Source organism: Brevibacterium sp. UBA7493, from assembly GCF_002479565.1.
Lineage (GTDB): Bacteria > Actinomycetota > Actinomycetes > Actinomycetales > Brevibacteriaceae > Brevibacterium > Brevibacterium luteolum.
Genome location: NZ_DLOD01000010.1, coordinates 114,159 through 228,303, shown reverse-complemented (window position 1 = coordinate 228,303; position 114,145 = coordinate 114,159). Strand labels below are relative to the sequence as shown.

Annotated in this window: 106 protein-coding genes and 1 riboswitch (1 of these 107 running past the window's edge); of the genes, 65 read left to right on the top strand and 41 right to left on the bottom strand. The window is 66.4% G+C overall.

Annotated elements, in window-relative coordinates:
• Positions 1–1,712 carry the 3' portion of a hypothetical protein gene (locus B4E96_RS07115; protein WP_286956963.1) on the top strand. Its footprint begins 202 nt before the window's first position, so 1,712 of the gene's 1,914 nt are visible here — the last part of the coding sequence; its start codon lies beyond the left edge, outside the window; it ends in the stop codon at positions 1,710–1,712.
• Positions 1,713–1,915: 203 nt separating this feature from the next.
• Positions 1,916–2,854, top strand: coding sequence for an Abi family protein (locus tag B4E96_RS07110; RefSeq protein WP_286956962.1), 939 nt, complete (start codon positions 1,916–1,918; stop codon positions 2,852–2,854).
• 172 nt (positions 2,855–3,026) lie between these two features.
• On the opposite strand, the gene B4E96_RS07105 is transcribed toward B4E96_RS07110, so the two are convergent.
• Both B4E96_RS07105 and B4E96_RS07100 read right to left on the bottom strand, forming a co-directional pair.
• Positions 3,027–4,484, bottom strand: coding sequence for an NAD-dependent succinate-semialdehyde dehydrogenase (locus B4E96_RS07105; RefSeq protein ID WP_286956960.1), 1,458 nt, complete (start codon positions 4,482–4,484; stop codon positions 3,027–3,029).
• 150 nt (positions 4,485–4,634) lie between these two features.
• Positions 4,635–4,949, bottom strand: a complete 315-nt coding sequence (locus B4E96_RS07100; protein ID WP_286956959.1) for a GNAT family N-acetyltransferase — start codon at positions 4,947–4,949, stop codon at positions 4,635–4,637.
• A 170-nt stretch (positions 4,950–5,119) separates the two neighbouring features.
• On the opposite strand from B4E96_RS07100, the gene B4E96_RS07095 reads away from it, so the two are divergent.
• Together B4E96_RS07095 and B4E96_RS07090 are read left to right on the top strand one after the other, a co-directional pair.
• Complete coding sequence (locus tag B4E96_RS07095) at positions 5,120–6,067, top strand: ornithine cyclodeaminase family protein (RefSeq protein ID WP_286956958.1); 948 nt, start codon at positions 5,120–5,122, stop codon at positions 6,065–6,067.
• Positions 6,064–6,612, top strand: a complete 549-nt coding sequence (locus tag B4E96_RS07090) for a GNAT family N-acetyltransferase (protein ID WP_286956956.1) — start codon at positions 6,064–6,066, stop codon at positions 6,610–6,612. Before B4E96_RS07095 ends, B4E96_RS07090 begins: the two co-directional genes overlap by 4 nt.
• 13 nt (positions 6,613–6,625) lie before the next feature.
• Here B4E96_RS07090 and B4E96_RS07085 read toward each other — a convergent pair whose 3' ends face one another.
• Positions 6,626–7,054: a hypothetical protein gene (locus B4E96_RS07085; protein ID WP_286956954.1), complete on the bottom strand. Its 429-nt coding sequence runs from the start codon at positions 7,052–7,054 to the stop codon at positions 6,626–6,628.
• Positions 7,055–7,144: 90 nt separating this feature from the next.
• On the opposite strand from B4E96_RS07085, the gene B4E96_RS07080 reads away from it, so the two are divergent.
• Complete coding sequence (locus B4E96_RS07080) at positions 7,145–7,723, top strand: type IV toxin-antitoxin system AbiEi family antitoxin domain-containing protein (protein ID WP_286956953.1); 579 nt, start codon at positions 7,145–7,147, stop codon at positions 7,721–7,723.
• On the top strand, positions 7,720–8,727 hold the full coding sequence (locus B4E96_RS07075; RefSeq protein ID WP_286956952.1) for a nucleotidyl transferase AbiEii/AbiGii toxin family protein: 1,008 nt from the start codon (positions 7,720–7,722) through the stop codon (positions 8,725–8,727). Before B4E96_RS07080 ends, B4E96_RS07075 begins: the two co-directional genes overlap by 4 nt.
• Before the next feature lie 138 nt (positions 8,728–8,865).
• On the opposite strand, the gene B4E96_RS07070 is transcribed toward B4E96_RS07075, so the two are convergent.
• On the bottom strand, positions 8,866–9,903 hold the full coding sequence (locus B4E96_RS07070; protein WP_259855566.1) for a DMT family transporter: 1,038 nt from the start codon (positions 9,901–9,903) through the stop codon (positions 8,866–8,868).
• Positions 9,904–9,983: 80 nt separating this feature from the next.
• Here B4E96_RS07070 and B4E96_RS07065 point away from each other — a divergent pair, with 80 nt between their 5' ends.
• Entirely contained in the window at positions 9,984–10,424 is a 441-nt protein-coding gene (locus B4E96_RS07065; RefSeq protein WP_259855568.1) for an Lrp/AsnC family transcriptional regulator, read from the top strand.
• A gap of 150 nt (positions 10,425–10,574) precedes the next feature.
• Positions 10,575–11,942 (top strand): MFS transporter, encoded by a 1,368-nt coding sequence (locus B4E96_RS07060; RefSeq protein ID WP_286956950.1) that lies wholly within the window; start codon positions 10,575–10,577, stop codon positions 11,940–11,942.
• Positions 11,943–11,997: 55 nt separating this feature from the next.
• Here the strand turns inward: B4E96_RS07060 and B4E96_RS07055 are convergent, their stop codons facing one another.
• Positions 11,998–13,119, bottom strand: a complete 1,122-nt coding sequence (locus B4E96_RS07055; protein ID WP_286956949.1) for a YeiH family protein — start codon at positions 13,117–13,119, stop codon at positions 11,998–12,000.
• Between the two features lie 103 nt (positions 13,120–13,222).
• On the opposite strand from B4E96_RS07055, the gene B4E96_RS07050 reads away from it, so the two are divergent.
• Positions 13,223–14,152 (top strand): LysR substrate-binding domain-containing protein, encoded by a 930-nt coding sequence (locus tag B4E96_RS07050; protein ID WP_286956948.1) that lies wholly within the window; start codon positions 13,223–13,225, stop codon positions 14,150–14,152.
• 65 nt (positions 14,153–14,217) lie between these two features.
• Here the strand turns inward: B4E96_RS07050 and B4E96_RS07045 are convergent, their stop codons facing one another.
• From B4E96_RS07045 to B4E96_RS07010, 8 genes are all read right to left on the bottom strand, one after another.
• Positions 14,218–14,481, bottom strand: coding sequence for a hypothetical protein (locus B4E96_RS07045; protein WP_191726933.1), 264 nt, complete (start codon positions 14,479–14,481; stop codon positions 14,218–14,220).
• The gene (locus B4E96_RS07040; protein WP_286956947.1) at positions 14,478–15,140 is read right to left on the bottom strand and encodes a RelA/SpoT domain-containing protein; all 663 of its coding nucleotides are present in this window, start codon (positions 15,138–15,140) and stop codon (positions 14,478–14,480) included. The genes B4E96_RS07045 and B4E96_RS07040 overlap by 4 nt, the downstream gene beginning before the upstream one ends.
• 162 nt (positions 15,141–15,302) lie before the next feature.
• On the bottom strand, positions 15,303–16,601 hold the full coding sequence (locus B4E96_RS07035) for a TRAP transporter substrate-binding protein (protein WP_286956946.1): 1,299 nt from the start codon (positions 16,599–16,601) through the stop codon (positions 15,303–15,305).
• A 106-nt stretch (positions 16,602–16,707) separates the two neighbouring features.
• Complete coding sequence (gene dctP / locus B4E96_RS07030) at positions 16,708–17,988, bottom strand: TRAP transporter substrate-binding protein DctP (protein ID WP_286956945.1); 1,281 nt, start codon at positions 17,986–17,988, stop codon at positions 16,708–16,710.
• Positions 17,989–18,116: 128 nt separating this feature from the next.
• Entirely contained in the window at positions 18,117–19,631 is a 1,515-nt protein-coding gene (locus B4E96_RS07025) for a TRAP transporter large permease (protein WP_286956944.1), read from the bottom strand.
• Between the two features lie 8 nt (positions 19,632–19,639).
• Positions 19,640–20,176, bottom strand: a complete 537-nt coding sequence (locus B4E96_RS07020; protein WP_259796995.1) for a TRAP transporter small permease — start codon at positions 20,174–20,176, stop codon at positions 19,640–19,642.
• A 266-nt stretch (positions 20,177–20,442) separates the two neighbouring features.
• Positions 20,443–21,585: a thiolase family protein gene (locus B4E96_RS07015; RefSeq protein ID WP_259877281.1), complete on the bottom strand. Its 1,143-nt coding sequence runs from the start codon at positions 21,583–21,585 to the stop codon at positions 20,443–20,445.
• 93 nt (positions 21,586–21,678) lie between these two features.
• The gene (locus tag B4E96_RS07010; protein WP_286956942.1) at positions 21,679–22,320 is read right to left on the bottom strand and encodes a PaaI family thioesterase; all 642 of its coding nucleotides are present in this window, start codon (positions 22,318–22,320) and stop codon (positions 21,679–21,681) included.
• A gap of 166 nt (positions 22,321–22,486) precedes the next feature.
• Here B4E96_RS07010 and B4E96_RS07005 point away from each other — a divergent pair, with 166 nt between their 5' ends.
• The 3 genes from B4E96_RS07005 to B4E96_RS06995 are packed head-to-tail and all read left to right on the top strand — an operon-like array spanning position 22,487 to position 25,899.
• Positions 22,487–23,464 carry an NADPH:quinone oxidoreductase family protein gene (locus B4E96_RS07005; RefSeq protein ID WP_286956941.1) on the top strand — a complete coding sequence of 326 codons (978 nt, stop codon included), beginning with the start codon at positions 22,487–22,489 and terminating at the stop codon, positions 23,462–23,464.
• Complete coding sequence (locus tag B4E96_RS07000) at positions 23,457–24,221, top strand: enoyl-CoA hydratase (protein WP_286956940.1); 765 nt, start codon at positions 23,457–23,459, stop codon at positions 24,219–24,221. Before B4E96_RS07005 ends, B4E96_RS07000 begins: the two co-directional genes overlap by 8 nt.
• Before the next feature lie 52 nt (positions 24,222–24,273).
• Positions 24,274–25,899: a long-chain-fatty-acid--CoA ligase gene (locus B4E96_RS06995; protein WP_286956939.1), complete on the top strand. Its 1,626-nt coding sequence runs from the start codon at positions 24,274–24,276 to the stop codon at positions 25,897–25,899.
• Positions 25,900–26,098: 199 nt separating this feature from the next.
• Here the strand turns inward: B4E96_RS06995 and B4E96_RS06990 are convergent, their stop codons facing one another.
• Positions 26,099–26,941, bottom strand: coding sequence for a hypothetical protein (locus B4E96_RS06990; RefSeq protein WP_286956937.1), 843 nt, complete (start codon positions 26,939–26,941; stop codon positions 26,099–26,101).
• 101 nt (positions 26,942–27,042) lie between these two features.
• On the opposite strand from B4E96_RS06990, the gene B4E96_RS06985 reads away from it, so the two are divergent.
• Positions 27,043–27,981: a 3-hydroxyacyl-CoA dehydrogenase family protein gene (locus B4E96_RS06985; protein ID WP_286956936.1), complete on the top strand. Its 939-nt coding sequence runs from the start codon at positions 27,043–27,045 to the stop codon at positions 27,979–27,981.
• A 63-nt stretch (positions 27,982–28,044) separates the two neighbouring features.
• On the opposite strand, the gene B4E96_RS06980 is transcribed toward B4E96_RS06985, so the two are convergent.
• A complete protein-coding gene (locus tag B4E96_RS06980; RefSeq protein ID WP_286956935.1) occupies positions 28,045–28,410 on the bottom strand; it encodes a nuclear transport factor 2 family protein in 366 nt (121 codons plus the stop codon).
• A 171-nt stretch (positions 28,411–28,581) separates the two neighbouring features.
• Here B4E96_RS06980 and B4E96_RS06975 point away from each other — a divergent pair, with 171 nt between their 5' ends.
• A complete protein-coding gene (locus B4E96_RS06975; protein WP_286956934.1) occupies positions 28,582–29,958 on the top strand; it encodes an NAD-dependent succinate-semialdehyde dehydrogenase in 1,377 nt (458 codons plus the stop codon).
• Between the two features lie 210 nt (positions 29,959–30,168).
• Here B4E96_RS06975 and B4E96_RS06970 read toward each other — a convergent pair whose 3' ends face one another.
• Positions 30,169–31,302: a hypothetical protein gene (locus B4E96_RS06970; RefSeq protein ID WP_286956933.1), complete on the bottom strand. Its 1,134-nt coding sequence runs from the start codon at positions 31,300–31,302 to the stop codon at positions 30,169–30,171.
• A 379-nt stretch (positions 31,303–31,681) separates the two neighbouring features.
• Here B4E96_RS06970 and B4E96_RS06965 point away from each other — a divergent pair, with 379 nt between their 5' ends.
• Positions 31,682–33,007 carry a short-chain fatty acid transporter gene (locus tag B4E96_RS06965; protein ID WP_259877283.1) on the top strand — a complete coding sequence of 442 codons (1,326 nt, stop codon included), beginning with the start codon at positions 31,682–31,684 and terminating at the stop codon, positions 33,005–33,007.
• Between the two features lie 44 nt (positions 33,008–33,051).
• A complete protein-coding gene (locus B4E96_RS06960; protein ID WP_286956932.1) occupies positions 33,052–33,516 on the top strand; it encodes an NUDIX hydrolase in 465 nt (154 codons plus the stop codon).
• A gap of 71 nt (positions 33,517–33,587) precedes the next feature.
• Here B4E96_RS06960 and B4E96_RS06955 read toward each other — a convergent pair whose 3' ends face one another.
• The 3 genes from B4E96_RS06955 to B4E96_RS06945 all read right to left on the bottom strand — a co-directional run bounded on the left by B4E96_RS06955 (position 33,588) and on the right by B4E96_RS06945 (position 35,876).
• On the bottom strand, positions 33,588–34,376 hold the full coding sequence (locus tag B4E96_RS06955) for a hypothetical protein (RefSeq protein ID WP_286956931.1): 789 nt from the start codon (positions 34,374–34,376) through the stop codon (positions 33,588–33,590).
• Positions 34,377–34,409: 33 nt separating this feature from the next.
• Positions 34,410–34,541, bottom strand: a complete 132-nt coding sequence (locus tag B4E96_RS06950) for a hypothetical protein (protein ID WP_286956930.1) — start codon at positions 34,539–34,541, stop codon at positions 34,410–34,412.
• A 330-nt stretch (positions 34,542–34,871) separates the two neighbouring features.
• Entirely contained in the window at positions 34,872–35,876 is a 1,005-nt protein-coding gene (locus tag B4E96_RS06945) for an aldo/keto reductase family protein (protein WP_286956929.1), read from the bottom strand.
• A gap of 138 nt (positions 35,877–36,014) precedes the next feature.
• Here B4E96_RS06945 and B4E96_RS06940 point away from each other — a divergent pair, with 138 nt between their 5' ends.
• The 6 genes from B4E96_RS06940 (at position 36,015) to B4E96_RS06915 (ending at position 42,464) form a co-directional block, all read left to right on the top strand.
• On the top strand, positions 36,015–36,998 hold the full coding sequence (locus tag B4E96_RS06940; protein ID WP_286956928.1) for a hypothetical protein: 984 nt from the start codon (positions 36,015–36,017) through the stop codon (positions 36,996–36,998).
• 64 nt (positions 36,999–37,062) lie between these two features.
• A complete protein-coding gene (locus B4E96_RS06935) occupies positions 37,063–38,328 on the top strand; it encodes a CDP-glycerol glycerophosphotransferase family protein (protein WP_286956927.1) in 1,266 nt (421 codons plus the stop codon).
• A gap of 181 nt (positions 38,329–38,509) precedes the next feature.
• A complete protein-coding gene (tagD, locus tag B4E96_RS06930; protein ID WP_217006513.1) occupies positions 38,510–38,896 on the top strand; it encodes a glycerol-3-phosphate cytidylyltransferase in 387 nt (128 codons plus the stop codon).
• Between the two features lie 104 nt (positions 38,897–39,000).
• Entirely contained in the window at positions 39,001–39,834 is an 834-nt protein-coding gene (locus tag B4E96_RS06925; protein ID WP_286956926.1) for a CDP-alcohol phosphatidyltransferase family protein, read from the top strand.
• Complete coding sequence (locus B4E96_RS06920) at positions 39,831–40,904, top strand: glycosyltransferase family 2 protein (RefSeq protein ID WP_286956925.1); 1,074 nt, start codon at positions 39,831–39,833, stop codon at positions 40,902–40,904. The genes B4E96_RS06925 and B4E96_RS06920 overlap by 4 nt, the downstream gene beginning before the upstream one ends.
• 108 nt (positions 40,905–41,012) lie before the next feature.
• Positions 41,013–42,464 (top strand): glycosyltransferase family 2 protein, encoded by a 1,452-nt coding sequence (locus tag B4E96_RS06915; RefSeq protein WP_286957020.1) that lies wholly within the window; start codon positions 41,013–41,015, stop codon positions 42,462–42,464.
• A gap of 6 nt (positions 42,465–42,470) precedes the next feature.
• Here the strand turns inward: B4E96_RS06915 and B4E96_RS06910 are convergent, their stop codons facing one another.
• Together B4E96_RS06910 and B4E96_RS06905 are read right to left on the bottom strand one after the other, a co-directional pair.
• Positions 42,471–43,763, bottom strand: coding sequence for a glycosyltransferase (locus B4E96_RS06910; RefSeq protein WP_286956923.1), 1,293 nt, complete (start codon positions 43,761–43,763; stop codon positions 42,471–42,473).
• 620 nt (positions 43,764–44,383) lie between these two features.
• On the bottom strand, positions 44,384–45,451 hold the full coding sequence (locus tag B4E96_RS06905; protein WP_286956922.1) for a CDP-glycerol glycerophosphotransferase family protein: 1,068 nt from the start codon (positions 45,449–45,451) through the stop codon (positions 44,384–44,386).
• Between the two features lie 528 nt (positions 45,452–45,979).
• Here B4E96_RS06905 and B4E96_RS06900 point away from each other — a divergent pair.
• The 4 genes from B4E96_RS06900 to B4E96_RS06885 all read left to right on the top strand — a co-directional run bounded on the left by B4E96_RS06900 (position 45,980) and on the right by B4E96_RS06885 (position 52,807).
• Positions 45,980–47,509 (top strand): hypothetical protein, encoded by a 1,530-nt coding sequence (locus B4E96_RS06900; protein ID WP_286956921.1) that lies wholly within the window; start codon positions 45,980–45,982, stop codon positions 47,507–47,509.
• A gap of 54 nt (positions 47,510–47,563) precedes the next feature.
• The gene (locus B4E96_RS06895; RefSeq protein WP_286956920.1) at positions 47,564–49,270 is read left to right on the top strand and encodes a formate--tetrahydrofolate ligase; all 1,707 of its coding nucleotides are present in this window, start codon (positions 47,564–47,566) and stop codon (positions 49,268–49,270) included.
• Between the two features lie 184 nt (positions 49,271–49,454).
• Positions 49,455–51,053 (top strand): glycosyltransferase family 2 protein, encoded by a 1,599-nt coding sequence (locus tag B4E96_RS06890; RefSeq protein ID WP_286956919.1) that lies wholly within the window; start codon positions 49,455–49,457, stop codon positions 51,051–51,053.
• Positions 51,050–52,807: a glycosyltransferase gene (locus B4E96_RS06885; RefSeq protein WP_286956918.1), complete on the top strand. Its 1,758-nt coding sequence runs from the start codon at positions 51,050–51,052 to the stop codon at positions 52,805–52,807. The genes B4E96_RS06890 and B4E96_RS06885 overlap by 4 nt, the downstream gene beginning before the upstream one ends.
• 6 nt (positions 52,808–52,813) lie before the next feature.
• Here the strand turns inward: B4E96_RS06885 and B4E96_RS06880 are convergent, their stop codons facing one another.
• From B4E96_RS06880 to B4E96_RS06870, 3 genes are read right to left on the bottom strand one after another with little or no spacing between them, the layout of a single operon-like run.
• On the bottom strand, positions 52,814–53,656 hold the full coding sequence (locus B4E96_RS06880; protein WP_286956917.1) for a MetQ/NlpA family ABC transporter substrate-binding protein: 843 nt from the start codon (positions 53,654–53,656) through the stop codon (positions 52,814–52,816).
• A gap of 52 nt (positions 53,657–53,708) precedes the next feature.
• A complete protein-coding gene (locus tag B4E96_RS06875) occupies positions 53,709–54,383 on the bottom strand; it encodes a methionine ABC transporter permease (RefSeq protein ID WP_286956916.1) in 675 nt (224 codons plus the stop codon).
• Positions 54,380–55,339 (bottom strand): methionine ABC transporter ATP-binding protein, encoded by a 960-nt coding sequence (locus tag B4E96_RS06870; RefSeq protein WP_286956914.1) that lies wholly within the window; start codon positions 55,337–55,339, stop codon positions 54,380–54,382. The genes B4E96_RS06875 and B4E96_RS06870 overlap by 4 nt, the downstream gene beginning before the upstream one ends.
• Positions 55,340–55,532: 193 nt before the next feature.
• Between B4E96_RS06870 and B4E96_RS06865 the strand changes: the two genes are divergently transcribed.
• Positions 55,533–56,051 carry a GtrA family protein gene (locus tag B4E96_RS06865; protein WP_286956913.1) on the top strand — a complete coding sequence of 173 codons (519 nt, stop codon included), beginning with the start codon at positions 55,533–55,535 and terminating at the stop codon, positions 56,049–56,051.
• Here the strand turns inward: B4E96_RS06865 and B4E96_RS06860 are convergent.
• On the bottom strand, positions 56,048–57,043 hold the full coding sequence (locus tag B4E96_RS06860; RefSeq protein WP_259856671.1) for a glycosyltransferase: 996 nt from the start codon (positions 57,041–57,043) through the stop codon (positions 56,048–56,050). The genes B4E96_RS06865 and B4E96_RS06860 overlap by 4 nt on opposite strands.
• A 173-nt stretch (positions 57,044–57,216) precedes the next feature.
• On the opposite strand from B4E96_RS06860, the gene B4E96_RS06855 reads away from it, so the two are divergent.
• Positions 57,217–58,767 (top strand): hypothetical protein, encoded by a 1,551-nt coding sequence (locus B4E96_RS06855; RefSeq protein ID WP_286956912.1) that lies wholly within the window; start codon positions 57,217–57,219, stop codon positions 58,765–58,767.
• Here B4E96_RS06855 and B4E96_RS06850 read toward each other — a convergent pair.
• The 6 genes from B4E96_RS06850 to B4E96_RS06825 all read right to left on the bottom strand — a co-directional run bounded on the left by B4E96_RS06850 (position 58,748) and on the right by B4E96_RS06825 (position 67,412).
• Positions 58,748–60,955, bottom strand: a complete 2,208-nt coding sequence (locus tag B4E96_RS06850; protein ID WP_286956911.1) for a DUF6716 putative glycosyltransferase — start codon at positions 60,953–60,955, stop codon at positions 58,748–58,750. The genes B4E96_RS06855 and B4E96_RS06850 overlap by 20 nt on opposite strands.
• A gap of 74 nt (positions 60,956–61,029) precedes the next feature.
• Positions 61,030–62,406: a polysialyltransferase family glycosyltransferase gene (locus B4E96_RS06845; RefSeq protein WP_286956910.1), complete on the bottom strand. Its 1,377-nt coding sequence runs from the start codon at positions 62,404–62,406 to the stop codon at positions 61,030–61,032.
• On the bottom strand, positions 62,403–63,386 hold the full coding sequence (locus B4E96_RS06840; protein ID WP_286956908.1) for a glycosyltransferase family 2 protein: 984 nt from the start codon (positions 63,384–63,386) through the stop codon (positions 62,403–62,405). The genes B4E96_RS06845 and B4E96_RS06840 overlap by 4 nt, the downstream gene beginning before the upstream one ends.
• 89 nt (positions 63,387–63,475) lie before the next feature.
• Entirely contained in the window at positions 63,476–64,393 is a 918-nt protein-coding gene (locus B4E96_RS06835) for an N-acetylneuraminate synthase family protein (RefSeq protein ID WP_286956907.1), read from the bottom strand.
• A gap of 57 nt (positions 64,394–64,450) precedes the next feature.
• Complete coding sequence (locus tag B4E96_RS06830; RefSeq protein WP_286956906.1) at positions 64,451–65,620, bottom strand: acylneuraminate cytidylyltransferase; 1,170 nt, start codon at positions 65,618–65,620, stop codon at positions 64,451–64,453.
• 154 nt (positions 65,621–65,774) lie between these two features.
• Complete coding sequence (locus tag B4E96_RS06825) at positions 65,775–67,412, bottom strand: dolichyl-phosphate-mannose--protein mannosyltransferase (protein ID WP_286956904.1); 1,638 nt, start codon at positions 67,410–67,412, stop codon at positions 65,775–65,777.
• A gap of 245 nt (positions 67,413–67,657) precedes the next feature.
• On the opposite strand from B4E96_RS06825, the gene B4E96_RS06820 reads away from it, so the two are divergent.
• The 6 genes from B4E96_RS06820 (at position 67,658) to B4E96_RS06795 (ending at position 72,728) form a co-directional block, all read left to right on the top strand.
• Positions 67,658–67,897, top strand: a complete 240-nt coding sequence (locus B4E96_RS06820; RefSeq protein WP_286956903.1) for a hypothetical protein — start codon at positions 67,658–67,660, stop codon at positions 67,895–67,897.
• A 146-nt stretch (positions 67,898–68,043) separates the two neighbouring features.
• Positions 68,044–68,391: a DUF4190 domain-containing protein gene (locus tag B4E96_RS06815; protein ID WP_286956901.1), complete on the top strand. Its 348-nt coding sequence runs from the start codon at positions 68,044–68,046 to the stop codon at positions 68,389–68,391.
• 273 nt (positions 68,392–68,664) lie between these two features.
• The gene (locus tag B4E96_RS06810) at positions 68,665–69,228 is read left to right on the top strand and encodes a DUF4190 domain-containing protein (protein ID WP_286956900.1); all 564 of its coding nucleotides are present in this window, start codon (positions 68,665–68,667) and stop codon (positions 69,226–69,228) included.
• A gap of 3 nt (positions 69,229–69,231) precedes the next feature.
• Positions 69,232–70,122 (top strand): 16S rRNA (cytidine(1402)-2'-O)-methyltransferase, encoded by an 891-nt coding sequence (gene rsmI, locus B4E96_RS06805; RefSeq protein WP_286956899.1) that lies wholly within the window; start codon positions 69,232–69,234, stop codon positions 70,120–70,122.
• An 11-nt stretch (positions 70,123–70,133) separates the two neighbouring features.
• Positions 70,134–71,798: a methionine--tRNA ligase gene (metG, locus tag B4E96_RS06800; RefSeq protein ID WP_286956898.1), complete on the top strand. Its 1,665-nt coding sequence runs from the start codon at positions 70,134–70,136 to the stop codon at positions 71,796–71,798.
• Between the two features lie 6 nt (positions 71,799–71,804).
• A complete protein-coding gene (locus tag B4E96_RS06795; RefSeq protein ID WP_259797734.1) occupies positions 71,805–72,728 on the top strand; it encodes a TatD family hydrolase in 924 nt (307 codons plus the stop codon).
• A gap of 23 nt (positions 72,729–72,751) precedes the next feature.
• On the opposite strand, the gene B4E96_RS06790 is transcribed toward B4E96_RS06795, so the two are convergent.
• Complete coding sequence (locus B4E96_RS06790; protein ID WP_259797736.1) at positions 72,752–73,429, bottom strand: hypothetical protein; 678 nt, start codon at positions 73,427–73,429, stop codon at positions 72,752–72,754.
• 315 nt (positions 73,430–73,744) lie between these two features.
• Between B4E96_RS06790 and B4E96_RS06785 the strand changes: the two genes are divergently transcribed.
• From B4E96_RS06785 to B4E96_RS06760, 6 genes are all read left to right on the top strand, one after another.
• Positions 73,745–74,965 carry a resuscitation-promoting factor gene (locus B4E96_RS06785; RefSeq protein WP_259797738.1) on the top strand — a complete coding sequence of 407 codons (1,221 nt, stop codon included), beginning with the start codon at positions 73,745–73,747 and terminating at the stop codon, positions 74,963–74,965.
• 101 nt (positions 74,966–75,066) lie between these two features.
• A complete protein-coding gene (locus B4E96_RS06780) occupies positions 75,067–75,936 on the top strand; it encodes a formate/nitrite transporter family protein (RefSeq protein ID WP_286956896.1) in 870 nt (289 codons plus the stop codon).
• 222 nt (positions 75,937–76,158) lie between these two features.
• Positions 76,159–76,452, top strand: coding sequence for a co-chaperone GroES (gene groES / locus B4E96_RS06775; RefSeq protein ID WP_102161854.1), 294 nt, complete (start codon positions 76,159–76,161; stop codon positions 76,450–76,452).
• A gap of 49 nt (positions 76,453–76,501) precedes the next feature.
• A complete protein-coding gene (gene groL, locus B4E96_RS06770) occupies positions 76,502–78,094 on the top strand; it encodes a chaperonin GroEL (protein ID WP_259797743.1) in 1,593 nt (530 codons plus the stop codon).
• A gap of 117 nt (positions 78,095–78,211) precedes the next feature.
• A complete protein-coding gene (locus tag B4E96_RS06765) occupies positions 78,212–79,225 on the top strand; it encodes a pseudouridine synthase (RefSeq protein ID WP_286956895.1) in 1,014 nt (337 codons plus the stop codon).
• Between the two features lie 203 nt (positions 79,226–79,428).
• Positions 79,429–80,223: a hypothetical protein gene (locus B4E96_RS06760; RefSeq protein ID WP_286956893.1), complete on the top strand. Its 795-nt coding sequence runs from the start codon at positions 79,429–79,431 to the stop codon at positions 80,221–80,223.
• Between the two features lie 81 nt (positions 80,224–80,304).
• Here the strand turns inward: B4E96_RS06760 and B4E96_RS06755 are convergent, their stop codons facing one another.
• Positions 80,305–80,910, bottom strand: coding sequence for a GNAT family N-acetyltransferase (locus B4E96_RS06755; RefSeq protein ID WP_286956892.1), 606 nt, complete (start codon positions 80,908–80,910; stop codon positions 80,305–80,307).
• A 152-nt stretch (positions 80,911–81,062) separates the two neighbouring features.
• On the opposite strand from B4E96_RS06755, the gene guaB reads away from it, so the two are divergent.
• Entirely contained in the window at positions 81,063–82,586 is a 1,524-nt protein-coding gene (gene guaB, locus B4E96_RS06750; protein ID WP_286956891.1) for an IMP dehydrogenase, read from the top strand.
• 2 nt (positions 82,587–82,588) lie between these two features.
• Complete coding sequence (locus B4E96_RS06745) at positions 82,589–83,332, top strand: metal-dependent transcriptional regulator (RefSeq protein WP_349680643.1); 744 nt, start codon at positions 82,589–82,591, stop codon at positions 83,330–83,332.
• Here the strand turns inward: B4E96_RS06745 and B4E96_RS06740 are convergent.
• The 4 genes from B4E96_RS06740 to B4E96_RS06725 all read right to left on the bottom strand — a co-directional run bounded on the left by B4E96_RS06740 (position 83,321) and on the right by B4E96_RS06725 (position 87,065).
• The gene (locus tag B4E96_RS06740; protein WP_286956890.1) at positions 83,321–84,184 is read right to left on the bottom strand and encodes a metal ABC transporter permease; all 864 of its coding nucleotides are present in this window, start codon (positions 84,182–84,184) and stop codon (positions 83,321–83,323) included. The two genes, B4E96_RS06745 and B4E96_RS06740, sit on opposite strands and share 12 nt — an antisense overlap.
• Positions 84,181–85,077, bottom strand: a complete 897-nt coding sequence (locus tag B4E96_RS06735) for a metal ABC transporter ATP-binding protein (protein WP_286956889.1) — start codon at positions 85,075–85,077, stop codon at positions 84,181–84,183. The genes B4E96_RS06740 and B4E96_RS06735 overlap by 4 nt, the downstream gene beginning before the upstream one ends.
• 55 nt (positions 85,078–85,132) lie before the next feature.
• Positions 85,133–86,110, bottom strand: coding sequence for a metal ABC transporter substrate-binding protein (locus B4E96_RS06730; RefSeq protein ID WP_414632679.1), 978 nt, complete (start codon positions 86,108–86,110; stop codon positions 85,133–85,135).
• A gap of 100 nt (positions 86,111–86,210) precedes the next feature.
• Complete coding sequence (locus tag B4E96_RS06725) at positions 86,211–87,065, bottom strand: acyl-CoA thioesterase (protein WP_286956887.1); 855 nt, start codon at positions 87,063–87,065, stop codon at positions 86,211–86,213.
• A 154-nt stretch (positions 87,066–87,219) separates the two neighbouring features.
• Positions 87,220–87,316, top strand: a riboswitch (TPP riboswitch).
• Here B4E96_RS06725 and thiM point away from each other — a divergent pair.
• The 5 genes from thiM to B4E96_RS06700 all read left to right on the top strand — a co-directional run bounded on the left by thiM (position 87,304) and on the right by B4E96_RS06700 (position 91,790).
• Positions 87,304–88,167 carry a hydroxyethylthiazole kinase gene (gene thiM / locus B4E96_RS06720; protein ID WP_286956886.1) on the top strand — a complete coding sequence of 288 codons (864 nt, stop codon included), beginning with the start codon at positions 87,304–87,306 and terminating at the stop codon, positions 88,165–88,167. (Overlaps the previous riboswitch by 13 nt.)
• Positions 88,164–88,925 carry a thiamine phosphate synthase gene (thiE, locus tag B4E96_RS06715; protein ID WP_286956885.1) on the top strand — a complete coding sequence of 254 codons (762 nt, stop codon included), beginning with the start codon at positions 88,164–88,166 and terminating at the stop codon, positions 88,923–88,925. The genes thiM and thiE overlap by 4 nt, the downstream gene beginning before the upstream one ends.
• Positions 88,926–88,928: 3 nt before the next feature.
• Positions 88,929–89,858 (top strand): bifunctional hydroxymethylpyrimidine kinase/phosphomethylpyrimidine kinase, encoded by a 930-nt coding sequence (gene thiD, locus B4E96_RS06710; RefSeq protein WP_286956884.1) that lies wholly within the window; start codon positions 88,929–88,931, stop codon positions 89,856–89,858.
• 59 nt (positions 89,859–89,917) lie between these two features.
• Complete coding sequence (locus B4E96_RS06705) at positions 89,918–90,673, top strand: TenA family protein (protein WP_286956883.1); 756 nt, start codon at positions 89,918–89,920, stop codon at positions 90,671–90,673.
• A 13-nt stretch (positions 90,674–90,686) separates the two neighbouring features.
• Positions 90,687–91,790, top strand: coding sequence for an epimerase (locus B4E96_RS06700; protein WP_286956882.1), 1,104 nt, complete (start codon positions 90,687–90,689; stop codon positions 91,788–91,790).
• Between the two features lie 55 nt (positions 91,791–91,845).
• Here the strand turns inward: B4E96_RS06700 and B4E96_RS06695 are convergent, their stop codons facing one another.
• A complete protein-coding gene (locus tag B4E96_RS06695) occupies positions 91,846–92,559 on the bottom strand; it encodes a LysE family translocator (protein ID WP_286956881.1) in 714 nt (237 codons plus the stop codon).
• Between the two features lie 166 nt (positions 92,560–92,725).
• Here B4E96_RS06695 and B4E96_RS06690 point away from each other — a divergent pair, with 166 nt between their 5' ends.
• The 13 genes from B4E96_RS06690 to B4E96_RS06630 all read left to right on the top strand — a co-directional run bounded on the left by B4E96_RS06690 (position 92,726) and on the right by B4E96_RS06630 (position 102,477).
• A complete protein-coding gene (locus B4E96_RS06690; protein ID WP_286956880.1) occupies positions 92,726–93,637 on the top strand; it encodes a LysR family transcriptional regulator in 912 nt (303 codons plus the stop codon).
• 74 nt (positions 93,638–93,711) lie between these two features.
• The gene (locus B4E96_RS06685; RefSeq protein WP_259797792.1) at positions 93,712–94,185 is read left to right on the top strand and encodes a hypothetical protein; all 474 of its coding nucleotides are present in this window, start codon (positions 93,712–93,714) and stop codon (positions 94,183–94,185) included.
• A gap of 92 nt (positions 94,186–94,277) precedes the next feature.
• Complete coding sequence (locus B4E96_RS06680; protein WP_286956879.1) at positions 94,278–94,793, top strand: hypothetical protein; 516 nt, start codon at positions 94,278–94,280, stop codon at positions 94,791–94,793.
• Complete coding sequence (locus B4E96_RS06675) at positions 94,790–95,272, top strand: hypothetical protein (protein WP_286956878.1); 483 nt, start codon at positions 94,790–94,792, stop codon at positions 95,270–95,272. Before B4E96_RS06680 ends, B4E96_RS06675 begins: the two co-directional genes overlap by 4 nt.
• Positions 95,269–95,745 carry a hypothetical protein gene (locus B4E96_RS06670; protein ID WP_286956877.1) on the top strand — a complete coding sequence of 159 codons (477 nt, stop codon included), beginning with the start codon at positions 95,269–95,271 and terminating at the stop codon, positions 95,743–95,745. The genes B4E96_RS06675 and B4E96_RS06670 overlap by 4 nt, the downstream gene beginning before the upstream one ends.
• Positions 95,726–95,950: a DUF664 domain-containing protein gene (locus tag B4E96_RS06665; RefSeq protein ID WP_414632683.1), complete on the top strand. Its 225-nt coding sequence runs from the start codon at positions 95,726–95,728 to the stop codon at positions 95,948–95,950. The genes B4E96_RS06670 and B4E96_RS06665 overlap by 20 nt, the downstream gene beginning before the upstream one ends.
• 83 nt (positions 95,951–96,033) lie before the next feature.
• Positions 96,034–97,170, top strand: a complete 1,137-nt coding sequence (locus tag B4E96_RS06660) for a GuaB3 family IMP dehydrogenase-related protein (protein WP_286956876.1) — start codon at positions 96,034–96,036, stop codon at positions 97,168–97,170.
• A gap of 32 nt (positions 97,171–97,202) precedes the next feature.
• Positions 97,203–98,099, top strand: a complete 897-nt coding sequence (locus B4E96_RS06655) for an SURF1 family protein (protein ID WP_286956875.1) — start codon at positions 97,203–97,205, stop codon at positions 98,097–98,099.
• A complete protein-coding gene (locus tag B4E96_RS06650) occupies positions 98,089–98,559 on the top strand; it encodes a DUF3817 domain-containing protein (RefSeq protein ID WP_286956874.1) in 471 nt (156 codons plus the stop codon). The genes B4E96_RS06655 and B4E96_RS06650 overlap by 11 nt, the downstream gene beginning before the upstream one ends.
• 34 nt (positions 98,560–98,593) lie before the next feature.
• On the top strand, positions 98,594–100,192 hold the full coding sequence (gene guaA, locus B4E96_RS06645; RefSeq protein ID WP_286956873.1) for a glutamine-hydrolyzing GMP synthase: 1,599 nt from the start codon (positions 98,594–98,596) through the stop codon (positions 100,190–100,192).
• A 215-nt stretch (positions 100,193–100,407) separates the two neighbouring features.
• Positions 100,408–101,031: a biotin transporter BioY gene (locus B4E96_RS06640; protein ID WP_286956872.1), complete on the top strand. Its 624-nt coding sequence runs from the start codon at positions 100,408–100,410 to the stop codon at positions 101,029–101,031.
• A gap of 4 nt (positions 101,032–101,035) precedes the next feature.
• Positions 101,036–101,866 (top strand): energy-coupling factor ABC transporter ATP-binding protein, encoded by an 831-nt coding sequence (locus B4E96_RS06635; RefSeq protein WP_286956871.1) that lies wholly within the window; start codon positions 101,036–101,038, stop codon positions 101,864–101,866.
• Positions 101,863–102,477: an energy-coupling factor transporter transmembrane component T family protein gene (locus tag B4E96_RS06630; RefSeq protein ID WP_286956870.1), complete on the top strand. Its 615-nt coding sequence runs from the start codon at positions 101,863–101,865 to the stop codon at positions 102,475–102,477. The genes B4E96_RS06635 and B4E96_RS06630 overlap by 4 nt, the downstream gene beginning before the upstream one ends.
• 25 nt (positions 102,478–102,502) lie before the next feature.
• Here the strand turns inward: B4E96_RS06630 and B4E96_RS06625 are convergent, their stop codons facing one another.
• A complete protein-coding gene (locus tag B4E96_RS06625) occupies positions 102,503–103,678 on the bottom strand; it encodes a glycosyltransferase family 4 protein (RefSeq protein ID WP_286956868.1) in 1,176 nt (391 codons plus the stop codon).
• Positions 103,679–103,872: 194 nt separating this feature from the next.
• Here B4E96_RS06625 and B4E96_RS06620 point away from each other — a divergent pair, with 194 nt between their 5' ends.
• From B4E96_RS06620 to B4E96_RS06610, 3 genes are all read left to right on the top strand, one after another.
• Positions 103,873–104,517, top strand: a complete 645-nt coding sequence (locus tag B4E96_RS06620; RefSeq protein ID WP_286956867.1) for a hypothetical protein — start codon at positions 103,873–103,875, stop codon at positions 104,515–104,517.
• The gene (gene truA, locus B4E96_RS06615) at positions 104,514–105,401 is read left to right on the top strand and encodes a tRNA pseudouridine(38-40) synthase TruA (protein ID WP_286956866.1); all 888 of its coding nucleotides are present in this window, start codon (positions 104,514–104,516) and stop codon (positions 105,399–105,401) included. Before B4E96_RS06620 ends, truA begins: the two co-directional genes overlap by 4 nt.
• 225 nt (positions 105,402–105,626) lie before the next feature.
• The gene (locus B4E96_RS06610; RefSeq protein ID WP_286956865.1) at positions 105,627–107,930 is read left to right on the top strand and encodes a 5'-nucleotidase C-terminal domain-containing protein; all 2,304 of its coding nucleotides are present in this window, start codon (positions 105,627–105,629) and stop codon (positions 107,928–107,930) included.
• A gap of 290 nt (positions 107,931–108,220) precedes the next feature.
• On the opposite strand, the gene B4E96_RS06605 is transcribed toward B4E96_RS06610, so the two are convergent.
• Together B4E96_RS06605 and B4E96_RS06600 are read right to left on the bottom strand one after the other, a co-directional pair.
• Positions 108,221–110,446, bottom strand: a complete 2,226-nt coding sequence (locus B4E96_RS06605; protein ID WP_286956864.1) for a hypothetical protein — start codon at positions 110,444–110,446, stop codon at positions 108,221–108,223.
• Positions 110,443–112,824 (bottom strand): hypothetical protein, encoded by a 2,382-nt coding sequence (locus tag B4E96_RS06600; RefSeq protein WP_286956863.1) that lies wholly within the window; start codon positions 112,822–112,824, stop codon positions 110,443–110,445. The genes B4E96_RS06605 and B4E96_RS06600 overlap by 4 nt, the downstream gene beginning before the upstream one ends.
• 332 nt (positions 112,825–113,156) lie before the next feature.
• Here B4E96_RS06600 and rplM point away from each other — a divergent pair, with 332 nt between their 5' ends.
• Together rplM and rpsI are read left to right on the top strand one after the other, a co-directional pair.
• Complete coding sequence (gene rplM, locus B4E96_RS06595; RefSeq protein ID WP_102161819.1) at positions 113,157–113,600, top strand: 50S ribosomal protein L13; 444 nt, start codon at positions 113,157–113,159, stop codon at positions 113,598–113,600.
• A 33-nt stretch (positions 113,601–113,633) separates the two neighbouring features.
• Positions 113,634–114,143: a 30S ribosomal protein S9 gene (rpsI, locus tag B4E96_RS06590; protein WP_170274616.1), complete on the top strand. Its 510-nt coding sequence runs from the start codon at positions 113,634–113,636 to the stop codon at positions 114,141–114,143.
• Positions 114,144–114,145 lie beyond the last annotated feature (2 nt).

The window sequence follows — 114,145 nt, the reverse complement described above, 5'->3', positions numbered from 1 at the left end:
CCGCCTCCCGCTACGCCCCGCCACCCGGTGTCGAGGTCGTGACCGAACCTGCGCAGTTGAGCCTGCGCCGCCCCGCCCCGGCGCTGTCCGTCATCGACGGCGGAGCCGAAGACACCGCCGTCGAAGCCGAAACCGCAGAAGCTGAGGCCGCAGAGGCTGAGACTGCGGAGGCCGAGTACATCGAGCTTCCGCTGGCTGCCGGCCAGTCCCTTGCACTGACACAGCTGCACACCTCCGCGCAGACGACGACGCTGCGCGACCGCCGCCCCGACAACCACCTGGATGCCATGATGACGAACACACCCGACGCCGGATCTTCCCCGACGCACCGTGGCCGCCCGGCTGCCATGCCAGCTCACCTGCGTCGTCACCACGACACCGCCCGCACGCAGGCCGCCACCGGTGCACGCCGACCCGCCGGCCCCGGTGCTGGAGCCGCCCGCCCCGGTGTGGGAGCCGCCCGCCCCGGTGCGGGGACCGGCAGCCACCGCCCCCGAGGCGGTGCACCGCAGGCAGGCAGCGCCCACTCGGCCCGCCGGCCGGCTCCGGAGATCGACGGGCAGACCGCAGAGAAGATCGCCGGCATCCGCTCGATCATCCCGATGGTCTCCGTGGTGTTCCTCGGCATGCTCGCCGCCACCCTCGTCACCGCCGTGCTCGCCGCCTTCAGCGTCGTGCCGTGGGCGGTGCCCCTGCTGACGGCACTCATCACAGCCGGCTCCGTCGTGCTCGTCGGCTCACTCAACAAGCGTGTGCGCACCCTGCGCCGTGAGGCAGCCGCACCGGCCGCACACACGGCACGCAGCTACGAACCTGCACGCGGCACGGAACGCCGGGCCGCGCAACCGGCCCAGCAGCGCCGCACCGCTGAGGTCGTCTCCGCGCGCCGCGCCCACGCCGCCGAGGTCCTCGACAGCTCCGAGCCCAGCCAGCCCCCCTCGGTGCCGGCCAGCTCACAGGCCCGCCGCTTCCCGCGCCACATCCTCGACATCGACGAGACCCCGGCTGCCGAGAAGACGACCGCAGACGACACCGCCGCCGAGCCAGCGACCGCTGCAGCCCCGACGCCAGCACCAGCTCCAGCACCGGCCGAGGCCGCCGAAACCGGGGCGCCGGCTGACACATCGGTCGAGGACCAGGCTGCCGAGGCCGTGCAGGACGATGAGGACTCGAACACCGAGCACGACACGACCGTCATCGTCTCCCGCACCACTGAGGCCGCCCTGTCGCTGAGCTTCGGGCCGAAGCCGGCGAAGGACAAGGACAGCGCCGCGGCCGGCGAGACCGCCGAAACCGAGGCCGCCGAGTCTGAGGCCGAGGTTGAGGCCGAGGCCGCTTCCGAGGACGAGCCCGCAGCGACCGTGGGCACCGATCCCTTCGCCCAGCGTCTGCAGGCCACCGGCTGGAAGCCCAGCCCGCTGCCGAAGCCGACCTACGTCGATGCCCCGGTCGTCGAACGCGATCAGCCTGAGCCGGTCGTTGCCGATGCCACCTCGTTCACCCTCGAGCCGCAGTCGAAGGAATCCCTGGCAGAGATGTTCGCTGCCGAGCTCGGCTACCGGCCCGAGCTCCAGGACGCTGCCCGCGACGAGGACGCCGAGTCCGGCCCGCTGTCCCACGGCCGCACCGCGATCCGCTTCAAGGCCACCGGCACCGACTCCGGTGCTGGGGTTGCGAGCATCGACGACGTGCTCGCCCGCCGCCGCGCCTGAACCACGCTCGGTCTGAAATCTTCGGTCTGGAATCGGTGCGCCGCGACCTGCGTGCGTCATTGCGCGTGGTTCACTGGCCGCTGTGAGGTTACTTTGACACGTGGCTCGTGCGCGACTATCGTAAAGACTAATAGTCCCCCCGCTGCCTCTCACCGTATCGGTGATGCACCCTGCGGGGGTCCTCTTTTGTCAGGACTTATTACGTGATCGTTCCTCCTTTCCTCACGCTCGAACAACAGGTGGATTATCTATATGAGCGTGAGTACTTCAGTCGCGGCACGATCTCCGAAGACCACAAGCAACGTTTGGCGCATCTCAACTTTCACTACTTTCTCGGTTATGCGCGCAACTATCGAGCGCTGGTCGGACGCGGAACTATTGAAAGGTCTCTGAAAGCACCTGACGATGTCCTACGAGTCGTCGATTACGACATGCGCGTCTCGACCGCCCTGCACAGCGCTCTTCGTGCGGTTGAATGGCGATTGAGGGCGTCGGCGGTTCGGCATTACTGCCAGAAGTTTGACCCAGCCGCCTCATTCCTCTCACCCAGGCAGTTCCGGGAGACTGAGCCGGGCAGTGCGAACCTCATCGTGCAGAACGTTCTCATGCATATCTTTCGCCATGACGAGCCCTACGTGAAGGACCGTCTACGAGAGATCGCAGAGGTGAGGGGCGTAGCGGTGCCCAAGTCATATGAAAAGGCAAGTCATGAGCTGTGTGTTGAGCTTGCGAGTGTCTTACCTCTATGGGCCGTCATCGACAGCTTCAGCCTGGGTCTTCTGGGCCATTTCATCATGTGTTGTGACACCGATAGAGAAGAGTCGGTGTGGCGAGAAGTAGCGAATGACCTCGGCATTAGTGCCAGGGTCTTCGAAACCCAGATCAAGTCCTTGGCCTACCTTCGTAACCTAGTGGCACATCACGCGCGGCTTTGGCGCAGGCCGACGGTCGACAGTCCTAGAGCGCCTAAGATCTTCAAGGCTCGATTGCGTGATACCGACAACAAGTCGATGTACTGGGCCTTTCTGAACTTGGCTACTTTCCTGCCTTCCGATATACGAATGAAGTTTGCGGATGAACTCGATGCTCTTGTGAAAGAAGACGACTTGTACCATTACGGCGTCACCCGTGTGGGGGCTTGATGCTTTCAGGGGTGCGGCATCGCGGTTGATTGCTTGCCTGCGGAATGTGCCTGCATCGTGACACCGCGTAGGCATGACCGTCCGACACAGCTCAAATAACAAGAAGAGGGCCCCGAACCGACCGGTTCGGGGCCCTCAGCAATGTGCCGGCTGGCATCAGCCAGCTCGCCTATCAGCTGCGCGGGGTCGTGACGTACTTGACCTCGAGGAACTCGTCGATGCCGACCTGTCCGCCCTCACGGCCGAGACCGGAGTGCTTGACACCGCCGAACGGCGCACCCGGGTTCGACACAAGACCGGTGTTGAGGCCGATCATGCCGCACTCGAGCTGCTCGGAGAGCTTCATACCGCGGGCGAGGTTCTCGGTGAAGAGGTAGCCGGAGAGGCCGAAGTCGGTCTCGTTGGCCATCTCGATGGCCTCTTCGTCGGTCTCGAAGGTGAAGATCGGGGCGACGGGCCCGAAGATCTCCTCCTTGCGGATGTCGGAGTCCTCCGAGACGTTCGTCAGCACAGTCGGTTCGTAGAAGTAGCCGGGACCGTCGACCTTGCTGCCGCCAGTGAGGACCTTCGCACCCTTCTCGACGGCGTCGTCGACGAGGCTGGCGACCTTGTCGCGGGCCTTCTCCTCGACGAGCGGGCCGATCTTGTTGTTCTCATCCAGGCCGTTGCCGATCGTCATCTTGCCCATCTCATCGGCCAGTCGCTGAGCGAACTCATCAGCCAGCGAGGTGTGGACGAAGAAGCGGTTGGCAGCGGTGCAGGCCTCGCCGATGTTGCGCATCTTGGCCAGCAGCGCGCCTTCGACGGCCTTGTCGAGATCCGCGTCCTCGCACACGACGAACGGGGCGTTGCCGCCGAGCTCCATCGAAGACTTCATGACGTTCTGCGCGGCCTGCTCCAGCAGTCCGACACCGACCTCGGTCGAACCGGTGAAGGTGACCTTGCGGGCGATGTTCGACTCCATCCACGGGGTCACGACCCGGCGGGCGGAGTTCGAGGTGACGACGTTGAGCACACCAGCGGGCAGGCCGGCGTCCTTGAGCGCCTCAACAAGCATGAGCGAGGTGAGCGGGGTGAGCTTCGCGGGCTTGAACACCATCGTGCAGCCGGCCGCGATCGCCGGGCCGATCTTGCGGGTGCCCATCGCCAGCGGGAAGTTCCACGGGGTCACGAGCACCGACGGGCCGACCGGCTCGCGGGAGACCATGATGCGGTTCTTGCCATCGGTGGACTGCATGAAGTTACCGGAGACGCGCACGGCCTCCTCGGCGAACCAGCGGAAGAACTCAGCACCGTAGGCGACCTCGCCGCGGGCCTCGGCAATGCCCTTGCCCATCTCGGCGGTCATCACCGTGGCGATGTCCTCCTGACGCTCGATGAGCAGCTCATAGGCCCTGCGCAGGATCTCGCCGCGCTCACGCGGGGGCACGGCAGCCCATTCGGCCTGCTTCTCACCGGCGACCCGGATCGCCTCCTCGGCATCGGCTGCCGAACCGTCGGCGACAGTCGCGATGACCTCACCGGTGGCCGGGTTCTCCACGTCGATGGTCTTGCCGCCTTCGGCCTCGCGCCATTCGCCGTTGATGAAGAGACCGGTGTTGACCTTGTCCAGAATGGGCTGGATGTCCATGTTCGCCTCCTTGAGAAACGAGAGTTCGTATGAAACTGCGGGGTTCCGCTGCCAGTCTAGACCGCGGCCGCACATTGTGAAGCCGGGCTGAGCGCACATGAGACACCGCAGCGCTGACCGGCGATAGAGCCGGTCAGCTGGGGCGGGGAATCAGGCGAGGTGGTCCTGCCACTGCGGGTGCTTGCCGACGTAGCGTTCGACATACGAGCACGTCGGGCGGATCCGGAAGCCGGCAGCGACGGAGTCGGTGAGTGCATAGTCGACGATCGCGCCGGCCAGCCCGCGTCCGCCCCATGCAGGGGAGACGACGGTGTGGTCGAAGTCGCGGATGCCCCCGGCACCGGCCTCACCGGACTGGTGGTAGTCGGCGAACCCGATCTGCTCGCCGTCATGGCTGATGGTGTACCGGCTGGCCTCTGCATCGTGGGCCAGGGTGAAGGTCTCGGAGTCGACGGTGATGTCCATGTGCGTCCTTTCATCGGCCTGCCGGCAGCCGGCTGGGAGTCCCGACCGCCTCGGAAACGGCAGTGTCCTCACCGCACGACCCTACTCCCGTCATGCGAGCGGCCCGAACGCGGGACGATCTGCCCGCTAGGCTGGTGGGTGAACGCCGCAGGCCCAACCCGGGAGGACCCATGAAGATCATCGACGGTGACACGATTCTCGCCCACATGGATTACGGACAGGCGATTGAGGCGCTGCGCAATGCGCTCACCGGTGACTTCGACCCTGCGAACGACGCGGCCCGGGTGTCGGCTGAGCTCAGCCGCGGCGAATTCCTCTTCATGCCCGCCGAACTCGGCCGCTACTGCGGGTTCAAGGCCCTGACCGTCACTCCGGACAACCCCGATGACGGGCATCCGCGCATCCAAGGCAGCTACCTGCTGCTCGACTCCTACAACCACACCACGCTCGCCTACCTCGACGGGATCGCCATCACGAACATCCGCACCCCAGCCGTCTCGCTGGCCGGCGTCAAGGATGTCATCGAGGAGCGGTTCCCCGACGGTGTGCGCCTGGCGCTCTACGGAGTCGGCCCGCAGGCCCTGCCGCACGTCGACGCCACCGCGGCGGTCACACAGATCCACGACGTCAAGGTCGGCGTCAAGAGCCTGGAGCGTGCCGATGAGGTGCTCGCCGGCTTGGCTGACCGCGGGCTGAGCGGCTCACCGATCCTCTCCGGCAGCGAAGGCGCCGAGCAGGCACTGGCCGACTGCGACCTCATCATCACCGCGACCTCGGCCTCCGAGCCGCTGTTCAATGCCGCGAGCATCCGCAAGGACGCGATCGTCGTGGCGATCGGCTCCCACTCCCCGGACTGCCGTGAGCTGCCGGCTGAGCTGCTCGGCCGCGGCACCGTCATCGTCGAAGCGAAGCACACCGCCGAGGCCGAATGCGGCGATCTCGTGCTGGCGATCGCGGAGAACGAGCTGACGATCGATGACGTCGTGACCTTCCGCGACGTCGTGTGCAAGGGCACCGAGATCCTCGACCCGGACAAGCCGGTCGTGTTCAAGACCTCCGGCATGTCGTGGGAGGACCTCGCGATCGCCTCGGCCGTGTACGAGGCGCTCGAACGGTGACGACACCGGCAGGAGAGGCCTTCGCCCCCGTGCAGGTGGGCGAGGCCGACATCCCCGACTGGGTGGCGCTCATCGAGTCCGCCTACCGCGGGAACGCCTCGCGGGCGGGCTGGACGACCGAGGCCGATCTGCTCGACGGGCAGCGCCTCGATTCGCAGCTGGCCGCCGAGACGCTGGCCGAACCCGGCACTGTCGTGTTCCTCGTGCGCTCACCTGATGGGACGCCGCTGGCGACCGTGCAGCTCGTCGAGCGCGATGACGCGTGTGCCTACCTCGGCATGTTCGCCGTCGCCCCGGCCGCGCAGGGCACCGGCACCGGTTCGAAGCTCATGGCCTGGGCCGAGGCGTGGGTCAAGGAGAACTGGGACGCCGCCCGGATCCGGATGAGCGTCATCCGGCAGCGCACCGAACTCATCGCCTACTACGAGCGCCGCGGCTATGCGCCGACCGGCGAAGTCGAGCCGTTCCCCTATGGGGACGAGCGCTTCGGCATCCCCAAGCGCGACGACCTGGAATTCTCGATCCTGGAGAAGCGGCTCGGCTGAGGGCTGAGGGGCCTCAACCGATCGCGACGCGTTCGCGGTTCCGGCCCATTGGCCGGCTGCGGGCGGCGAGCGTGTGGATGATGATGCCGGCGATGAGTGCGGCCAGGGCCAGCCATGCGGCAGCCGGCATCGGCTCGCCGAGCACGATCGTGCCCATGAGGGTTGCGACGATGAGCTGGACGAGCATGACGATCGCCGCCACCGGCGCGGCGATGCGTGTGACCGTGGTGAAGAACAGCGGATAGGCGACGAGGAACGTCAGCGTCGTCGTCCCGAATACCGAGGTGCCGCCGGTCGACAGACGCTTCGACGAAATCGTCATGAGTGCGTGTGCGGCAGCGGCAGTGACGGCCAGGCACACGCCGATGACCCACACCTCGGAGGCGGTCGCTCCGTTCGTCAGCCCGACGACACAGGCCATGGTGACCAGCGGCGGGATCATCGTCAGCCAGCCGGCGTCGTGATGCGCACATGCTTTGTCCGCCTAACCCTGTACAGGTACACTTGATGTGTCAAGGGTTAGGAGGCTCGGATGCGAATACGCGAACTTGGGCCAGCCTTCACGCTCGGGGACGCTCGCGCGGCGGGTCTCACCAAGGATCAGGTGTACTCCTTGCTCGATCGCGACGAGATCGAACGGGTGGGGCGGGGAGTCTATGTGTGTCCCGACGTCCTTCAGCCTGCGCTCACCGTGCTTGCTGCGGCAACCGCGCTTCGTCACGACGCGACACTATGTCTGACGAGCGCTCTTGTGCACCACGAGCTCAGCGACGCGATCCCGTTCGGTTCCGACATAGCGCTGCCGCGCGGAACTCACCAGCCCGCCGGCCTCTCGAATGTGAGCTGGCATAGCTTCGACCCGGCTACTTTCGCGATCGGACGTGAATATGCAGACGCGGGAGGAGGAGCCAGGGTTGCGATCTACTCCGCAGAGCGGACCATCGTTGACGCTTTTCGGCTCATGCACCAAGAAGGCAGCGACGTTGCGTATGAGTCGCTTCGACGCTGGCTGCGACAGCGAGGCAACACGCCAGCAGGTCTGCTGAAGGTTGCGGGCTCGTTCCCGAAGGCGCTCCCTCGGATCCGTCACGCTTTGGAGGTGCTCCTGTGACTCCGCCAACGCCCTCCAGAGATACCCCAGCGGGGCGCGCGTACAACGACCTCCGTAATCTCGCCAGGCGGCAGAACCGTGACCCAGCGGAGTACATCACCCTGTACGCGCTGGAAGGCTTCTTAGCCCGACTTGCCTCGTCCGAATCTGCCACAGACTTCGTCCTTAAAGGTGGCGTGCTCATGGCGGCCTTTGCTGATCGGCGACCAACCAGGGATATCGACTTCGCGGCGCGAGGGTTCACCAACGATATCCCCGAGGTTGAAAGACGCGTCATAAGCATCCTTGCCGTTCGCCGCGATGACGGGCTCGAGTTCGATCTCGATTCCGTCAACGGAGAGCGGATCCGTGATGAAGCCGACTACAACGGTGTGCGAGTCACAGTGACCGCACAGTTGGCGACCGCGCAGGTTGCGCTGCATATCGACGTGAACTTCGGGGACCCTATCTGGCCTGCACCCGCAGAGGCGGTCCTGCCGCTCCTATTGGGCGGCACGCTGCGCCTCCTGGGATACCCGGACCACATGGTTCTCGCAGAGAAGATCGTCACCGCCCTCGAAAGAGGAGAGCAGAACACCCGTTGGCGAGACTTCACGGATATCGCCGCCATTGCCCGCTCCCGAGTCGTCTCAGGTGCGGATCTACAGGAAGCAATCGGTGTTGTCGCCCGCTACCGGCAGGTTGAGCTGGAACCGCTTGGTCCGCTGCTGTCTCAGATGCCAGCATTCGCACAGCGCAAGTGGCAAGTCTGGCGAAAGAAGCAGAGGATCGAGCAGTCGACCCCAGTGAGATTCGCAGACCTGCTCGCAACATGTTTGGACTTCGTCGAGCCGGTCCTCGCAGGCAATACAGACCGATTGCATTGGAACTTTTCTTCTCAAGCCTGGGAAGAACCAACGTCGGTAAGTATTGAGCGTGCACTGAATAGTTCGTCGAGCCTCATTGAAGGGGAGAAGACCAGTGAACGAACAGGTACGGACTCGGCTGAGAATGGCTATAGATGACAGCGTGTGCGGCGCGAGGGCCAGCGGATCATGCGGCGCTTGATTCGAGCGGCTGCCCGTTCCGATCTGCCTCCCGGCTTTGACCGTGACCGGTGCGCTGAACTGCGTGTCGCCTCTATCGCCAGCCCGTAGTCGACTTCAGCTCATCGCGACGCGTTCGCGGTTCCGGCGCATCGGCAGGCTGCGGGCGGCGAGCGTGTGGATGATGATGCCGGCGATGAGTGCGGCCAGGGCCAGCCATGCGGCAGCCGGCATCGGCTCGCCGAGCACGATCGTGCCCATGAGGGTCGCGACGATGAGCTGGACGAGCATGACGATCGCCGCCACCGGCGCGGCGATGCGCTTGACTCCGGCGAAGAACAGCGGATAGGCAACCACCGAGGCGAAAACGGCCAGCACGGCCAGGCAGCCGATGACCGCCCACGGCCGGTCCGTGTGGCCGAGGAATCCGTTGGCTGCTGCGAACGGGGTGAGGGCGACCGAGGCGATGAGGAAGGTCAGCGTCGTCGTGCCGAACACCGAGGTGCCGCCGGTCGACAGGCGCTTCGACGAAATCGTCATGAGTGCGTGTGCTGCGGCGGCGGTGACGGCCAGGCACACGCCGATGACCGACACCTCGGCGGCGGTCGCTCCGTTCGTCAGCCCGACGACGCAGGCCATGGCGACCAGCGGCGGGATCATCGTCAGCCAGCCGGCGAGGTTGAGACGGGTGCGCAGCAGCGGCATCGACAGCACCGCCATCGCCACCGGGCTCACGGCCAGCGGCACGATCGTGCCGAGGCCGGCGCCGAGGGAGGCGACCGAGGCGTACATGAGCGACTGGGCGGCCGCGAGCGCCGAGCCGATGATGATGAGGGCGAAGCCGTGCCGGTGCATGATCGCCAGCAGGCTCGGCTCACCGCCGTGACGCTCAGGTGAGAAGACGCGGCGGGCCTCATAGGCAAGGGCGAGGATGATGCCGGCGGCGAGGAACCGCCAGAACGTCACGGTGGCAGCCGACATCGTCGAGATCGCGAAGATGAAGCCGGCGACACCGGCGCCGACTCCCCAGGTGGCAGCACCAGCAGCGACCGAGGCGACACCGGCCCAGTCGGTGCGCTCACCGACCGCCGTGGCAGGTGAGACCGGCAGGCGGGAAGCAGGCGTGAGCGTGTGCTGTGCAGGGGAGTGGACCATGAGGCTCATGGTAGGAGAAATCGGTTGGCACGCGATTGCCGCTATTGCCCTTCAGCCGAGAATCTTGGCATGATTCACTCATGGATACCATCGATCGCGCTATCATCGACCACCTGGCTCTGGACGGGCGGCTGAATAACACCGAACTGGCCGACCGGGTCGGCCTCACCCCGTCGCCGTGCCTGCGCCGGGTCCGTCGGCTCGAAGCCGAGGGCATCATCACCGGCTATCACGCCCGCATCGACCCGGCGGCGATCGACCGGGCGTGTGAGGTCATCGTCCACGTCGACATGGGCACAAAGACCAAGCAGATCGCCGAGACCTTCGAAGGTGAGCTCATCGACTGCGATGAGGTCATCGAGCTGCGCCGCATGTTCGGCAACCCCGACTACCTCGTGCGCATCGCCGTGAAGGACTTGGAGGCCGCCGAGCACTTCATCTCCCAGGTGCTCACCGCCATCGAGGGTGTCGAGCGGGTCAGCTCCCACATCACGATGAAGGTCCTCAAAGCCCCGCTGTGAATCCCGCCTACCGCGATGTGACCCAACGCACCGGGCGTGCGTCCCATGTGCGACGATTGAGGGCAGAAGGCGGATCCGCTCAGCGCTGAGCCGGTCCGCTGACATTCCGGCGGCATCAGCTGCTGCCCCATCATCTGAAAGGTCGTGTCGATGCCGGTCTCGCCGCGGATCCGCAGCCAGCTCAAGCTCATGGGCGCCCAGCTCTTCGCCGGCGCCGGCATCGCCTCAGGCTACGCCGTCGGCGGGCTGCTGGCCGAGCAGATCACCGGGCACACCGAGATGGCCGGGTTCGCGCAGATGGCCGTCATCCTCGGTGCCGGGCTCATCTCCTACCCGCTGGCCACCCTCGCAGGCGCCCGCGGGCGCCGCTTCGCCCTCTCCTTGGGCTTCGGCATCGGCGCCGCCGGCACAGTCGTCGTGCTCTTCGGCGTCATCATCGCCTGGCTGCCGCTGTTCCTCCTCGGCATGCTCATGTGCGGCTCGGCCACCGCCGCCGGCCTGCAGGCCCGCTACGCCGCCGTCGATCTCGCCGACCCCGCCCGTGCGGCCCGGGCGATGTCGCTGGTCGTGTGGGCCACGACCGTCGGCTCGGTGCTCGGACCCAACTTCACCGCTCCTGGTGCCGAGCTCGGCGAACAGCTCGGCCTCAACCCGCTGGCCGGCCCATATGTCATCTCGATGGTCTGCTTCGCCCTCGCGGTCGTGTGCACCGCCCTGCTGCCCGGCCGCCTGGCCCAGCAGCTGCCGGAACCGGCCGCCTCTGCAACGGTGCCGGAACAGAAAGTGGAGACCACCGCCTCGGGACCGGAGGCCACCGCGCCCGAGGCGGGTGAGACCGCCCAGCACCCGCACCCGCCCGGCGGGTCGCGTCTGGGACTCATCGCCGCACTGCGGTTCGTCGCCGCCCGGCCGATCCCGCTGTTCGCCATCATCACGATCGTCGCCGGGCAGATGATGATGACCAACGTCATGGTCATGACGCCGCTGCACATGGACCACCACGGCTTCCACCTGGGCGAAGTCGGGCTCGTCATCAGCATCCACATCGCCGGCATGTACGGGCTGTCTCCGCTGTTCGGGTGGATGGCCGACCGGTACGGCCCGTTCACCGTCATCATCACCGGCATCATCAGCTTCGTCATCACCATCATCCTCGGCGTGCTCGATGCGCTGCGCGAGGTCTCCTCGATGCCGCTGCTGACGACCGCGCTGTTCCTGCTCGGGGTGTCCTGGTCGATGACGCTCATCGGTGGCTCGGCGCTCCTGAGTGCCAGTGTGCCGGCGCGGGCGAAGCTGACCCTGCAGGGCGCTTCGGATTCGGCGATGAACCTCGGCGGTGCGCTCATGGCGGCCACCGCCGGCACCGTTCTCGGGCTCGGCGGGTTCCTGTGGATCAATCTCTCAGCCTCGTTCGTGCTGCTGGCCACCGTGCTCGTCGGCCTGCGCGCAGCCCTCTACGCTCGCAGGGCGTCCCGGGCGGTGCGCGGACCCCGCCAGCCGGCCGCCACCCACCGCTGAGCGCACAGCAGCAAGGCCCCGGTCACGCGACCGGGGCCTCACTGTGTGAGCAGACTCAGACGGCCAGCCAGATGCCGAGGCCTGCGACGCCGGCGACGATGAGCGTCGACAGGGTGGCCAGCAGCACCGGCATGAACCCGAGCTTGATGAGCGACTTGATGTGCACACCCGAACCGAGGGCGAACATCGCCGCGGTCAGCGCGATCGTCTGGCCGATGCCGGCAGCAGTGACGGCCCAATCGGGCAGCCAGCCGAGCGTGCGGACGATCGCCATGGCGAGGAATCCGATGATGAACAGCGGCACGAGCGGCGGACGGGAAGCCTTGACCTCCGAGTCCGGGCCCGGGGTCAGCGCCGAAGCCGAGGAGCGGCGCACCGAGATCGCCAGGATCGCGACGATCGGGGCGAGCATGAGCACGCGGGCGAGCTTGACGACGACAGCGACCTTGAGCGCCTCGGGACCGATGATCCCGCCGATCGCCACCACCTGGGCGACCTCATGGGTCGAGGCACCGGCCCACATGCCGGCGGTCTCCTCACCCAGGCCCAGCAGGCCGGCGATGAGCGGGACGGCGGCGATCATGAGGGTGCCGAAGAGCACGACGAGGGCGATCGCTGCGGCGACGTCCTCCTTGCGGGCGCGCACCGTCGACTCGACGCCGGCGATCGCGGCGGCACCGCAGATCGAGAAGCCGCAGCCGATGAGCAGCGACAGATCCCGGCCCATGCCGAGTAAGCGGCCGAGCCCGATCGTGCCGAGCATGCCGATGGCGACGACGGCGATGACGACGAGGATCAGCTTCCAGCCCAGCGACATGATGTCACCGAGCACCAGCTGCGCGCCGAGCAGGATGATGCCCAGACGCAGGATCTTCTTCGCGGAGAACTGCATGCCCGCAGCCCACGACCCCGGCAGCTCGCCCATCACGTTGCGCAGCACGATGCCGAGGATGATCGCGATGAGCAGCGCGGAGGCCAGCGGCACGAAGTGCGCAATCCCCATCGCCACCGGCGTGGCCGCAGCACACACGGCAAGCCCGGGGAGGAACTTCCCGAGGCGGTGGTCGGTGAGCCTGCGGCCCGGCCCGTGCGGGGCGGCCGGGCCGGTCTGGGATTGGCGTGCCGGGTCGGTGGTCGCACCTGCCCGGGTCGCCGCCGAGTCGTTGTTCTCTGCCATGCCCTCCACTCTGGGGAGGCAGGAGTGCTGACAGTAGACCCCAGTTCCGTCTCACTCTCATATGAACTTGATATGACCGAGCGTCGGGTGCACACTTAGGGCCATGACCTTGCCCGATGAAGTGCACCCGCCTGCCGGCCGCCTGCCGGACCCGCAGGTGCTGGCCCTGCTCGTCGAACTCGACCGGCACACCACCTCGATCGGGCAGGCCGCCCGGGCCCTCGACCTCGCCCAGCCCAACGCCTCGCGGATGCTGCGCGCCTTCGAACGCGAATCCGGCATCCCGCTGCTCAACCGCAGCCCGCGCGGCACCAAGCTCACTCCGCAGGGGCAGGCGCTCGCCGCCTGGGCCGCAGAGATCATGTCCGGCTACGACCACCTGCTCTCCGGGATGGCCGCGCTGCGCCGCGAAGTCGGCGCGCGCGTGCGGGTGAGTGCATCGATGACGATCGCCGAACATCTGCTGCCGCGCTGGCTCGAGCGCTTCCGCGCCGCCCACCCCAACGCCGATGTCGGCATGAGCATCGGCAACACGACAGCCGTGTGCGCCACGGTCCGCGAGGGCAGCTGCGACATCGGGCTGATCGAATCGGCTGAGGTGCCCGAGGACCTCACCGCGCGTCTCATCGGCACTGACGCGCTGGTCATCGTCGCAACCCCGGCTATCGCGGCGCAGTGGGCCGGTCCCGAGGTCGTGTCCGCCACCGCGCTGGCGGCGCGTCCGCTCGTGGTCCGGGAGGAGGGCTCAGGCACCCGCGGCGTCATCGACGCGGCACTGGCGGCGGCCGGGGGAGTGCAGGTGGCTGCGGCGTTTCCGTCGAATGCCGCTGTCAAGGTCGCCGCACTCGCCGGGCTGGCCCCGGCGGCGATCTCACGGCTGGCCGTCGAGTCGGAGCTGCGCACCGGCAGCCTCGTCGAGATTCCGGTGGCCGACGACGTCCGGCTCGACCGGCAGCTGCACGCGCTGTGGGCGAAGGGTCACAGGCTGCGCGGGGCGGCTGCGGACTTCCTCGCGCTCATCCACGAGGAGTAGCAGCGTGCCTCGGCTCGAAATACTAGGCCACCCCGGCTCAACGTGGCTGCGGGGCGGCCTGCGCATCAGCTGGAGAGCAACCTATCCAGGATTCGGTTTCTAGATCCTCGATTGAATCCTTCAAAGTACGTGCTGTGTGTGACCTTGACCGTTTCGATCGAGTCAGACCCGACAAGGACGATATCGACTGAGCTCGAATCACGGTACTTGGCTTCGCGAACGGCATATTCTTCGACAGCGCGCTCGGCGTCATCGCCGAAGTCGAGTTGCTCAATGAGCTCGTCTTTGGCATGGTCAAAGACGAGCAAGAAATGCTTGATCCCGCTCATTCAGTCTCCTCTGTCGGTCCTAGAGCCGCATCTACCTGGATCCACAGGGTCTCGAACTCGGCGTTCAAATGCGCTGGCGGAGTCGTTCCGCCATCCTCATGAGCGTACAGCTCAGACAGAGTGCGGGCAAACCTCTGAATGACGTGGTCTCCTGAATCCTGTTTGAAGTTCTCCCCGACTTGTCCTGAGAACCCCTCTACCATCTGGGCCCACACGTGCATCCGTCTAGATCTCAGCTGTACCTCCAGGTGAAGGCCTGATTCTGAGACCACGACATGGATCGCACGATAACCGGATTCTCTGGGGTGAGAAACATAGTCTCGTCGGTCCACGATCCGATCGGACCAGCGGTCGCAGAGTGCGGTGTCGAACCGGATCAGCTCTGCTAACGAATCGACGACAACCCGTAGACCGCCAATATCCTGCATTCTTGAGAAATCTAGCCCGGGCTCTCGGATGCACAGCTTCTCCACGATTGTTGCTTCTCTCTTGAGCCGTTGAGTCACGCTGGCTTCGATGCTGAGCTGAGACGCGAGGCTTCTCAGCTCGGTGTTCAGATCGACCATCGGCCGGTTGAAGCGGGATCGATGAGCTTGCATCGTCCTGATCGCTCCCTGGAATTCTGCCAAGGTCGCTTCACCGCGCATGTACTTGCGCATGATCGAGCCAGCTTTGCGAAGAGCAGACCTCGAAGGAGGTGGAGAAGTTCCTGTGTTCATGCCTGTCAGCCTAAGACGAGGCACGGACGTTGGGCGTGTCCGTCGCCTAGCTCAGACTGCTGATCGTCCGATTCTCGCTCTCGCTCACGTGGACGAAATGCCTCACCCCGGCCGGTGTTCGGTGAAGACCTCCTCGAACACGGCGGTGCCGAACTTCCGGTAGTCGGTGCCGTCGTCGTACCACTCATCGAGGTCTTCAACTCCGCCGCCGTCGGTGAAGCCGAGCTCTTCGATGCGCGTGCCCCACTTCTCACCGGCGGCTGCCATGTCATCGGCGAGGCTGTCGTGCCCGGCCTGTTCACCGGCTTCACGGCTCATCTCCTGCGTCTGGTCCCCGAGTGCCTTCTGCACCTCGGACGGGAACTCGGTGATGGTCCCGCCGGCATCCTTGACCGCCCCGACTGCCACGGCATTGCCGCCTACGGAGACCTGCATCTGCCCGTCGAAGGCGGCGATCATCGCATCGTAGATGACCTGCTGATAGGCAAGTGGCAGCTCACGGTAGGTCTTGCCTGCCATATACGCCCCAGGTGAGCGGGAGAAGCTGTGCTCGGTCGGGTAGGCGATGTGCTTGGCGACGTCGAACATCCCGGATTCGGCGGCCGGGATGAGCTGGCCGAGGTCGCAGTCGATGGTGTTGCGCTGCAGCGCCTCATAGGTCTCCGGGAAAGGCAGCGACACCGGAGTCGCACCGAGGTTCTGGATCTGCTCGGACTGGGCCGAGGATCCGATCCGGATCTGCCGGCCGTCGAAGTCCTCAGCAGTCTCCAGCGGGTCGGTGCAGATCGTGTAGTACCCGCCGGAGGCGATGAGCGGGATGAGCGGGCTCAGCCCCTGCGCCTCGAACTCCTCGACCAGCGCATCGGAGCCCCACGCCACCTCGGCACCGGCGGCATTGGCGACGAGCTCACCGGCATACGGCGAGGTCGGCAGCAGCGCAAGCGAGGTGCTCATCGCGTCGAAGGCGGGGAACTCGGCCGGGTCGTAGGCCGGCAGCGTGAAGGCCAGGTCGACGCGCCCGTCGGCGAGCGCATCGTGGACTTCGGTGTAGCCGGCGATCGCCTGCCCCCACACGATGTCGACGCTGATCTTGCCGCCGGAGCGCTTCTCGATCTCCTCGGCCAGCACCGTGCCGCCGGGTGCCATGACGGACTTCTCGCTGGCAGCCGTCGGCTGGTAGGTGATCGTCACCGGGTCCAGGTCAGCCAGTGCCGCATCGACGTCGGCCTGTTCGGCACCGTAGTCGAAGCCGCCGCCGGCGCCCGCACTGTTCGTCGGCTGGCCGCCGGCCGACCCTGCACATCCGGCCAGCATGACCGCCGCCGAGGCGGCCGCGGTGGCGAGCAGGCGGCGAGTGAGCGCCGGGCGGGGTGATGATCCGGAGGCAGGCAGTCGTGTCATGCCATTCATCCTATGGACAGCGCACGCGCAGCGGCCTATGAGAGTCCTCACATACCGCTGCGCGTGTGTGTCGCTCAGCTGTTCAGCCGCCCAGGCGGCTGGCCGGTCAGCTCGGGCGGTGCTCCATCGCCTTGCCGTTCTCGTAGTTGTGCTTGGCGAAGTCGGTGTAGTCGGTGTCCTTGTCGTACCACTCGTCGAAGTCGCCGGTCTCACCGTCGTCGACGTAGCCGAGGTCCTCGATCGCGCGCTGCTGGCGCTTAGTCGCCTCGGCGATCGCGTCGACGTTCTCCTGGCTCAGCTTGCCGTCGCTGACGGCCTGCTTGATGAGCTCCTGGGAGTACTCGCCGACGTTGTCCTGCACATCATCGTCGAACGGCTCGACCTCACCACCGGCCGACTTCGCCTGGCTGATGGCATCGGCGTTGCCGTCGATGACGGCCTTCATGCCACCGGAGGCGGCCAGGGCATTCGAGTCGAAGATGATCTGCTGGTAGGCCAGCGGAAGCTCCGTGAACGTCTGGCCGGCCAGGTAGGCGCCGGCTGTGCGCGAGAAGGAGTGGTCGGTGGTGTAGCCGAGGTTCGGTGCGACATCGAAGATGCCGGACTCTGCCGAGGGCACGAGCTGGCCGAGCGTGCAGTCGACGGTGCCGCGCTGCAGCGCCTCATACGTCTCCGGGTACGGCAGCGAGACCGGGGAGCCGCCGAGCTTCGTCACCTGCGCAGCCTGTGCCTGCGAGGCGATGCGGATCTGGCGTCCCTTCCAGTCATCGGCAGAGGAGGTCGGCTCAGCGCACACGTTGTAGTACCCGCCCGAGGCAGCGAACGGCGTGAGCGGGACGAGGCCCTTGGACTCGTATTCCTCGATCGCCTCCGGGATCTGCCAGGCGATGTCGCTGCCGACGGCGTTGGTCACGAGCTCGCCGGCGAACGGCGAGGCCGGCTGGTCGGCCATCGCGGTGCCGATCGCGTCGATGACCGGGAACTCATCGGGGAAGTAGCCCGGCAGCGTGTAGGCTACGTCGACGCGGCCATCGGCCAGGGCGTCATGCACCTCAGCGTAGGAGGCGATCGCCTGACCCCACACGATGTCGACGGTGATCTTGCCACCGGAGCGCTCCTCGACGATCTCCTTGAATACGGTGCCTGTCGGGGCCATGACCGACTGCGCGCTGGCCGAGGAGGGCTGGTACTTGATGGTGACCGGGTCGAGATCCTTGATGAGCTCATCGACCTCGGACTGGTCAGCGCCGTACTCGAAGCCGTCACCGCCGCCTTCGCCTCCGCCGCCCCCGCCGGCGCAGGCGCCCAGCGTCAGTGTGAGTGCGGCGCTGGCAGCCAGGGCACCGGTGGCGTGCGCCCGCCGCGTCTTCATCAGGTGGGTTGTCACGAGAGTCTCCTTCTCTTGCTGCGCCGGGTCAAGCCCCGGCAGGCTGTGCCGGCAGCGCCGCCGGCGGTGTGGGTCGGGGTCTGGCGCCGGGTGGCAGCAGACCGAACGGTTGAGTCGGGAAGTCGTCGTCAGCCGCCGGCTGGGTTCATCTGGGCCGGCAGCCAGGTCGCCATCTCCGGGAACAGGATCATGAGGGCGAGGAACAGCACGGCGATCGGCAGGAACCACAGCAGTGCAGTGAACACGTCCGTGAGGGTGATCGTGTGCCCGAGGTTGACCTCCGGCGCCTTCGTGATGTTGTGCACGATGTAGGAGAGGATGCCCACCGGCGGGGTGATCATGCCGAGCTCGCCCAGCAGGACGACGAACACGCCGAACCACAGCGCCGAGACGTCCATCGCGTCGAGGGTCGGCAGCAGGATCGGGATCGTCAGCAGCATCATCGACAGGGTGTCGAAGAACATGCCCATGATGAGGTAGACGACCACGAGCACGAGCAGGAAGCTGATGCGCGAGAGCCCGAGGTCGGTGATGATTCCGGTGATCATCGGCGCCAGGCCGGTGATGGCCAGCAGCTTCGTCAGCATCTCCGCGCCGATCATGATGAAGAAGATCGCAGCGGTCGCACTCACCGTCGAGATCGCAGCCTGCGACACGCGGGTGAGCGGCTTGTCCCGGCGGGTGTAGAGCAGGCACAGCAGCAGGGCTGCGAACGCGGCGGCCGCACCGGCCTCGGTCGGGGTGAAGGCACCGGAGAACATGCCGCCGAAGAGCACGATGAGGATGAGCGGGAAGCCCCAGATGTCACCAAGGGAACGGAACCGGTCCCGCCAGGTCGAGGCCGCCGCCTCGGCGCCGGTGCCTGTGCCCTTGCCCACCAGAGCCGGGGCGAAGAGCCCGAGGAGGAAGATGAAGACGGCGAAGGTGACCGCCAGCAGGATGCCCGGCAGGGTGCCGGCGATGAGCTGCGGGCCGACCGGCACCGAGGCGATGCCGGCGTACACGACGAGCAGGATCGACGGCGGGATGAGGTTGCCGGGCAGGCCGGCGACGATGACGGTGCCCACGGCTACCCGCCGGTCATAACCGGCACGCAGCATCTCCGGGATGCCGGCCCGGCCAAGCGCATATGTCATGCCGATCGTCGAGCCGGACACCGAGGACAGGCCCGCACCGGCGGCGGTCGTGCCGATGCCGATGCCGCCGGGCAGCCACGAGAACCAGTGATCGGCAGCCCGGTAGATCTTCGACGTCAGCCCCGACTGAGTCAGCAGCATGCCCATGAAGATGAACATCGGCAGCACCGAGTACGACCACTGCGAGACCGAATGGAACGGCGAGGTCGAGAGGATGTTGACGGTGGCTGGGATGCCGGAGAGGGCATAGACGCCGATGAGGCTGGGCACTGCGAGTGCGATCGCGGCAGGCACGGCGAGGAAGAGCAGGATGAGCATCATCGCGATGCACCACATGCCGGCGATCTGCGGGGTGGGGCTGGTGAACAGCCCGGCGAGGCAGCCGGCGAAGAGCGCCAGGCCGATACCGAGTGTCAGCCAGCTGCCGCGGCCGGCGCGGGCTGCGTGGGCGGCACGCGCCTCGGCCTTCTTGTCGGCGGGCAGCAGCTGAGTGGGGGAGATGGTCATGGCCTGCCTCAGATGATGGTCTCTTCGATATCCCGTTCGGCCGTCTCACCGGTGAGCGGATTGACCTCGGGATTGCGGGTGCGGGCGGTGATGATGATGTCGACGACGAACAGTGCGGCGAGCATGGCGAACACGACCGGGACGAGGAAGTACACCGGCCAGGCGATGATGTCGGTGACCCCGGCAGTCGCGCCCATGTCCATGCGCTTGAGCGCCTCCTTGAGCCCGAACCACGCGAACCCGACGCTCACGAGCGCGCCGAGGGCATAGCCGAAGATCTTCATGATCGCCTGCGGCAGCGGGGCGAGCCGGTCTGAGAGGAGGGAGACGGTGATGTGCTCCTTCTGCAGCTGTGCGGCCGGAATGCCGAGGAGGGCGACGAAGGGCAGGTACCAGAAGGCGACGATCTCGTTGGTGCCGAAGATCGGGGCATTGAAGAGGAACCGCGACAGTGCGTGGACGACGATGTGGGCCATCATGAGTACGACGGCGATCGCGGTGAAGATCGACAGGGATCTGTCGAGCAGCGCGTTGAGCCTGGACACCGGTGTCACCTCGGTTCGTATCACGGTTCGTCGCCCGCTGGTGCGGGCGCCACGGCGTCAGCTGAAGTTGACGTTGGTATCAAGTTAATGATTGTTCAGCCAGTTTTCAAGAACTTTCTATGACCTGTGACACAGCCGAGACAGGTGGCCGCCGCAGGCCCGACGAGACGGCGACGGCCGGGGCAGTCCTGCTGCCCCGGCCGTGCCGGTGACGGTGCCGCGCCCGAGGCGGTGGCTGGGTTTCCAGCTGTGCCTCGGGAACGGTGTCAGAGGAGTTCGAGGATGGTGGCGTTGGCCTGGCCGCCGCCTTCGCACATCGTCTGCAGGCCGTACCTGATGCCCTTGTCGGCCATGTGGTGGACCATCGTCGTCATGAGGCGGGCGCCCGAGCCGCCGAGCGGGTGACCCAACGCGATCGCTCCGCCGTTGGGGTTCATGAGCTTTGTGTCTGCCTCGAGGTCCTTGGCCCAGGCCAGTGGCACCGAGGCGAAGGCCTCGTTGACTTCGAAGACGCCGATGTCTGACATCGACAGCCCCGAGCGTCTGAGGGCCTTCTGGGTCGCTGGAATCGGGCCGGTGAGCATGATGACCGGATCAGTTCCGGCCAGCACCGCAGTGTGCACACGGGCGATCGGCGTGAGTCCGAGCTCGCGGGCCTTTTCCGAGGTCATCATGAGCAGGGCTGCTGAGCCGTCGGAGATCTGGGAGGCGTTGCCGGCGGTGATGACGCCGTCTTCGCGGAAGACGGTCTTGAGCTTCGCCAGGCCCTCGACGGTGCCGCCGCGACGGATGCCCTCATCGGCGGTGATGGTGCCGTGCTCGGTCTCGACCGGCACGATCTGCGATTCGAAGGCACCGGCATCGGTGGCCGCGGCTGCCCGTTCGTGGGATTCGATCGCGAACTCATCGAGCTGCGTGCGGTCGAAACCCCACTGCTCGGCGATCATCTCCGCGCCGATTCCCTGGTTGGGGAACACGCCGTCGTAGCGGGCGAGGAAGCGCTCGCCGTAGGGGCTCTTGCCCATGAGCGAGGAGCCCATCGGGTTGCGCGACATCGATTCGACACCGCCGGCGATGACGGCATCGTAATGACCGGCGATGAGTCCGGCGGCGGCGAAGTGCACAGACTGCTGGGACGAGCCGCACTGGCGGTCGACTGTGACACCGGGCACCGACTCCGGCAAGCCTGCAGACAGGGCTGCGGTGCGGGCGATGTCACCGGTCTGCTCGCCGGCCTGGGTGACATTGCCCCAGATGACATCGTCGAGGACGACCGGGTCGATGCCGGTGGTCGTCACGAGGTCCTCGATGACGAGGGCCGAAAGGTCAGCAGGATGGATGCCGGAGAGCACGCCTTCGCGCTTACCGGTCGGGGTGCGCCGGGCGGCGACGATGACTGCGTCGTTCATGTGGACTCCTTTGGAGCGGTGCAGTGGGTGTGACCGAGCTCAACTGTAGCCAGCTGTCCGCCGGCCCCTGCGACCGGGGTCACACTGTTGTGGTCAGGCGAATGATTCCGGGGCGAAACCCGCCGCGGCGAAGGCCTTCTCGTACACCTCGGCCGGCAGATCGATCCACAGCCCGGTCGAGCGCGCGCACACCTTCCCATCGTGCCGGATCTCGCCGACCATGTGCTTCTTGCGGCCCTCAACCCGGTCGACCCAGGCGACGACGGTGACCTCTGCCCCGAGCGGGGTGCCGTCGAAGTAGTCGATCGACAGCATCCGGGTCAGCGCCGGCGGCGGGGCATCGGTGTTGGCAGCAGCTCCCATGACGTGATCGAGCAGCATCGCCACGACCCCGCCGTGCGCTCGCTGCGGTGGGCCTTCATAGGGTGCGCTCAGCGTTACGGTGCCCTCAGCGCGGCCGTCTGAGTAGCTGAGCTCCATCGGCGGGGCGATCGGGTTGCGCAGCGAGGTCACCGGGCTACGGTCGTTGGGCAGGTAGGACTCTCGGGCGCCGTGCGCCGGTGCCGCCTGCGACGGATCGGCGGCCAGTGCCTGAAGCTGCCCGGCCAGCTCCCCGACCCGTGCGGCCACAGACGCCTCCTCACCGGTGGCCACGAGCACGTCGATGAGCTCGCGGGTCAGCTCAGCTGTGTGTGCGATATAGGGGGTGACCTGGGACTGGTTGTGACGGTTCATCTCACTCCTCGCAGGCTTTGCGTCCCACCTCTTCTTGTGTGAGACAGATCAAGCCAGTAGTCTGCTGAACAATCGTTCGATACCGGATTCAATCTAGCTGCCGGCATCGACCGTGGCAAGGGCGCACTCGCCCTGCTGGCACAGTCTCACGGCGAAAAGGGAGAGTATGAAGGCCATCCACGTCACCCGCCTCGACGGCCCGGGCGCAGTCGAGCTGCAGGACGCACCCGCACCGTCCCCGGCCGAAGGCGAAGTCCTCATTGAGGTCGCCTGCGCCGGGGTCACCTTCCCCGAGCTGCTCCAGACTTACGGGCAGTACCAGACCAAGCACGAACCGCCCTTCATCCTCGGTTCCGAACTCGCCGGCACCGTCGTCGAATCCCGTTCCTCCCGTTTCGCCCCCGGTGACCGGGTCGCTGCGATCATCCCGAGCGGGGCGTTCGCCCAGTTCGCCACCGCACCCGAGGCTATGGTTCTGCCTCTGCCTGAGGAGCTCTCCTTGGAGGCTGCGGCCGGGATGCCGATGAACGTCCTGACCGCCGACTTCGCCCTGCGCACCCGCGGGAACCTGCAGCCGGGTCAGCGCGTCCTCATCCACGGTGCGGCCGGCGGCCTCGGCTCGGCCTGCGTGCAGATCGCCCTGGCAATGGGGGCTGAGGTCATCGCGGTGGTCTCCAGTGATGAGAAGGCCGCGATGGTCACCGAACTCGGCGCCCAGCACGTCGTGCGCGCCGACGGCTTCAAAGACGCCGTCAAGGACATCGCCCCACGCGGCGTCGACGTGGTCGTCGACCCCGTCGGCGGGGACCGCTTCACCGACTCCCTGCGGTGTCTGGCCCGTTTCGGCACACTGCTCGTGCTCGGGTTCACCGCAGGCTCGATCCCGGAGGTCAAAGTCAACCGGCTGCTGCTCAACAACATCTCCGTCGCTGGCGTCGGCTGGGGCGCCGCCCTGCCGTCCGACCCGCTCATGGCCCAGAAGCAGTGGGCCCACCTGCGCGAATACCTCGCAGGCGGTCAGCTCGACCCCCACATCCACGCCCGCTTCAGCCTCGACCAGGCCGCAGCGGCGATCACCGAGCTGGAGAACCGCTCGGTGATCGGCAAAGTCATTCTCGACATCCAGGAGGACCCCCATGGCTGAGGAGCTCGACGTCACCCTCGACGCCGGCGTCATGACGATCCGGTTCAACCGCCCGCAGGCGCTCAACGCACTCACCCGCGACACCGTCATCGCCCTCAACACAGCACTCGACCGCGCCGCTGAAGAGGCCCGCGCCGTCATCCTCACCGGTGACGCACGCGCCTTCTGCTCCGGAGCTGACGTCTCGGCGATGACCGACGGCGAGCTCAAGGGCGTCGGCCTCGATGTCATCAACGAGGCGATCGGCAAGATCCGCGACCTGCGCGTGCCCACCGTCGCCGCCGTCTCCGGTCCGGCCGCCGGTGTCGGCTGCTCGTTTGCGCTCATTTGCGACTACGTCATCATGAGCGAGAAGTCCTACCTCATGCTCGCCTTCACCCGCATCGGGCTCATGCCCGACGGCGGCTCGACCGCACTCGTCGCCGCCTCCGCCGGCCGCCACCGCGCCCTGCGCATGGCCCTGACCGGGGAGAAGATCGGTGCTGCGCAGGCCTTCGACTGGGGCCTGGCGACCGAGGTCACCGCACCCGAGGCGTACCTCACCCGGGCACGCGAAGTCGCCTCGCAGCTGGCCGCCGGCCCGACCCTGGCACTCGGCGAGACCGAGTGGGCGGTCAACCAGGCGACCCTGCACCAGCTCGATGCCGCCCTCGCCCGCGAGGCCACCGGCCAGGACATGCTCAAGGACTCCGCGGATGCCGCCGAGGGTGTGCAGGCGTTCCTCGCCAAGCGCACCCCGGAATTCCGCGGCGTCTGAAGCTCTCAGCCGCTGCGCCCGCACCGATCGCATGACATGAAAGGCACACCGCATGCTCACCGGCAACCGCTCGACCATGGGCGATGACTACCAGCTCAACCTCACCACTTTCCTCCGGCATGCCAACCGGACGTTCTCCGATGCACCAGTGACCTACCGCGATCTGGCCGGGCAGTGGCACCAGTCGGATTATGGCGAAGAGTACGCCCGCATCAGCCAGCTCGCCCACGCCCTTGATGAGCTCGGGATCGGTCCCGGCAGCACCGTCGGCGTTATGGACTGGAACTCCCGCCGCCACTTCGAACTGTACTTCGGCGTGCCGTGCGTGGCGGCGACGATGCTGCAGCTGAATCTGCGCCTGGCGGTCCCCGACCTCGCCTATGTCGTCAACCATTCGCAGACCGACTGGGTTTTCGTCGACGAATCGCTGCTGCCGTTGGCCGAGGCGTTCGCCCCGTCGACCTACGTCAAGGGCTGGGTGGTGCTCACAGACAAGCCGCTTGATCAGATCGAGACGAGCCTGGAGAACGTGTACTCCTATGAGGAGCTCATCGCCGGCAGGCCGAGTGACTACGACTGGCAGGTCATCGACGAGAACACCGCCGCCTATGCCGGCTACACCACCGGCACGACCGGCAAGCCCAAGGGCGTGTTCTACTCCCACCGGGCGATGTACCTGCACACGATGGCCTCACTGGCCGGCCTCCAGGTCGACTACACCGACGTCGTCATGCCGATCACGCCGATGTTCCACGTCATCTCCTGGGGCTTCCCGCAGACGGCGCTGGCCGCCGGTGCCGGTGTCGTGCTGCCGGGCCGCTTCGCCGCCACGGACATCACCCCGGTGGCCGAGGGGTTCACCCGCTTCGGTGTGACCGTCGCCAATGCCGCACCGGCCCTGCTGACTCCGCTGTTCGAGCACTTCAAGGCCCTCGACACTCCGCCGGATCTCTCCCGCACCCGGGTGGTCTCCGGTGCCAGTGAACCGCCGCTTGCGCTGCTCAAGGGGCTGACCGAGCTCACCGGCGTCAAGGTCATCCACGCCTACGGTGCGACCGAGACGACGCCGCTGGTGACCGTCAACTGGCATCTCAAGCCCGGCCTGGAGCTCAGCGAGGACGAGGTGTGGGATCTGCAGCGCTACCAAGGTCTGCCGGTCACCGGCATCGACGTCAAGATCGTCGACCCGGCCGGAGCTGAGGTGCCGGCCGGTGAACAGGGCGAGGTGCTCTTCCGCGGACCGTGGATCACGAGCAGCTACCACAACCTCGACGACAGCGCTGAGAGGTTCATGGACGGCTGGTGGCGCTCCGGCGACGCCGGGCTGCTGACCGAGCAGGGGTACCTCAAGCTCACCGACCGCCTCAAAGACGTCATCAAGTCCGGTGGTGAGTGGATCTCCTCGATTGACATGGAGAATGCGCTGCTCGATCACCCGCAGGTCGCCGAGGCCGCGGTCATCGCGGTGCCCGACCCCAAGTGGGATGAGCGCCCAGTCGCCTATGTCGTCGCCCGCGAAGACGGTGTGACGAAGGACAGCATCCTCGCCGTCCTCGCCGACCGGTTCGCCAAGTGGCAGCTGCCCGATGACGTCGTCTTCTGCGAGGAGCTGCCGCGCACCTCAGTGGGCAAGCTGGACAAGAAGCTGCTGCGCAGTCAGCACCAGCAGCAGGACTGACCCCAGACACAGAGGAGCCATCCTTCCGATACCCAATCAGGAATCGGGAGGATGGCTCCTCTCACTCTTCTCGGCCCAAAGACTGGTCGAATATTGCCCCTGATCCGTACCCGGGACCGTCACTTTGTGACCGGCCTTCTGCCGGGAAGCTCAGGCACGCAGATCCCGGGCCCGCAGACCTGCCCGACTCAGCCGACCGTCACGGGTGGATGAGCAGGTACACCCCGTCGCGGCGGCAGGTGACGATCTCCCAGCCGTCGGACATCAGGCCGGTGAAGGTGTCGCGCAGCGCCATCCGCCAGCGGGTCGCCAGCTCCGGGTCGACGCCGCGCAGCGACTCGATGTCGCTGGGGATCCGCACGCCGACGACCTCGCATTCTCGCGGCACGTCGCTCAGCCGCGGCTCACCGTCGACGGTGTCGAGGGCGAAGACCGGCTCAGCGCTCTCCAGCGCCTCCGGCAGCGGCGGGCGCTTTGGCAGGTCGAGCCGCCAGGACACGAGCATCCGGTCTGAGGCCTGGCCCTCGTTGACGCCGTCGCGCATCTGGCCGTAGAAGTCCTCGTAGTAGTCCAGCGCATTGACGCCGAGCCGGCTGAAGTTGAAGTAGGCGTTGCGGGCGATGAGCGGATCGAACGTCCACGTCATCTGTTTGATCCCGTGGTTGAGGCACCACAGCCGCTGGTGCAGCTTCATCGCCGCACCGGTGCCGCGGCCCACCTGTTCGTGGCGCACACCGGCGATGTGCGAGTGCATCATCTTGCCCAGCGGCTGACCGAAGAACCCGATCGTCACGCCGATGAGCGAGTCGTCCTCAACACCGAAGGCACCGGCGACGTAGTTGCCGGCATGGGCGAGTGCGACGATGAGCCCGGGCTCGAGCTGGGTGGTGCCGGCCCGGCCGACGTTCCACACCTCATCGAGCAGTAGCGAGGCCTCGGCTGCCTCAGCGGCGGTGTGCAGGCAGCGCATGACGACACCGGCTGACTCCTGTGCCTGGGCGAGCTGTTCCTCAGCTCCGGCGATGATGTTCTCGTTGCTCATAGATTTATTATTCCACGCCAGCGCACTACCGCCAGGGTGCTGGCCGTCCCGCGAGCCGGGCGGGGTCGAAATGTGGCAGGCGGCGGTGTACGTTTGCCCATATGCTCACCGAGACCCCGCTGACTGCCGCCATCATCGGCGCCGGCACGATCGGCCTGTCCTGGGCTAGGCTGTTCGCCTCCCACGGGCACCGCGTGCGCCTGTTCGATCCCCGCCCGGATCTCGACACGGTCGCCGGGAGGCTGGCCGCCGAGACCGAGGCGCCGATCGAGGTCTGCCAGTGCCTGACCGAGGCGGTGGGCGGCGCTGACCTGGTGCAGGAGTCCGGGCCGGAGAACCTCGAGGCCAAGACCCAGATGTTCGCTGACCTCGTCGACGCCGCCCCGGCTGACTGCGTGCTCGCCTCCTCGTCCTCGGCCCTGCTGCCGACGAAGATCGCTGCGCGTCTGTCCGATGAGGCAGCCGCCCGCATCCTTGTCAGCCACCCGTACAACCCGCCGCACGTCATGCCCCTGGTCGAGGTCGTTCCCGGTGAGCGCACCGCGCCCGAGGTGGTGACTGCCCTCCGCGACTTCCTCGTCACCTTGGGCCGCGTGCCGGTCGTGCTCGAGAAGGAAGCCCCCGGCTTCGTCGGCAACCGCCTGCAGAACGCCCTGCTGCGCGAAGCCACCCACATCGTCGAAGCCGGCATCGCCAGCGCCGCAGACGTCGACACCGTGCTGAAGAACTCACTCGGCATGCGCTGGGCTGCCGTCGGGCTGTTCGGCGGCCTGCACCTGGGTGGGGGACAAGCCGGGTTCCGCGGGCTCATGGAGCACATCGGCCCATCGTTCGCGCAGATCGACGTGACCGAACCGGACATGTCAGCCGACGGCATGGAACCGGTCTTCGAACAGGTCGAGCAGGCCTACCCATCAGCCGAGGCGCTCACCGCCGAACGTGACCGCATGCAGGAGGGCATCCTGCGCCTGCGCGCCGAGGTCGAGTCCGGTGACGCCCCCGAACCCGCCGACGACTGGGACGACGAGCCCGCGGAGTGAGGCCGAGCCTGCAGAGTGAGCACGGTGGGCTGGCTCAGATCCGCACGGCCTGCGCGGCCTGACTCAGACTGCCGCGCGGTAGAAGTACGTCGTCCGGTTCGTGATGAGCCCGGCGTCGTCGAAGGTGAGGAAGTCGGCGAACCGCTCGCTGGCCTCCGAACCGTCCTTGAGCGTGCCGGCGAACGATCCCTGCACGGCAGCCTGCTGGCCGGACACCAGCACCTCGGTGACGGTGTGCTTGCCTGAGACGATGATCCGCTCGCCGTGGTAGAAGTCCGTGATCGCCTGCCCAACCATCGTCGGGTAGCCCGGCCGGTCATAGCTGGCGTCGGCGGCGAACAGCGCCGATGTCGCATCGGCATCACTGGAGTCGACAGTGGCGTAGTAGCGGGCGGCGAGCTGTTCGATGCTGTGCTTCTCAGCGGTCACGATCGGTCCTCTCAACAGGTGGCGGGACGGGGTCTCAGCGCCAGTCTACGCCGGTTGAACAGCAGGCCCAGCGGCGACTAGCGTGGGCATCAACCGCCGGCGCACAGGCCGGCCTGCACCGTCGCAGCCTTAGGTAAGCGGTCTGCGACGGTCGAGTGAAAGGAATCACAGATGTCGCAGTATGCAGTCGTCAATCCCGCCACCGGTGAGGTCATCGAGGAGTTCCCGACCGCCACTGATGAGCAGATCACCGATGCGCTCGCCCGCTCGCACAACGCCTACGCCACCTGGTCCACCACCCCAGTGGAGGAGCGCACGGCAATCCTGTCGAAGGTCGCCCAGATCTACTCGGACCGCGCTGAGGAGCTTGCCGAGATCATCAAGCTCGAGATGGGCAAAGCCGTCCCGGAGGGCAAGGGCGAAGTCGCACTGTCGAGCATGATCTACCAGTACTTCGCCGACAACGCCGCCGAGTTCATCTCCGAGGAGAAGCTCAAGGGACCCAAGGACGGCGAGGCCTATCTGCTGCGCAAGCCGGTCGGCTCGCTGCTGGGCATCATGCCGTGGAACTTCCCGTACTACCAGGTCGCCCGCTTCGCCGCACCGAACTTGGCGCTGGGCAACACGATCATCCTCAAGCACGCCCCGCAGTGCCCGCGCTCGGCACAGGTGATGGAGGAGATCTTCGCCGAGGCCGGCCTGCCGGCCGACGCCTACATCAACGTCTACGCCACCAACGAGCAGGTCGCTGACATCATCCTGCCGGATCCGCGCAATCAGGGCGTGTCCCTGACCGGTTCCGAGCGTGCTGGATCGGCCGTGGCCGCCGAGGCGGGCAAGAACCTTAAGAAGGTGGTCCTCGAACTCGGCGGCTCGGACCCGTACGTCGTGCTCGACTCCGAGGATGTCGCCGCGACAGCCAAGACGCTGTTCCAGGCGCGGATGGGCAACACCGGCCAGGCCTGCAACTCGCCCAAGCGCATGATCGTCATGGACGACATCTACGACGAATTCGTCGAGAAGATCACGGAATCGGCCAAGAAGTTCACCCCGTCTGACCCGCTGGCCGAGAACTCACAGCTGAGCCCGCTGTCGTCGAAGGCAGCGCAGGAGCGGTTCATGGAGCAGGTCGAGGCGACGGTGGCTGACGGTGCGACCCTGCTGGCCGGTGGCAAGGCCTATGAAGGAGAGGGCTCCTTCGTCGAGCCAGTCGTGCTCACCGATGTGCAGAAGGGCAAGCGCGGCTACTACGAGGAGCTCTTCGGCCCGGCATTCATGATCTTCCGCGTCTCCTCCGACGAGGAAGCCGTCGAGTTGGCTAACGACACCCCGTTCGGTCTAGGCTCGGCAGTGTTCAGCTCGGATATGAGCCGGGCGGAGAAGGTCGCCGAACAGCTGCAGGCCGGCATGGTCTTCGTCAACGGACCTGAGCAGTCCCGGGAGTACCTGCCCTTCGGCGGTGTCAAGCGCTCCGGTGTCGGCCGTGAGCTCGGCCCGCTGGCGATGGACGAGTTCTGCAACAAGCAGCTGTACTACAAGAACAGCTGATCTCAGCGCATGATATTGGCCCGCCGGGTTCGCCCGGCGGGCCATCTCTTTTGACATGTGCGATCAGCGTGCCGGCTCAGCTCTCCCTGTTTCTCCGCGCGCCGGGTGAAGGCGACGACAGCGCTGTCGCACCTGTGCGCAGACATGACTGTGGCTCGCCGGGAGAATCCCCAGCGAGCCACAGAATGTCAGCTTCTCAGCTGTCGGTCATCACTGCTTGGGGCTCTTGCGACGGCCGACCACCATGGCTGCAGCTCCGACAGCCAGCAGGCTGACTGCACCGTAGAGCGCGGTCAGGTCTGAGCCGGTGCGCGGCAGCTCGTTGCGATTACGGTCACGGCCCTTGTCAGAGTCACCGCCGCCCTTGCCGTTGTCATCGGCATGGACGGAGAACGTTCCGTCGCTCTCGCCATCGCCGCAGATGACGGTGACGGTGTAGGTGCCGGTGTAGGCGGAGTCGGGAGCGTTGCCCGTGCCGTGGATATGCTCGATGACGGCGGTGCCGTCGTCGTTGGTGTCGGCGTCGACTTCGTAGCTCAGCTCGCCGTTCTCATGTTCGATGATGAACGCTGCTGCCTCACCGGGGTAGCAGTTCGTGACGGTGAGCTGAACACCCTTGTTCTCATTGCGGAAGTCGGTGACGCTGATCTTCTGCGGTGAGATCTTCAGCTCCGGCTCCATGGTCTCGTCGTCGCCGTCGTCTTCACCGATGATCGTGACGGTGAAGTCGAAGATCTTCGACTCTTCGCCCTCGCGGGAGACGGTGACGGTGAAGTCCACCTTGTCGCCGACCTCGAAGTTGCTCGGATCGCCCTTGTAGTAGACGCCGGTCGTCAGTTCGTCACCTTCAGCGGTATTTAACTCTTCGGTGAGGCTGTCGGTGACAACGTCTCCGGGCTGGAGGTTCGAGGCTGTGATGCTGATGCCCTTGTCCGGGTCGGCGAGGTCTGCAGCGGTGATCTCATCCGGGGCCGAGCTCACTTGCGGGTCGAACGCCGGGGCATCGTCGTCGCCGTCGTCTTCAGTCGGGTCTGGTGTCGGCGTGGATGCGGGATCCGTGGACTCCGGGGCTTTGGTCGCGGCCGGCTCCTCGGTCTTCGAAGCGGCAGGCTTCTGATTTTCATGAGTCTTCGTCTTGGCCTGCTTCTCGGCCGAGTCGTCGTGCTTTTCGTCCTCAGACTTCTGACCGGTGTCAGCCGGCTGCGTTGCCGGCTCGGTGGCAGCCTGTGCATCTTCTGGCGTCGGCTGCGCAAATGCGGCCGAGGAACCGAAGAGCGCACCGGCGCTGACGAGCGCGGCGGCGGAGGCTCCGGCAGCCAGGCGGCGGAGAGATGTGCGCTTCATGGGGCTGTCCCTTCGAAGGTCAGAGAAATATCAATTCTCTCTGAGAGTAACCTGGGTAACATCGGGTGACAACCAGGTTTCCTGAATGTTCGGTGAATCGGCCGGGATCTGCGGCACTTCGTCCGATAGTCGGCCGACCTGGGATGCCGGTCCAGGTCTCCGCTCTGAAGCCAGCACCCTGAACCCCGCCTCAGAGCCGGGGCGTCATCACCCGTAGCATGGTGCGAGCACATCCGACCGATCCGACCGCGATCAGTGGTCAGCACAACCGAAACTCAACGACGAGAAAGGCCCACACCCCATGGCTAGTCACACTCCGCCCCCGACCACCCCGGAAAGCCAGGAAGCGCAGTCGAACGCGCAGGCTTCACGCGGGCTCATGCGACCGCTGAATCACTTCCTCGAGCGCTGGGTGCCGTCATCGCTGGTCTTCGCCATCCTGCTCACCCTCGTCGTTGCGATACTTGCGTTCATCCTCACCGATGCCCGCCCCGTCGACGTGCTCACCGGTTGGGGAGAGGGCCTGGCCGGGCTGCTGGAGTTCATGACCCAGATGGCGCTCATCCTGCTGCTCGGCCACATCCTGGCTAACACCGGGCCGGTCCGCAAGGGCCTTTCCGCGCTGGCCGCCGTGCCGCAGAGCCCGCTCATGGCATACGTCTTCGTCTTCATCGTCGCCAGCTTCGCCTCTCTCATCACCTGGGGACTCGGTCTGGTCGTCGGCGCACTGCTCGCCCGTGAGATCGCCATCCAGGCTCGCGGCAGGCAGATGAAGGTCCACTTCCCGCTGCTCGTGGCTGCCGGCTACTCCGGCATGGTCGTGTGGCACATGGGCTACTCCGCTTCTGGTCCGCTGACCGCAGCCACCCCGGACTCCTTCCTCGCCGAATCCTTAGGCGGCCAGCTCATCCCGGTCTCCCAGACGATCTTCGCCGGCTGGAACATCGCCGCAGCCGCCGCCGTCATCATCGTCTGCGCCGCCCTGTTCGCTCTGGCCGCCCCGCGGAAGAACGACCCGGTCGTCGAACTGCCCGCCCACGTCGAATCCGAGGCCTACGACCCCGCCGGCGAGGACGTCGTGACACCTGCTGACCGGATCGACGCCTCGCGCATCCTCACCCTCATCACCGGGCTCGCCCTCGTGGCCTACCTCGCCGTCCACTTCGCACAGGGCGGCTCGCTCACCCTCGACATCGTCAACTGGTCGTTCCTGGCGCTCATCTTCCTGCTCGTGCGCAGCCCCTTCGAACTCATCCACCTGACGAAGGAGGCCGCCGCCAACGTCGGCGAGATCCTGCTGCAGTTCCCGCTCTATGCCGGCATCCTCGGGATGATGAAGGCCACCGGCCTCATCGTCGTCTTCTCCACCGCGCTCGTCTCGATCGCCAACCCGACGACCTTCGGCCTGCTCGCCTTCCTCGCCGCCGGCCTGGTCAACTTCTTCGTCCCCTCCGGCGGCGGCCAGTTCGCCGTGCAGGGCCCGATCATGCTCGATGCGGCCGACCAGCTCGGCGTCGACCCGACGGTGGCGATCATGGCGGTGTCCTACGGAGACCAGTGGACGAACATGATCCAGCCGTTCTGGGCCCTGCCGGTGCTTGCGATCGCCGGGCTGAAGATGCGCGACATCATCGGCTACACCACCTTGACCCTGCTCGGCGCCGGCGTCGTGCTCGGAGCGACCCTGCTCATCATCAGTCTGTGACCGCTCCCGAGGCGGTGGCCGGCTTGCGTTGTTAGAGTGCCCTCATGCCTGAGATCCGCGTCTCCGCCCTCGTCATCCGCCACCCTGAGCACCGTGAGCTGCTCATGGTCCGCAAGTCGGGCACCCGGGCGTTCATGCTGCCTGGCGGCAAGCCCGAACCTGGTGAGTCCGCTCGGCACGCGATCATCCGCGAAGCCGCCGAGGAGCTGCATCTTGAGCTTGCCGATGACCGGCTGACAGAGCTCGGCACATGGACGGCCGCAGCGGCCAATGAGGCCGGGCACGCGGTCAGCGGCACGGTCTTCGCCTACCGCGGGCTGCCCGGTGGGCTCAATGTCGCCGCGCCCGAGGTGTATGAGGAGATCACTGAGGCCGGCTGGTTCTCCTTCGATGACCTGCCAGCCGACACCGCCGAGCGCCGGTTCGCCTCCCTGACGCGTGAGTGCGTCATCCCGAATCTGCCCGACTGGCTGACCGAGGGCGCGAACACACCGGCGCAGCCGCGCTGACACGACAGAGATGACCTGACAGTGCCGCGCAGCCGGCCGAAACCGATCAGGCTGTCGGCACGGCCTGCGGCTCACTTCTTATTCGACTTCTTCGCTGTCGTCTTCTGAGCTGTCGATTTATTCGTCGCCGACTTCCTGGCTGTCGACTTCTTGCCGGTGGACTTCTTGGCAGCGGCCTTCTTCGGCGCAGCCTTCGTGGTGGTGCTCGTCTGCGGAGTCGTCTTCTTCACCGTGGAGGAAGCGGACTGGGACGATGTGTTCGACTTCGCCGCTGTCGTCGTGGCAGGCTTTGTGCCGTCAACCGTCGCCGCAGTGTCGTCAGCGGCGAGTTCGCCGAGTTCGGCGTATGCGTAGAGGGCGCGGTAGACCTCGCGCAGGCTGACGTTCGCTTCGCTGGCGATCATCCGCACGACGCCCAGGTAGTCCTCATACGGCACGCGGGCGGTGTTCTTCGACTCCAGCAGGCCCGCATCGAAGAGCACGCCGACCGAGCGGGCGTCCATGAGCGCGAAATCCGCGGGGTAGACCGCTGAGAGGATCGCACTGGCGAAGGGCTTGCCGACCCCGTCGATGATCGACAGGATCGGAATCCGCCAGCGATCAGGGGTGTCCTCCTCCAGCGCCAGGAAGGTCAGGTACTCGATGTCCTTCTGCGTGGTCTTGTCAGAGTAGCCGGTGAGTATCGGCAGAACGGCAACCGCCTTCCATTCCGCAAAGCGCAGCAGCGACTTGTACTTCAGCCGCTCCTTCTTGCGTGCCTTCTTCGCGTCCTTGGTCAGCAGGCGCTCTTCGAGCTCGGTGATCACATAGCGCGGGGCATAGCGGGCGATGAATTCCGAGGTGATGCGCAGAGCCGTCATGACGGCATTATATCTGTCACAGTCGTGACCAGGTCAGACGCCACCGGACAGCACAGCCGCCGCAAGGCCCGAAAGCAGGGCGACTGCGATGACGACAATCATGACGATGACCACCGGGCCTGCACCTCGCGAGCGGCGCAGCCCAGCCGCAGGCGAAAAGCTCATGTTCGACCGGTCAGGAGCTGGGCGTGGGGTGTGGGTGTCCGGGGGAGTGGCCGGCAGGCCGTAGAGGTCTCGAGGGATGTCCCGATGAGGTGGGCGTGAGTACACAGCAGACTCCTGGAATCAGCTCGGCGGTGGAGGACTCACCACCGAGTCAACCCCGAGCCGTTGCATCATGCGTGCTCGGTATGTGGCAGGTCCGCCACAAGAGTCCCAGCGACCGGGCATGCCACATGTCCCAGCGACCGGGCATGGAACTGGGCGGCGCACCACAGTGCACCGCCCAGCCACGGGTCTCTGTCCATTCGTCCCAGCGGACGTCGGTGATGGGGCTCAGCAGGGACGGGTCTCCGGGGAGACAGTGAGCTTCGGGTCGTTCTTGACGACACCTGCGAGGGCATCGTCGATCTTCGAAAGCACATCTGCATCGAGCTTGACCCCGGCGGCATCAGCGTTCGAGCTGATCTGCTCCGGGCGCGAGGCGCCGACGAGTGCGGCAGCGACGTTGTCGTTGGCCAGCACCCAGGCGATCGCCAACTGCGCCATCGTCAGGTTCAGGTCCTGGGCGATCGGCTCGAGCTTGGCAACGGCTTTGAGGGTCTCGTCCTCCAGCAGTCCGGCCACGGCCTTCGCGCCACCGGACTCATCGGTGGCACGCGAACCTTCGGGCAGCGGCTGGCCGGGCTTGTACTTGCCGGTCAGCACACCCTGGGCGATCGGCGACCACACGATCTGGGAGATGCCCAGCTCCTGGCAGGTCGGCACCACCTCGGGTTCGATGACCCGCCAGAGCATGTTGTACTGCGGCTGTGAGGAGATGAGCTGGATGCCGAGATCCTTGGCCATCCCGTGGGCGGCGCGGATCTGCTCGGCGGTCCATTCGCTCACGCCGATGTAGAGGGCCTTGCCGGAGCGGACGACATCAGCAAACGCCTGCATCGTCTCTTCCAGCGGGGTCTCATAGTCGTAGCGGTGCGCCTGGTAGAGGTCGACGTAGTCGGTCTGCAGGCGGGAGAGCGAACCGTTGATCGATTCCATGATGTGTTTGCGCGACAGGCCGCAGTCGTTGTGCCCGCGCGGGCCGGTGGGCCAGTAGACCTTGGTGAAGATCTCCAGCGATTCGCGGCGCTGGCCCTTGAGGGCCTCGCCGAGGACCGATTCGGCCTTGGTGTTGGCGTAGACGTCTGCGGTGTCGAAGCTCGTGATGCCGGCGTCGAGTGCGGCGTGCACGCACTTGGTGGCGATCTCGTTCTCCACCTGGGAGCCGTGGGTGAGCCAGTTGCCGTAGGTGATCTCGGAGATCTTGAGTCCGGAGTTGCCGAGGTAACGGAATTCCATCAGGTAGTCCTCTCTTGCAGATCAACGGCCGGCGCCTGCCTGGCGCAGCCTCACCTCCTCACACTACCGTCGGCTCAGGCTCTTGCGGGTTGTCGTAGCCACTGTGTTCCCTGAACCGGTCATGGTTGAATGGTGTTTATGAGTGCCGAGTGGTCTGAGGTGCGGGGTGCCGTGTCGAACGCGCAGTGGGATGAGGCCATCGCACATCTGACCGGCATGCGACGGATCCCGCAGGACATCGCCTACGTGCTCGCCCGGGAGTCCCACGACCACCCGGAGTTCCGCCAGATCCTGCTGACCCTTGATTCCGTGCAGGACTGCGTCATCAACGCCGTCGACCCTGAGCGCACCGGACGATGGAACTCGATGTCAATCATCCGCCACTTCGAGTCGCCGTTCGCCGACTGGATCGACAAACCCGCCTACGCGCTGCGCTCCCTGATCGCCACCCGCAGGCAGAAGCGCGCCTGCGGGGTGCGCGAGTCGATCGTCCTGGACAAAGAGAAGGCCGGCGAACCGATCCCCACCGACACCGTCGGCGAGGTGTGGGAGAGGATCCTGCGCGAAGAGGACTACCTCAACGTGCCGCGCAGCCAGTTTTACGAATGGCGCTACGAGGATGTCATTCGGCGCTTCCCGGAGAAGTCCAGCCACGGTGCCGATGACCCGGCGAAGCCGGGATTGGCGAAGGAGGCCGCGCGGATCATCTGCGGGTGGGGCCCCGATGAGCTGCGCGTCCAGCTGGCCGTCAACCCCGACCTTCCACTCGATGTCCTCCTGACCCTCATCGACGACCCGTCGGAGGCGGTCGCCCGAGCATGTGCGAACAACCCGCAGTGCACCGGCGACCTGGCCAACCGCCTCGAAGCCCGATTCCCTGATATGGGTGCGGTTCTCGACAAGCACCCGAATGCTGACATCGATCGTCAGCTGCGCATTCCTGCCTGCGACGTAAACGAGGAGATCCTGCCCTCCTTCCTCAGGGCAACCATGGCCACCTCTGAGGAAGCTGACCAGCTGCGCTCGCGGCTCACCGTCGGCAGCACCGCTGATGCAGCACTCGGTTCGGTCTGGCTCGAAGTCGCGTGGCGGGAAGCGGAGGACCGCATAGCGCTGAGCTGATGACGCTGGTGCATATCTGCCTATTCCGGGTTGCCGTGCAGGGGCCCAGGCTAGGGTGATGAGCATGAGTTTTCCGACACGATCCGACCAGTTGCGTCGAGTCGGCGTCCAGGCTGTCAATCGTGGCCGGTCGATCGCACGCACCAGTGCGGCATTGGTGCGCGGTCGTCTCGTCGAACGCAGACTTGATCCGACATATGCACCGCAACCGGACGACGCTTTCGTCGTCGCGGCCTATTTCGCCGGGGATGCGGCCAGCCTCTACCAGCTGCGTGAATGGCTGCTGCCGTTTGAGAGGCTGTCTGAGCGCCTTGTCGAAGAAGGCCACGGTGAGGCCCCGTTGGCGATCTTCTGTCGCAATGCTGATCACGCCCGCCGCATCACACCGGCTACGCAGCTTCCGATTCGTTTCGGCCGACTTGCCAAGGACCTTGAAGCCTTTATGGGCCAGTCGAGTCTGCGTGTCGTCTTCTACGTCAACCAAGCCACGATGAACTTCCAGTCGCTGCGCTTCACCCGGCCAGCGCATGTGCACCTGAGCCACGGGGAGAGCGAGAAGGTCTCGATGATCTCCAATCAGCTCAAGGCCTATGACTACATCTTCACTGCTGGCCAGGCCGCTCGCCAGCGCCTCTTAGGCACGCTTGTCGGATTCCGGGAGCAGGGAGGCGAAGCGCGCATGATCGACATCGGTCGCCCGCAGCTCGACGCACCGCGCCAGGCGCCGCAGGCCTGGCGGGAGATGACGGATAGCGAACGGCTGACCGTGTTCTACGCACCCACCTGGGAGGGCGACTCGCCGTCGATGGCGTACGGCACCCTCAAACACAACGGCCCGGCAATCGTGCGCGGGCTGCTTGAAGCCGGCTGTCGGGTGATCTTCCGCCCCCACCCGCGCACCGGGGTCATAGACGTCGAGACAGCACAGGCGCTTGCTGCGGTCAAACAGTTGGTGATCGAGCATCCGCGCGGATACCTCGATGATGATGTGCGGCTGGGGTGGCAATTCGACGCAGCTGATGCATGCCTTGCCGAAATGTCGGCAGTGGCCTTCGACTGGCTCTCGACAGGCAAGCCGCTCGTACTCATCCGGCCGGATGATCCCGGTGCAGAAGTGCTGCCCGGTGGGCTCTTAGACCGTGCGCCTGCGGGTGATGCGCGTCAACCGAGTGAAATCGTCGATCTAGTGACCGCAACTGCGGGTTCGTCCGACAGCGGTGCGGCGCGCGATGCCCAGGCCTACTACCTCGGAAACACGGAACCGGGTCAGCAGCAGCTTCGCTTCGAAGCCGCGACCATTCAAATCGTCGGAGAACGCAGCGCAGAGTGAATTCAGTGGGCCGGGGGCGCACTGATGCAAGCCAGGTGAGAGGCAAGAGACGGTAGGCCTCCGAGGGGCGTTCGCGCAGATTTTACCTAAGCGTAATGAAGCCGTTACCATTATCCGGATCCCGGCCTGCTTCCCGGCGGGGCCCTGTTACCGTCGCTTCCAAACAATGGAGACTTCACCAATGCGCCGCATCATCACTTACGGCACGTTCGACTTGCTGCACTACGGCCACATCCGGTTGCTGCAGCGGTGCAAAGAGCAAGGCGACTATCTCGTAGTAGCGCTTTCGACGGATGAGTTCAATGCTGGCAAGGGAAAGAAGTCGTACTTCAGCTACGAAGATCGCAAGCGAATGCTCGAAGCGATCAGGTACGTCGACCTCGTTATCCCAGAGGAAACGTGGGAGCAGAAACCCGACGACGTACAGCGGTATCACATCGACGTATTCGTCATGGGCGACGACTGGGAAGGGAAGTTCGACGAACTCGAAGAGCACTGCGAGGTCGTCTACTTGCCGCGCACCCCAGAGATCTCGACGACGCAGATCAAGGCCGACCTCAAGTCCTGAGCCGCGGCTGCGTTTTCGCCTGTCACAGTGTCAGAGAAATGAACTCAGGGTAAACTGGGCGTTCAGGCCCAACAGATTCCATGAGAGCGAGCTGAGGAGGGCACGTGCTGAGTCCCGCCCGGCCACAGCGTCCGACACTCGAAGAGCTGCGCGCTGTCGCACAGCCTCCGGACGTGCGTGCCCGGAAGAACGCCGAGCACTGGACTGCACAGCTGTACCTGCGCCATTTCTCGATCTATACGACGGTACTGCTCGTACGCACCCCGATCACCGCCAACGGCGTCACCGGCCTCATGATTCTCTCCGGGTGGCTCATCGCAGCCTCGCTGTTGATACCGGGGCTGGTCGGCGCGGTCTTAGCGCTGTTCTTCTCGCAGCTGCAGATGTACCTCGACTGCTGCGACGGTGAGGTCGCCCGCTGGCGCGGCACAACGGGCGCCACAGGCGTCTTCCTCGACAAAGTCGGCCATTACACCACCGAAGGACTCGTTGCGATCGCCCTGGGCGCCCGTGCCAGCGGTGAGTTCTCCAACCTGCACGACGACCCGGCGGGCTCATACCCGTACCTGCTGGCCGGAGCGGTCCTCGGCTTCCTTGTGATCCTCAACAAGGCGCTCAACGACATGGTGCATGTCGCCCGCGCCTTCAACGGCCTCGGCAAGCTGCCGGACACCGCTCAGGCCACCGCTATTCCCTCGGGTCTTCTCGCCACCCTCAAGCGGGTCGCCCGCTTCGTTCCATTCCACCGCCTGTACCACTCAGTCGAGATGTCGATTCTGGCAGTCATCGCCGCGATCGTCACTCTCGTCGCCTCAGCCAGTGCGGGACCAGAGCTCATTGGAGAACGCTGGCTCATCACCCTCCTCGTGCCGCTGTGTGCGCTGTCGGTGATCGGGCACTTCCTGGCGATCATGGCCTCAAGGAGATTGTCGGCATGACACACGAACACATCCATACGCATAAGGACGCCACTCGGCCGATCCCGACGGGGGCCTTCGACACCCCGCAGCTCGAGTCCCTGCGTGACAGTTCGCGGGAGCGCCGCAAACTCGAACGTGCGGTGCGCGCCCGCCACGGCCACCTGCCCGGTGCCGCGGCTGCGGAGGAGAAGGCTGCTGCGAAGAAGTCGCGTCTGTACTCCTTCGGTGTCGTCGTGCTCACACAGGGTAAGAGGTTGGATGACCTGCGCCGCGGCATTGATTCGCTGCTCGCTCAGCGCGGCGTCGATCTCGACATCATCTGCGTGGGCAACGGCTGGGAGCCATCTGGCCTGCCGGCGCAGGTCAAGACGCAGGCGCTGCCGAACAACATCGGCATCCCGGCCGGACGCAACGAGGGCGTGCCGCATGTCGAGGGGGAGTTCCTCTTCTTCCTTGATGATGATGCCTGGTTGCCTGACGACACGACCCTCATGCGCATGGCGCAGCTCATGCGCACCAAGCCCAGCATCGGTCTCATCCAGCCGCGCGTCGAGGACCCCTTCGGCACACCGGCACCCAAACGCTGGATTCCGCGCCTGAAGAAGGGCAGCGCTGAGCAGTCCTCGAACGTCTTCTCCGTGTGGGAGGGTGCGGTGTGCCTGCAGCGCAAGGCCTTCGACGCTTGTGGCGGCTGGCCAGCGCCGTTCTGGTACGCCCATGAGGGTATCGAACTGGCCTGGCGGATCTGGGATGCTGGCTACCAGGTCTGGTACATGGGCGATGTCTCGGTTGCCCATCCAGTGATCGACCAGCGGCGGCACGAAGAGTACTTCTACATGAACGCCCGCAACCGCGTGTGGCTGGCCAGACGAAACCTGCCGCTGCCGTTCAGCCTGGCCTACGTGGGGTCCTGGACGCTTATGCAGACTGCGCGTTGGGCGACCAAACCCGAGCAGCTGCGGCCCTGGTTCAGCGGCTGGATCGATGGTTGGCGCGATGACCCCTGGGGTCCTGAAGAAGATCACGAAAAGCTCTCCACTCGCGGACTGCTGCGGATGGCCCGCTACGGCCGACCGCCAGTCGTGTAGAGCTGACTGGTTCACTTGGACAAGGGTGTGGGGCCCGCGGCTCGTGCGGCTCAGCACTCACCAGAACCGCTCTCGTGTGGAGAAGCACCTGAATCGGAAAGGGTGGAAATGACCGACCTAAGGCTCTCCCTCATCATCCCCGTCTACAACTCGATGCCATACCTCACAGAGCTGCTCGATTCTGTGTTCTCACAGACGATGCCGGCCGCAGAGTTCGAAGTCATTGCCGTTGACGACGGCTCAACGGACGGTAGCGGCGACGAACTCGACCGCTTTGCCGCCACCCACAGCAACCTGCACGTCATCCATCAGGAGAACTGGGGGTGGCCAGGCCAGCCGCGCAACCGGGCTCTGAATGCGGCTCGCGGCCGCTATGTTTTCTTCGCGGACTCCGATGACAAGTTCGACCCCAGTGCGTTCACCGTGATGTGTGACTTTGCTGATGCGCACGCCTCCGATATCGTGCTGCCGCAGATGGGGTCGATCAACGGCCGCTGGGTGCAATCTAAGCTCTATGCCCGTACGCGCATCGATGCGGACCTTTCGAGCGTGCTGACGACATTGGGCCCGACGAAGCTCTTCCGGCGAACGTTCCTCGACAAGCACGGACTGCGATTCCCCGAGGAGAAAGTCAGGCTCGAAGACGGCATCATGCTCTCGCGTGCCTATTTCCTAGCGCAGCGGGTGTCGGTGGTCGCCGGCGCAGACTACTATCAGATCCGGACCCGCGACGACGGGCAGAACATCAGCTCTCGCTACCTCGATCCCGATGAGTACACCTGGGCGATCGCTCAGGTGAGCCGGAACATTCGCGATTACGATCCGGATCCTCAGCGAGCCGACCGGATCATCCTCGATTTGTACCGTCGCAAATGTTTAAAGTTCTACGCACCGGATCGGTTCGTCAGGCTCAAGCAGGAGCGCGCAAAGCGATTCATCGAGGTGCATCAGCAGTTCCAGCGGGAGTTCATTCCCGTCGAACTGGAAGCTGCCCTTGAGGAGCCATTCCGCAGTCGCAGCGAATGGGTGAGAGCCGGTGATATCGAGGCGATTCGCGTTGGTTCACAGATCGCAGCTGTTGAGCTTGCCCCCACGCTTGTGCGGTGGAAACTCACCTCCCGCGGTGCCGAGCTGCAGATCCGTTCCCGGGTCTTCTCGGCCGGCGCTGCGGACGAGTCGCATGTCCTGCAAGTCTCAAAGCGCGGCTCGAACTGGAGCTACACACTTCCGGCGGTACGGCTGGCTCGAGGTGCTGATAAAGAGAGCAGCACCATCACGGCAGAGTTCCGGTTGGGCTGGCGGAGACTCCTGGTTCCGAGTGAACGCGTCGTCGATCTTCACCTCATCCGCCGAGTGGGTTATGACGACGACCCGCGCAAGGATCTGGTGCAGCGGGCCCGCGTCGCTTCGGCGCCTGAAGTCGAGGCTTCGCTGGTGGCGCGCGGGAACGTGCATCCGTACTGTACAGCACAGGGCAATATCAGCATCAAGCTGACTACCGGTCGGCTTGGTGAAATTCTGGCCTGGGCACGGAAGATCAAGAACGCAGTGAGGCGCTGATCGGATTCAGAGCCGTGCCGGCTCGATAGCAAGGCTGAGATTGCCGCGTTCCGTTTCAAAGAATCTGCCGACGTGCAGACTAACCGCGAGGTCCGCTCCATTCGCGACTGCCATCCGTCTGTGCTGTTGGGCTCCGGCCGCAGTGAGCCAGAAGTCGTAAGTGTCCGGGGGCGCTGCCAAGAAATGGCCAAGAGGTATAGACACGTTGAAGGATTCATCAACGTGCAGGTCAATGGGGACCTCGAAGCCGTAGAGCCCGCTGCGTGACCGTACCCGCAGGAAGACGTCAGCGCCGGCCGACGTCCAGTCACCCGCAGTCATACCGTGCAAGACCACTGTGCTCTCCTGCAAAGAAACCGCTGAAAGTCGCGCAGGCCGCCCAGCGACAATGGGGCGCCTCACTGGCTCCACAAGCTCGTAGCATAATTCAGCCCACATCCGTGTGACAGCGGCATCGTCGAAACGTCGAGCGCTCCTTATCGCAGCGTGACGCATCTCTGTTCGCTCTTCGTCGCTCAGATCGAGGAACTGGCGGATTATTTGAGCGAGCGCGCCGGCATCACCAGGAGGTACGAGGAAGCCGTCGCGTCCGTGGGTGATGATGTCGCTGGGTCCGTAGCGGACGTCAAAGGCGATCGGAATGCAGCCCGCAGCCATTGCTTCAACTAGTACCAGGCCAAAGCCCTCGAAATCACTACTTAGCACCAGAAATGAAGCTGATTCCAGCTGAGTGGTTGTATCCGCGCTGTAGCCCCGAAGACGCACGCTGTGCCTGAGATTGTACGCGTCAATGAGTGCTTCGAGTTCGCTTGCATCAGGACCGGAACCAAAAACGTCGAGACGTGCGCTGGTTTCACCGAGCTGAGCGAAAGCGCGTATTGCTTGATCCACACGCTTTTGCTTAGTGAGGCGCGCGAGCATAATGCCAGAATCTCGGTGTCGGGGCTTCAGGTGGCTCGCCTGCTGCTCTGGCGTGCTGCGCGAGTTGGGTATTACGCGAGTACGGCGGTAGGAGCTTTGGAACGCTTGATGAAACTCGTTCTGCTGGCGCCGCGTAAGAAATGTGAGCATGTCAAACTGTGCATGATCTACCGACATTTCCCTGCGTGTCCTGGTGAACGGACCGAAGGGGGTTGATGCTGCGGGCTGCAGATGAGTGTTGTGGAAGACCTGGACTGTGCGCACATTGGGGCGCTGATAGTGGCGAAAGAATGAACCAACAAATGCTGAATCATTGATGATGATGGCTTGCCTGTTGCCGACGACTGAATCAATCCATGCGAAATAGAAGTCGCGCATTCTCGTCCATGCGCCTATCGGGTCTCCGGATGAGTCGCACAGGAGAACTCCTCGGCCGCGCGGGTCCTTTCGTTCATCCCGGATATAAACACTACCGTTCGCACGCAGGTGCTCGACGCCAATGATGTTGTCACCTGAGTCGTAAAGAACCCTCCTATTGCCTTCGCCGGCGCTCTCGCTTCGTGCAACAGGAGTTGGTGGCTTTGTCGGAACTGGCTGGGTGGATAGTGCAAGTCGATCGAGCGCGACATGAGACGCAGCAGCTACCTCTGTCCAGCAGTTGCGCAACTGTACACCGTGACCTAGAAGACCTCTGGCCCGAAGACTCTCAGTTTTTGCTGCGACGTTCAGTTTGGGGTCGAGCGTTAGAACTGGGATGTCGATACTGCCGAGTTCCGCAATCAACTTTGATCGGCGGAGTAGGACGCTGGTCAGACCGCCAAACTCATCGGGGATGCTCCATGTCAGATTGACAATCCGTACAGATGGAAAATTGACTGTTGCAGGTCGAACTTGGTGGCGTGACCGTGTTGACCGTGAAGTGAGTGGAATGCGCATCTGGTGCTTCCTCCCGTCCGAAACAGGGCCAGGCCCGGCAGGTCGAATTGTGTGGCATAGACTCAATCGGCAGCTTCCATGTTGCTACCCTCGACGTCGTAGTTGCGCAGTTGGTGGCGGCGGTCGCTGACGAGCTGGTCTATCGCTGACAGGAACGCCTGCGACGATGACCCCGGCTCACCGTCGCCGAAGTAGAACGTGCGCATTTCCGCACGCGCTGAAGCGAATTTGTCATGCTCGATCGCCTCCTGGAGCAGCAGCACCGTTTGCCCGATCGTCGATTCATCGATGACTGGCGCTGCCTGAGAGACCGGAGACTCGGCATTGAGCGTCGCACGATCCGTGCGGCGATCGGTCAGTACGATCGGCACCTCGGGGTGCAGGTACAGGAAGTCGAGGCCGACGCTGGATATATCGGTGATGAGCAGTGACACGTCATCGAACATGCCCAGGATGTCGCCCTGCATTTCGACGAGATGTTTACCGCCAGCGGCGTTTGAATCGGCTATGAGCGCACGGATCTGCGCATCGGCTTCAGCCATCGTCGAGTTCTGCGTTTCCTGCACACGCGGATGGGGCTTGTAGACGAGGCGCACATTCGGCAGCGCTAGCACCGCCTCCACGATCTGCGGGCCGTAGACATCGATCGAAGTGTAGTTGTTCGAGTCGTTCTCACCTTCCCACGTCGGCGCGTACAGCACGGTGCGCTTGGAGGTCGGCGGCAGACTGGAGGTGCGCGGAATGTCGAGCTGCGGGCGACCGACGCGAACGAGGTTCGCTTCGTTGAAGTCAATCAGCGCCCGCCGGTGGCGTTCGACAGCAGCCTGACCGGCGACGAACACCTTGTCATAGGCCTTCGCCTGATTGGACACCATGCTGATCTTGTCAGATTCTCCGTGATTGACATGGACGTGCACCATCGGTGGGTAGCTCAGCGACTGGAAGTTCGTCACACCGTTGTTCACGTACAGACCAAGAGCGTACGCGTTTTCGTAGTACAGGGTGATGAGATCGTCGAAACGGCGGATGAAGACCTTCTGCAGCTTTGTCCTGCCCTTGAGGGCCCGAAGCGCATTGAGCTTTCGGAATACGAGGACAACGCGGTGGGTCTTGTCGAGCTCTTCGAGCACTGGCAGCCACTGCTCTAGCTGGTAGATCTTTTCGGCGTGGTCACCGAAATACGCGACGACCTCGGCGGGGACGAGGATGTCGTCGATCTCATGGCCGGCAGCAGGGGCCCGGTAACCGCGGATCCATGTGCGAGTGCGCCGCCAGGCCTGCGATTTCAGGACTCCCGTTGCCTGTTGCCTGAGCCAATCCTTCATACTGCAGAACCCTTTCATGAGCCGAGTGAGTTCACCCGCTCAAACAAGCTGCTGAATGGTCGCAGGGGCAGGCGGGACGTCGAAACGCTCACAGAATCATAGCAAGGCAGGCGTCCGCTTCTTCGGAGGCCGCGCACCGCCGTACGTGAGCCCCGACTGCCGTTCCGCCTCGACTCCCGGTTGCAGTTCGGCTGGGAACTCGGCAGTGCTCCCGTAAGGTTGACTCGACAGCGGGTTGGAGATGAACGATGGAGAGAGCTGGAGCATGCACACTGACAGGCTGTGGACTCAGGAACGCGGCACTAGCGCGGCAGGCCGGAATGGGAGCCGGCTGTGATCTGGCGCCATCTGCAATCGCATTTCGACTACGCCCGATTCGTCTACGCCCAGGAGACGCGTTTGCTGTGGGCGTTCGTCCTGTTCGCTGCCGGTATCGTCGCGCTGCCGGAGGCGTGGGTCCGACCGGTCTTCATCGCTGGGGCGGTAGCTGGTGCGCTCGCGCTGCTCTTCGACGCCGGCCGGATCTGGTCGAAATGGCATGCCACGCGCTTCCGACCGCGCACTCGTCCTTACCGGCACCGCGATCATCATGTGCAGCCGGAACAAGCGGTGCAGTGGAAGGCTATCGAGCCCAGGCTCGCTGAATCCTCCAACCAGCCAGGCCCGGTGCCTGTCGAGTTCTGGTGGGATGAAGCTGTCGACCGTCTGCTGCAGCGTCAGTCGCCGTACCACGCGAACGCGGCCGCACCCGTACAGCACAGGATGCTCGCTCGTCTGATGTCCCGTGACTTCGATATGCCGGTCACTCTGGCGAAGCACGCAGGTGCGGCCCTGCGTTTCGACCGCAACACCTCGCGCCGGGTGCGGCTGCCTGTGCGCTTCAACGGTCGCCTGCTGCGGCTGTCAACCGAGCCGACGGTGGCGCAGCTGGAATCCGGCAGCGTCGACGTCACCCCGGTGACGTACTTCGACGGCGAGGCTTCGAACGAGGTCTGGGGTCTGGTCAACGACAGCGACCTGACGCCAGCGGTTCACGCGGACCCCGATGCCGTGGAGGTCTCGCCGGTGCAGGAATACGTGCTCGACAGCTCCTTTAACATCCGCGCGCTGGAGAACGCCGGTGCTGCGAACATCGTCGGCATCTCGATCATGGCCGTCACCGCTGATGACCATTTCATCTTCGTCCAGCAGACCGCCGGCAACTCCGTCGCTCCCACTGCGCTCGCTGCATCCGGTTCAGGATCGCTGGAACATATTGACGCTGATCCTCATTTCCGACCGTGGCAGCTGCTGATACCCTCGCTGCTGCGCAGAGGCGCGCGCGAACGAAAGCTGCGGATCCCCCTGACCGAACTGCTGCTGAGCGGAATGCTGCGCGAGATGCGCGAAGAATCGCTCGTCGAAGAAAACGAGATCATCGACGCCTCAGCGGTGGTGACCGGTTACTTCCGTTGGATCGACCGCGCCGCCAAACCGGAATTCGCCGGACTCGTGCGGCTCAGCTGCACCGCTGCTGAGCTGCAGGCCCGTCGCCACACCGGCGGAGAGCGCGCCTTCACCGCTGGCACCGTTGCCGTGCCCGTTCATGAGATCGTCGACAGCCTCGCGCTGGAGTCCCGCGCGGCAGGACAGCCGCCCACCCATGCACAGGTGATGGATGCCGCGAACCAGGCGCTGCTCGGCAAGCGGAGAAGTCACAATCTCAAGCTCGGTCCCGGACATGTCGGGTCGCCGGGTGAGCCGCGGGTGCTGTGCTCACCGAGCACAGAGCAGACGCTGTTCGCCGCAGTCCGATTTCTGCTCAGCGAACCGCAGTGGATGCGGCCGCAGCCAGCAGTCGCAGACGACGATCAGGACGGCTGAAGAAGAACACACGAAACCAGTTCCGCCAGCAGGCCATCATGACATACTGAACCCATGTCCACCGACCTCGAAATCGCCTCCCAAGCACAGCTCAAGCCGATCGGAGAGATCGCCGCCTCCGTCGGACTGCGTCAGGAAGACATCATCCCCTTCGGTCACGACAAGGCCAAGATCCCCCTGTCGGTGCTGGACCGAGCAGATGCCGAGCCCGGCCACCTCATCCTCGTGACCGCCATGAGCCCGACCCCTGCCGGTGAAGGCAAGACCACGACGAGCATCGGCCTGGCCGATGCGATCAATGAAGTCGCCCGTCTCGACTTCTGGTCCGAGGTGCCGGGCAAGCGACCGGCCGTTCTCGCCCTGCGCGAGCCCAGCCTCGGCCCCGTGTTCGGTATGAAGGGCGGCGCTGCTGGCGGCGGACACGCGCAAGTGCTGCCGATGGAGGACATCAACCTCCACTTCACCGGCGACTTCGCAGCCATCGCCCTGGCGAACAACCTCGCCGCTGCCATGCTCGACAACCACATGCACCACGGCAACGAACTCGACATCGACCCGCGCCGGATCACCATCCGCCGCGTCGTCGACCTCAACGACCGTGCACTGCGTGCGGCCGCCATCGGGCTCGGCGGTTACAACGGCGGCGTGCCCCGTGAGGACGCCTTCGACATCGTCGTCGCCAGTGAGGTGATGGCGGTGTTCTGCCTGGCAACCAGCCTCGACGATCTCAAAGACCGCCTCGGGCGCATCGTGCTGGCCCGCACCCGCTCGAAGAAACCGGTCACCGTCGATGATGTCGGCGCCGCCGGTGCGATGACCGCGCTGCTGCGCAATGCGCTGGCCCCGAACCTCGTGCAGACCATCGAACATACCCCGGCATTCGTCCATGGTGGCCCGTTCGCCAACATCGCCCACGGCTGCAACTCAGTGCTCGCCACCGATGCCGCGCTGACCTTCGGCCAGTGGGCGGTGACAGAAGCCGGCTTCGGTGCTGACTTGGGAGCTGAGAAGTTCCTCGACATCAAGGCCCGCACAGCCGGCATCTGGCCCTCGGCCACAGTCGTCGTGGCAACCGTCCGTGCTCTGAAGTACCACGGGGGAGTGGACAAGGAGAACTTGCAGGACGAGAACATCGACGCGATGCAGGCCGGGCTGCCGAACCTGCGCCGTCACCTGGAGAACCTGCAGAGCGTCTTCGGCATCCCTGCGGTCGTGAGCATCAACCGCTTCCCGTCGGATACCGATGCCGAGATCGCCGCGCTCATCGACGCGCTCGCCGCCGACGGCGTCACCGCCGTTGAGGCTCGTCACTGGGCTGAAGGTGGGGCAGGTGCCGTGGACCTCGCCCGGGCGGTCCTGGCCGCAGCTCAGGATCCTGCTGAGGCCGCACCGCAGTACTCGTACGAACTCGGCGCCGGGCTGGCCGAGAAGATCGAGACGGTCGCGAAGCGGATCTACCGGGCTGGCAGCGTCCAGTTCGCCCCGGCAGTCAAGCGTAAGCTTCACCAGTTCACCGACGAGGGATACGGAGAGCTGCCGGTCTGCATCGCCAAGACGCAGTACTCCTTCAGCACCGACGGCAGCCTGCGCGGAGCCCCGGAGGGCCACGTTCTCGAAGTCCGCGACATCCGCCTCTCCGCCGGTGCCGGATTCGTCGTCGCGGTCTGCGGAGACATCATGACGATGCCCGGCCTGCCGAAGAACCCGGCGGCGCTGACCATCGATGTCGATGATGAGGGCCGCATTACCGGTCTGTTCTAGCACCCTCGTTCAAACTGCCACTGGCTTAGGGCATTTCCGGTGCCATGAGACCAGTGATGATCGGTGCGTTAGATCACTGTTTGCCCACGTTCATTCAGCTGACTCCAAGGGGGAGCTCACGACAAAGGAAATGCGACAGCGTAAACTCGTAGATGTCGAAAATGAACAGAGATGAGGAGTCGCTGTGACCGCAACACGAGATGAATCGACTACGGCTCAACCCGTGAAACGGCCGATCGTCTCGATCATTGTGCCCGTCTACAACGCGGAGCAACATATTGAAGCGTGCCTTCGGTCGATCTCTTCGCAGGAAGAAAGTGGCTTTCCGCTTGAGGTCATAGCCATTGACGATGGGTCTACAGACGGAACTCCGTCCGTTCTCGATCGGCTTTCTGGGGAATTGTCCAATCTGACGGTCGTACAGCAACCAAATTCGGGCTGGCCCGGGATTCCTCGAAACGTAGGTTTGCGCATGGTTACGGGAGAGTACGTCTATTTCGTCGACGCAGATGACTCACTTCTTGAAGGGTCCTTGAAGTCGATGGTTCAATTTGCGCAGGAACATGCGAGCGACATTGTCGTGCCGAAGATACGTGCAGTGAACAGATACATCCACGAGGACGTCTTCACCGAAACTCAAGTCGATGCCGATATACGCAAGCTCGTCAGATCGAATTTCGTCTTTAAACTGTACAGATCGGACTTCCTGCGCGCCGCAGGTCTGTCGTTTGAGGAACGTAAGATCCGACTCGAAGACGCGATCTTCTGTTTTCGTGCTTATGCCGCCTCATCACGGACGTCGATTCTCGCAGATCGCGACTATTACGTGCTGAATCTGCACGATGAGGGTGTTCATATCAGTCGTAGCGCGATCGACCCGGATAACCATAGCGAGGGCGCAAAGCTAAGTTTGGAAGCCCTTTCGACCGGGAGGTGGCCTTTCGACGCCCGCGCGGAAGCCGAAGCAGACTTCTTCCGTCGAGTAGTACTGGTACGGTACAACCGGTCGTTCCTCGACCGTTCGGCGCGGAACCAGTCTCGCTGGATTCAAGCGAGTTCCAGCCTCGCAGCGAATTACATTTCCGACGAGCAGGCACAGACCTACTACGGCGAGCTCAATGTTGCTCGACTGTGGGCGCTGAGACGCGCGGATACTCAAGCAGTCCTGTCGGTCTGTCGCCGGGCGAAAAGCCGAGCTGCGCTCGTTTTCGCACGGATGACGTCCGCACAATCATCGGTTCGCGAACTTCGCATCACCGGCGATCTGCAGACGGTGTGGAAGATCGACCGGATTCAGACTGCGACGCTGGAAGCGCGATCGGCCGACGGGCGGGTCATTGCTTCAGCGGATGCCGATGTTCTCGATAGTGGAACCGACGACTTGCTGGCAGCCCAGTCAGCGCGGTTCGAGGCGACGATGCCAACACACAAGCTAGTCGGCCGGGGAACTGTGAAGTTTTACATAGTGACTCGCGGGGAAAACGGACAGTTGACCAGTTCACGATTGTCCCGCGGCACCGCGCTGTTGCCGGACGACCGTCGTCTGCCGTTGAGGATTCAATGGTTGTGCACGCGGTTCGACGGGGTTTCACTCCGCATCGGAATTCCAGGCGGACACGCCCGCCGGGCCGTGGCCTCGCTGGTCAAATCCGGGAGGGAACGGCTGGAAGCAAGGCGTGCCAAGCACACCGCGCAAGTCGTAGAAGCCGAGATGACGCAGTGCTGCCCGGTGGCCGGTATTTCGCACTTACCTGGACGATTGCCGATCAGTTCGGTGGCATGACGAGCATATTGCTTCAGAGAAGCCGAGCGATCGCAGACGTCGGTCAGCAGGACATCGAGATTCTGACCTTGGACCCTGACTTGGATGTCGAAGCCTGCGAGAAGCGTCTGCGCGAGGCCGGCAAGCTGGCTGATCGAATGCGGGTGCGCAACATCTGGAATGAGCTCTGCGAAATGAACGACAAAGAGCTTCGTCGACTTTCGGGTGGCGTAAAACCAGGGCCGCTCAACGATTTCGAAACAGTAGGTACCCCGCAGAAGTTCTCCAGACGCACTGAGTATAGAGCTGCCAACGACAATGCTGTCACCCGAGTTGAACATCATCGGCCTGACGGTTCTCTGCTGGCAGTCGAGCACTTCACCGATCCGGGTCGCAGGAACATTACCCTTGTCAGCCGTGCGGGAAAACCAATCGGGGAGTGGTCTCCGAAGGAACTCTACTTCTCGTGGCTTGACTTCGTGACCGGATCTGGTCATTCATTTCTCATATGCGACTCAAAGGCCGTCGGTAAGTTTCTTCATGAGTATCAGCGAGACCACGTCGTTGTTGCTCAGGTGTTTCATTCGACACACATCGCGCATCGGGCGCGCACGATCTACGGGCCCTTGACGGATTACCACATCGGCATCCTCATCAATATCGGAAAGTTCGATGTGGTCACCATGCTGACCGATACTCAGCGGAAAGACGCCGAAACGGTGATCGGGGCATGTCAGAATTTAGTGACGATTCCTAACGCGATTGCTCTCGCTCCTGGCAAGGAACCCAGCTCGCGGGATCGTGTGCAGGGGATCATGGTCGGCCGTTTGAACGCCGGCAAGCGAGTCGATCACGCGATCCGCGCCGTCTCGCAGATCAACCCAGATGTCGGCGTTCGACTCTCGATAGTCGGGAGCGGACCGACTGAGGAAGCTCTCAAACGCCTCGCGCAAGAGCTGGGCATGGAATCCCGCATCGAGTTCGAGGGGTACCAACCCAACGCGGCAGAGAAGTTTCTGAGCGCCTCCTTCAGCGTGCTCAGCAGCAAGTTTGAAGGCTTACCGCTTGTGGTTTTGGAGAGCATGGCAAGCGGTTGTATCCCGGTCTCGTACGACATCCGTTATGGTCCCGGAGACATTATTACGGATGGCGTCGACGGTTTCCTGGTCCCGAACGGGGATATTGCGGCGTTGGCGGAGAAGATCCGTTACGTGGCGACGATGCCCGAGGAAGACCTTATCCGAATGCGTGAGGCTGCTGTCCGGCGCGCGCACGACTTCAGCGAAAAGACCGTCCTGAGTATCTGGGGGCGCAAGCTTCGAGCGGCTCTGCAGCGGAAGGCCGAGATACCGGATTATCTGAAGGGTGCTTCCGGACTCGCAGATGTCAAGCTGCACGAAGTGCAGCTCAGCAAGCTTGGCGGATTGCGACTTATTGGTGAGCTTGGCCTCGAGGACGGCGCGTCCGACGTCGACTGGTGCCTTCTGGTCAAGGGCCGGAAATGCCCGTACGTGTTTCGGATCCCGATCCAGACTCGGCCAGCCAGCGCGCGTCAGCTGTCGCTCGAGGTTGAGGTTCCATACGCCGGTCTCCTCTCAGAATTCGCAGAAGAGGGGACGCTCGATCTCTACGTGCAGCGTGCAGAGTCCCGGACGGGTGCCGGCAAACGAATGCCGGCACCCGCCGACTTCACCGAGAAGATGCTCGGCGCACTTCGTGTCTACGCGACTGATAAGCACAATCTCAGCATTCAGCTTGCTTCGAGCTCGGCGTAGCTGAGGTCATTCCGCAGGGATGACCTCACCTTCGGGCCAGGTATCCTCGATGAAGTCCTTGACTTCCTGCGACTGCGACAGCTCGTAGAGCTTCTGGATCGCCGGGTCATCCTGCGTGCCCTCACGCACGACGAGGATGTTCGCGTAGGGATTGTCTGCCGGGCTCTCGACGAGAATGCCGTCCTTCTTCGATGACAGACCGGCGCCCAGGGCGTTGTTGCCGTTGATGACCGAGGCATCGGTGTCGTCGAGAGTGCGGGCCAGTGAAGCTGCCTCTGCTTCGATGAACTGCAGATTCTTCGGATTCTCCGCGACGTCGTGGACGGTGGCGGTGATCGGGTCGGCGTCGCCGAGGCTGATGAGGTCGTTGTCGGCCAGCAGCTTGAGCGCCCGGCCCTGGTTGGCCGGGTCGTTGTTGATGCCGATCTTTGCGCCGTCGGGCAGGTCGGCAATGTTGTCGATCTTCTTCGAGTACAGCGCGAACGGCTCGACGTGCACCCCCGGGGTGAAGTGGTGCAGCTCGTAGCCCTGCCCCTCGATCTCCGACTCCAGGTATGGAAGGTGCTGGAAGTAGTTGGCATCGAGTTCGCCGTCGCTCAGCGCCCGGTTGGGCAGCGAGTAGTCGGTGAACTCCTTGACCTCGATGTCGAGCCCGGCGTCGGCTGCGAGGTTCTCGTCGATGAACCGCCAGATATCACCGTGCGGGGTCACCGAGGTGCCGATCGTCAGCGTGGTGACGTCGCCGTTCTTCTCGCCGACGTCGGTCTCGCTCTTGGACAGACCGCAGCCGGTGAGGGTGAGTGCCAGTGCGGCTGAGACCGCGAGAGCGAGGGTGGGCAGATGTTTCATGGTTCTCCTTCAGAAGGGCTGCACGCAGATGCGGACAGCAGAATGGGTTGTTTCAGCGGTGATCGACAAGCCGGGCGAGGCGGTCACCAGTGAACTGGATGAGGCCGACGACAAGGACGAGCAGGACGATGCAGGCGATCATGACGTCGCCCTGATAGCGGTTGTAGCCGTAGGCGATCGCAAGGTCTCCGAGCCCGCCGCCGCCGACAGCGCCGGCCATCGCGGTGTAGTTCACCAGCGCGACAGCGGTGACGGTGGCTGCTCCGATGAGCCCGGGAAGCGCTTCGCGCACAAGAACCTGACTGATGATCTGCCGGCGGCTGGCCCCCATCATCTGCGCGGCCTCGATCTTGCCGACCGAGACCTCGTGGAGGGCGTTTTCGACCAGCCGGGCATAGAACGGGATCGCGCTGAGCGTGAGCGCAACGACCGCGGCCTTCCAACCGAGCGCGGTGCCGACGAGCAGCCGGGTGAACGGGATGATTGCGACGATGAGCACAATGAATGGAATCGACCGGCCGATGTCGACGACCGTCGACACGATCTGGTGCACCGTCCGGTTCGGTGCCAGAGAGTGCGGCGTGGTGACGAACAGCCAGATGCCCAGCGGCAGGCCGAGTGCCACGGAGATGAGCGTCGCCCACGCCGTCATCGCCAGGGTCTCACCGAGAGCCGGCAGCAGCTCACTGGTGATGGCGGGGTTGTTGAACCAGGTGGCGTCATTCATGCTGCGACCTCCGCGTGGATGTCATGCGCGGCCAGCGCGCTGATGAGGGTGTCGGCGGCGGCCTGCCCGCCGACGGTGAACTGCAGCCGTCCGACGAGCGTGCCGGCGATCGTCTCGACGGTTCCTGCATCAAGGTGCGCCTCCGTTCCAGAGGTGCGCACCGCCTCGAGCACGGCATCGAGGCTGATGCCGGAGGTGAGAGCTTCGACGACAGTGCCGTGCGTTCTTCCGCTGGACGGCAACGGCAGGAGTGCGCGGCTGAGCGGGGAGTCGGCCTGGCCGATGACGTCGATGATCGAACCGGTGTGCTCGATCTGTCCGACGGCGAGCAGAGTCACCGAATCGCAGACCTCCCGGACGACCGACATCTCGTGGGTGATGATGAGCACCGTGATCCCGAGCCTGTCACGCAGGGAGCGGATGAGCGCCAGGATCTGGCGAGTGGTGTGCGAGTCAAGGGCTGAGGTCGGCTCATCGCACAACAGGATCTGCGGTTCGGCTGCGAGCGCTCGTGCGATGCCAACGCGCTGCTGCTGCCCACCGGAGAGCTGCGCCGGGTAGTTGTCCTTCCGGTCGCTCAGCCCCACCAGATCAAGCAGCTCAGCGGCGCGGCGCCGGCGCTCAGCCCGGCCGACGCCGGCGATCTCCAGGGGATGCTCGACATTCCGCAGCGCGGTGCGCGAATCGAGCAGGTTGGCATGCTGGAACACCATTCCGATCGTGCGCCGGGCGGTGCGCAGTGCAGCTCCGCGGGCGCTGGTGATGTCGACGTCACCGATGCGCACGGTGCCCGAGGTGGGGCGTTCGAGCCCGGTCAGGCAGCGGATGAGCGTCGACTTGCCGGCTCCGGAGCGGCCGACGATGCCGTGGATCTGGCCAGCCGGCACTGACAGGCTGATGCCGTCGAGTGCCGTGACACCGGCGAACTCCTTTCGCAGGTCACGCAGTTCGATCACAGGGGTTCCTTCGATTGCAGGGATTCAGCTTCGTCAGGCTAGCCCCGCCGGTTTCCCTCATCTGTGCTGCAGTGTCATCTGCTGACATAACGTGAAGCTCGTCACGCCGCTCCTGGGCACCGTTCACCTATATGTCACTTCAACGGCGGCTGTGCGGACGACAGGCGGATACTCGGGCCGTATGATGGTGCGCATGCCGCTCCCCGTCACATCTGTGCCCGTCTCTCGCTGGCGGACGCTTGCTGTCGAGGTGCTGCGGTTCCTGTCGGTCGGCGGATTCGCCTACGTCGTCGACGTTGGTGTCTCGAATCTGATCGTCTACGGCTTCTTGGGTGTGCCTGCGCTCATGCCCGGCAGCCCGCTCAAGGCCAAGATCATCTCGACGGTGCTCTCCGTCATCGTCGCGTGGCTGGGCAACAAGCTGTGGACGTACGGCGACCGCGACTCGGGCTCGCATGTGCGCGGCTTCATCATGTTCGCCGTCGTCAATGCCATCGGCATGGTCATCGCGGTCATCCCGCTGGGGTTCACGTGGTACATCCTGGGGCTGCGAGACCCCATCAGCTACAACCTCTCGACCAATGTCATCGGTATCGCCCTGGCGATGATCTTCCGCTTCTACGCCTACCGCACGTGGGTGTTCCGGGACATCACAGAGGTCGAAGTCGTCGTCCCACTCGACGATGACAACGTTGGTACGCGCAAGAACTAGCTGCGAACGCCTTCCTGTGTCGCTGCCGCGTCACCGCACGGCTCGGGGCGGACGGGAACGACAGCCTCCAAGCTCAGATAGTGCAGACGCGCTGTCTCGCGACGTGCGCGCCGGATGCCGTCGATGACAAGCCCGACCGTGCCGAGCAGAAACGCGAGCACCATGAGCGTTGCTGCCAGGAAAGCCGTGGGGAAGCGAGGCACCAGCCCCGTGCCGAAGAACTCGAAGATGACGGGTACACCGAGGGTGAGAGAAAGAAGTGCGAACAGGATCGTGAGGGTGCCGTAGTACAAGCGCGGGCGCTCGTGTTGGACCAGCTGAGCGATGAGCCCGAGGATGCGGAACCCGTCGCCGAAGGTCGAGAGCTTCGATTCGCTGCCGTCCGGCCGATCACGGAAGCCGACGGGGTGCTCGGCACACGGCAGCCGCAGCGCCATCATGTGGACCGTCAGCTCGGTTTCGATCTCGAAGCGCTTGCTGATAGCCGGGAATGACTTGACGAATCTGCGCGAGAATACGCGATAGCCCGAGAGCATGTCGCTGACGTGGGAGTTGAACAGCCGGCTCGTCAGACGGTTGAACATCTGGTTGCCGGATTCATGGCCGGGCCGGTATGAGGAGGTCTCCTGGGTATCCTGCCGGACACCCAGGACATGGTCGTAGGGGCCTTCGAGGAGCAGTGAGATCATCGCCGGCAGGTCATCAGCCTCATACGTGTCATCACCGTCGATGGTGACGTAGACATCGGCTTCGATGTCGGAGAATGCGCGGCGGATGACGTTGCCCTTGCCTTTGAAGTACTCGTGCCGGACCACCGCCCCAGCAGCCAGAGCCTCCTGGACGGTCTCGTCGGTGGAGTTGTTGTCGTAGACATAGACCGTCATCCCCGGTACTGCGGCGCGCAGGTCCGTGACGACTTTGGCAACCGTGATCTCCTCGTTGTGACACGGGACGATTGCGGCAATGCGCAGATGACTGGGAATCTTGTTCACGGGACGCTTTCGAAAGTAGGTGGCAGCCGCCGGTTCAGGGGCCAGGAATCATTGCGTCCTAGAATCTGTCAGTGACACCGTGAATGGTCGAATTCTTGGTGTCTGTCTGGTGAATTCTGGAGTAATTGCGCTGTCCGAGAAGTTCCTGGGTTTAACCGCGTTTAAAGTCACAGATGCACCACCCCTCGCCCAATTCCCTCATCGACAGGAGGATCGACGTGCACAGATCGTGGATCCCGATAGCCGCGTATTCCCTCGGGGCGGCCGTCTTCACTGCGTTCCTTCTGGCGGCCTTCTATCCTGGCAACGCGAACATCGACATCGTCGCTCAGGCGTTCCAGGCAATGGGAGAGAGCCCTTACCATAACTGGCATCCACCGGTTGTCGCGTTTGTCTGGGAGATGCTCTTCCGGCTGACGGGCACTCTGGGATCGCTGTTCGTCTTGCAGGCGGTCCTCTACGGTTTGGGCGGATGGCTCCTGTGCGTCCTCATCTGGAGGCGGGCCGGCTCGGTGTGGCTGGGTTTCCTGGGCCTTGCGCTTCCGGCCGCGCCGTGGTCCCTCAGCCAGGTTAACGTGCTGTGGAAAGACACCCAGTCGGCGCTCGCTCTTCTTGCAGGGCTGCTCCTCATCTTCTTCATCCGGCCCAGGCGCCTCGTGACCTGGTGGCTGCTGTTGCCCGGTGGCCTGCTGCTTGTCTACGGCATCGCCGCGCGCAAAAACGCCGTGTCAGCTCTTCTGCCGATCGCCGTGTTCCTCGGCGGTCTCCTCGTCCTCACCCTCCGGCAGCGTCGGCGCGGGCCAAACCAGGAAGCAGGGGAACAGCGCGGAATGCGCTCGTGGGTCCGCGTGGCTGGCGGCGCGGCTGCGGCATCGCTCGCCATGTTCGCAGTCATCGCCGGTGGTGTCGTTCTAGCCGATAACTCCGTTGCAAAGGCGCGAGATGTCGAGGACGTCAGCCAGGCTTCGCAGATTATGCTCGACGACGTCATGTTCGTTCTGCCGGATGATGAGCTGCGGGCGTCTGGCGCCCCGCAGCAGCTCATCGACAAGATCTCGGCGGCACGAGAAAAGTGCATTCGGATCGACGAACCTTATGATGCCTACTGGAACTGCTACGGGATGGGGGAGACCGGCAGGGCATTCTCGCCCATCGCCCATCGCGAGGAGCTCAAGGACCTGTGGGTCCAGACGCTTACCCAGCACCCTGTCAGCTACCTTCAATACCGAGCGGAACAATACTGGCGGTACCTCACCTTCTCGCGCCTGATCTACTGGCCGGCCGAATGGCAGGACGAAGCTCGGCGAGTGGGGCTCGGAGTGCAGCCGAACAGCTTGGACGATGCCGCCGGCTTCTACGTGCGCGGCACGAATAAGGTCGTTCCCTTCGTCTACCTTCCGTGGTTCTGGATGGCTGTTGGCGCTGGAGTCTGCGGCTGGGCGGCCGCTGCCAGACGGCTCAGCAGGGGGCGGACGGTTCCTCTGCGGGCCGAGGCTGCAACTCTGGCGGCTTCAGCGCTGATGTATATCCTCGCCTATTTCCCGACGGTTCCGGAGTTCCATTTTCGGTACACCTACTGGCCGGCAATCGCGATCACCGCAGCTGGCCTGATGCTGTTGGCCGGGCAGACTGCTGCACACCGTGCGCGTGACGCAGCAGGCGAAGAGGCGTCGGCTGAGACAGACCGCGGGCCCTGGGGCCGCGTCAGCGCAGCCGACGGCTGAGCCTTCTGACCTGCCTCACCGCGAAGCGGTAGCCGTCGACGACCGGCTGCGGCGCTGCAGTGCGCAGTTCGGCGCGCACGGCTCTCCAGCTGTTGATGTGCTTGATCCACGGCTGAGACCGCAGCTGGTACTGCTGAGACCGTGCGGCAAGAATCCGAAACGCCCGGTTGACCTCCACCGATGGAGGGTGGAAGTAGTTCTCCTGCAGCCACGTCTCGTTGGGAAAGCCGATGCGTCCGGCAGACAGGTCCTGCAGCGAGCCGAGAATCCCGGAACCGTCGAAGACTGCATTGAGGAGAGCCTCGGAAACACCGAAATCGGAGATGATGAGCGTCTGCAGGCCGCGGTCGATCGATTCGAGCGCGGCCGTCGACGACACCGTCACAAGAGCCGAGCCAGCGGTGAGGAACTCATCCATCGGGCCCACGGCGATCGACAGCTCTCCTGCCGCGAGCTCACCCGACGAGGTGAGCTCCTGAATGAGCGAGAGGTAGCTGTGCTCTTCATGATGGGTCTCCTGCTCACCGGGCAGCGACCGGACCTTGACGATCGTCTCGGAGTCAGGGTGCCGGCGGGCGAAGGCGGCAAGCGCCCGCAGGATCGCGATCCGCTCCTGACGTTCAGTGGGCACTTTGGCCTGGGGGGCGAAGACGATCCGGGTGGGCACCGGGGCGGTGCCGTCAGCCTGCATGTCGAAGGCCGGTTCGGGCACATCGGTGCTGGTGAGCAACGGCAGCCGGGCGACGGTGATCTCCAGTGGCACCCCGGCGCGGGTGGCTGCAGCGCGGTATGCCTCACGCTCGTGGTGGGAGTGGGCGAGGAACAGGTCGCAGTCGCGGCGGTACCGCACGCCCTTCTGCCGGGCCGGCAGGCCGATGCCCGGCAGCCCGGTGGCCAGGCCGGGCCGCCGCGGCAGCCGGTGAGCGGTGGCCGCGATCTGCTGGACGACCGGGCCAGTCGCCGCGGCGAGCACCACATCGGCACCGGCGGCGGTGAGCCGGTCGTGCAGCTCAGCGCGTTCGACGACCGGCACCTGGGTGCCTGCCCATGAGGAGCCGGCGAGGGCGTGGGAGATCTGGCCGGCGGTCGGGCGGATCGGGGTATCGATGATCCACAGCTGCGCGTCGATGTCCGGGCCGAGGGAATCGAGCACCCGGGCGGCCCATTTGAGGTAGGACTCGCTGTCGGCGATCGCCACGATCCGGTACTCACTGCCGTCCGTGTCCGGTGCTGCGGCGGCCGCATTGAGCTGCTGGCGCAGCCGGTTGGGTGCTGTGCCGGTCCACCAGGACGACGGGATCGCGGTGACGGTGATGTTCGGTTCCTGCATCGTGGCCGGCAGATTGGCCACCGCCGAGGTGGGCAGGCTGCGGACCTGTGCGCCGGTCGGGGCGGCGGTCAGGCGGATCTCGACCGGCAGGTGGGCATGCCGGACGGTGACGTGCGGCAGCTGGGCGACCCGGGCGAGCAGCTCTGGGGTCTCCCGGCGGTGCGCGAAGTAGGCGACCGGGGCCTCGGCGCTGGGCTGCAGGCTCTCGACGGTCGTCGCCAGCCAGTCGAAGTAGGCCTCGGCGGTGATGAGGTCATCGGCGGCCAACGCCGAACCGATGATGATGCGTTCGGGCACACGGCTGCCGGCATCCGGCAGGCTGCGGACGTACTCGAAGGTATGCCGGCGCACGGTGCCGCCAGCTGCGGTGAAGGAGATGATGAGCTCGTCGGGCACCGGCAGGGCAGTGGTCCACGATAGTCGGCGCTCGTGCAGCACGGCCCGCAGCAGCACGGCCACGGCGAAGGCGGCCGCTCGGCGCGAGCGGCTCGTCTTCTGACGCGGGCGCACAAGCGGGCGGGGCCGGCGGCTGACGAGTTCGCGCACCGCATGCAGGGTGGCGAAGCCGTCATCAATGACCACCACCTGCCGACGCAGCTGCAGTCCTGAGGCAAGCATCGCCCGCTGCAGGCGACCGGAACACACGTCCCCGATGAGCAGCCGGCCGCTGCGGCAGGTGAAGATCTGTGGATCGATCTCGGCCATCGCGACGATCGTGACGCCGGCAGGCAGCCACTCGCTGCGGAAGCGCTCCAGAAACCTGTCCATGCCTTCTGCATCGATGCGCGCATGGATCTCCAGCTGCTCGTCCGGCAGCCGCGCCTCAACCGCCGAGACGAGCTGCAGCGGCGATTCCACCCAGGCGTGCGAAATGCTTGCAGAGCGTCTCTTCACTGGCGAGCTGCTGGCTGCCGGGCTGGGATCGGCCGATGTCACTTCCGTTCGCCTGCCCGCTGCCGGATGCGCTTGGCCTGACTGCTGAGCAGATCAGCGGTCCTCTGGGCGATCTGACCGCTGCTGCGCAGCGCTTCGAGTCCGCTACGAGCCGTTCGGAGTCCGAGGCTGCGAACCTGCTGGGCGCGGTTGGGGGGCGGCAGGCTGCCCGGCAGCCGCAGCTTCGTCAGCCGGCGGCGCTTGAAGCAGTGCCTGTACTGCGGCAGGCTGCGATGCAGGAAGTCAGCCGTCGAACCGCGCAGGTGCGGCAGAATCTGTGCGCGCATGCAGTAGCTGACCGCGTTGACGACCTCCTGCAACGGCTCCTTGTCCGATGTCCCGTCGGTGAAGAGGTAGTCGCAGATGGTGACCGGGATGCGGTTGGAGTTCTCAAACGGGCGGAACTCCTCCATTGCGTCCCGGGTGCCGAAGGCGCGCGCCGGTATGCCGAACAGCCGCCAGGCCGTCACCATCCCGGTGGAGAAGCAGCTGTAGATCGAGTTCGGTGTGAGCACGAGGGCTGCGAGCTCGACGGGAAGGTATGCCGGGACGACATCGAAGGACACACCGCGGAGGCGAGCGCGATGCTGCAGCGCGCTCTGGATCGACTGTGAGGCCGAAGGGTGCGGCTTGAGGTAGATGTGGCGGTGGCCGGAGGAGATCGCCTGGTCGATCATCTGCTCGTACAGCTCGGTCTCCTGTTCCAGGGCGAAGAGGGAGACATCGGCCAGGTACTGGCCCACGATCATGCAGGCGTCGTGGTGGACGCGCAACTCGGAGGTGTCCACAGCATCGGCGACGCGTTCGACCTCGGCGCGCAGCTCGGTCGGCCCGAGAGTGATCCGGTCGAGGTCGGCGAACTCCGAGAGAAGCAGCGGGTCGACGCCGGGGACGAGGTCCATGTAGATCAGACCGCTCAGGCGCTGCCATAGCTGCGGCGGCAGGTTGCTGCGGGTGGGGCCGTAGGTCATGAGGCCATCGGAGTGGACGACGATCTCGGCGTCGGTGAAGATGCAGCTGAGGGCCTGAGCCGGGTTGCCCTGCACGGACTCAATGAAGAGCTGCACCTGGCAATCGGCCAGGTCCCATGCGCGTAAGAGGGCCTTCGACCACATCGGCTGCTCATTGACCAGCGGCGACCACTGGGACGGGTGCTGCGGCCAGATCCAGGAGTTGTAGTCGATGATGCGGTCGAAGACGTCGAGCAGGGGAGCGGAAATCGGCTGTTCGGCGAACGACGCGCCGACTTCGCTGACGGGGCGGGTGTCGCTGACGATGAGCACGCGCTCTTCAGCCGGGGCGATGCGCTCATTGCGGACGGCCGTGCTGATGCTCAGCAGCTGCAGCCACGAGGAGACGACGAAGACCTGTTTCATGCTTCTCCCTTCGTTTTCATCCGGCGCATGATCGGGCGCAGCCGGCGCACGCGCTCAGGCCGGAAGGAGCGGAGCACCTCGTCGAGTTCGTCAGGAGTGGCAGTCGCTGACGCCTCAGCCACACCGTCGACGAGGCGGCGATACAGATTGCGGGGCATCTCAGCGCGTCGCTGGAGGTGGATGTCGGCCAATGCGAACAGGTTGTGCAGAGCCTTGAGGGTGAAGGCCGGATTGCCACAGCGGCGGGTCTGGGCGATCGTCTTCGCGCAGCTGGGGATGAAGTGCAGCTGCGTTTCGTTGTAGACCGCGGTCAGGGAGTCGCTGACACCGCGGCGGTAGTATGCACCGGGCGCATCGAGGACGGCGAAGGAATCGGCTTCGAGCATGAGCCGCCAGTTCCATTCGCGATCCTCGGCACTGTACAGAGACTCATCGAAGAACAGAGTGCCGTTGCCGGCGAGACGGCGTGCGAAGAGGCCTGTGTTCGTGTTGGGGAAGTCGACCATCGTCTGTGTCCAGCCGTGGGCGATGTAGTCGTGGGTGCGCAGGGCCTCATTGCGGCGGAAGACCGGGGCACGGCGCAGCTGGCGGGTCCTGCCGATCGCCTGGATCTGGTCGCACCGTACGAAATCGACCCCGAGGCGGGTGATCCCGTCGAGCATGACGCGCAGGTGCCCGTTGGCGAACCAGTCGTCTGCGTCGATGAACGCGATGTAGTCGCCCTGAGCGGCACGCAGGCCGGTGTTCCGGGCTGCTGAGACACCGCTGGGCTGCTCATTGGTGATGAGCTGGAAGTGCTTGACGCTGCGGCAGGCACCGCCCGCGATCTCGGCAGTCGCGTCGGCCGAGCCGTCGTTGACGATGACGATCTCAAGTTCCTCGGGGCTCAGCTCTTGGCAGCGCAGCGACAGGAGAGTCTCGGCGATGAACGGCTCGGCATTGTGAGCTGGGATGATGACGCTCAGAGTGGGATCGGGCATGCTCTGCTTTCGTGTGGCGGACGGAGGATGCGCGCAGACGCCGCGGTCGGAGCAGCCTCGTGTAAGGCCGCCCCGACCGCAGTCTGACATCACTTGCGCAGCGAGGAGATCTTCGGCTCTTCGCCGGGCATGATCCGCTTGACGCCGTCGCCCATCGCCTCTTCCAGGACGCGGATGTCGCGTACGAGAGTGGTGAAGCCGTGCGGTTCGAGCGAGGCGGCCTGGTCCGAACCCCACATTGCGCGGTCAATGGTGATGTGGCGCTCGACGGTCACCGCACCGAGAGCCACAGCCGCCAGCGAGATCTGCAGGCCGGTCTCATGCCCGGAGTAGCCGACCGGCACGCCGTAGCGCTCAGCCATCGCCGGGATCGCCAGCAGGTTGGTCTCCTCCGGTGGCAGCGGGTAGGTGGAGGTGGCGTGCATGAGGACGAGTTTGTCGCGGTCGAAGCACTCAACGGCCTCATCGAGGATCTTCCAGTCGGACATGCCCGAGGAGCACAGCACCGGCTTGCCAGTCGCTGCGATCGCCTTGAGCAGTTCGAAGTCGGTCAGCGAGGCCGAGGCGACCTTGTAGGTCACCGAGTCGAACTCGTTCTCCAGGAAGTCAACCGAATCGGTGTCCCACGGCGAGGCGAACCACTGCAGGCCCTTCTCCTTGGCGTAGCGGTCGATCTCGGTGTACTCGTCCTTCTCGAACTCGACCTTGTACTTGTAGTCGATGTACGTCATCGTGCCCCACGGGGTCTCACGCATCTTCGACTTCTGTGCCTCTGGCACGGCGACGTCCGGGTTGCGCTTCTGGAACTTCACCGCCTGGGCGCCTGCCTCGGCTGCGACATCCATGAGCTGCTTGGCGATCTCGACATCGCCGTTGTGGTTGATGCCGATCTCCCCGATGACGTACACCGGCTGGCCGGGGCCGACGAGGTGCTCGCCGATCGCCACCGGCGCGGCGGTCTGGCGGAAGGGGGAGGGCTGTGCTGCGTTATCAGCGTTCTGAGTCATGCTGGGAGCTCCAATCGTATCGGTGCGGGGTGATGCACGGGGTGGCGTGAGTGGATGTCACGCAGCTGATCTGGTCTTTTCGGGATCGATGAGGTCGCAGACCTCGCGTACGGCGCCCTGCCCGCCGCGGCGGGTGAGGATCGAGCGGGCGGCCGCGAGCACCTGCGGGTGGGCATCGGCGACGGCGATCGGCCAGCCGACGACGCTGAAGGCCTCCAAGTCGTTGATGTCGTTGCCGACATAGGCGACGCGGGCCGGGTCGAGGCCGTTGGCGGTGATCCATTCGCTGAGCACCTCGGCTTTGTTGTCGATGCCCTGGGCGATGTCGACGCGCAGCTTCTCAGCCCGGCGTGAGACGACCGGATTCTGCTCCTTCGACAGGATGAGGAAGGGGAAGCCCGCCTTGACAAGCCGGCCGATGCCCAGCCCGTCGCCGCGATGAACCCGGACGGTCTCCTCGCCGTTCTCATTGACGTAGCAGGCGTCGTCGGTGTGGACACCGTCGAAGTCGGTGACCAGGGCGTCGACGTCGAGGACGTTGATCGCCTCATGCTGGGAGGCGACAGCGCGGGCCAGCGACAGATCGGACATCGTATCGATCTCGCGGGCGTGCTCGGCGGGCACTTCCTCGATCTCGATACGGCCGAAGAAGCGGTGCTTGTACTTCTGCAGACCGGAGGTGCGCATGATGTAGAAGGCGCCGGTCTCGTTGTAGTGCGCGGCACGGTCCTGGCGGCGAGGGCGGAAAGCCGCATCGTGGCCGACAGCCACGGCGTTGTCTTTGTCATCCAGCGTCCACAGGAAGCTGAAGTCCTCAACAGCGGAGAAGACGACGTCGGCCTGATCGCGAGCGACGCGCTCAACAGCGTGGTCGAGGTTCTCCGGGTGAATGAACGGCGAGGTGCACTGGATGAAGGCGGTGATGTCGTAGCTGTCAGCCAGCTGTTCAAGTGTGTAGAGCAGGGCCGACTCACTGGTCGCCTGGTCACCGGAGATGTCTGCAGGACGGCGGACCACCTCGGCTCCGGCGCGCCGGGCCTCGTCAGCAATGCCGTCATGGTCGGTGGAGACGACGACGGTGTCAATGCGGCCAGCGGCCTTGGCACTCTCGACCGCGCGTGCGAGAAGGGTCTTGCCGGCCACCTTCTGCAGGTTCTTCAGCGGGATGCCCTTCGACCCGCCGCGAGCGGGGATGATGGCGACAGTGCGCTTGGTCTGGTTGTTCATGGTCACAGGCAACCACCATGACCATCGCGGATGACCGAGCGGCGACCTGCATGTGACGTGCAGGTGAACGAGGCGTCAACTTAAGGCAAGCGTGCTCCGGTTGGGAAGGGCGTGCCAGCGGATTCAGCGCGCCAGCCGATTCAGGCCGCGGGGATCAGATCCAGCTGGGGTTCCACATCCGCAGGCGCCACGAGTCGTAGGGGATGACCTCACCGGTGTAGACCGGCCAGAAGAACGCGAACACGAGGATCGCCGCCGCCCCGATCGCGGCGACAGCCAGACGGCGGGCGAGCAGGGACTGCCCGCGCTCAGCGGCGTCCGCGGCGTTGCCCCAGAGCAGGCCGAGGCAGTAGGCGATCGCCAGGCACACAAACGGAACCATGACGATGGTGTAGAAGGTGAAGATCGTGCGGTCCTGGTAGCGGAACCACGGCAGCCAGGTGGCGGCGAAGCCGGCGAGGATGAAGCCGGCCCGCGAGTCGCGGCGGACGATCCAGGCGAGGATGAGGACGATGAGCGCCACTGGCGCCAGACCCCAGATGACCGGGTTGCCGACCGAGGTGATCGCAGACGAGCACTTCTCGACCATGCAGCCGTGCTCACCGGCGGCGTAGGACTCGTAGTAGAACGAGGTCGGGCGCCACTGCACGATCCAGCCCCACGGGTTGGACATATAGGTGTGCTCGCTGGAGAGCCCGACATGGAACCTGTACGCCGAGGCGTGGTAGTGGGCGAGCCCTGGGATCCAGTCGGGCAGGACGTCCCACCAACCGGGATTCTCCGCCGCCCACTGCCGGTCCCAGCCGCCTGCGGTGAAGATCCAGCCCGACCAGGTGGTGACGTAGGTGACGAAGGCGACCGGGACCATGAGCAGGAACGCGGGAACCGAGTCGCGGATGAGCATGCCGGTGACCGGGCGGCGCACACCGGCCCGGTAGCGGGAGGTGATGTCCCAGGCGACGACGGCGATGCCGAAGACAGCCAGGGCGTACAGGCCCGACCACTTCACACCCATAGCGCAGCCGAGGGCGACGCCGGCGGCCAGCCGCCAGCCGCGGAAGCCCAGTGCCGGGCCGTAGGTCCACGGGTCAGAGGCCGTGCGCTGCCCGTGCCTGGCGGGCTGCGCGAGTGCTAGGCGCTCGCACAGCCGGCGGTTGGTCTGCTCCCGGTCGAGAACGAGGAACCCGAAGGCCAGCAGCACGAAGAACATGAGGAACAGGTCGAGCAGGCCGGTGCGCGAATGCACGAAGTGCTCACCGTCGACGGTCATGAGCAGCCCGGCCAGCCCGCCGATCCACACCGAGCGGAAGAGGCGGATGGCGAAGTAGGCGAGCACGGCGACCGAGAGCGCGCCGACAAGCGCGGCGGAGAAGCGCCAGCCGAAGGAGGAGTCCGCCCCGAACATGTCGATGCCGAGGCTGAGGATCCACTTGCCCAAGGGCGGATGGACGACATAGGACGGTTCGTCGAGCACGATGCTCGTATTGCCGGCCTCGAACTCAGGGTTCGGCTCATCGGGCCAGGCCTTCTCATAGCCGGCCTGGCTGAGCGTATAGGCGTCCTTGACGTAGTAGGTCTCATCGAAGATCAGTCGGCCAGGGAAGCCCAGGCGGTAGAAGCGCATGAGCGCTGCGATGACGCCGAGCAGCAGCGGCACACCCCACGTCCAGACACGCGGGTCGAGGCCGGCCAGCCGGCCTGGCAGCCGCACGGCGGCACCTGACTGGCCGGCGGCGGGATCGGCGGCGGTGCTGCCCGCAGCAGCAGCGGAGGTGGTCGTCGGGTGGCTCACAGCGCCCAGTGTAGGCGAGGCGGCCCGGCGGGCTCGTGTGGCAGGCCGACCTGTGCCCAGGCAGACACCGCATGTTCCCAGGCGGTGACATGGAAAGGGGAGCACCGCCTCGGGCACGGTCTACCGTGGAGGCAGACGGCAGGCACCCGGCCATGCCAGAGACGGGAAGGGAACCCCGATGATCTTCGACATCCTCGACATCTTCGACGACCTCCCGGCCTTCGGCAGCTCACCGCGGCACCGCGGTGAACGCCGCAACCTCATGGCCAGATGGACGCTCGGCCTGGCGCTGGCCGGCATCATCACCGGGTGGGCTGACGTCGTTCATCGCGCTCATCACCGGGATCATCGCCTTCATCCAGATCGCGGCGAGCGGTCAGCGCGGCCTCGGGACAGCGATCACCGGGTTCGTCCTCGGGCTCATCATCACCGGTGGGTGGTCCGCCTTCATCATCGCCGTCATCCTCAGCGCACTCGGCTCATAAGCGGCGTGCGCCGATGCGGTGACAACGGCCGATCCCGGCTGTCACCGCGGCAGACCGCGAGGCAGTGCGACGCTGAGATCAGGCGCACGGACTCCGCGCCGGCCAGCCGCACCCCGCTCCCAGCGGCAGAAGGAGGCGAGACCGCGATGTCGCACCCGTACCAGCCCCGCAGTTCCGACGGCAGCCCAGGTCACGGCGCACCGCAGTCTTACGCCTACCCCTATGCCGAGGTCCCGCAGCAGAACAACCTGGCGCTGCTCTCGCTCGTCCTGTCGATCGTCGGCCTGGCCACCGGCGGCCTGACCGCGATCGGCGGCATCATCCTCGGCCACATGGCCAAGAAGCAGATCAAGCGCACCGGTGAGACCGGCGTCCACCTGGCCACCTGGGGTCTGGTCGTCGGCTACGTCATCGTCGGCTTGATTGCTCTTGCCTTCGTGTTCTGGTTTCTCGTCCTCTTCGTCCTCTTCGGCGGCCTCGCGCTGGGCTGCTGACCGTTCAGCCTGCTGACCGTCTGGCCTGCTGACCGTCCGGCCTGCTGACCGCGGCTCATGCACCTGCCGGCCGGCGCGCACGGCATCCGGACCGAGCGCATCAGACGTGGGAATCGGAACAGGTGTGTGCCGATTCGGTGACAACTGCCGATCTGCGTTGTCGGCCCATCAGCACGCGGGGTACCGTGGCTGGTACAGGCAGTCGCACGCACCCGGTGCACCGGCTGACTGGCACCACCCACCCCCGATGACAGAAGGCCAGGCGAGAGCACGATGTCGCATCAGTACCAGCCCAACGGCTCCGGCAGCAGCGATCCCTACGGTTACGGATCCCCAGAAGCCGGCGGCTACAGCGGCGCCCCCACCCCGTACAGCAGCCCGGCTGCCGGCGACCCCTACGCCCACCAGCCGGCAGGCGCAGGCTACGACAGCACCGGCTACGGCAGCGACACCTACGCAGGCACCGGCTACGGCAGCGACACCTACGCAGGCACCGGCTACGGCAGCGACAGCTACGCAAGCACCGGCTACGGCACGCCGCAGTCATACGGCCAGCCCGGCTACGTGCAGACCCCGCCGCAGAACACCCTGGCGCTGCTCTCGCTCATCATGTCGCTCGTCGGCCTGGCCACCAGCGGCCTGACCGCCATCGTCGGCATCATCCTCGGCCACATCGCCAAGAGCCAGATCAAGCGCACCGGTGAGACCGGCGACAACCTGGCCACCTGGGGTCTCATCGTCGGCTACGTCATCGTCGGGCTCGCCGTGCTGTTCTGGGTGGCCTACTTCGTCTTCATCTTCCTCATCATCGGCGCCGGCGTGATGAGCAGCTCCTGACCGGTGAGCGAACCCAGCCACCGCGCCGCTGACACCGGCAGCCGGCCCGCACCCGAGACCTCGGCGGCGGGCCGGCTGACCCTTGTCGGCACTCCGATCGGCAACCTCGACGACGTCTCAGCCCACATGCGGGCGGCGATCGAGTCCGCCGATGTCATCGCCGCTGAGGACACCCGCCGGTTCCTCGGCTTGGCCGAACGCCTCGGACTCCGCCACACGCGGGAGATCACCAGCCTGTTCGATCACAATGAGCAGGCTAAAGCCGAATCCCTCATCGACGAGGTCGCAGCCGGCAGGCACGTCGTGCTCCTCACCGATGCCGGGATGCCGGCCGTCTCCGACCCCGGATACCGGGTCGTCGCCGCCGCCTACGCCCGCGGCGTCACCGTCACCACCGCCTCGGGCCCGTCAGCCGTCATCACCGCGCTCGCCCTGTCCGGGCTGCCGAGCGACCGGTTCGCCTTCGAAGGGTTCCTGCCGCGCAAGGCAGGGGAGCGGCGGAAGAAGCTGGGCGCACTGGCCGCCGATGAGCGCACACTCGTGTGCTTCGAAAGCCCCCACCGGCTCGTCGACGCGCTCGCCGACCTGGAGGCCGCATGCGGACCCGAGCGGCAGATCGCAGTGTGCCGGGAGCTGACGAAGACCTACGAAGAGGTCATCCGCGGCACCATCGCCGAGGTGCGCGCGCGAGTCGGCGACGGGGTGCGCGGGGAGATCACCCTCGTGATCTCCGGCGCCTCACCCGAGGCCGCCGACGCCGGTGACTACATCGAGGAGATGCGCAGGCTCGTCGACGCCGGCATGCGGGTCAAGGACGCTGCCGGAGAAGTCGCCACCCGGCACGGGGTGTCCAAGCGGCAGGCGTATGAAACGTACCTGCAGGCGGAGCGTTAGACTGAGCGTCTATGACGTTCTACCTCACCACAGCGATCGCCTACCCCAACGGCACCCCGCACATCGGCCACGCCTACGAGTACGTCGCCGCCGACATCATCGCCCGGTTCAAGCGACTCGACGGCGAGCAGGTGTTCTTCCTCACCGGCACCGATGAGCACGGGCTGAAGATGCAGCAGACCGCCCAGCGTGAGGGCATCACCAGCCGCGAGCTCGCCGACCGCAACGCCGCCGAATTCCGGCACCTGCAGGATGTGCTCGGCTCGACGTATGACCGGTTCATCCGCACCACCGACACCGACCACTACGCGGCCAGCCAGGAGTTGTGGCGGCGGATGGAGGCCGCCGGCGACATCTACCTCGACTCCTACTCGGGCTGGTACTCCGTGCGCGATGAAGCGTACTTCGCCGAAGACGAGACCGAGGTGCGCGACGGCGTGCGCGTGGCGGTGTCCTCCGGTGCCGAGGTGACGTGGACGGAGGAGGAGTCCTATTTCTTCCGGCTCTCCCGCTACGCTGAACCGCTGCTGAAGCTCTACGAGGAGCGGCCCGAGTTCTTCGGGCCCGAAGGCCGCCGCAATGAGATCGCCTCCTTCGTCCGCTCCGGGCTCAACGACCTGTCGATCTCCCGGACCACCTTCGACTGGGGTGTGCCGGTGCCCGGCGATGAGAAGCACGTGATGTACGTGTGGGTCGACGCGCTGACGAACTACCTCACCGGTGCCGGCTTCCCCGGCGAGGCCAGCTCCGGTGACCGATTCGAGCAGGTGTGGCCGCCGAATGCGCAGATCATCGGCAAGGACATCGCCCGCTTCCACGCCGTGTACTGGCCGGCCTTCCTCATGAGCGCCGGCATCACCCTGCCCGAGCGCATCCACGCCCACGGCTTCCTGTTCAACGCCGGTGAGAAGATGTCGAAATCCGTCGGCAACGTCGTCGACCCCTACGACCTCATCGACGCCTTCGGACTCGACGCCCTGCGCTTCTTCCTGCTGCGGGAGATCTCCTACGGCCAGGACGGCTCCTACTCAGAGGAGTCGATCATCACCCGCAAGAACACCGATCTGGCCAACGAGTACGGCAACCTCGCCCAGCGCTCCCTGTCGATGGTCGCCAAGAACTGCGGCGGCCAGGTGCCCACCCCAGGCTCGCTCACCGCCGAGGACGAGGAGCTGCTGGCGTTGGCCCGCGGCGTGCTGCCCGAGGCGCGCCGGCATGTCGATGTGCAGAACCTGCACCTCTACGTCGGCGCCTGCTGGAAGGTGCTCTCCGAGGCGAACAGGTACTTCTCGGCCCAGGAGCCCTGGAAGCTGAAGAAGACCGACACCGCCCGGATGGAGACCGTGCTGTGGGTGACCCTGGAAGTCGTGCGCATCATCACGCTGCTCATCCAGCCGGTGATGCCCGAATCGACCGGGAAGATCCTCGACCAGCTCGGCGTGCCGGCAGGCGAGGCGGCGGCAGCAGCCGGTGCCCGCAACGTCCATGCCGCCAATGAGGGCGCCCCGGCGATCACCCCGGTGCACGTCGGTGGAGCCGCAGAGGGCGCAGGCGACCCGGAGGCAGGCCGGCCCGAACCGGCCCGCCTGTTCACCGCAATCGACACCCCGCTGGCCGCCGGCACGCCGCTGCCCAAGCCGGCCCCGGTGTTCCCCAAGTTCCAGGTGGAGGAGTAAGACTCAATGGCATCACGGGCTGCAGGTACGTATCCCGAGGTTCCCCCACCGCTGAGCACACCCGGCGTCGACACCCACTGCCACCTCGACATCGGCGTGGGCGCACGCGGGCCGATCAAGGACGGCGAACCCGCCCCGGAGGTCGAACCCGAAGCAGACGAGACCTTCCCGCCGCTGTCGTTCTTCCACGACACCGCGATGGCTGCCAACATCACGCGCATCGTGCAGATCGGCTGCGAGATGGCCTCGGCCCGCTGGACCGCCGAGGTCGTGGCCGCCGAGGCCGCCGCTGGTCGTGACTGGATGCTCGGCGGGGTGGCGATCCACCCGAACGAGGCGCCCCGGCTGGCCGCCGCCGGCCTGCTGGAGGAGTCGCTGACCGAGATCGAGCAGCTCGCCGGTGCCGAGCGGATCCGGGTGGTCGGCGAGACCGGGCTCGACTACTACCGCACCGCCGACGACGGCGTGGCCGACCAGCAGGAGTCCTTCCGCGCCCACATCGAGATGGCCAAACGGCTCGACAAGGTGCTCGAGATCCACGACCGGGAGGCCCATGCCGATGTGCTGCGCATCCTCGCCGAGGAGGGCGCACCGGCCAAGACGGTGTTCCACTGCTTCTCCGGCGACGTCGAGATGGCCCGCATCTGCGCCGAGCGCGGCTACTACATGTCGTTTGCCGGCAACGTCACCTTCAAACGCTCCGACGACCTGCGGCACGCGGCATCGGTGGTGCCCGATGAGCTGCTGCTCACCGAGACCGACGCGCCGTTCCTCACCCCGCACCCGCACCGCGGCAAGCCCGGCGGGCCGTACATGACGGCCCTGACCGTCCGCATGCTCGCCGAAGTGCGCGGCGTTGACGAGGACCACATTGCCGGGACCGTCGGCGAGAACGCTGAGCGGATCTTCGGTTCCTGGGCGCTGAGCTGAACGCCCCGGTCGGCTGAGGTCTCTCAGTAGGCGCGGGTCGCGCTGCCGACGGCGTTTTCGATCTGGGCGGCGGTGAGCAGGCCGCGGAAGTTGATGACCTGCGAGACGAACAGCAGCACGAGAGACGTGCACAGCCACGCGATGAAGGCACCGGCGATCGTCCACGCTTGCCGGCGCACCTCGGTGGCGACTTCGTCGGACGTATTGGTGATGACCATGGAATCGGCCAGCATCGGCAGCAGCCCGGCCACCAGGCCCAGCAGTGCTGTCACCCCGAGGGCGATGAGATACAGGATGATGAGCACCCGCGGGAACACACTGGCCGGCATCGCCCGGTAAGCCAGCCCGCCGCGCAGCGACTGCAGGGCCGCCCGGGCGCGGAAGCCCACGGCACCGAGCAGGATGAGCAGCCCGTGGGCAGCGAGCCAGACGAGCAGCGGCACGACAGCCAGGCCGGCGAGCTCCCGAACGCCGGCGGCATCCTCGGCCGTCGGGGCCAGATCCGGCAGCCAGCTGAGCATTGCGTAGAACCAGCCGCTGGCGAAGATGAGGAACCCGGCTGCCGAGAAGATGAGCGTGCTGACAAGCTGCCGGTTGAGCCGATTGCGCAGCATGCGGATCTGCGGATGACGGCTGACGGGATCGCCCAGCCAGCTGGAGGGGGCCGCACCGGAGGGGAATGCGCGAGTGGGCTCGGACATACGGAGCACATTACGGCGAAACCGGCTGCTGCAGGACTCCCGCCCGGTTGCCGAACGTCATGTGTAACACCGCCTGTGACCCGCCGCCAGCCGCGAATTCTGGCCGCTGACCAGCGACGACGTCAGGCTTCAGCGCGGTCTATGTCACAGCTTTGCAATGTTGGTAACGAATCGGTTACGCTGGGTCTCGTTGTCTTCACGCCTGCCGTCGATCCAGCGGCGCAGACGGGCCCGCACGCAGCAGGCCGGACAGCCACTCACTTGGAGCCCGCCACCGCGGGCTGGCATATGCAGAGAGTCTATTGGGGTAGTTACGTGATTCCATCCATCCGCAATCGCAAGGTGCAGATCGTCGCGCAGTCGGTCGTCATCTCCGCGCTCGTCGGCGGCACCGGTGCCTTCGTGGCACTCAACAAGCCCGTCAACGTCACGGTCGACGGCGAAGCCGAGCAGGTCCGCAGCTTCGGCTCGACCGTCGACGACGTGCTCGCCGCACAGGACATCACGCTTGACGAGCGCGACCAGGTCCAGCCCAGCCGCAGCACCCAGGTCGAACGCGACATGAACATCGTCGTGAACAAGGCCAAGGACCTCGACCTCACCGTCGACGGCAAGCCGATGGACGAATGGACCAACGCCTCGACCGTCGGACAGGCCCTGGCCGACCTCGGCATCGAGCACGAGGGCGCCGAGGTCTCCGCGGCCCTCGATGACAAGATCAGCGACGGCGAGACCATCGACGTCACCACCGCGAAGACCGTCAACGTCATGGCCGACGGCAAGACCCAGCCTGTCGAGGCCGCCTCGAAGACCGTCCAGGATGTCATCAGCGAAGCCGGCATCGAGCTCGGCACCGACGACATCACGTCTGCCCCGCTGACCTCCAACGTCTACGACGGTCAGGTCGTCAACGTCATGCGCGTGGTCAACGAAGAGAAGACCGAGACCGAGACGATCAAGAAGAAGGTCACCGTCAAGAAGGACTCCTCGCTGCCGCGCGGTGAGAAGAAGGTCGAGAAGAAGGGCAAGGACGGCAAGCGCGAGGTCGTCTTCAAGGTCCGCACGGTCAACGGCGATGAGGTCAGCCGCGAAGAGGTCTCCTCCAAAGACATTGAGAAGCCGGTCGAAGAGGTCGTCGTCGAGGGCACCAAGGCTCCGGAGAAGAAGCGCGAATCTGACAAGGGCTCGCGGAGCAAGGACGAGCGCGGCTCCGGCGGCTCGGACAACTCCGAAGGCAACGACTCCGACAACTCCGAGGACAACTACTCCGGCAGCATGACCACCGCCCAGATCAAGGAGATGCTCGGCGGACCCGGCTCCAAGTGGTACTCGGTCGCCAAGTGCGAGTCGAACTTCAACCCGCGGGCGATCAATCAGTCCAACCGCGCCCACTTCGGGCTCTTCCAGTTCAAGCTCGCCACGTGGCGCTCCGTCGGCGGCTCCGGCAATCCGATCGATGCCAGCCCCCAGGAGCAGTTCAAGCGCGCCAAGATCCTGCAGAAGAAGGCAGGATGGGGACAGTGGGCCTGCGCCTGATCTGAAGCCAGCCATCACCTCGGGCCCGGTCATCGTACCGGGCCCGAGGTGTGTCATCCCGTACCCTGGTCAGGTGGCCAGACGCCTGGAAGGGGGCATCCGTGAAGAAGTCGCAGACCGACATCGATGAAGCCGAGCAGCGCCGCCGGCTGGGCAACACCGACTTCGACATCGAACCGGAGCTGCTCAACGAAGCCGCCGCCACGGTCTCCACCGGCGCCAAGCGGCTCAACCGCACGTGGGTCGAGCTCATCATCACCGGCTTGTTCGGCGGCATCGACGTCTCCTTCGGGATCCTCGCGATGATCCTCGTGCTGCAGGCCACCGGCAGCGACATCCTCGCCGGCATGGCCTTCGGCATCGGCATGTTCGCCCTCAAGATGGCCCACTCGGAGCTGTTCACCGAGGAGTTCCTGCTGCCCATCCACGCGATCGCAGCCGGACAGGGCACCTGGCTCCAGCTGCTGCGGCTGTGGAGCGTCAAACTCGTGACCAACCTCGCCGGCGGCTTCGCCTTCATGTGGCTGACGGTGCTCGCCCTGCCGGACTACCACGGCACCCTCGTCGACAAGGCGGCCAGCTGCGTCGACAATCCCTCGCTGCTCGTGATGATCTGCCTGTCGCTGCTCGCCGGTGCCTCCATCACGCTCACCACCCGGATGCAGCAGGGCACCGACAACCACGTCGTCTTCGCTGTCATCTCGATGATCTCCGGGCTCATCGTCATCGGGCTGGGTCTGCTGCACGGTGCACTCAACGCGATGATCATCTTCGGCGCGATGGTCGCCGGAGCTGACATCTCGGTCACGGACTTCCTTGTGTGGATGGCGATCGTCATCCCGTTCAACATGCTCGGCGGGCTGCTCATCATCACGCTGCCGCGGATGGCGCGCACGTGGCGGATCCTGCGGGCAGTGCGCCGCGGTGAGCTGAGCTTCGAAGACCTCGAAGAAGAGGCAGCCCGCGACTGAGCCTGCGTGCTGGCTGTGGCTCCGCGACGGAATTGGCACTCGAGTTGACCGAGTGCCAAGCAGCGCTCTAAAGTCGAATTAGCACACTAAGCCAATGAGTGCTAACAGCCCCTGAAGCGGATCGGCACGCTCGGCACCCGCGACGACGAGCAGGCCACAGCACTACCCAGTGCCCGCCGCAGGACGCTGTTGAGGACTACAGACAAAGGAGAGTGTCCGCACATGTCGGTCTCCATCAAGCCGCTCGAAGATCGGATCGTCATCCGTCAGGTTGAAGCCGAGCAGACCACTGCCTCCGGCCTCGTCATTCCTGACACCGCCAAGGAGAAGCCGCAGGAAGGCGAAGTCGTCGCCGTGGGCCCGGGCCGTGTCGCCGACAACGGCAACCGCGTGCCGCTCGACGTCGCCGTCGGCGACAAGGTCATCTACTCCAAGTACGGCGGCACCGAGGTCAAGTACGCAGGTGAGGAATACCTCGTGCTCTCGGCGCGTGACGTGCTCGCCGTCATCGGCTGAGCATCTGCGCCTGAGCAGACTGTTCGTACTTCATAGAAGGAAGTGACACATGGCTAAAACACTTCAGTTCAACGACGACGCGCGCAAGGCCCTTGAGCGCGGCGTCAACGTGCTGGCCGACACCGTCAAGGTGACCCTCGGCCCGCGCGGCCGCAACGTCGTGCTCGACAAGCAGTGGGGCGCTCCGACCATCACCAACGATGGTGTGACGATCGCCCGCGAGGTCGAACTCGACGATCCGTACGAGAATCTCGGCGCCCAGCTGGCCAAGGAAGTCGCCACCAAGACCAACGACGTCGCCGGTGACGGCACCACGACTGCGACCGTGCTCGCTCAGGCCTTCGTCCACGAGGGCCTGCGCAACGTCGCTGCCGGTGCCGCCCCCAGCCAGCTCAAGCTCGGCATCGAGAAGGCCGTCGAACTCGTTGAGGAGAAGCTGCGGGAGACCGCCCGCGACGTCTCCGGCTCCGAGGAGATCGCTCACGTCGCCGCGCTGTCGGCGCAGTCGCGTGAGATCGGCGAGATGATCGCCGAGGCCTTCGACAAGGTCGGCAAGGACGGCGTCATCACCATCGACGAGAGCCAGGCCGCATCGGTCGAGCTCGAGTTCACCGAGGGTATGCAGTTCGACAAGGGCTACCTGTCGCCGTACTTCGTCACCGACGCAGACCGCCAGGAAGCCGTCCTCGACGACCCCTACATCCTTATCAACCAGGGCAAGATCTCCAACATCCAGGAGCTGCTCCCGGTGCTGGAGAAGGTGCAGCAGGCCTCCAAGCCGCTGCTCATCGTCGCTGAGGACGTCGAGGGCGAGGCTCTTTCGACCCTCGTGGTCAACAAGCTGCGCGGCATCCTCAACGTCGCTGCCGTCAAGGCACCGGGCTTCGGCGACCGCCGCAAGGCGATCCTCGAAGACCTCGCCGTGCTCACCGGCGGCACCGTCGTCACCGCCGATATGGGCATGAAGCTCGACCAGGTGACGCTCGACGATCTGGGCAACGCCCGCACCGTCACCGTCACCAAGGACTCGACGACCGTCGTCGACGGCGCCGGTTCCGATGACGCCGTGTCGGACCGGGTTGCGCAGATCCGCGCCGAGGTCGAGAACACCGATTCGGACTGGGACCGTGAGAAGCTGCAGGAGCGCCTGGCCAAGCTGGCCGGCGGCGTGGCAGTCATCAAGGTCGGTGCCGCGACCGAGGTGGAGCTCAAGGAGCGCAAGCACCGCGTCGAGGACGCAGTGTCGGCCACCCGTGCCGCCATCGAAGAGGGCATTGTCGCCGGCGGCGGCGCAGCCCTCGTCCATGCCGGCAAGGCCCTGGAGAACGTCGACCTCGGCATCTCGGGCGACGCCCAGACCGGCCTGACGATCGTGCGCCGCGCGATCGGCGAGCCGCTGCGCTGGATCGCGGAGAACGCCGGCCAGGACGGCTACGTCGTCGCCTCGAAGGTCGCAGAGCTCGACGCCGGTCAGGGCTTCAACGCCGCCACCGGCGAGTACGGCGATCTCATCGCTCAGGGCATCATCGACCCGGTCAAGGTGACCCGTTCGGCGCTGCGCAACGCAGCCTCGATCGCAGCACTCGTGCTCACCACCGAGACCCTCGTCGTGGAGAAGCAGGAAGAAGAGGACGAGGACTGACCCTCTGCCTCTGAGCCTGCCTCAGCACTGACACTGCGCCCCTGGGAGAACCTCCCAGGGGCGCAGTGCTGTGCGCGCCGAGGCGCTGCGGGATGCTGAACCCGTAGGCTGGGGCACATGCCCCGCAGCCCACTGCCCCCACGTGAGGGGATCTCCGCCACCCGCCTGCGCGCCCCTGGCGGGCATGAGACCCACGCGCTGGCCGGCGCCCCGGTGCCGGACAGCGTCGATGAGATGCTCGCCGTCCTCGTGCCGGACTCCACACCCGAGGCGCGGGCAGCGCTCGTAACCGACGGCCGCCTGTGCACCGCTGAGGCCGGACCCGCTCGGCTGGAGGACCCGGTCATCCCCGGAGCCTTCTATTGGTTCCACCGCCCGGTTCCGCCCGAGCCCCGGGTGCCGTTCGAGATCGGCGTCGTGGACGAGGACGAGGATCTGCTCGTCGTCGACAAGCCGCACTTCCTGGCCAGCACCCCCAACGGCCGGTTCGTACGCGAATGCGCCGTCACCCGGTTGCGCGTCGACCGCGGCGAACCGGATCTGGTCGCCATCCACCGACTCGACCGGGTCACCGCCGGGCTGCTCGTGTTCTCGCGCCGGCCGGAATCCCGTGGACGCTATCAGCGGCTGTTCCAAGACCGGAAGGTGACGAAGACCTACCGGGCGCTGGCAGTGCTGCCGCCGGGCTTCGACCCGGATTCGCTGCCCGGTGAGCGCCGCACCCGGCTGGAGAAGACCGCCGGTGACCGCCAGGTCCGCGAAGTGGCCGGTGAGCCCAACGCCCACACCCGGATCCGGCTGACAACCGTGCACGAGGTGCCAGCCGGCGGCCAGGCGCCCGCCGCCTCGGGAACGGGGGAGGGAGGCGTGCGCATCGGGGAGTTCGAGCTGCAGCCGGTGACCGGCAAGACCCACCAGCTGCGGGTGCATATGCACGCACTGGGCCTGCCGATCCTCAGCGACCCGGTCTACCCGGTCGATGACAACCCGGATCCCTACGACTTCTCCTCCCCCTTGCAGCTGCTGGCATCCGCGCTCGCCTTCACCGACCCGTTGACCGGACAGCAGCGGCGGTTCGCCACCGGGCTGCGGCTCGACGCGGCCGCCGCGTGGGCGCAGCTGGGTGGATGAGGATGTCACAGGGCTGCCACAGCAGCGCAACCTGAGGTGGGTCGGCCCGCCATTACAGTGGCACCATGACCGATCCCAACCCGCCTTCGGACCGGACTGTGCCCCCGCAGCCTCCCCGGCCGCCAGCGCAGCCTCCTCGGCCGCCAGCGCAGCGGACGCCGCCGGGACCGCGTGTGCCGCACCCGCGCCGTGAGGAGCCGTCCATGTACGCTGCCGGTGTGCCGCGGGTCGACGGGCGCTACGATCTCAGCGAACTCGACCGGCAGCGCGAGGAGGTCTTCTCCGATGACAGCGAGAAGCCGATCAGATGGCTGCCGCGCTTCGGCCGGGCCGTACTCGTCAGCCTCGCACTGGCCGCAGCCGGGGCCGTCATCGTCTTAATCGTCGGGGCGGAGTTGCTGCTCGGCAAGACGGGAGAGGTCGTCCCGGCCGAGCAGGCGGGACTCATGGGCCTCATCTTCCTCGTCGTCCTGTCCTGGATGTTCCCGTTCATGGACTACAGCATGGTCTTCTCCACCGCTGGCCAGAAGCGGCTGCCGGTGGCGGCGTTCATCTTCGCGACCTCGGCGGTGAACGCCGGGCTGCTGACAGTCTCGACGCTGGTGTGGCCGTACGTGGTCGACTTCGCACCTTCGGGGCTCTTCATCGACAGCTGGGAACCGGATGCGGCACACCTGCTCGTGGTGTTCCTGTGCTGCTGGTCCGTGACGCTTTCGGTTCTCGGTGGGGCTGTCTTCATGGTGCGCATGATGGCGGTCAACCCGATCATCGCCTTCATCCTCGGTGGCGGCTGGGTGCTCGGGAGCTTGGGCCTGGCAGTCGGAATCGTCATGTTCATCAAGGCTGTGCCGGCCTACGACACGACAAGCGTCATCGTCCCTGCCGGGATCACCCTCGCAGTTGTCATCTTCCTGTTCGTCTGCCTCATGCCGATCACGTCTCTGCGCAGGCCGACTCCGGAGCCCACCGGCCCCTGTACAGGAGGACATCGCCGGTGAGCCATCCGCCTGAGCACGCGCAGCGCCTCAGTGTGCGCATCGTTGTGACTTTCCGGCGGATCGCCGAACGCGACGCTGACCTCAGCGGCCGGCCAGCCGGTGCTCCAGACCCCGCTTCACCGTGGGCCATTCGCAGGCGATGATCGAATAGACCGCCGTATCCCGCAGCACCCCATTGAACAGCTGGTGGGAGCGCAGCACCCCATCGGGCTTCGCGCCGAGGCGTTCGATCGCCGCTCGGGACTGGAAGTTGTGGAAGTGCGTGCGGAACTCCACCGCAATGCAGTCAAGGGCCTCGAACGCGCGGGTGAGAAGCAGCAGCTTCGCCTCCGCATTCACTCCGGTGCCCTGCACGGCAGGAGACAGCCACGTCGAACCGATCTCGACCCGCCGGTTGGCCGCATCGATGTTCATGAACGTCGTCATGCCCACCGGCCGGCCGCCTAGCACGACCGCGAACGGCGCCATGGACCCAGCTGCCTGCAGGCCCTGCCGGCGCACGATCTCATCAGCCATCGCCTCGGGCGCGGGCACACTCGTCACCCACGAGGACGGGAGGTCCCCGACGGCGGCGGCCAGCACCTCGGCGTCGGAGACCTCGACCCGGCGCAGCAGCACCCGTGTGCCGGCCAGCTGCGGGGTCGCAGCGAAGGCATGGGGAACAGACACATCATCGTGATCGATCATGGGCTCAAGTGTAGACCGCGCCCGAGGCGAGGGCAGACTCACAGCCGGAGCTGCAGGCAGGCCTTGTCCTGGGTGTGGTGCCGGGCCGCTGCGACGGACTACGATTGAGCCAGCGACCCCACGCCGTATTCCGCCTCGGGAGGTAGACACAGGTGAACATCGAGCAGCACTTCAAAGCAGCGGAGGATCCTTTCGCGCTGACCGGACTGACCTACGACGATGTGCTGCTGCTGCCTGGGGACACCGACGTCATCCCGTCCGAGGCCTCGACGACGACGCGGCTGACGCGTGAGATCGACATCAACGTCCCGCTGGTCTCAGCGGCGATGGACACGGTGACCGAATCGCGGATGGCGATCGCGATGGCGCGCATCGGCGGCATCGGCATCCTGCACCGCAACCTGAGCAAGGAAGACCAGGCCGAGCAGGCCGACTACGTCAAGCGCAGTGAATCGGGCATGATCAACGACCCGCTGACGATCACCGCCGACCGCAGCCTCGCCGAGCTCGACGAGCTGTGCGGGCAGTACCGGATCTCCGGGCTGCCGGTCGTCGATGAGGACAATGTGCTGGTCGGCATCATCACCAACCGCGACCTGCGCTTCGTCTCCCGCAAGGACTTCGCCACCACCACCGTCGGTGAGATCATGACCCGCGCACCGCTCATCACCGCCCCGGTCGGCGTGTCAGCCGAACGGGCCTTCGAACTGCTGGCCGAGAACAAGATCGAGAAGCTGCCGCTGGTCGATGACAGCAACGTCATCCGCGGGCTCATCACCGTCAAGGACTTCGTCAAGAGCGAGGAGTACCCGCTGGCGACGAAGGACGATGAGGGACGGCTGCGCGTCGGCGCCGCCGTCGGCTTCTACGGCGACGCCTACGACCGCGCCGGACTGCTGGCCGAAGCCGGCGTTGATGTGCTCGTCGTCGACACCGCCAACGGCCACGCCCGCGGAGTCACCGAGATGATCCGCGCCCTGAAGAAGGACCCGAAGTTCGCCGGCGTCCAGGTGATCGGCGGCAATGTCGCCACCCGGCATGGGGCGCAGGCGCTCATCGACGCCGGAGCCGATGCCATCAAGGTCGGTGTGGGTCCTGGTTCGATCTGCACCACCCGCGTCGTCGCTGGCGTCGGCGTGCCGCAGGTGACCGCCATTCACCTGGCCCACCAGGCCGCCCGTGAGGCCGGCGTGCCGGTGATCGGTGACGGCGGACTGCAGTACTCCGGCGACATCGGCAAAGCGCTTGTCGCCGGTGCCGATTCCGTCATGGTCGGCTCTCTGCTCGCCGGCTGCAATGAGAGCCCCGGTGAGCTCATCTTCGTCAACGGCAAGCAGTACAAGGCCTACCGCGGGATGGGCTCGCTCGGTGCGATGGCCCCGCGCAAGGGCGCCTCGTACTCCAAGGACCGCTACTTCCAGGCCGATGTGTCGACCGACACCGACCTCATCCCCGAAGGCGTCGAGGGCCGGGTCGCCTACCGCGGTGAGCTCAAGCAGGTCGCCTATCAGCTCACCGGCGGGCTGCGGCAGACGATGTTCTACGTCGGCGCGCGTACGATCACCGAGCTGAAGGAGAAGGGCCAGTTCGTCCGCCTCACCGCAGCCGGGCTCAAGGAGAGCCACCCGCACGACATCCAGATGACGGTCGAGGCGCCGAACTACACGGTGAAGTGACAGTGGCTGCTGCCGAGAAGCCGCAGGCGGTACCAGTGGACGGGCCTGCCCCGGCAGGGGAGCGCGCACCGTCGGTGTCCGAGCTGACAGCCAGTGCGCAGAACTACCTCAAGATCATCTGGAGCGTCCAGGAATGGGATCGGGAGCGCACACCCGTCCAGCCCAGCATCATCGCCGAGAAGGCCGGCCTGAGGATGTCGACGGTCTCCGATGCGATCAAACGCCTTGGCAGGCAGGGACTGGTGACCCACACCCGCTACGGTGCGGTGTCGCTGACCGAGGAGGGTCGGGCGCATGCGGTGCAGATGGTGCGCCGCCACCGGCTCATCGAGACCTTCCTCGTCCAGGTGCTCGGCTACGGCTGGGATGAAGTCCACGATGAGGCCGAAGTGCTCGAACACGCCGTCTCCGATGAGCTCGTCGACCGGATCTCAGCCCACCTCGGCAACCCCGGCCGCGACCCGCACGGCGACCCGATCCCAGCCGCCGACGGTCAGGTCGCCACACCTCGGGCCCGGCAGCTCACCGACTGCGAACCCGGATCCGACTACCGGCTCGAGCGGATCTCAGATGCCGATCCGGAACTGCTGCAGTTTCTCGCCGAGCGCGGCATTGAGGTCGGCACCGATGTCACACTGGCCGCAGGAGCCCCGTACTCCGGCACGCTCGTGCTCGAACGCGAGGGCCAGCCCGCACTCACCCTCGGGGCCGAGGCGGCTGCTGCGATGTGGGCCTCACAGCGCTGAGCGCAGTCGCCGGTGCTTGAGCTGCCGGGCGATGACCCCCTGGCGGGGGCTGAAGAGGTAGATGAGGGTGAAGACGAAGCCCTGAGCGAGCACGATCATGCCACCCGACGCGGTATCGGCGTAGTAGCTGGTGTACAGGCCGATAAGCGAGCAGCCGACCGAGATCGCCGGGGCGAGGATGAGCATCATGCTCATCCGGTTCGTCAGCAGGTAGGCCGAGGCGCCGGGGATGATGAGCATCGCCACGACCAGGACGACGCCGACGATCTGCAGGGTCGCCACCGCGGTGACGGCCAGCAGGGCGAGCATGACCGCGCCGATGAGCCGCGGGCTCATGCCGATCGCATGTGCATGGGTCGGGTCGAAGGCGTAGAGCGTGAAGTCGCGGCGCTTGACCAGCACGACAAGCAGCACGGCGAGCGTGAGGATGAGGATCTGGGTGAGGTCCTGCCGGGAGACGCCGAGGATGTTGCCGAAGATGATGTGCGTGAGGTCCGTGTCCGAGGGGGTGACGGACACGAGCACGATGCCCAGGGCGAAAAGCGTGGTGAACACGATGCCGATCGCGGCATCCTCCTTGACCCGGGAGGTGTCGCGCACCGTCCCGATGAGGATGACGGCGAGGAACCCGAATGCGAGCGCGCCGATGGCGAACGGCACGTCGAGGACATAGGCGAGCACGACCCCGGGCAGCACCGCATGGGAGACGGCATCGCCCATAAGCGACCAGCCGATGAGCACCAGCCAGCATGACAGCAGCGCACACACGATCGAGACCATGACCGCGGCGATGAGCGCGCGGGTCATGAACTCATAGGAAACCGGGTCGGCGAGCAGGTGGATGATGTTCAATGCGGTTCACCGTCCCAGTTCCCATCGCTGGCCGCAGCGTCGCCGTCAGTCGGGGCCCCGCCGGCAGCCGGGGTCTCTCCGGCCCGCCGGTTGTTGGTCGGCCTGTCGGTCGGCCGGCCGAGCGGATCGAGTCCGAAGGCCAGCGCCAGGTTCTGCGGACGCAGCACCTCGGCAGGCGAGTCGTGCAGCAGCACACGCCGCATGAGCAGGATCGCCTCATCGGCCAGATCCGGCAGCGCGTGCAGATCGTGGGTGGACACGACGATCGTCGTCCCGGCATCGGCGGCCTCGCGCAGCACCGTCGAGATCATCTGCTCAGAGCGCTTGTCGACGCCGGCGAAGGGCTCATCGAGCAGCAGCACCGTGGCCTCCTGCGCCAGGCCCCGGGCGACGAAGGCGCGCTTGCGCTGCCCGCCGGAGAGCTGGCCGATCTGCCGGCCGGCCAGCTCGGTGAGCTCGACGCGGGCCAGTGCGGCCTCGACGGCGTCCTGGTCGGCCCGCGTGAGCCGGCGGGTGATCCCGGTGCGCCCGTAGCGGCCGGTGCCCACTACCTCGCGCACGGTGATCGGGAAGTCCCAGTCGACGATCTCGGCCTGCGGCACGTACCCGATGAGCCCGGCCCGCCGGGCCTTGGCAGGCGGCAGGCCGGCGATGCGCACGGAACCCGACTGCGGTTTGAGGCTGCCGACGATCGACTTGAACAGGGTGGACTTACCGGCGCCGTTCATGCCGACCAGACCGCAGATGCGGCCGCGGCCGATGACGGCGCTCGCCTCGTCGAGAGCCAGCACGGAGCCATAGCGCACTGTGACGTTCCGGACCTCCAGGGCGGTGGACGCGCCGGGTCCGGGCGGGTGCGCCGCAGGCTGGTGCGGGGGGCGGGGAGGGGTCATCGGTGTCCAGTCAAGCGCAGCCGGATGAACGACGCCGGTGAGACTGCGGCGGCCGTCATGCGCCTGCGGCCCCGGTCAAAGCATCGGCGATGGTCTCGGCATCGTGGGTGATGAGATCGAGGTAGGTCGGCACGGGGCCGTCGGCGGTGGTGAGCGAGTCGACGTAGAGGGTGCCGCCGAAGCTCGCGTTGGTGGCGTCCACGACCTGCTGCATCGCCTTGTCGTTGACGGTCGATTCGCAGAACACGGCCGGGACGTCGTTTTCGCGCACGAATTCGATGGTCGAGGCGACCTGCTGCGGGGTCGCCTCGTGCTCGGCGTTGACCGGCCAGATGTACTTCTCCGTCAGCCCGGCGTCGCGGGCGAGGTAGGAGAAAGCGCCTTCGCAGGTGACGAGCGCACGCTGGTTCTCCGGCAGGGTCTCAAGCGTGTCGGTCAGCTTAGTCTCGACTTCGGTGAGCTTGGCAGTGTAGTCCTCGGCGTTGGCCTCGAAGTCCGCAGCGTGGTCGGGGGCGAGCTCCGAGAAGGCCGTCACCATGTTCTTGGCGTAGATCGCGGTGTTGGCAGGTGACATCCAAGCGTGCGGGTTCGGCTTGCCGGCGTAGGCGTCCTCAGTGATGTCGATCGGCCTGATGCCCTCGCTGAGCACGACGTGCTTCGTGCCGGCGACGTCGATGAACTGCTCGAACCACTTCTCCAGGCCCATGCCGTTCTCGAGGACGAGGTCGGCTTCCTCAGCGTGCCGGATGTCGCTGGGGGAGGGCTCGTAGCCGTGGATCTCCGCGCCTTCCTGCGTGATCGACTCCACCCGCAGGTGATCGCCTGCAACGTTGGCGGCGATGTCCTTGAGGACGGTGAAGGTGGTGAGCACCAGTGGGCGGTCGTCGTCCGTGCCCGAGGTGGCTGCTGGGCTGCAGGCGGACAGTGCCAGTGCGGCTGCGCTCACCAGGCCGGTGATGAGAAGGGGGATGCGCCGGGTGCGACTGTGCGCGCGAGGTGAGCGCAGGCGATGGAGGGGGGATCGGAATGCCATGGCATCACAATAGTTCCCCGCAGCGAATCTTCAAAGTTCGCATATGCGAACTATTTGATGTGCGCAAGCGAGCGCGGGGTGCGGGGTCGGCTTAGGGATCTCAGTCCTTCTTCTGCCGACCGATCCCGCGGTAGTGCTGCAGCTGCTCCGGGGTTAGCCTGCGGAACAGGGCTTCCTGGGCGACCGAGGCGACGAGCACGCCGTCGGCTGTGGTGATGTCGCCGGTGTACAGACCGCGGCCGTAGGCGGCGGAGCGCGGGGCGTAGTCGCACAGCACCCAGTCGTTCATGTTCACCGGCCGGTGGAACCACAGCGAGTGATCGAGGCTGGAGCCGGACTTGAACTCATCGGTATTGAACGCCCCCAGACCTGATGAGATGTCGGATAGGTAGGTCAGGGCGCAGATGTGCAGCAGGTCGGAATCGCCGAGGTCCTCTGTGCAGCGGGCCCAGAACCGGACCGGGTAGTCGGTCGTGGTGAACGGCTGGTCGGTGCTGCGGGCTTCGAAGGAGAACATCCGCGGCATCGGCGAGGGGTTCCCGAACCGGATCTCGGCCTCGGCGGCGGCCGTCGGGCCCTGCAGGTCGGGGCTTTCGTTGCCGCGGGTGAAGTTGATGGCCATATTGAAGATGACATCGCCGTCCTGGGTGGCGACGACCCGGCGGGCGGAGTAGGAGCCGCCGTCGCGGTCTCGGAAGACCTGGAAGACCGTCGGCCGGGCGGCATTGCCCGGGCGCAGGAAGTAGCCGTGCAGGGAGTGCGGCTTGCGCTCCTCATCGACGGTCAGGGCCGCGGCGTGCACCGACTGCGCTGCGACCTGCCCGCCGTAGAGGGCATAGGGCTCATCGAAGACGTAGCCAGCGCGGTAGATGTTCTTGTCGATCTTCTCCAGCTGCATGAGATCGAGGAACGAGCCCTCGCCGGTTTCGCTGGGTGAGAAGAGCACATCGCTCACAGGTTTCCTCCGCTTTCATCAGGTGCGCTGCCGGTGGCCGACGGATTTCGCCGTCTGCTCCGATCCTAGCGACCCATGCATGCGGACTCCGCGCGCCGCCGCGCCGTCACACTCCAGCGCAAACTGGCGTCATCAGCCAGGACTGTTAGAGTGGCGGACAGACATGGGGTGCCCGGCAGGCCGGGCTGAGAACATACCCATCGAACCTGATCTGGATCATGCTGGCGAAGGGATTGTCATGACACAGCAGCACCCATCTGCCCCCGCACAGACGGCGGCCTCGATACCCGATCTCGCAGCGGCTGCCACCGCGGTGCGGGAGTCGAATCCGCTCGTCCAGTGCATCACGAACACCGTCGTGCAGCCGCTCAGTGCCAATGCGCTGCTGGCGATCGGCGCCTCACCGGCGATGATCAACCACGAAGCCGATGCCGCCCAGTTCACCCGCATCGCCGACGGCCTGCTCATCAACTTCGGCACCGCCAGCTCCCACAACTTCCTCGCCGCCGACGCCTCCATCACCGCCGCCCGTGAGACCGGCACCCCCTGGGTGCTCGACCCCGTCTCCTACGGTGTCATCGACTACCGCACCACCCGCATCAAGCAGGCCCTGACCTGGCAGCCGACCGCCATCCGCGGCAACGCCTCCGAAATCGCAGCCCTGGCCGGCACCGGTGCCGGTGCTCGCGGCGTCGACTCCACCGACGAGGTCGAAGCCGTCCTGGAGGCTGCGATCCAGCTCTCCCACGCACTCGGCTCCGTCGTCGCTGTCTCCGGCGAGGTCGACGCGATCGTCCACGCCGGTGAGCAGGTGCGCATCGCCCGGGTCTCCGGCGGTTCGGACTACATGCCGCTGGTCGTGGGCACCGGCTGCTCGCTAGGCGGTGTCGTCGCCGCCTACCTCGGCGCTCTGCCGGCCGACCCGTTCGCCGCGGTCGTCGCCGCCCACGCCCACTATGCAGCCGCCGGTACCCGCGCGGCCAGCACGAGCCGCGGGCCCGGCAGCTTCGCCGTCGAGTTCCTCGACGCCCTGCATTCCGTCACCGCCGCGGACATCGCCGCAGTCAGCGTCAGCTACGACACCGTGGAAGTCACCGCATGAGCCACGATCGCCTCGCCGAGGTCGACACCGCCCTGTACTTCATCACCGACACCGCCCAGTGTGCTGCCGCCGGCCGGTCGGTGGCCGAGACCGTCGCCGAGGCGGTGGCCGGCGGGGCGGGAATGGTCCAGATCCGGGATAAGGACATCACCGACGACGCCATGTACGACCTCACCTGCGATGTGCTGCGAGCCGTCGACGAGGTGCTCGGCGATGCGAAGATCACCCGGCCGGTGCCGGTGTTCGTCAACGACCGCGTCGCCGTCGTCGAACAGCTCAACAGCGAAGGACACCTCGTGCACCTGCACGTCGGCCAGGACGACATGCCGTTTGCCGAAGTCCGCCAGCACATCGGCCAGGAGGCCCTGCTCGGGCTCTCGGCCACCACCCCGGATCAGTTCGCCGCCGCCCGTGAGGCCGGCACCGTCGACCTGCTCGGCGTGGGCCTGGCGTTTCCGACGACGACGAAGAAGAACGCCCGCGACGTCCTCGGCCCCGAGAAGATCCGCGCGCTCGCCGGCGAAGCCGGCCTGCCGGTCTTCGGCATCGGCGGCATCGACCTGGCAGGTGCTGCCAAGATGCACGGCACCGGAGTCGCCGGCATCTGCGTCGTCTCCGCCATCTGCACAGCCGCCGACCCGCGCGCAGCCGCTGCCGGGATCAAGACCGCGTTTCTCACCGGCCAGACACCCGATACCGAGGACCGGGCTGCGACGCACGACGACACCGGTTCCCACACTGCAGACGGAGGACGCTGAACAATGCCCGCACCCGCATCCCGCCCGCCGATCGCCCTGTCCATCGCCGGCACCGACCCGTCCGGCGGCGCCGGCATCCACGCTGACCTCAAAGCCTTCTGCGCCCGCGGCGTCTACGGCACCACCGCCATCACCGCTCTGGTCGCCCAGAACACCCACGGCGTCAGCGAGGTCTACGGCATCGACGAGGCCTTCGTCGAAGCCCAGCTGTCCAGCGTGCTCGACGACATGCCCGTCGACGCGACGAAGACCGGGATGCTCGCCACCCGCAGCCTCGTCGAACTCGTCTGTCACACCGCCGATGAGAAGGACCTCGGCTACTTCGTCGTCGACCCTGTCATGGTCGCCACCTCCGGACACCGGCTGCTCGACGACGACGCCGTCGACTCCGTGCGCCGCCAGCTCATGCCGCGCGCGGACCTCATCACCCCGAACCTGCCCGAAGCCGCACTGCTGCTCGGCGAACCCGAACCCGAAGCCGCAAGCATCGAGCAGATGCGCGACCAGGCCGGCCGGCTGATCGAACACGGTGCGAACGGCGTGCTGCTCAAAGGCGGCCACGGTCTCGACGACGAGGTCATCGACGTCCTCGCCCTGGCCGACGGCACCACCGCGGAGTTCACTCACACCCGCATCCGCACGCCGAACACCCACGGCACCGGCTGCACCCTCTCCGCGACGATCACCGCTGAGATGGCCGCCGCCCGCCACGCACAGGCGAGCGCCGCCTCGGGCGCAGACACCACTGCCTCGGAAACCACCACTGCCTCGGAGACCACGACTGGCTCGGAGACCATCACCGCAGCCGTCGAACGGTCACTGGACTACCTCGCCCGTGCGCTCGCCTCGGCAGATCACTGGCAGCTGAGCCTCAACCCCGAAGGCGCCCACGGGCCGGTCGACCACCTCGTCGACCTCACCGTCACGCGCTGAACCCGCCCACCTCGAAGATGAGCGCCCGCCGAGCCCGGGCACCTAAGGAAAGGACTGCCATGACCGACCGCAACCGCTTCGTCGCAGGCGAGCACACCCAGGCGATCTGGGACTCCGTCACCGGCACCCTAGATGAGATCGAGAACCTGCCCTTTCTCGAGGCACTCGCCACCGGCGAACTGCCGGTGCGGACCTTCGTCAACTACATCCTGCAGGACGAGCTGTACCTCAACGGTTATGCCCGGGCGATGAGCCAGCTCGGTGTGCGCGCCCCGAACCGCGAGGACACCCGCTTCTGGACGCTGGCCGCAGGCGAGGCCGTCACCGTCGAAGAGGAGATGCACGCTGCACTGCTGGCCGAGGAGCGATTCGCCTCGGCCCGCAGCCAGCTGACCGACGCCGACGGGCAGCCGCAGCCCTCGCCGACGACGCTGGGCTACACCTCCTACCTCATCGCCCAGGCCGCAACCGCTCCCTACCCGGTCGGCGCGGCCGCAGTGCTGCCGTGCTTCTGGGTGTACGCACACATGGGCAAGGTGCTCACCGAACGTGTCGGCGACGGCATGGACACCCACCCGTACCGCGCCTGGATCGAAACCTACGACAGCCCCGACTTCGACGCATCCGTCGACGGTGCCGTCGCGATCCTCGAACGCGAGATGGCCTCAGCCGACGAGACGACCCGGCAGGCGATGATGGCCGCCTTCGCGCAGGCCACCGTGTACGAACTGCACTTCTGGGCCTCCGCACACGTCTTCCAGTCCTGGGACGTCGCAGCACTCGGCGAACCGGCAGCCGAGGCCGCACTGTCCTGATCGGGTGACGGCGATGCACGACACCCCCGAGGCCACCCCAGCCAGCACCTCCCAGGAGGGTGCCGGTGAGACCGGCCTCGGGCGGGTCGTCATCGGCGGATCCAGCGGCTTCATCGGCCGCCACCTGGTGCCCAAGTACCGGGCCGAAGGCCGGGAGGTCGTCACGATCTCCCGATCCGACGCCGACCTTACCTGGGATGACGAGGGCGGCATCGCCGCTGCCGTCGACGGGGCGGGCCTCGTCATCGGGCTGGCAGGCAAGAGTGTCGGATGCCGCTACACCGCGAAGAACCGGGAGGAGATCTTCACCTCCCGGCTGTCCACCACCACAGCCCTGTCCGATGCGATCGCAGCCGCACAGAATCCGCCGCCGCTGTGGATCAACGCCTCGACCGCAACGATCTACCGTCACGCCGATGACCGGCCGATGACCGAATCCGGCGGCGAGATCGGCGAGGGCTTCTCCGTCGACGTCGCTCGCGCCTGGGAGCGCGCACTCTTCGCCGCCGACCTGCCGGCCACCCGCCGGGTCGCCCTGCGCACCGCGATCGTGCTCGGACGCGACACCTCCGAAACCACCGGCAGCTCCGGGGCGGCTGACAGCTACAGGGCCGGCAGCTCGGGAGCCCGCAGCCTAGGGGCCGGCAGCCGCAACGGCGCCCTCGGCCCGCTCATCAACTTAGCCCGCATCGGCCTCGGCGGCGCCCAGTACGACGGCCGCTGGCCGGCCACGCCCGGCCGCCGGCGCGCCGGCACCGCCCACACCTACGGCACACCCGGAGCCCGACAGCGGTTCAGCTGGATCCACCTCGACGACGTCGCCGGCATCATCGACTTCCTCGAAGACCATCCCGAGCTCGACGGTCCCATCAACGCCGCCGCCCCGAATCCCTCGGACAACCGCGGCTTCATGGCAGCACTCCGGCGGGCCTGCGGGATGCCGGTCGGCCTGCCGGTGGCGCGCTGGATGCTCGAGATCGGCGCGATCGCGATGCGCACTGAGACCGAACTCGTGCTCAAGAGCCGCTGGGTGCTGCCCGAACGGCTGCTCGCCGCCGGCTACGCGTTCGCCTACCCGGACCTGGAACCCGCCGTCCGCAGCGCCGTCAACGGCTGAGCCGGCCGGGCGAGGGAAGCTGTCAGGCCGGGGCAGCGCCAGGGGAGTGCCCGGCTCAGAGGGCGAGGATGAGCACGCCGAGGATGCTGAGCACGCTGGCCGAGACGATGTCGAGGACCATATCGGCGCGCGGGGTGCGCAGCAGCGATGACACCCGGTCGGCGACGAGCACGAGACTCGTAGCGTAGAGGCTCAGACACCCGACGATCGTGCCGACGACGATCGCATAGTCGACCAGCGCCGGATCAGCTGGGATGAACGTCGGCAGCACCGCGAGAAAGAACAGCCCGGACTTCGGGTTCGTCAGCGCGGTGAACAGGCCGGTCGTGAAGCTCGCAAGCGCCGTCGGCGTGCGCAGGGATGCGTTGACTGCCGCAAGCTCGAGGGAGCCGGTGCTCGCCTCCACCGCGCCCGAGGCGCCGGTCGCCGAAGCAGACCCGCCAGCCGAGGCGGTGGCCAGGCTGCGGCGGGTGGACCACCAGGTGCGGATGAGCGGGTAGGCGGCCTTGGCGCCGAGGAAGAGCAGGTAGATGCCGCCGACGGTCTTGACCGCGGCGAGCAGGGCCGGTTCTCGCTGCATGATCGCAGCGACTCCGGTGATCGCCAGCACCGCCCACACGAGTGCCCCGAGCGCAGTCCCCGTTGTGCAGAAGAGGCCCGCCCGCCGGCGCAGGGCGCCGTAGCGGAGGACGAGCATGGTCTCGGGACCTGGCGTCACGGAGATGCCGACCGAGGCGGCGAAGAGCGCGCCGAACACGGTGAGGGTCACGAGATTCCTCCTCTGGACAACGGGGACTGCTTCCTTTGTGAGCGCCGGCCATGCACTCCTACATGCAGTGCCGACAGGAATATTGTGGAACCAGCAACCATCAGGCACAAGCAGAGAAAAACTGATAACCATTCGGTTCTGCCTACATATCGGCTAGGCTGTGCGCATGCGCTCCTGGGACCTCAACCGGCTCCGCGTCTGGCGGGCCGTCGTCACCGCCGGATCCGTCGTCGAGGCAGCCGCCAACCTCGGCTTCCGGCCGGCGACTGTCAGCCAGCACATCGCCACGCTCCAGCGCTCGACGGGCCTGGAGCTCTACCGGCGGGCCGGGCGCGGCATCGAGATCACCGACGCCGGCCGCAAGCTCGCCGAGGAGGCCGCCAAGGTCCTCGACCAGGTCCGCCGTCTCGACGGCACCGTCGATGACATGACCTCCTCACCGGACCCGCGCATCACCCTGTCGGGCTTCACCTCCTTCCACGAGACCCTGCTGCCACCGGTCGTCGACTCCGTCGTCACCACCTTCTCGACGATCCGCTTCGAGATCCTCGACAATGAGCGCGACTCCGCGCCTTCCCCGCGACTGCCGGACATCGAGATACGCAGCGAGGCCGGCTTCGCCGCCGCCACCGAGGTGCCCGGCACCATCCGCACACCGCTGTTCGACGACGAGTTCCACCTCGTTGTGCCCACCAGCCACCGGCTCGCCGGCGCCGGGGAGGTGCCGTTGGCCGAGATCGCCGAGGAGCGCTGGATCGACGCCGAATCCCGCGTGACGGCTGGGATGAGCGCGATCCTGCACGCGTGTGCTGCCGCCGGTATCGCTCCGCGGGTCATTGCCCGCTCCGAAGGCCACTACGCAGCACTGGCTCTCGTTGCAGCCGGCCACGGCATCACCCTGCTGCCGGCTCTAGCTCTGCTCAGCCTGCCGGCTGGGCTTACGAGTGTGGCGCTGACCCACCCGGTGCCCTCCCGGCGGGTGTGCATGCACGTCGTCGAGCAGTCCGCCCACCTGCCGCACATCAGCTTCACTGCCGATGAGATCATCGCCCAGGCCGAGGGCTTCGGCCTCGTGTGACAGGACCCCACCGTGTGTCAGGACGGTGACACCGACGTCACCGCGGTGACGCAAGCTGCGCCCATGCTGGAGACATGAGACTGACCTCCTGCCTCCTCGCCGTCGCCGCGCTTGCCTGCCTGGCCGGTTCGCTGACGATGCCCGTCTTGCGCTACGCCAATCGGGACTTCGCCCGATACGACACCGTCCTCGCGGCAGGAGGCTCCTCCCCGCTCTCGCTGCTCCTGGTGCCGGTCATCGGCACCGCAGCAGTGGTCATCGTCATCGGCCTGGCCGGCCTGCGCACTCGGATCACCGGGCTCCTCGCCGCTGCCGTCGGCGCGCTCCAGCTCCTCGGCGCCGGCGACACAGCCCTCACACGGCGTGAGAACGTCATCATGTGGGACGGCATCGACCCCACCGGGATGCCGATCGGCGGGATGGAGCAGCCTGACATCTGGTGGGGCCTGGCATTCGCCGCCGCGGCTGGATTCGCACTCATCGCCGCCGGCATCGTGCAGCTGGCAGACTTCTGCACTCGCTCGCCCAAGGAGCGACACGGCCCGTGATCCCCCGCCCGAGGCGGCGCCTGCCTGCGCCTGTGTCGGAACCGGCACAGCGGCGTCACCACCGGCACGCTGAGTCATCAGAGGCTGGAAATATGAGAACGACAACCCGCGTCCTGACCGCCGTGACGGTCGCGCTGTTCGCTGCGGCCTTCTGGGTGCCGGTGCTGCGCATCACCGACCATGACTCCAGCTCTGATGACATCGGCCTCATCTCCGCAGCGACAGCCGGTGAGCTCTCACCGTTGATCTTCGCCGGCATCCTCGCCGCCGTGGCCCTGTGCTTCTGTGCATTCACGGGCATACTTCCGCGGGCCGGCGGCTGGATCGGGCTCGCCGGCTGCGTCTGCGTTGCCGCCGGGGCGGTTTCGGTGGTGTCGCATCTGTGGACGTTCGGCATCCTGTGGGACGGCGTCACCGCTGACGGGATGCCCACCGGCGGGCTGATCCTGCCCGAACCCTGGTGGGGCACGGCACTCATCGCAGCAGCAACGCTGACCCTGGCGCTCGCCTCGATCCTGCAGCTGGTGACAGCCCACCGCAGCCGGCCCGCCCAGGCCGAGGCTCAGCCTGCCGCCCCGGCACCGGCAGGGGAGGAGAACGGATCATGATCATCGCCTCACGTGTGCTCTCCATCGCCGCGGTCGTGCTGCTGGCAGTCACGATCCCGGTGCCCGTGCTGCGCGTTGAGGACGCACACTACGACGACCTCGCCGTCAACGTCCTCACCGCCGTCGGCCTCTCACCGGTGGCCGCGCTGCTCGCACCGGGCATCCTCATCGCCGTGCTCATGGTCATCCAGTCCTTCGCCGGCTGGCGGCCCGGCATCTTGGCGTGGATCGGCTACCTCGGCGCGTTCTTGCTCACCGTCGGGGCGTTCGGTGCCTTCACCGGGGAGAACCGGCCCTCGCTCATGTGGGACGGCGTCGACGACCAGGGCCGGCCGACCGGCGGCATGGAAGTCCCCGAGCCCTGGCTCGGCCTGCTGCTCATCGTGTGCGCCGCCGGAGCGCTCGCCCACGCCGCGACCCTGCAGCTGCTCGCCGCCCGGCAGACACCACTTGCCGCTGCGGACCCGGGGCCGGCATGAGGGAGTACGCCCGCCTGTGCGCGATCGCCTCACCCCTGCTGCTCGGCCTCACCATCGGCTTCCCGGTCTACGAATCGGCTGAACCCGGTTTCGCCATGCTCAGCTCCAACGTCCTCCAGGCCGCTGACCGTTCGATGGCTACATGGCTCCTGCGGCCGGCTGCAGCCATCAGCGTCCTCATGGCCATCCAATCGCTCACCGGCTGGCACCCGCGCGTATGGGGATGGATCGGCCTGGCGGGCAGCGCCTGCTTGTTCACCGGCGCCGTCGGCGTCGTCACCGCCGAATGGCCGCACATCATGTACGACCACATCATCGACGGCGAGCTCGTGCCCCACGGTCCGGTCCAGGCTGAGCCGTCATGGGGCCTGCTGCTCGTCCTCGCCGCAGCCGTCTCCCTGGCCGTCGCCTCGATCCTGCAGCTCGTCAGCGGCAGGCGCCGCGCGCAGATCTCTGCCCAGCTGCAACCGTAAGCGGCCAACGCCCGGCCCCGTCGCCCGTTCGCGTGCGATCACCGCAGGCATCACCGACCCGTCCGCACCGGTTGCCGCACCACCGCGGCAAGGTGAGCCGTGGAGCATCCGCTGGGTGCTCGTGCACATGATCGAGGAGTACTCCCGCCACCTCGGCCACGCCGACCTCATCCGCGAGCACCTCGACGGGTCCACCGGCGACTGAGCCGCCAGCCGGAAACGGGAGTTGTGCCCGCAGGCTGAGCAGGCGGTGAGAGCGATGTCCGGGGCCTGCGATACCCTGGAGGCGTGAGCAGCGAAATCGAAATCGGCAAAGGCAAGCGCGGCCTGCGCGCCTTCTCCCTGGATGACATTGCGATCATCCCGGCCAGGCGCACCCGCGACCCGCAGGACGTCTCCCTCGAATGGCAGATCGACGCCTATCACTTCGACATCCCGTTCATCTCCGCCCCGATGGACTCCGTCGCCTCCCCGGCCACGGCCATCGCGCTCGGCAAGCTCGGCGGACTCGGCGTGCTCGACCTCGAAGGCGTGTGGACCCGGTATGAGGACCCGCAGCCCTACCTCGATGAGATCGCCACGCTGCCGGCCGAGCAGGCCACTGAGCGGATGCAGCAGATCTACGCCGAGCCGATCAAGGAAGAGCTCATCACCGCCCGGCTCGCCGAGATCCGCGAAGCCGGCGTCACCGTCGCCGGCGCCCTGACCCCGCAGCGCACACAGGAGTACTGGCGCACCGTCGTCGACGCCGGTGTCGACCTGTTCGTCATCCGCGGCACCACCGTCTCAGCCGAGCACGTGTCCTCGAACGCCGAACCGCTCAACCTCAAGCGCTTCATCTACGAACTCGACGTGCCCGTCATCGTCGGCGGCGCCGCCACCTACACCGCCTCCCTGCACCTTATGCGCACCGGTGCCGCCGGTGTGCTCGTCGGCTTCGGCGGGGGAGCAGCCGCCACCACCCGCAGGACCCTGGGCATCCACGCCCCGATGGCCACCGCACTGGCCGATGTGCACGCCGCCCGCCGGGACTACATGGACGAATCCGGCGGCCGCTACGTCCACGTCATCGCCGACGGCGGACTCGGCACCTCCGGCGACATCATCAAGGCCTTCGCCATGGGCGCTGACGCCGTTATGCTCGGCTCCGCGCTCGCCCGTGCCGAAGAGGCCCCGGGCAAGGGCTGCCACTGGGGTGCCGAGGCCCATCACCCGCAGCTGCCGCGCGGCCGCCGCGTCGACATCGGCACCGTCGCCCCGCTCGAACAGCTGCTCTTCGGCCCCGGTCACACCGCGATCGGCGAAGTCAACCTCGCCGGAGCGCTGCGGCGGGCGATGGCAACGACCGGCTACCTGGATCTCAAGGAGTTCCAGCGCGTCGACGTCGTCGTCTCCCCCTACCAGCCGCAGAACGCGGGGTTCTGAGCCGGCGCGACGCACAGCGCTGAGCGATCCGTATGCTCCGACTCGCCTTCACCCCACGCTGGATGGGCTTCCTCGCCCTCGTCCTCGTGCTCGCCACCGCCTTCGTCGGGCTGTCCTACTGGCAGCTCAACCGCGCCCAGCACAAGAACGACGCCCTCAGCTCCCAGGACATCGAAACCGTCAAGGACTTCAACGACGTCGTCGACGCCCAGGTCCCGCAGCCAGGCCTCGTCGCCGACCAGCGAGTGAAGCTCACCGGCCACTACCTGCCCGATGCGCAGGTCGTCGTCGCCGGCCGCTACCACGACGGCACCGAGGGCTTCTGGGTCGTGACGATGTTCGCCCCCGACGGCGCGACGATCGGCGAGGACGCCCAGCTCACCGGCGCCGAGGCGGATGAGACCCGCCCGATCGCCATCCCGGTGGTGCGCGGCTGGGTGGAGAACGAAGAGGCGGCGATGAGCTCGCGCGCCCATGACGGCCCGGTGGAGATGACCGCCCGGCTCGGCCCGATCGAAGGACCGGAATCGACCGAGGGCCTGCCTGCCGGGCAGGTGCGCACCGTTTCGACCTCGCAGCTGGTCAACCTCTTCGACGTCTACACCTATTCCGGCTATCTGTTCCCCGAACAGGACTCCGGGCCCGGCGCCTCGGCAGCGGCCGATGGGCTCACCCGCGTGGACCTCAGCGCCGATCAATCCGGCGGCTTCGACCTGCAGTCCGGCGTCTACGCCCTCGAATGGCTGTTCTTCGCCGGATTCGCGTTCTACATCTGGTGGCGGCTGCTGCGCGACGCCTACCTCGCCCAGCAGCGCGCCGCGGCCGGGAAGACAGTAGACTATGTGGTCGTCAAGCCGGCCGGAGCGAGCCGGCCCGGCCAGGACGCGCAGCCTCAGCAGCACCCGATGAAGGACACCGATGGTCACTGACCCCCATGATGCCCGCCAGCACCCCGACGACGCCCGGCCCGACCTGTCCGATGACAACGTCTGGCTCTACAGCCGCTACACCTCAGCGCTCAACGCCTCGCGCTTCTACCGGGTCATGGCGATCATCACCGGCACCCTGCTGCTCATCCTCACCGTCGAGATGATCTACAAGTACATCATCGTCGGCCTCATCATGAACGGCGACGCCTCCCAGGCGCTCATGATCGGCAGCTTCAACCTCGCCGCCGCGATCGCCATCAGCCACGGCTGGTGCTACGTCGTCTACCTCATCTCGTGTCTGTGGCTGAACCAGACGATGCGCTGGAAGCTCAGCCAGTTGCTGCTCATGGCCCTGGCCGGTGTCGTGCCGGTCATGTCCTTCATCCTCGAGCGCCGCGTCCACCACCGCGTCCAGCACGAACTCGATCAGGCCGTCGTCGTCGCCCCCGTCGAGGGCTGACCCCGCACCCGCCAAGCACACTAGGATTGAGCACATGACCCAGACTCCCACCGCAACGCAGGTGTCACCCGTTCTCGTCGTCGACTTCGGCGCCCAGTACGCCCAGCTCATCGCCCGCCGGGTGCGCGAAGCCGGCATGTACTCCGAGGTCATCCCGCACACCGCGACCGCAGCGGAGTTCGCGGCGCGCAAGCCGGTGGCGATCGTGCTCTCCGGTGGGCCGTCCTCGGTCTACGGCGAGGGCGTGCCGGCCCTCGACACTGAGGTCTTCGACCTCGGGGTGCCGATCTTCGGCATCTGCTACGGCTTCCAGATCATGACGACCTCGCTCGGCGGCACGGTCGCCAAGACCGACCGCCGCGAATACGGCTCCACCCAGCTCACTGTCTCCGAACCCGGCACGCTGCTCGCCGGGCAGCCGGAGAGCCAGAAGGTGTGGATGAGCCACGGCGACTCCGTCACCGAGGCGCCGGCTGGGTTCACCGTGCTCGCCTCGACTGCCGGTGCGCCGATCGCTGCGTTCGAGAACCGTGAACGCCGATTCGCCGGCGTGCAGTGGCACCCGGAGGTCATGCACTCGGAGTTCGGGCAGGACGTGCTGCGCAACTTCCTCTACAACGTCGCAGGACTGAGCTCCGACTGGTCACCGGCCAGCGTCATCGACGAGCAGGTCGCACTCATCCGCCAGCAGGTGGGGGACAAGAAGGTCATCTGCGGCCTGTCCGGCGGCGTCGACTCCGCTGTCGCCGCAGCCCTGGTACACAAGGCCGTCGGCGACCAGCTCACCTGCGTGTTCGTCGACCACGGGCTGCTGCGCCAGGACGAGCGCACCCAGGTTGAGAACGACTACGTCGAAGCCACCGGCATCCGCCTGGTCACCATCGACGCCTCCGAGCAGTTCCTCGGCCAGCTCGCCGGGCTCACCGACCCCGAGGACAAGCGCAAGGCCATCGGCCACGAATTCATCCGCACCTTCGAAAACGCCGCCGCCGACCTCGTCCTCGAAGCCCGCGAAAGCGCCGCAGGCGGATCCGGTGAGGAGATCGAGTTCCTCGTCCAGGGCACCCTGTACCCCGACGTCGTCGAATCCGGCGGCGGCTCGGGTACCGCGAACATCAAGAGCCACCACAACGTCGGCGGCCTGCCCGAGGACCTGCAGTTCACGCTCGTCGAACCGCTGCGCGCCCTGTTCAAGGACGAGGTCCGGGCCATCGGCCGTGAACTCGGCCTGCCCGAGGTCATCGTCTCCCGCCAGCCGTTCCCTGGCCCGGGCCTGGGCATCCGCATCATCGGCGAAGTGACGAAGGACCGCCTCGATACGCTGCGCCGAGCTGATGCGATCGTCCGCGCCGAACTCACCGCCGCAGGTCTCGATGCTGAGATCTGGCAGTGCCCGGTCGTGCTGCTGGCCGACGTCCGCTCGGTCGGTGTGCAGGGCGACGGCCGCACCTACGGCCACCCGATCGTGCTGCGCCCGGTCTCCAGCGAAGACGCGATGACGGCTGACTGGACGCGCCTGCCCTACGATCTGCTCGCCACGATCTCCAACCGCATCACTAACGAAGTCGAAGAGGTCAACCGCGTCGTCCTCGACGTCACCTCGAAGCCGCCGGGCACCATCGAGTGGGAGTGAGCCGGCCCAGTCTGACTGCCGGCCCAGTCTGACTGCCGGTGCCGGCCTGACTTCCGGTTCAGTCTGACTGCCGGTGCCGGGCAGCTTCAGCAGGCCGCTGGTGTGCGCGACTGCCAGCGTAGGGCACGTTCGGCTGTGCCTGCCGCACAGAACTGAACGGTGTTCAGTTATGCTGGTCTGGTTTGCATCCTGACTGAGAACTGACTGGAGTCTCCATGACCTCTCCTACCGCTTCCGGTGCGACCGAGGCAGCCGGCGCCCGCCGGTCGGCGCGCCGCTTCACGTCGACCGACATCGCACTCATCGCGGTGTTCGCCGCGCTCATCGCCGCCTTCGCGATGACCCCGCCGATCCCCGTCGGCAACGTCGGTGTGCCCATCACCCTGCAGACCCTCGTCATCGGGCTGACCGGACTGACGCTCGGCCCGCTGCGCGGCTTCCTCGCCACCCTGCTCTACCTGGTGCTCGGGCTCATCGGACTGCCGATCTTCGCCGGCTTCTCCGGCGGCCTCGGTGTGCTCGCCGGGCCGACCGCCGGCTACCTCATCGCCTTCCCGCTCTTCGCGCTGCTCGCCGGCGTCGTCGCCGGTTGGGCGGTCACGCGCATGACCGGCGGCAAACTGTGGGCGACCCTATTCATCGGCGGGCTGATCGCCAGTTTCCTCACCACCCACCCGCTGGGCATCCTCGGCATCTCGATCAACGCCGGCATCCCGCTCTCGGCGGCGTTCGTCGCCGACCTGCCGTACTGGCCCGGCGATGTCGTCAAGAACATCGTCGCCGCCTCACTCGCCCTGTTCATCCACCGTGCCTTCCCCAACATCCTTGTGAGGCGCTGACCAGATGATCGACGGACACGCTCCGGTACCCGGGTCCCAGGACAGGGCCCGGGCCGGAGTCGTGTTCGACGATGTCGCCGTCATCGTCGAGGACATGGATCCTGCCAGCAGTCGGCTGCGCACCCGCACCCTGCTCACCGATCTCACCCTGACGCTGGCGGAGCAGCGCATCAGCGTCATCGGCGCCAACGGATCGGGCAAGTCGACCTTCCTCCAGCTCATCAACGGGCTCACCGCACCCACCCGCGGGCGCGTGCGCTTAGGTGAGCTCGACACCATCGACGATGGGGCTGCCGTGCGCCGGGAGGTCGGGTTCGTCTTCTCCGATCCGGCCGCTCAGCTCGTCATGCCGACCCCGGTCGAAGACGTCGAACTCTCCCTCAAACGCCGCATCCGCGATAAGGGCGCCCGCCGGCTGGCAGCCGTCGAGGCACTTGCGGAGTTCGGGATCGAGGATCTGGCCGAACGCTCCATCTACGAACTGTCCTCCGGCCAGCGGCAGCTCGTCGCCCTGGCCAGCGTGCTCGCGGTCTCCCCGGCGGTGCTGGTGCTCGATGAGCCGACGACGCTGCTCGATCTGGCCAACCGGGAGCTGCTGCGCGCCGCGCTCGACGATCTCGCCGCCCGCCGCGGCGTCCAGCTCATCGTCTCCACCCACGACCTCGACTTCGCCGGTGATGCCGAACGCACCCTGGTGCTCCATGACGGCCGGATCGTCGCCGACACCGCCCCAGCCGAGGCGGTGGCCGCCTACCGGCAGCTCATCGCCGCCACCGTCTCTCACGCTCGCCGGCCCACCGGCGGCAGGCCCGCCTCGGGCGAGGAGCAGCGATGAGACGGCAGTCGCGGTTCTTCGGCACCTATGTGCCCACCGGCGGCTGGCTGCACCGCACCCCGGTGCTTCTCAAACTCGGGGCAGTCGCAGCGATCAGCATCGTCGTGCTCGCCCTGCGCAATCCGGTCGTCGACGCCTGTGTCTTCGCAGTCCTGCTCGCCTGCGGGCTGACTTCGCGGCTGCGGCTGGGCCAGGTGCTCTCCCCGCTGCGGGCGATCTGGATCTTCGTCGCCCTCATCATCGCCTTCCACCTCATCTTCAGCGATGCCGCCCACGCGCTGATGATGGTGTCGAAGCTCATCGTGTGCGTCCAGGCCGCCGGCCTGCTCATGCTCACCTCCTCGATCGGCCAGCTGCTCGAGGCCTTCGCCGTCCTCGTGCGCCCGCTGCGGTTCCTCGGCGTCGATGCCGAACGGGTTGCGCTGACCGCTGCGCTGACAGTGCGCTCGATCCCGTTCATGGCCCAGCTTGTCGGACAGTCGGCAGATGCTGCGCGGGCCCGCGGGCTGGAGCGCAGCATCCAGGCACGTTCAGTGCCGGTGGTGCTCGGTGCGGTGAAGTTCGCTCAGGACACCGGTCGGGCACTCGACGCCCGCGGACTCGGGGACTGAACCACCGCCTCGGCGACGGTGCGACTCAGCCGACGCGATCCTGCGCCCAGCGGGGCACACCCACCCCGGAGCGGCCGATGACCTGCGGGGCGGGATTTTCGATCGCCGCAGCGTAGTGGCCGATGAGCTGGGAGCACACCGACTTCCAGGACCGGCCGAGGACGGTGGCGCGGGCGGTCTGGCCGAAGGCGCGGCGCTTGGCGTCATCGCCGGCGAGGTCGCGGACGTGACCGCGCAGCGCTCGCAGGTCGCCGGGCTGGTAGAGCCAGCCGGTGCGCGAGGAGTCGACGAGGTCGAGCGGGCCGCCGCGGGCCGGTGCGACGACCGGCACGGCTGAGGCCATCGCCTCCTGGATCGTCTGGCAGAAGGTCTCCAGCTCACCGGGGGCGACCATGACGTCGAAGCTCGCGACCGCCTGGGCGAGTGCGTCGCCGCCGAGGAACCCGGTGAAGTGGGCGCCGGGCAGCACCTGCTGGAGGCGCTTCTTCTGCGGTCCCTCGCCGACGATGACGAGCTTGAGCGACGGGTCGCCGGCGAGCACTGCGAGATCCTCGACCTGCTTCTCCACCGCGAGCCGGCCGACGAAGCCGATGATCTTCTCACCGTTCGGGGCGACCGTCTGCCGCCAGGCTTCGCTGCGGCGGCTCGGGTCGAAGCGGCTGGCGTCGACGCCGCGCGCCCAGGTGCGCACCGTGCCGACTCCGTGGGAGGTCAGCTGGCCGGCAGCGTAGCTGGAGGGCACGAGGGTCAGCGAGGCGTGTTGGTGGATGTTGCGCACGTGATGCCACAGCATCTGCTCCAGCCCGTGCATGCCGTAGCGGGCGGCGTAGGCCGGCACCTCGGTCTGGTAGACGGCCACTGAGGGCAACCCGAGGTCCTGGCAGGCGAGCACGCCGCGCCAGCCGAGCACGAACGGGGAGGCCAGGTGCACGACATCGGGTTCGAACTCGGCGAGCAGCCGGCGGATCCGCGCGACACCGCCGGGGGCCACGCGCACGCGCCGGTACTTCGGCAGTGCGAAGGAGGGCACGCGCACGATCGGCGCACCGGCCACCTCGTGGGGTCTGTCGCGTTTGGTGCCGGGGACGATGACGAGGACGTCGTCGCCGCGGTCGGCGAGGTGATCGAGCACCCGCAGCAGCGAATGGGTCACCCCGTTCATGTGCGGAAGGAATGATTCTGCCAGGATAGCGACGCGCATGATTCCAGTGCACCGGGTGTGCATGACGCCCGTTCGGCCATGATGTGACGTGTCGGGCAACTCCGGGCGAAGCCCCGAGGTCCAGGCGAACACACGGTAAACTGTTGGCGGCGCCGAACCTGCCAGCCGGCGATGCACGCGACAAGGCGGGTGCGGTGCGCCGGCGCTTGTCGAGGTTTGAGGAAAGGAACACGATGCCGACGCTGCTGTGGTGGCTGGCCGCACTGGCCTGCCTGCTCCTCTTCGTCGCCATCGTCATCCTCGTCATCCGGTTCAATCAGCTCAGCCTCGCCCGTGATCTGGGCGCCGAAGGCCACCGGCAGCTGAGTGCTGACATCCACGAGCGCCGCTCTCTCATCCCCTCCTTCCTCGAATCCTGCTCGACGCTCGTCGAGGAGAACCCGCAGCTGCGCTCGCGGGTCGATGCGGTCGCCGATGCCTTCGCCGCCGCTCGCCAGGCGGCCGGGCCCGAGGCGGTGGGCGCGGCCGAAGAGCAGCTCACCGTGGCTCTTGCGCAGCTGCACCAGCGCCTCGGCGAACAGCAGGTCGGACCAGGGGAGTCGGCCTCCGATGCCGAGTACGTCGCCCGTGCGCTGTTCATCCAGATGTGTGTTGTCGAATCGCGCATCGCCGCTGACTCCCGCTACTACAATGCCAACGTCGCCCGCTACCGCAGTCGCCGGCGCGGGATGCTGCCGGTGCTCATGCCCCGCCGTTTCCCGGAGTTCACCCCGGTGCCGTACTCCGAGCTCGACCTCGACCTCGACACCGACTCCCAGGACATCGTGCCCGGCAGCGATCCCGACTACCGGCCCGGCCGGCTGAGCGAGGGCCTGTGAGCCAGACGGAGGGGCCGCGCAGGCGGATCCGCCTCGACCTCGGCTACCGGGGCACTGACTTCCACGGCTGGGCCCGCCAGCCTGAGGCCCGCACCGTGCAGGGCCTGATCGAAGCGGGACTGGAGACGGTCTGCGGCACTCCGGTGCGCACCGTCGTGGCCGGGCGCACCGATGCCGGGGTGCATGCCCGTCGGCAGGTCGTCCACCTCGACGTCACCGATGCCATCGCAGACCGGCTCATCGGCCGCTCCGACCGCACCGCCGGTGATGCGCTGGCCGCCCGGCTGCGCGGGGCGCTGCGCCACCTGGGCGCAGAGGACATCGTCGTCCACGCCGCCGCCGAGGTCGATGCCTCCTTCGATGCGCGCTTCGCTGCGGTCTCGCGCCGCTACACCTACCGGATCGCCGACCCACACTCCTTCCTCGACCCGCTGGCTGCCGGGCGCACGACCGTGTCGAAGGAGCGCCTCGATGCTGCGGCGATGCACACCGCGGCCCAGGAGATCATCGGCCTGCACGACTTCCTGCCCTTCTGCAAGCCGCGCCCGGAATCGACGACGATCCGCACCCTGCTCGACTGCACCGTCACCCGCGATGATGCCGACATCATCGTCATCGACCTGCGCGCTGACGCCTTCTGCCACCACATGGTCCGCGCACTCGTCGGCGGGCTCATGAAGGTCGGCACCGGCGCCTGGCCGGCCACTCGCCCGGCCGAACTCATCGCCCGCGCCGAGGCAGGAAGCACCGACCTCGGCCCGATGTTCGTCACCCCCGCCCACGGCCTGGTGATGGAGCACGTCGAGTATCCACCGCCTCGGGAGTGGCAGGCGCGCGCTGAGCGCACCCGCGCCCGGCGAGATGCCGAGTCGGCCGCCGACTGAGCACCGCGGGTTCATCAGCTGGTGCATCTGCGTGCCGGGGTTCCGGCCAGCCCTGGTCTATGAGAGAGTGATTCTTGGACCATGTGAAGAGCCTGAGCGTTTTCACAGCGCGTTCAGCTTCAGTTCGCCGTGAGGCAATCGGCACACGGCAGGCTGGAACGGTGCGCCGCTGCCCCTGAGCGGGCCCGGCGTGGAGACGAATCAGGTACCTGACGAAGGACGAAAATGGCTTCATCCCTGCCCCGCCTGCTCATCGGCGTCACAGCCGCCGCCGGATTGGTTGTGCCGCTCGGTGCACTGCCGGCCATGGCTGATGTCGAGGAGGGCAAGAAGATCCAGATCCTGGGGATCACCGATTTCCACGGCCGCCTCGACGCCGACGGCGTCGGCACCGCCTCGGTCATCGAGCGCGAGCGCGCCGCCTTCGACGGCGGTGAGGCAGCGACGACGCTGCTATCGGCCGGTGACAACATCGGTGCCTCGATCTACACCTCCTCCGCCCAGGAGGACGCACCGACGATCGACTACCTCAACGCCCTCGAGCTCGACGCCTCGGCCGTCGGCAACCACGAATTCGACCGCGGTCTCGACGATCTGAGCGACCGGATCGTCCCGCGCAGCGACTTCCCGACCCTCGGCGCGAATGTGTACAAGGAAGGCACGAAGGATCACTTCGATGCCCTGCCGGCCAGCCACCAGTACGAAGTCGACGGCGTCAAGATCGCCGTCATCGGCGTCGTCACCCAGGACACCGCCAGCCTCGTCTCGCCAGACGGCATCTCCGGACTCGAGTTCGGCGACGCGACTGAGGCTGTCAACGACGAGGCCGAGCGCCTCGAAGCGCTGCCGGATGCCGAGAAGCCGGACCTGACGATCGTCCAGGCCCACCTCGGCCCGGACGTCACCGACACCGTCGATGGTGCGAAGGGCTCGAACAAGGAGTTCGCCAAGCTCGTCGACGACGCCGACGCCTCGGTCGACGCGCTGTTCTTCGGCCACTCGCACAAGAAGATGGCACTTGAGGCTCCGGTGCCCGGCACTGACCGCACCCGCCCGATCGTGCAGGCCGACCACTACGCCAAGGCCGTCTCGAAGCTCGTCCTCGAAGCCGATGCCGAGGGCAACTGGAACGTCGACACCAACGAGGTGCTGCCGACCAAGGGCGAGGACTACGACTCCGAGCGCGTGACGAAGGTCAAGCAGATCATCTCCGACGCTAAGGACGTCGCCAAGGAGAAGGGCTCTCAGGTCGTCGGTGAGATCACCGAGGACATCACCCGGGCAGAGAAGGACGGCGAGGAAGACCGCGGCGCTGAGTCGACGCTGGGCAACCTCGTCGCCGACGCCCTCAAGGAGGGCACCACCTACACCCAGCTCGGGGAAGCCGACTTCGGCATCACCAACCCCGGCGGCCTGCGCACCGACCTCACGTGCGATGACATCTACAACAACGAAGAGAAGTGCGAAGTCACCGTCGCCGAGCTCAACGGCGTGCTTCCGTTCGCCAACGACCACGGTGTCGTGACGATGACCGGTGAGGCCGTCACCCAGCTGTTCGAAGAGCAGTGGCAACCCGATGGCGCCTCGCGTCCGTTCCTGCACCTGGGCATCTCCGATGAGCTCGACGTCGTCTACGACTCGACTGCCGAGGCCGGTGACCGGGTGAAGTCCGTCAAGGTCAACGGTGAGGACATCGACCCGAAGAAGGAGTACAAGGTCGCCACGCTGTCGTTCCTGGCAGCCGGCGGTGACAACTTCTCCTCGTTTGCCACCGGAACCTTCGAGCAGTCGGGCATGACCGACTTCGAGATCTGGCAGAAGTACTTCGAAGAGAACTCCCCGGTCTCCCCGGACAAGAAGGAGCGCCAGGCTGACGCCGCTCTCGACGTCATCAGCAACGGCACCGTCGAAGCGACGCTGACCGGCAGCGAGGACGAGCCGACGAACTTCGCCGTCAACCTCAAGGCTGAGGAGACGGTGACCGGACCAGTCACCTACGCAGTCTCCGGCCTGCCCGAGGGCTTCGAGGTCGACTACGGCGAGAAGGCCGACGACGAGGGCGACGGCGCCCGGATCGACGAGATCCCGGCCGGAGACTCGGACTACCCGTTCACCATCACGGCACCTGAGGGCGCCGAGGCAGGCGAGTACCCGTTCACCGTGAGTCTGACCGCTGATCCGGAGCACGCCTTCTGGGACGACAACCCGATGCCGCTCGTCCACGAGGTCGAAGCAGCCGTGACGGTTCCCGAAGATGACCCGTCGGATGACCCGTCTGACGATCCGTCCGATGATCCCTCGGACGATCCGAGCGATGAGCCTTCCGACGACCCGTCCGATGACGGCAAGGATGACGACGGCAAGGATGACAACGGCAAGGGCAAGGACGACGACGGCAAGGGCAAGGACGATAGGGGTCGCCTGCCGCGCACCGGTGCCGAGCTTGCCACCGCACTCGGTGTCGCACTGGCCCTCATCGGTGCAGGTGCCGCCTCGGTCTACGCCGTTCGCCGCCGCTCGCAGCTCTGAGCAGCAGGTGAGATCGGTGAGCTGAATCGCTGACCGGCGCGGCCACCACCATCGGCCCGCCTGCCGGAACCCGGAACACCCGGGGACCGGCAGGCGGGCCGATCGGCGTCTGGGGGACTGGTCAGCCCAGCGTCTCCCCGGCCCAGGCCGGGGGATCACATGTGGGTGGTGGCCGGGCAGGAGAGCACGCTGGTGTCAGCAGGAGACGTCGCCGCGGTGACGTCCCCGCGGGGACGTGGAAGCGATCCAGGGGCAGCGCTTGTGCGCCGCACGTGAAGAGCCCCGGCAGCTCAGCGCTGGGACTGCGGGACCGTCCGCGTGCCCGCGGCTTCGGATCCCCCGGCCGGCCCACCGGAAAGCGGCCGCGAGGTGCGGGGCTCACGCTGGCATTCGGCTGCCTGCCGGCCGACCAGATGGGCGAGTGCCGGGATGAGGAACAGCAGCCCAACAGCCGGGACGATGATGCCGGAGTCGTTGACGACGGCACCGACGCCGAGCAGCACCGCCAAGGAGATCATGCCCATGCGCAGATACGGGAACCGGGCGTAGAGCCGGGGCAGCGCCGGGATGCGGAACCGGCCCGGAGCGATCGCCGCCCAGAACACCGCGGCGATGATGAGCGGCAGCAGCAACGTCATCCACGACTGGGTGAGGATGTCGATGTTCATGCCGATCTTGCGCATGAGCACCGCGCCGGCCTCACCGCTGATGATCGAGGCGAAGAACCGGCCGAAGTGAGTGCGGTCATCAGCCGGGCGCAGCCAGTCGATGACGAGCACGGCGATCATGATGCCGGCCGTCGTGCCGACGATGAGCGCCAGCCGCTTGATCGAAGCCCGGATCTCGGCAGCCGCCAGCGCCAGCACGCCCAGGCCGACGACGAGCGCCGGCACGGAGCCGAACTTCGTGCCGAGTCCGGGGGTGGCCAGCAGCAGGCAGGCGAGCACCATCGTCACGAGGACGACGCTCAGCCGCACCCAGCGGTTGGCGATGAGCGAGCAGGCGGTGATGAGCGCGAAGACGAGCGCGGTGAGGAACAGCGCGAGAGCTGAGTTGCCGATGCCGTAGAAGCGGGAGGCGATGAGCAGCGGCTCCCCGAGCAGCGTCGACATCTGCAGGTGCGAACCGGTGATGACGTCACCGGCGAGGACGAGCACGGTGGCGACGGCGACGAAGGTGAGCGGGCCGAGCGTGAAGCGCTTCCACGGCCCGAGCAGCCCGGCCAGCGTCAGCGCCAGAGCCCACCCGGCCAAGGCTGCGAGCATCGCAACATCCGGGCTCGTCGAACGCTCCCACGGGATGACGTTGACGAGGTAGGTCGAGACCGGGATCGCGGCGAAGAACAACCCGCCGACGCGCAGCGGGTTGATGACCCGCGGCCAGGCGCGCCGGCCGACGAGCGCGGCAACCGCGAGCAGCGCGGCCATGAGCCCGGCGAGGACGGGATAGAACCACACCGACATCGCCGCCTGTGTGGCGACGGCGACCTGCCGGTCGAGCATGAGCTGGTAGCGATCCCCAGCACTGGCCGGCGCCGAGGCGGTGGTGATCGGGGCGCCGGCGAGGTTGGCATCCGTCTGCGCGCCGGTCGCGCGCACGAGGGTCGGCATGATGTCCGTCGTCTGGATGAGGCCCGGCTGCTTGGTCGACGGGGAGGTGAGGATGCCCGGCTGCTCACCGGGCCGCTGGATCGCAGCGAACTGCATGCTGGAGGACTCAGTCCAGCCGTCGGCGATCGAGGCGACCATCAGCAGCGGCTGCGCGCCGTCTGCACCGCCTGCGGCGTGTTCGTCGTAGGCTGCGAGGATGTCGCCGAGGTGGTCGTCGAGTTCGGTGATCGAGTAGCCGGGGGTGCGCACATTGCCCAGGTCGATGAGCACGAGCGGATGGTGCTCGGCTGCGGTGCGCACCTGGTCGCCGAGGTCGGCGTCGAGGCTCTCGTAGGAGCGCACCCGGCCATCGGATTCGGCTGCGGCGATCGCCGCTCCGGGTCCGATCGCATGGAGATCGGGGACGGCTGCGGCCAGCGCACCGAGGTCGGCGTCATAGCGGTCGTGGGCGACCTTCTCCTGGTAGACGTCCCAGTCAGCGGTCCAGCCTGACAGCGGCGGCTGCAGCGCCCGGCACTGGGCGGCAGATTCATCGGCAGCACGCCGCCCGGAGCTGACCGCCAGCCAGCCGTCGGCCGGGCAGCTCGTCGAGCGCACCGACCGCGGGGTCATCGTGCCGATCGATCCGTTCTCCACCAGTGACCACAGGTGCGGGGTCCGCCACCGATCGAGGTCCTCATGCTCGAGGCCGGAGACGCCGACGAAGATGACCGGCTGGGACTGCGGCTCACCGGCAGCCGGGGCCGGCTGCTCCAAAGCACCCGGTGCCTGAGCTCTCAGCTCCTGAGCGTCCGGTGGCCCGGCGCCCGGTGCCTGTGCGGCGGCCGCAAGCGGGCTGGCGAGCCCGAGGGCTGCGATGAGCACGGCGGTGAACACCGCCAGAAGGGCTGGGCGCAGACGGGTCATCGGCCCTCCCCAGCCACGCTGGTCCCGGTCGTCTTCTGCGGTCCAGCAGCCGCCTCGGACATGGTCGCCGCCGTTGACGGCGTGCGGCCGACGGGGACATCGGCGCTGAGGGCGAGGAGGAACGGGACGAACATCATCGCCCCGGTGCCGGGGACGGCGACGCCGGAGTCGGTGATGACGAGGCCGACGAGCAGGCCGGTGCACACGGCGAGGAACCCGGCGTGGACGCAGCGATCGTCTAAGGCCTCGGGCAGCACGCCGTCGAAGCGGCGGGTCAGCGGCGCGGTAGCGGCGAACCGGCGCAGGTAGGCGAGGAAGATGAGGATGACAAGCGCGGCCAGCGGCACGATGATCGCCATGCCGGGGTTGACGACGATGATGTTGAGGTTCGCGCTCAGTTTGCGGGAGATGACTTCGAAGGCCCCACCGCTGAGCAGCTGGGCGAAGAAGTTGCCGAAGTGCGAGCGGGCTGCCGGTGCGCGCAGATAGTCGAGGGCGGCGACACCGAGGATCGCGCCGAGCGAGACAGCCCCGATCCCAGCCAGCCGCATAAGCGACAGGCGGGCGCGGAGGCTGAGCGCGATGAGCACCATGAGCCCGGACAGGGTGGCGACGGTGCCGCCGAACTTCGCACCCCACACCGGGTTGCCGAGCGTGCCGACGGCGATCGCGCCGAGACCTGCCAGGAACAGGAGCAGCGGCCCGCGCCGGTCAGTGCGTGCCGCCAGTGCCCGGGCACCGAAGGCCAGAGCCAGGAACAGGGCGACGATGAACAGGGCTGCGCCCTGGTTGCCGAGGCCGTAGAACCGTCCGGCGACGATCGCGTTGTAGCCCATGAGCGAGTTGTACTGCAGCTGCGAACCGAACAGTGCGACATCGACGCCGAGCAGCACCGCGGTGACCGTGCAGATCGCGGCGACGCGTCCGGCGAAGGTGCGCCGCCAGGGACCTGCGAAGCCGGCGGCCAGCAGCAGCGCAGAACCGGCGGCGATCGCCAGGCCGAGGCCGAGGACCGGGTCGGCCATCCGCTCCCACGGCAAGAGGGCTGCGATGAACGATCCCATCGGCACGGTGCCGAGGATGAGGCCGGCCCAGCCGAGGCCGGTGCGGATGCGCCCGGCGAGCACCGGCTGGGCGATTCCCGCCCGGCGCGCCCACCAGCGCTGCAGCGGAACCAGCAGCAGCAGGCCCACAGCGACAGTGAGGACGTAGAAGGCGGTCGTCACCACGATTGAGAAGGTCTGGGCGCTGCGATGCACGGTCGCTGCCGCGGTCGCATCGCCGGTAAGTGAGTCGATGCGCTCAGCTGCCGGTGCACCGGCGTCGATGCGGGTGAGCTGGGCAGAAGGCGGGGCCAGCTCGCCGTCGATGCCCGGGGCGGCGGCGAGAAGCAATCCGGTGAGGTCGGTCAGCTGCAGCACCGGCTTGCGCGTCGAGGAGCTCTCCAAGATCCCCGGGGACGCATCACCGGTGTTGACCTCAGGGGTGGAGCGCAGCAGGGCGCGCAGCCGGGAGGGGTTGCCGAGGTCGCCGACCCCGGCGATGTGCACGGTCGTCGTCTTCAGATCGAGGCCTGCGAGGTATTCGCCGATGTGCTCGTCGATCGCGGCGAGCTGCTCATCGTGCTCCCCGGCCGGGGCGTCGGCCGTCCAGCGCTCCGAACCGATCGTGCCGGCGTCGATGAGGGTCAGCGGGCACAGACCGGTCCCGGCGGTGTCGGCCTGCTGGGCGCGAGCCGAGCTGCCCGGTTTCGTGCCGGCCGGCTCCCACGTGTCGATGCGGCCGGTCTCATCGGCTGCCGCCCACGCAGCCCCCGGGCCGATCGCCTCGACGCACACCCGAGATTCCCGGGCGGTGTTAGCCAGCTGGCCGATCCCTGAGCTGTAGGAGTTCTGCGCATTGGCTGCCACGACTCGGTCGAAGTTCTCCACCGTGACGTCCTCACCGGTGCCCTCTGGAGCGCGCAGGTCCGGGCACGCCGAGCGGCGCTCCTCTGCGGCCCGCTCCTCGTCCTCGCTGTTCAGCGTGCCGTCGGCCTCGGCAGCGGCCTGCTCACCGGTGACATGAGGGGAGATGTTGACCGCGTGCATGCGCGCCCCAGACCCGACGGCCAGCCAGCCGGCAGCCGGGCAGGTGACCGAGACTACGGAGCGGACGGTGACATTGGCCATGTCGGCGCGCTCAGCGAACTTCCACAGATGTGGGGTGCTCTCCGGGCTGATGTCGGACAGCGACAGACCCGAGGCCCCGATGAAGACGACCGGGTGCTCCGCTCCCGAGGCGTCGGCCGGCTCGCCGGCTGCGGCAGGTGCCGTGGTGGGCAGTACGAGGGCTGCGATGGCACCCAGGCACACGAGTAAGCGCGTGAGGATGCTCACCGGAGCGGCACCTCGCGCGCGGGCGGGAGTTGAGGCGGCTGACACTCGCCCAGCTTATCGGCTGGAGCATGGCGCCTGCTGAGAGGCCTGCTGTCAGCTGGCGCAGGCCCGGTTTGCGCCCGGGGAGGCGATTCCGGTAGATTAGCCTGTTGTTGTATACGTCTATACACGCTCCTCATGAAGCCTCATTCGCGTTGCAGGCACTGGGATGAGGGTCAGCTGTGTGGGAACGTATGCGCGCCAGACAAGCCGGACGCCGTTTCCTGGATCACGACCTGTGGAAATGGCGGCCATCGAGCTGTTCACTCAATAGACGAAGAAGAAGGCTACTTTTGCGTACGTACACCCCCAAGCCCGGCGATGTTCAGCGCCAGTGGCACGTCATCGACGCCACTGATGTCGTCCTCGGCCGTCTTGCCTCGCAGGCTGCCCGCCTGCTCCGCGGCAAGCACAAGGTGACCTTTGCACCGAATGTCGACTCGGGTGATTTCGTGATCATCATCAACGCCGACAAGGTCGCGCTCACCGGCGCCAAGCTGGAGCAGAAGCGCGCTTACCGCCACTCCGGCTACCCGGGCGGCCTCAAGAGCACGTCCTACTCCGAGCTGCTGGCCAAGGATCCGCAGCGCGCCGTCGAGAAGGCGGTTGCCGGCATGCTGCCGAAGAACCGCCTCGGTCGCGCCCAGATCAAGAAGCTGAAGGTCTACGCCGGTGGCGAGCACCCGCACGCCGCCCAGAACCCGCAGCAGTTCGAGATCAGCCAGGTTGCGCAGTAAGCACCAGGCATCCAAGACTTTAAGAGGAGAACCGTGGCTGATACCACCAACACCCCTGACGTTGACGACGTCGAACTGACCGAATACTCCACTGAGACCCCGGCTTCGGCTGGTCTGGGCGAGTCCGTGGCCGGTGGCCGCGGGCAGTCGCTGACCGCCCCGGGCTCCGGCGTCGGCCGTCGCAAGCAGGCCATCGCCCGCGTCCGCCTCGTCCCCGGCTCCGGCCAGTGGACGATCAACGGCCGCGACCTGGAGACCTACTTCCCGAACAAGCTGCACCAGCAGCTCGTTAACGAGCCGCTGCGCCTGCTCGACCTCGAAGGCCGTTTCGACGTCTTCGTGCGGATCTCCGGCGGCGGACCCTCCGGCCAGGCCGGTGCCGTGCGCCTGGGCGTCGCCCGCTCGCTCAACCAGATCGACCGCGAGTCCAACCGCGCCGAACTGAAGAAGGCCGGCTTCCTCACCCGTGACGCCCGCGTCCCGGAGCGCAAGAAGGCCGGACTCAAGAAGGCCCGCAAGGCACCGCAGTTCTCGAAGCGCTGATG

Bases quoted from the DNA above. Each gene is read 5' to 3' on its own strand.
- B4E96_RS07105 (WP_286956960.1), bottom strand. From the start codon at position 4,484: ATGGACATCCAGCCCATTCTGGACAAGGTCAACACCGGTCTCTTCATC.
- B4E96_RS07100 (WP_286956959.1), bottom strand. From the start codon at position 4,949: ATGGACATCACCGTCGACTCCGAGACCTTCACCCTGGCCCACGATGCA.
- B4E96_RS07095 (WP_286956958.1), top strand. From the start codon at position 5,120: ATGAAGATCATCGACGGTGACACGATTCTCGCCCACATGGATTACGGA.
- B4E96_RS07085 (WP_286956954.1), bottom strand. From the start codon at position 7,054: ATGATCCCGCCGCTGGTCACCATGGCCTGTGTCGTCGGGCTGACGAAC.
- B4E96_RS07080 (WP_286956953.1), top strand. From the start codon at position 7,145: ATGCGAATACGCGAACTTGGGCCAGCCTTCACGCTCGGGGACGCTCGC.
- B4E96_RS07070 (WP_259855566.1), bottom strand. From the start codon at position 9,903: ATGGTCCACTCCCCTGCACAGCACACGCTCACGCCTGCTTCCCGCCTG.
- B4E96_RS07065 (WP_259855568.1), top strand. From the start codon at position 9,984: ATGGATACCATCGATCGCGCTATCATCGACCACCTGGCTCTGGACGGG.
- B4E96_RS07060 (WP_286956950.1), top strand. From the start codon at position 10,575: ATGCCGGTCTCGCCGCGGATCCGCAGCCAGCTCAAGCTCATGGGCGCC.
- B4E96_RS07055 (WP_286956949.1), bottom strand. From the start codon at position 13,119: ATGGCAGAGAACAACGACTCGGCGGCGACCCGGGCAGGTGCGACCACC.
- B4E96_RS07050 (WP_286956948.1), top strand. From the start codon at position 13,223: ATGACCTTGCCCGATGAAGTGCACCCGCCTGCCGGCCGCCTGCCGGAC.
- B4E96_RS07045 (WP_191726933.1), bottom strand. From the start codon at position 14,481: ATGAGCGGGATCAAGCATTTCTTGCTCGTCTTTGACCATGCCAAAGAC.
- B4E96_RS07040 (WP_286956947.1), bottom strand. From the start codon at position 15,140: ATGCGCAAGTACATGCGCGGTGAAGCGACCTTGGCAGAATTCCAGGGA.
- B4E96_RS07035 (WP_286956946.1), bottom strand. From the start codon at position 16,601: ATGACACGACTGCCTGCCTCCGGATCATCACCCCGCCCGGCGCTCACT.
- B4E96_RS07025 (WP_286956944.1), bottom strand. From the start codon at position 19,631: ATGACCATCTCCCCCACTCAGCTGCTGCCCGCCGACAAGAAGGCCGAG.
- B4E96_RS07015 (WP_259877281.1), bottom strand. From the start codon at position 21,585: ATGAACGACGCAGTCATCGTCGCCGCCCGGCGCACCCCGACCGGTAAG.
- B4E96_RS07010 (WP_286956942.1), bottom strand. From the start codon at position 22,320: ATGAACCGTCACAACCAGTCCCAGGTCACCCCCTATATCGCACACACA.
- B4E96_RS07005 (WP_286956941.1), top strand. From the start codon at position 22,487: ATGAAGGCCATCCACGTCACCCGCCTCGACGGCCCGGGCGCAGTCGAG.
- B4E96_RS07000 (WP_286956940.1), top strand. From the start codon at position 23,457: ATGGCTGAGGAGCTCGACGTCACCCTCGACGCCGGCGTCATGACGATC.
- B4E96_RS06995 (WP_286956939.1), top strand. From the start codon at position 24,274: ATGCTCACCGGCAACCGCTCGACCATGGGCGATGACTACCAGCTCAAC.
- B4E96_RS06990 (WP_286956937.1), bottom strand. From the start codon at position 26,941: ATGAGCAACGAGAACATCATCGCCGGAGCTGAGGAACAGCTCGCCCAG.
- B4E96_RS06985 (WP_286956936.1), top strand. From the start codon at position 27,043: ATGCTCACCGAGACCCCGCTGACTGCCGCCATCATCGGCGCCGGCACG.
- B4E96_RS06975 (WP_286956934.1), top strand. From the start codon at position 28,582: ATGTCGCAGTATGCAGTCGTCAATCCCGCCACCGGTGAGGTCATCGAG.
- B4E96_RS06970 (WP_286956933.1), bottom strand. From the start codon at position 31,302: ATGAAGCGCACATCTCTCCGCCGCCTGGCTGCCGGAGCCTCCGCCGCC.
- B4E96_RS06965 (WP_259877283.1), top strand. From the start codon at position 31,682: ATGCGACCGCTGAATCACTTCCTCGAGCGCTGGGTGCCGTCATCGCTG.
- B4E96_RS06960 (WP_286956932.1), top strand. From the start codon at position 33,052: ATGCCTGAGATCCGCGTCTCCGCCCTCGTCATCCGCCACCCTGAGCAC.
- B4E96_RS06955 (WP_286956931.1), bottom strand. From the start codon at position 34,376: ATGACGGCTCTGCGCATCACCTCGGAATTCATCGCCCGCTATGCCCCG.
- B4E96_RS06950 (WP_286956930.1), bottom strand. From the start codon at position 34,541: ATGAGCTTTTCGCCTGCGGCTGGGCTGCGCCGCTCGCGAGGTGCAGGC.
- B4E96_RS06945 (WP_286956929.1), bottom strand. From the start codon at position 35,876: ATGGAATTCCGTTACCTCGGCAACTCCGGACTCAAGATCTCCGAGATC.
- B4E96_RS06940 (WP_286956928.1), top strand. From the start codon at position 36,015: ATGAGTGCCGAGTGGTCTGAGGTGCGGGGTGCCGTGTCGAACGCGCAG.
- B4E96_RS06935 (WP_286956927.1), top strand. From the start codon at position 37,063: ATGAGTTTTCCGACACGATCCGACCAGTTGCGTCGAGTCGGCGTCCAG.
- tagD (WP_217006513.1), top strand. From the start codon at position 38,510: ATGCGCCGCATCATCACTTACGGCACGTTCGACTTGCTGCACTACGGC.
- B4E96_RS06920 (WP_286956925.1), top strand. From the start codon at position 39,831: ATGACACACGAACACATCCATACGCATAAGGACGCCACTCGGCCGATC.
- B4E96_RS06915 (WP_286957020.1), top strand. From the start codon at position 41,013: ATGACCGACCTAAGGCTCTCCCTCATCATCCCCGTCTACAACTCGATG.
- B4E96_RS06910 (WP_286956923.1), bottom strand. From the start codon at position 43,763: ATGCGCGACTTCTATTTCGCATGGATTGATTCAGTCGTCGGCAACAGG.
- B4E96_RS06895 (WP_286956920.1), top strand. From the start codon at position 47,564: ATGTCCACCGACCTCGAAATCGCCTCCCAAGCACAGCTCAAGCCGATC.
- B4E96_RS06885 (WP_286956918.1), top strand. From the start codon at position 51,050: ATGACGAGCATATTGCTTCAGAGAAGCCGAGCGATCGCAGACGTCGGT.
- B4E96_RS06880 (WP_286956917.1), bottom strand. From the start codon at position 53,656: ATGAAACATCTGCCCACCCTCGCTCTCGCGGTCTCAGCCGCACTGGCA.
- B4E96_RS06875 (WP_286956916.1), bottom strand. From the start codon at position 54,383: ATGAATGACGCCACCTGGTTCAACAACCCCGCCATCACCAGTGAGCTG.
- B4E96_RS06865 (WP_286956913.1), top strand. From the start codon at position 55,533: ATGCCGCTCCCCGTCACATCTGTGCCCGTCTCTCGCTGGCGGACGCTT.
- B4E96_RS06855 (WP_286956912.1), top strand. From the start codon at position 57,217: ATGCACCACCCCTCGCCCAATTCCCTCATCGACAGGAGGATCGACGTG.
- B4E96_RS06845 (WP_286956910.1), bottom strand. From the start codon at position 62,406: ATGAAACAGGTCTTCGTCGTCTCCTCGTGGCTGCAGCTGCTGAGCATC.
- B4E96_RS06840 (WP_286956908.1), bottom strand. From the start codon at position 63,386: ATGCCCGATCCCACTCTGAGCGTCATCATCCCAGCTCACAATGCCGAG.
- B4E96_RS06835 (WP_286956907.1), bottom strand. From the start codon at position 64,393: ATGACTCAGAACGCTGATAACGCAGCACAGCCCTCCCCCTTCCGCCAG.
- B4E96_RS06830 (WP_286956906.1), bottom strand. From the start codon at position 65,620: ATGAACAACCAGACCAAGCGCACTGTCGCCATCATCCCCGCTCGCGGC.
- B4E96_RS06815 (WP_286956901.1), top strand. From the start codon at position 68,044: ATGTCGCACCCGTACCAGCCCCGCAGTTCCGACGGCAGCCCAGGTCAC.
- B4E96_RS06810 (WP_286956900.1), top strand. From the start codon at position 68,665: ATGTCGCATCAGTACCAGCCCAACGGCTCCGGCAGCAGCGATCCCTAC.
- metG (WP_286956898.1), top strand. From the start codon at position 70,134: ATGACGTTCTACCTCACCACAGCGATCGCCTACCCCAACGGCACCCCG.
- B4E96_RS06795 (WP_259797734.1), top strand. From the start codon at position 71,805: ATGGCATCACGGGCTGCAGGTACGTATCCCGAGGTTCCCCCACCGCTG.
- B4E96_RS06790 (WP_259797736.1), bottom strand. From the start codon at position 73,429: ATGTCCGAGCCCACTCGCGCATTCCCCTCCGGTGCGGCCCCCTCCAGC.
- groES (WP_102161854.1), top strand. From the start codon at position 76,159: ATGTCGGTCTCCATCAAGCCGCTCGAAGATCGGATCGTCATCCGTCAG.
- groL (WP_259797743.1), top strand. From the start codon at position 76,502: ATGGCTAAAACACTTCAGTTCAACGACGACGCGCGCAAGGCCCTTGAG.
- B4E96_RS06765 (WP_286956895.1), top strand. From the start codon at position 78,212: ATGCCCCGCAGCCCACTGCCCCCACGTGAGGGGATCTCCGCCACCCGC.
- B4E96_RS06760 (WP_286956893.1), top strand. From the start codon at position 79,429: ATGTACGCTGCCGGTGTGCCGCGGGTCGACGGGCGCTACGATCTCAGC.
- B4E96_RS06755 (WP_286956892.1), bottom strand. From the start codon at position 80,910: ATGATCGATCACGATGATGTGTCTGTTCCCCATGCCTTCGCTGCGACC.
- B4E96_RS06735 (WP_286956889.1), bottom strand. From the start codon at position 85,077: ATGACCCCTCCCCGCCCCCCGCACCAGCCTGCGGCGCACCCGCCCGGA.
- B4E96_RS06730 (WP_414632679.1), bottom strand. From the start codon at position 86,110: ATGGCATTCCGATCCCCCCTCCATCGCCTGCGCTCACCTCGCGCGCAC.
- thiM (WP_286956886.1), top strand. From the start codon at position 87,304: ATGACACAGCAGCACCCATCTGCCCCCGCACAGACGGCGGCCTCGATA.
- thiE (WP_286956885.1), top strand. From the start codon at position 88,164: ATGAGCCACGATCGCCTCGCCGAGGTCGACACCGCCCTGTACTTCATC.
- thiD (WP_286956884.1), top strand. From the start codon at position 88,929: ATGCCCGCACCCGCATCCCGCCCGCCGATCGCCCTGTCCATCGCCGGC.
- B4E96_RS06705 (WP_286956883.1), top strand. From the start codon at position 89,918: ATGACCGACCGCAACCGCTTCGTCGCAGGCGAGCACACCCAGGCGATC.
- B4E96_RS06700 (WP_286956882.1), top strand. From the start codon at position 90,687: ATGCACGACACCCCCGAGGCCACCCCAGCCAGCACCTCCCAGGAGGGT.
- B4E96_RS06690 (WP_286956880.1), top strand. From the start codon at position 92,726: ATGCGCTCCTGGGACCTCAACCGGCTCCGCGTCTGGCGGGCCGTCGTC.
- B4E96_RS06685 (WP_259797792.1), top strand. From the start codon at position 93,712: ATGAGACTGACCTCCTGCCTCCTCGCCGTCGCCGCGCTTGCCTGCCTG.
- B4E96_RS06680 (WP_286956879.1), top strand. From the start codon at position 94,278: ATGAGAACGACAACCCGCGTCCTGACCGCCGTGACGGTCGCGCTGTTC.
- B4E96_RS06675 (WP_286956878.1), top strand. From the start codon at position 94,790: ATGATCATCGCCTCACGTGTGCTCTCCATCGCCGCGGTCGTGCTGCTG.
- B4E96_RS06670 (WP_286956877.1), top strand. From the start codon at position 95,269: ATGAGGGAGTACGCCCGCCTGTGCGCGATCGCCTCACCCCTGCTGCTC.
- B4E96_RS06655 (WP_286956875.1), top strand. From the start codon at position 97,203: ATGCTCCGACTCGCCTTCACCCCACGCTGGATGGGCTTCCTCGCCCTC.
- B4E96_RS06650 (WP_286956874.1), top strand. From the start codon at position 98,089: ATGGTCACTGACCCCCATGATGCCCGCCAGCACCCCGACGACGCCCGG.
- guaA (WP_286956873.1), top strand. From the start codon at position 98,594: ATGACCCAGACTCCCACCGCAACGCAGGTGTCACCCGTTCTCGTCGTC.
- B4E96_RS06640 (WP_286956872.1), top strand. From the start codon at position 100,408: ATGACCTCTCCTACCGCTTCCGGTGCGACCGAGGCAGCCGGCGCCCGC.
- B4E96_RS06635 (WP_286956871.1), top strand. From the start codon at position 101,036: ATGATCGACGGACACGCTCCGGTACCCGGGTCCCAGGACAGGGCCCGG.
- B4E96_RS06630 (WP_286956870.1), top strand. From the start codon at position 101,863: ATGAGACGGCAGTCGCGGTTCTTCGGCACCTATGTGCCCACCGGCGGC.
- B4E96_RS06625 (WP_286956868.1), bottom strand. From the start codon at position 103,678: ATGCGCGTCGCTATCCTGGCAGAATCATTCCTTCCGCACATGAACGGG.
- B4E96_RS06620 (WP_286956867.1), top strand. From the start codon at position 103,873: ATGCCGACGCTGCTGTGGTGGCTGGCCGCACTGGCCTGCCTGCTCCTC.
- B4E96_RS06610 (WP_286956865.1), top strand. From the start codon at position 105,627: ATGGCTTCATCCCTGCCCCGCCTGCTCATCGGCGTCACAGCCGCCGCC.
- B4E96_RS06605 (WP_286956864.1), bottom strand. From the start codon at position 110,446: ATGACCCGTCTGCGCCCAGCCCTTCTGGCGGTGTTCACCGCCGTGCTC.